90 protein-coding genes, 1 other RNA gene, 1 pseudogene and 1 riboswitch (2 of these 93 running past the window's edge) are annotated in these 115,343 nt (G+C 42.5%); of the genes and pseudogenes, 21 read left to right on the top strand and 71 right to left on the bottom strand.

Features of this window, described 5'->3' with window-relative positions:
* The 7 genes from asp1 to DG474_RS07755 all read right to left on the bottom strand — a co-directional run.
* Positions 1–827, bottom strand: the 5' portion of a protein-coding gene (gene asp1, locus DG474_RS07725; protein ID WP_255777989.1) for an accessory Sec system protein Asp1. It extends 754 nt beyond the left edge of the window; the window shows 827 of its 1,581 coding nt (coding positions 1–827); its start codon is at positions 825–827; its stop codon lies beyond the left edge, outside the window.
* Positions 828–836: 9 nt separating this feature from the next.
* Positions 837–2,054, bottom strand: a complete 1,218-nt coding sequence (gene secY2 / locus DG474_RS07730) for an accessory Sec system protein translocase subunit SecY2 (RefSeq protein WP_255777990.1) — start codon at positions 2,052–2,054, stop codon at positions 837–839.
* Positions 2,055–2,143: 89 nt separating this feature from the next.
* The gene (locus DG474_RS07735; RefSeq protein ID WP_255777991.1) at positions 2,144–3,373 is read right to left on the bottom strand and encodes a glycosyltransferase; all 1,230 of its coding nucleotides are present in this window, start codon (positions 3,371–3,373) and stop codon (positions 2,144–2,146) included.
* Between the two features lie 15 nt (positions 3,374–3,388).
* On the bottom strand, positions 3,389–4,615 hold the full coding sequence (locus tag DG474_RS07740; protein WP_255777992.1) for a glycosyltransferase: 1,227 nt from the start codon (positions 4,613–4,615) through the stop codon (positions 3,389–3,391).
* A gap of 219 nt (positions 4,616–4,834) precedes the next feature.
* Entirely contained in the window at positions 4,835–10,513 is a 5,679-nt protein-coding gene (locus tag DG474_RS07745; protein WP_255777993.1) for an accessory Sec-dependent serine-rich glycoprotein adhesin, read from the bottom strand.
* 833 nt (positions 10,514–11,346) lie between these two features.
* A complete protein-coding gene (locus tag DG474_RS07750; RefSeq protein ID WP_042902818.1) occupies positions 11,347–12,891 on the bottom strand; it encodes a peptide chain release factor 3 in 1,545 nt (514 codons plus the stop codon).
* A 143-nt stretch (positions 12,892–13,034) separates the two neighbouring features.
* A complete protein-coding gene (locus tag DG474_RS07755) occupies positions 13,035–13,727 on the bottom strand; it encodes a YwaF family protein (protein WP_042902819.1) in 693 nt (230 codons plus the stop codon).
* A 165-nt stretch (positions 13,728–13,892) separates the two neighbouring features.
* Between DG474_RS07755 and gatC the strand changes: the two genes are divergently transcribed.
* The 9 genes from gatC (at position 13,893) to nusB (ending at position 21,217) form a co-directional block, all read left to right on the top strand.
* Complete coding sequence (gene gatC, locus DG474_RS07760) at positions 13,893–14,195, top strand: Asp-tRNA(Asn)/Glu-tRNA(Gln) amidotransferase subunit GatC (protein WP_000705420.1); 303 nt, start codon at positions 13,893–13,895, stop codon at positions 14,193–14,195.
* A complete protein-coding gene (gatA, locus tag DG474_RS07765) occupies positions 14,195–15,661 on the top strand; it encodes an Asp-tRNA(Asn)/Glu-tRNA(Gln) amidotransferase subunit GatA (RefSeq protein ID WP_255777995.1) in 1,467 nt (488 codons plus the stop codon). The genes gatC and gatA overlap by 1 nt, the downstream gene beginning before the upstream one ends.
* The gene (gene gatB, locus DG474_RS07770) at positions 15,661–17,106 is read left to right on the top strand and encodes an Asp-tRNA(Asn)/Glu-tRNA(Gln) amidotransferase subunit GatB (protein WP_255777998.1); all 1,446 of its coding nucleotides are present in this window, start codon (positions 15,661–15,663) and stop codon (positions 17,104–17,106) included. The genes gatA and gatB overlap by 1 nt, the downstream gene beginning before the upstream one ends.
* 57 nt (positions 17,107–17,163) lie before the next feature.
* A complete protein-coding gene (locus tag DG474_RS07775; RefSeq protein WP_001031998.1) occupies positions 17,164–17,559 on the top strand; it encodes a hypothetical protein in 396 nt (131 codons plus the stop codon).
* 98 nt (positions 17,560–17,657) lie between these two features.
* The gene (locus DG474_RS07780; protein ID WP_255778000.1) at positions 17,658–18,614 is read left to right on the top strand and encodes a zinc-ribbon domain-containing transport protein; all 957 of its coding nucleotides are present in this window, start codon (positions 17,658–17,660) and stop codon (positions 18,612–18,614) included.
* Positions 18,615–18,622: 8 nt separating this feature from the next.
* Positions 18,623–19,750: an SPFH domain-containing protein gene (locus DG474_RS07785; RefSeq protein WP_000505819.1), complete on the top strand. Its 1,128-nt coding sequence runs from the start codon at positions 18,623–18,625 to the stop codon at positions 19,748–19,750.
* 80 nt (positions 19,751–19,830) lie between these two features.
* Positions 19,831–20,391, top strand: a complete 561-nt coding sequence (gene efp / locus DG474_RS07790; RefSeq protein ID WP_000568642.1) for an elongation factor P — start codon at positions 19,831–19,833, stop codon at positions 20,389–20,391.
* A 21-nt stretch (positions 20,392–20,412) separates the two neighbouring features.
* Positions 20,413–20,802 carry an Asp23/Gls24 family envelope stress response protein gene (locus DG474_RS07795; RefSeq protein ID WP_049479285.1) on the top strand — a complete coding sequence of 130 codons (390 nt, stop codon included), beginning with the start codon at positions 20,413–20,415 and terminating at the stop codon, positions 20,800–20,802.
* Positions 20,795–21,217: a transcription antitermination factor NusB gene (gene nusB, locus DG474_RS07800; RefSeq protein ID WP_049479286.1), complete on the top strand. Its 423-nt coding sequence runs from the start codon at positions 20,795–20,797 to the stop codon at positions 21,215–21,217. Before DG474_RS07795 ends, nusB begins: the two co-directional genes overlap by 8 nt.
* Positions 21,218–21,265: 48 nt before the next feature.
* Here the strand turns inward: nusB and DG474_RS07805 are convergent, their stop codons facing one another.
* The 16 genes from DG474_RS07805 to DG474_RS07880 all read right to left on the bottom strand — a co-directional run bounded on the left by DG474_RS07805 (position 21,266) and on the right by DG474_RS07880 (position 33,836).
* On the bottom strand, positions 21,266–21,991 hold the full coding sequence (locus tag DG474_RS07805; protein ID WP_049479287.1) for a CPBP family intramembrane glutamic endopeptidase: 726 nt from the start codon (positions 21,989–21,991) through the stop codon (positions 21,266–21,268).
* 26 nt (positions 21,992–22,017) lie between these two features.
* A complete protein-coding gene (locus DG474_RS07810; protein ID WP_049479308.1) occupies positions 22,018–22,200 on the bottom strand; it encodes a hypothetical protein in 183 nt (60 codons plus the stop codon).
* Between the two features lie 220 nt (positions 22,201–22,420).
* Complete coding sequence (locus DG474_RS07815; RefSeq protein WP_049479288.1) at positions 22,421–23,122, bottom strand: CPBP family intramembrane glutamic endopeptidase; 702 nt, start codon at positions 23,120–23,122, stop codon at positions 22,421–22,423.
* Between the two features lie 147 nt (positions 23,123–23,269).
* Complete coding sequence (locus DG474_RS07820) at positions 23,270–24,037, bottom strand: acetyl-CoA carboxylase carboxyl transferase subunit alpha (RefSeq protein WP_042902822.1); 768 nt, start codon at positions 24,035–24,037, stop codon at positions 23,270–23,272.
* Positions 24,034–24,900, bottom strand: coding sequence for an acetyl-CoA carboxylase, carboxyltransferase subunit beta (accD, locus tag DG474_RS07825; protein ID WP_001173375.1), 867 nt, complete (start codon positions 24,898–24,900; stop codon positions 24,034–24,036). Before accD ends, DG474_RS07820 begins: the two co-directional genes overlap by 4 nt.
* Before the next feature lie 35 nt (positions 24,901–24,935).
* Positions 24,936–26,303 (bottom strand): acetyl-CoA carboxylase biotin carboxylase subunit, encoded by a 1,368-nt coding sequence (gene accC, locus DG474_RS07830; RefSeq protein ID WP_000488663.1) that lies wholly within the window; start codon positions 26,301–26,303, stop codon positions 24,936–24,938.
* A gap of 11 nt (positions 26,304–26,314) precedes the next feature.
* Complete coding sequence (gene fabZ, locus DG474_RS07835) at positions 26,315–26,737, bottom strand: 3-hydroxyacyl-ACP dehydratase FabZ (protein ID WP_000565515.1); 423 nt, start codon at positions 26,735–26,737, stop codon at positions 26,315–26,317.
* Entirely contained in the window at positions 26,734–27,222 is a 489-nt protein-coding gene (gene accB / locus DG474_RS07840; protein WP_049479289.1) for an acetyl-CoA carboxylase biotin carboxyl carrier protein, read from the bottom strand. Before accB ends, fabZ begins: the two co-directional genes overlap by 4 nt.
* Before the next feature lie 2 nt (positions 27,223–27,224).
* Positions 27,225–28,460, bottom strand: a complete 1,236-nt coding sequence (fabF, locus tag DG474_RS07845) for a beta-ketoacyl-ACP synthase II (protein ID WP_255778005.1) — start codon at positions 28,458–28,460, stop codon at positions 27,225–27,227.
* Between the two features lie 28 nt (positions 28,461–28,488).
* Positions 28,489–29,220, bottom strand: coding sequence for a 3-oxoacyl-[acyl-carrier-protein] reductase (gene fabG, locus DG474_RS07850; protein WP_255778006.1), 732 nt, complete (start codon positions 29,218–29,220; stop codon positions 28,489–28,491).
* A gap of 45 nt (positions 29,221–29,265) precedes the next feature.
* A complete protein-coding gene (gene fabD, locus DG474_RS07855) occupies positions 29,266–30,186 on the bottom strand; it encodes an ACP S-malonyltransferase (protein ID WP_255778007.1) in 921 nt (306 codons plus the stop codon).
* A complete protein-coding gene (gene fabK, locus DG474_RS07860) occupies positions 30,179–31,153 on the bottom strand; it encodes an enoyl-[acyl-carrier-protein] reductase FabK (protein ID WP_000857451.1) in 975 nt (324 codons plus the stop codon). Before fabK ends, fabD begins: the two co-directional genes overlap by 8 nt.
* Before the next feature lie 117 nt (positions 31,154–31,270).
* Positions 31,271–31,495, bottom strand: a complete 225-nt coding sequence (locus DG474_RS07865; protein WP_000257840.1) for an acyl carrier protein — start codon at positions 31,493–31,495, stop codon at positions 31,271–31,273.
* Positions 31,496–31,552: 57 nt separating this feature from the next.
* On the bottom strand, positions 31,553–32,527 hold the full coding sequence (locus DG474_RS07870; protein ID WP_255778008.1) for a beta-ketoacyl-ACP synthase III: 975 nt from the start codon (positions 32,525–32,527) through the stop codon (positions 31,553–31,555).
* Complete coding sequence (gene fabT, locus DG474_RS07875; RefSeq protein WP_000386338.1) at positions 32,527–32,961, bottom strand: fatty acid biosynthesis transcriptional regulator FabT; 435 nt, start codon at positions 32,959–32,961, stop codon at positions 32,527–32,529. Before fabT ends, DG474_RS07870 begins: the two co-directional genes overlap by 1 nt.
* An 89-nt stretch (positions 32,962–33,050) precedes the next feature.
* On the bottom strand, positions 33,051–33,836 hold the full coding sequence (locus DG474_RS07880) for an enoyl-CoA hydratase (protein ID WP_001015586.1): 786 nt from the start codon (positions 33,834–33,836) through the stop codon (positions 33,051–33,053).
* Positions 33,837–34,118: 282 nt separating this feature from the next.
* Between DG474_RS07880 and DG474_RS07885 the strand changes: the two genes are divergently transcribed.
* The 3 genes from DG474_RS07885 (at position 34,119) to serS (ending at position 37,345) form a co-directional block, all read left to right on the top strand.
* Entirely contained in the window at positions 34,119–35,483 is a 1,365-nt protein-coding gene (locus DG474_RS07885) for an aspartate kinase (RefSeq protein ID WP_000869633.1), read from the top strand.
* A gap of 2 nt (positions 35,484–35,485) precedes the next feature.
* On the top strand, positions 35,486–35,857 hold the full coding sequence (locus DG474_RS07890; protein ID WP_255778010.1) for a DUF956 family protein: 372 nt from the start codon (positions 35,486–35,488) through the stop codon (positions 35,855–35,857).
* A gap of 213 nt (positions 35,858–36,070) precedes the next feature.
* Entirely contained in the window at positions 36,071–37,345 is a 1,275-nt protein-coding gene (gene serS / locus DG474_RS07895; protein WP_255778011.1) for a serine--tRNA ligase, read from the top strand.
* A 23-nt stretch (positions 37,346–37,368) separates the two neighbouring features.
* Here serS and DG474_RS07900 read toward each other — a convergent pair whose 3' ends face one another.
* The 6 genes from DG474_RS07900 to zapA all read right to left on the bottom strand — a co-directional run bounded on the left by DG474_RS07900 (position 37,369) and on the right by zapA (position 44,012).
* Positions 37,369–38,268: a TDT family transporter gene (locus DG474_RS07900; RefSeq protein ID WP_255778012.1), complete on the bottom strand. Its 900-nt coding sequence runs from the start codon at positions 38,266–38,268 to the stop codon at positions 37,369–37,371.
* A gap of 110 nt (positions 38,269–38,378) precedes the next feature.
* Complete coding sequence (locus DG474_RS07905; RefSeq protein ID WP_255778013.1) at positions 38,379–38,927, bottom strand: carboxymuconolactone decarboxylase family protein; 549 nt, start codon at positions 38,925–38,927, stop codon at positions 38,379–38,381.
* 130 nt (positions 38,928–39,057) lie between these two features.
* Positions 39,058–40,380, bottom strand: coding sequence for an alanine/glycine:cation symporter family protein (locus tag DG474_RS07910; protein ID WP_255778015.1), 1,323 nt, complete (start codon positions 40,378–40,380; stop codon positions 39,058–39,060).
* A 90-nt stretch (positions 40,381–40,470) separates the two neighbouring features.
* Positions 40,471–40,559, bottom strand: a riboswitch (glycine riboswitch).
* Positions 40,560–40,727: 168 nt separating this feature from the next.
* Complete coding sequence (locus DG474_RS07915) at positions 40,728–43,064, bottom strand: endonuclease MutS2 (protein ID WP_255778016.1); 2,337 nt, start codon at positions 43,062–43,064, stop codon at positions 40,728–40,730.
* Positions 43,065–43,164: 100 nt separating this feature from the next.
* Entirely contained in the window at positions 43,165–43,713 is a 549-nt protein-coding gene (locus tag DG474_RS07920) for a CvpA family protein (protein ID WP_049484262.1), read from the bottom strand.
* Entirely contained in the window at positions 43,710–44,012 is a 303-nt protein-coding gene (gene zapA, locus DG474_RS07925; RefSeq protein WP_000002028.1) for a cell division protein ZapA, read from the bottom strand. Before zapA ends, DG474_RS07920 begins: the two co-directional genes overlap by 4 nt.
* Before the next feature lie 86 nt (positions 44,013–44,098).
* Between zapA and rnhC the strand changes: the two genes are divergently transcribed.
* From rnhC to recD2, 3 genes are all read left to right on the top strand, one after another.
* On the top strand, positions 44,099–44,980 hold the full coding sequence (rnhC, locus tag DG474_RS07930; protein ID WP_125397541.1) for a ribonuclease HIII: 882 nt from the start codon (positions 44,099–44,101) through the stop codon (positions 44,978–44,980).
* A gap of 3 nt (positions 44,981–44,983) precedes the next feature.
* On the top strand, positions 44,984–45,598 hold the full coding sequence (lepB, locus tag DG474_RS07935; RefSeq protein ID WP_255778018.1) for a signal peptidase I: 615 nt from the start codon (positions 44,984–44,986) through the stop codon (positions 45,596–45,598).
* Between the two features lie 129 nt (positions 45,599–45,727).
* The gene (recD2, locus tag DG474_RS07940; RefSeq protein WP_255778019.1) at positions 45,728–48,097 is read left to right on the top strand and encodes an SF1B family DNA helicase RecD2; all 2,370 of its coding nucleotides are present in this window, start codon (positions 45,728–45,730) and stop codon (positions 48,095–48,097) included.
* A gap of 47 nt (positions 48,098–48,144) precedes the next feature.
* Here recD2 and tig read toward each other — a convergent pair whose 3' ends face one another.
* The 18 genes from tig to DG474_RS08030 form a co-directional block, all read right to left on the bottom strand.
* Positions 48,145–49,428 (bottom strand): trigger factor, encoded by a 1,284-nt coding sequence (gene tig / locus DG474_RS07945; RefSeq protein ID WP_000116504.1) that lies wholly within the window; start codon positions 49,426–49,428, stop codon positions 48,145–48,147.
* Between the two features lie 90 nt (positions 49,429–49,518).
* The gene (locus tag DG474_RS07950) at positions 49,519–50,175 is read right to left on the bottom strand and encodes a DNA alkylation repair protein (protein ID WP_084922096.1); all 657 of its coding nucleotides are present in this window, start codon (positions 50,173–50,175) and stop codon (positions 49,519–49,521) included.
* Complete coding sequence (locus DG474_RS07955; RefSeq protein ID WP_084860263.1) at positions 50,176–50,808, bottom strand: response regulator transcription factor; 633 nt, start codon at positions 50,806–50,808, stop codon at positions 50,176–50,178.
* 10 nt (positions 50,809–50,818) lie between these two features.
* The gene (locus DG474_RS07960) at positions 50,819–51,817 is read right to left on the bottom strand and encodes an envelope stress sensor histidine kinase LiaS (protein WP_084860264.1); all 999 of its coding nucleotides are present in this window, start codon (positions 51,815–51,817) and stop codon (positions 50,819–50,821) included.
* On the bottom strand, positions 51,814–52,512 hold the full coding sequence (gene liaF, locus DG474_RS07965) for a cell wall-active antibiotics response protein LiaF (RefSeq protein ID WP_255778020.1): 699 nt from the start codon (positions 52,510–52,512) through the stop codon (positions 51,814–51,816). The genes DG474_RS07960 and liaF overlap by 4 nt, the downstream gene beginning before the upstream one ends.
* A 166-nt stretch (positions 52,513–52,678) precedes the next feature.
* Entirely contained in the window at positions 52,679–53,680 is a 1,002-nt protein-coding gene (gene fni / locus DG474_RS07970) for a type 2 isopentenyl-diphosphate Delta-isomerase (RefSeq protein ID WP_049520863.1), read from the bottom strand.
* On the bottom strand, positions 53,664–54,671 hold the full coding sequence (locus DG474_RS07975) for a phosphomevalonate kinase (RefSeq protein WP_000562445.1): 1,008 nt from the start codon (positions 54,669–54,671) through the stop codon (positions 53,664–53,666). Before DG474_RS07975 ends, fni begins: the two co-directional genes overlap by 17 nt.
* Entirely contained in the window at positions 54,658–55,611 is a 954-nt protein-coding gene (gene mvaD / locus DG474_RS07980; protein WP_000375374.1) for a diphosphomevalonate decarboxylase, read from the bottom strand. The genes DG474_RS07975 and mvaD overlap by 14 nt, the downstream gene beginning before the upstream one ends.
* Positions 55,593–56,471, bottom strand: coding sequence for a mevalonate kinase (gene mvk / locus DG474_RS07985; RefSeq protein ID WP_255778022.1), 879 nt, complete (start codon positions 56,469–56,471; stop codon positions 55,593–55,595). Before mvk ends, mvaD begins: the two co-directional genes overlap by 19 nt.
* Before the next feature lie 117 nt (positions 56,472–56,588).
* Positions 56,589–57,608 carry a choline-binding protein CbpC gene (gene cbpC / locus DG474_RS07990; protein ID WP_255778023.1) on the bottom strand — a complete coding sequence of 340 codons (1,020 nt, stop codon included), beginning with the start codon at positions 57,606–57,608 and terminating at the stop codon, positions 56,589–56,591.
* Between the two features lie 17 nt (positions 57,609–57,625).
* A complete protein-coding gene (gene cbpJ, locus DG474_RS07995) occupies positions 57,626–58,633 on the bottom strand; it encodes a choline-binding protein CbpJ (RefSeq protein WP_255778024.1) in 1,008 nt (335 codons plus the stop codon).
* 99 nt (positions 58,634–58,732) lie between these two features.
* A complete protein-coding gene (locus tag DG474_RS08000; protein ID WP_255778025.1) occupies positions 58,733–59,422 on the bottom strand; it encodes a response regulator transcription factor in 690 nt (229 codons plus the stop codon).
* Positions 59,423–59,433: 11 nt separating this feature from the next.
* Complete coding sequence (gene gnd / locus DG474_RS08005) at positions 59,434–60,858, bottom strand: NADP-dependent phosphogluconate dehydrogenase (RefSeq protein WP_000158772.1); 1,425 nt, start codon at positions 60,856–60,858, stop codon at positions 59,434–59,436.
* A 75-nt stretch (positions 60,859–60,933) separates the two neighbouring features.
* Complete coding sequence (gene mapZ, locus DG474_RS08010; RefSeq protein WP_044021314.1) at positions 60,934–62,379, bottom strand: cell division site-positioning protein MapZ; 1,446 nt, start codon at positions 62,377–62,379, stop codon at positions 60,934–60,936.
* Between the two features lie 12 nt (positions 62,380–62,391).
* On the bottom strand, positions 62,392–63,549 hold the full coding sequence (locus tag DG474_RS08015) for a THUMP domain-containing class I SAM-dependent RNA methyltransferase (RefSeq protein ID WP_255778026.1): 1,158 nt from the start codon (positions 63,547–63,549) through the stop codon (positions 62,392–62,394).
* 83 nt (positions 63,550–63,632) lie between these two features.
* Positions 63,633–64,014: RNase P RNA component class B (rnpB, locus tag DG474_RS08020), an RNA gene on the bottom strand.
* Positions 64,015–64,034: 20 nt separating this feature from the next.
* Positions 64,035–64,364 carry a cell division regulator GpsB gene (gene gpsB, locus DG474_RS08025; protein ID WP_000146523.1) on the bottom strand — a complete coding sequence of 110 codons (330 nt, stop codon included), beginning with the start codon at positions 64,362–64,364 and terminating at the stop codon, positions 64,035–64,037.
* A gap of 69 nt (positions 64,365–64,433) precedes the next feature.
* Positions 64,434–64,961 carry an SLOG family protein gene (locus tag DG474_RS08030; protein WP_049520856.1) on the bottom strand — a complete coding sequence of 176 codons (528 nt, stop codon included), beginning with the start codon at positions 64,959–64,961 and terminating at the stop codon, positions 64,434–64,436.
* Positions 64,962–65,027: 66 nt separating this feature from the next.
* On the opposite strand from DG474_RS08030, the gene recU reads away from it, so the two are divergent.
* Together recU and pbp1a are read left to right on the top strand one after the other, a co-directional pair.
* Complete coding sequence (gene recU, locus DG474_RS08035) at positions 65,028–65,624, top strand: Holliday junction resolvase RecU (RefSeq protein ID WP_000248756.1); 597 nt, start codon at positions 65,028–65,030, stop codon at positions 65,622–65,624.
* Positions 65,621–67,789 carry a penicillin-binding protein PBP1A gene (gene pbp1a, locus DG474_RS08040; RefSeq protein ID WP_001041840.1) on the top strand — a complete coding sequence of 723 codons (2,169 nt, stop codon included), beginning with the start codon at positions 65,621–65,623 and terminating at the stop codon, positions 67,787–67,789. The genes recU and pbp1a overlap by 4 nt, the downstream gene beginning before the upstream one ends.
* A 167-nt stretch (positions 67,790–67,956) precedes the next feature.
* Here pbp1a and DG474_RS08045 read toward each other — a convergent pair whose 3' ends face one another.
* Together DG474_RS08045 and DG474_RS08050 are read right to left on the bottom strand one after the other, a co-directional pair.
* Positions 67,957–76,191: an SIALI-17 repeat-containing surface protein gene (locus tag DG474_RS08045; protein WP_255778028.1), complete on the bottom strand. Its 8,235-nt coding sequence runs from the start codon at positions 76,189–76,191 to the stop codon at positions 67,957–67,959.
* A gap of 140 nt (positions 76,192–76,331) precedes the next feature.
* On the bottom strand, positions 76,332–82,757 hold the full coding sequence (locus DG474_RS08050; protein WP_255778029.1) for a SpGH101 family endo-alpha-N-acetylgalactosaminidase: 6,426 nt from the start codon (positions 82,755–82,757) through the stop codon (positions 76,332–76,334).
* 378 nt (positions 82,758–83,135) lie between these two features.
* Between DG474_RS08050 and rfbD the strand changes: the two genes are divergently transcribed.
* Positions 83,136–83,990, top strand: a complete 855-nt coding sequence (gene rfbD, locus DG474_RS08055) for a dTDP-4-dehydrorhamnose reductase (RefSeq protein WP_125397552.1) — start codon at positions 83,136–83,138, stop codon at positions 83,988–83,990.
* Positions 83,991–84,050: 60 nt separating this feature from the next.
* On the opposite strand, the gene rfbB is transcribed toward rfbD, so the two are convergent.
* From rfbB to DG474_RS08150, 19 genes are all read right to left on the bottom strand, one after another.
* Positions 84,051–85,097 (bottom strand): dTDP-glucose 4,6-dehydratase, encoded by a 1,047-nt coding sequence (gene rfbB, locus DG474_RS08060; protein ID WP_255778031.1) that lies wholly within the window; start codon positions 85,095–85,097, stop codon positions 84,051–84,053.
* An 18-nt stretch (positions 85,098–85,115) separates the two neighbouring features.
* Complete coding sequence (locus DG474_RS08065) at positions 85,116–85,709, bottom strand: dTDP-4-dehydrorhamnose 3,5-epimerase family protein (protein ID WP_049477781.1); 594 nt, start codon at positions 85,707–85,709, stop codon at positions 85,116–85,118.
* The gene (gene rfbA, locus DG474_RS08070) at positions 85,710–86,579 is read right to left on the bottom strand and encodes a glucose-1-phosphate thymidylyltransferase RfbA (protein WP_247920572.1); all 870 of its coding nucleotides are present in this window, start codon (positions 86,577–86,579) and stop codon (positions 85,710–85,712) included.
* Between the two features lie 71 nt (positions 86,580–86,650).
* Entirely contained in the window at positions 86,651–87,703 is a 1,053-nt protein-coding gene (locus DG474_RS08075; protein WP_000878651.1) for a glycosyltransferase, read from the bottom strand.
* A gap of 27 nt (positions 87,704–87,730) precedes the next feature.
* Positions 87,731–88,834: a UDP-galactopyranose mutase gene (gene glf, locus DG474_RS08080; RefSeq protein WP_255778032.1), complete on the bottom strand. Its 1,104-nt coding sequence runs from the start codon at positions 88,832–88,834 to the stop codon at positions 87,731–87,733.
* 9 nt (positions 88,835–88,843) lie between these two features.
* Positions 88,844–90,256 carry a flippase gene (locus DG474_RS08085; protein ID WP_255778033.1) on the bottom strand — a complete coding sequence of 471 codons (1,413 nt, stop codon included), beginning with the start codon at positions 90,254–90,256 and terminating at the stop codon, positions 88,844–88,846.
* Positions 90,253–91,413: an O-antigen ligase family protein gene (locus DG474_RS08090; RefSeq protein WP_255778034.1), complete on the bottom strand. Its 1,161-nt coding sequence runs from the start codon at positions 91,411–91,413 to the stop codon at positions 90,253–90,255. Before DG474_RS08090 ends, DG474_RS08085 begins: the two co-directional genes overlap by 4 nt.
* A 45-nt stretch (positions 91,414–91,458) precedes the next feature.
* Positions 91,459–92,421: a glycosyltransferase family 2 protein gene (locus tag DG474_RS08095; protein ID WP_255778035.1), complete on the bottom strand. Its 963-nt coding sequence runs from the start codon at positions 92,419–92,421 to the stop codon at positions 91,459–91,461.
* A gap of 34 nt (positions 92,422–92,455) precedes the next feature.
* On the bottom strand, positions 92,456–93,457 hold the full coding sequence (gene wefC / locus DG474_RS08100) for a receptor polysaccharide phosphotransferase WefC (RefSeq protein ID WP_045593134.1): 1,002 nt from the start codon (positions 93,455–93,457) through the stop codon (positions 92,456–92,458).
* A gap of 14 nt (positions 93,458–93,471) precedes the next feature.
* A complete protein-coding gene (locus tag DG474_RS08105) occupies positions 93,472–94,473 on the bottom strand; it encodes a glycosyltransferase (protein WP_045593133.1) in 1,002 nt (333 codons plus the stop codon).
* An 8-nt stretch (positions 94,474–94,481) separates the two neighbouring features.
* On the bottom strand, positions 94,482–95,633 hold the full coding sequence (locus tag DG474_RS08110) for a glycosyltransferase family 4 protein (RefSeq protein WP_255778038.1): 1,152 nt from the start codon (positions 95,631–95,633) through the stop codon (positions 94,482–94,484).
* Positions 95,634–95,636: 3 nt separating this feature from the next.
* On the bottom strand, positions 95,637–96,809 hold the full coding sequence (gene cps2T, locus DG474_RS08115) for a beta 1-4 rhamnosyltransferase Cps2T (RefSeq protein WP_255778040.1): 1,173 nt from the start codon (positions 96,807–96,809) through the stop codon (positions 95,637–95,639).
* A 30-nt stretch (positions 96,810–96,839) separates the two neighbouring features.
* On the bottom strand, positions 96,840–98,207 hold the full coding sequence (locus tag DG474_RS08120; protein WP_255778041.1) for a sugar transferase: 1,368 nt from the start codon (positions 98,205–98,207) through the stop codon (positions 96,840–96,842).
* 22 nt (positions 98,208–98,229) lie between these two features.
* Positions 98,230–98,922 (bottom strand): tyrosine-protein kinase, encoded by a 693-nt coding sequence (locus tag DG474_RS08125; protein WP_255778042.1) that lies wholly within the window; start codon positions 98,920–98,922, stop codon positions 98,230–98,232.
* A 9-nt stretch (positions 98,923–98,931) separates the two neighbouring features.
* Entirely contained in the window at positions 98,932–99,624 is a 693-nt protein-coding gene (gene cpsC / locus DG474_RS08130) for a capsular polysaccharide biosynthesis protein CpsC (protein ID WP_061415468.1), read from the bottom strand.
* An 8-nt stretch (positions 99,625–99,632) separates the two neighbouring features.
* Positions 99,633–100,364 (bottom strand): capsular polysaccharide biosynthesis protein Cps4B, encoded by a 732-nt coding sequence (cps4B, locus tag DG474_RS08135; protein ID WP_255778043.1) that lies wholly within the window; start codon positions 100,362–100,364, stop codon positions 99,633–99,635.
* A gap of 1 nt (position 100,365) precedes the next feature.
* Positions 100,366–101,811, bottom strand: coding sequence for an LCP family glycopolymer transferase CpsA (gene cpsA, locus DG474_RS08140; protein WP_255778044.1), 1,446 nt, complete (start codon positions 101,809–101,811; stop codon positions 100,366–100,368).
* A 191-nt stretch (positions 101,812–102,002) separates the two neighbouring features.
* Positions 102,003–103,964 carry a peptide ABC transporter substrate-binding protein gene (locus tag DG474_RS08145; RefSeq protein ID WP_255778045.1) on the bottom strand — a complete coding sequence of 654 codons (1,962 nt, stop codon included), beginning with the start codon at positions 103,962–103,964 and terminating at the stop codon, positions 102,003–102,005.
* A gap of 148 nt (positions 103,965–104,112) precedes the next feature.
* Positions 104,113–106,080 carry a peptide ABC transporter substrate-binding protein gene (locus DG474_RS08150; RefSeq protein ID WP_000837392.1) on the bottom strand — a complete coding sequence of 656 codons (1,968 nt, stop codon included), beginning with the start codon at positions 106,078–106,080 and terminating at the stop codon, positions 104,113–104,115.
* 715 nt (positions 106,081–106,795) lie between these two features.
* On the opposite strand from DG474_RS08150, the pseudogene DG474_RS08155 reads away from it, so the two are divergent.
* Positions 106,796–107,185: pseudogene (locus DG474_RS08155) on the top strand (IS3 family transposase); the annotation flags it as partial.
* A 60-nt stretch (positions 107,186–107,245) separates the two neighbouring features.
* Here DG474_RS08155 and DG474_RS08160 read toward each other — a convergent pair.
* On the bottom strand, positions 107,246–108,856 hold the full coding sequence (locus tag DG474_RS08160; protein WP_255778046.1) for a glycoside hydrolase family 13 protein: 1,611 nt from the start codon (positions 108,854–108,856) through the stop codon (positions 107,246–107,248).
* A 152-nt stretch (positions 108,857–109,008) separates the two neighbouring features.
* On the opposite strand from DG474_RS08160, the gene DG474_RS08165 reads away from it, so the two are divergent.
* Both DG474_RS08165 and DG474_RS08170 read left to right on the top strand, forming a co-directional pair.
* Complete coding sequence (locus tag DG474_RS08165; protein ID WP_255778047.1) at positions 109,009–110,493, top strand: DUF1846 domain-containing protein; 1,485 nt, start codon at positions 109,009–109,011, stop codon at positions 110,491–110,493.
* Positions 110,494–110,584: 91 nt separating this feature from the next.
* Positions 110,585–111,067 carry an S-ribosylhomocysteine lyase gene (locus tag DG474_RS08170; protein ID WP_000032556.1) on the top strand — a complete coding sequence of 161 codons (483 nt, stop codon included), beginning with the start codon at positions 110,585–110,587 and terminating at the stop codon, positions 111,065–111,067.
* A gap of 167 nt (positions 111,068–111,234) precedes the next feature.
* Here the strand turns inward: DG474_RS08170 and DG474_RS08175 are convergent, their stop codons facing one another.
* Together DG474_RS08175 and DG474_RS08180 are read right to left on the bottom strand one after the other, a co-directional pair.
* Entirely contained in the window at positions 111,235–113,340 is a 2,106-nt protein-coding gene (locus DG474_RS08175) for an ATP-dependent Clp protease ATP-binding subunit (protein ID WP_255778048.1), read from the bottom strand.
* 451 nt (positions 113,341–113,791) lie between these two features.
* Positions 113,792–115,343, bottom strand: partial view of a Spy0128 family protein gene (locus tag DG474_RS08180; protein WP_255778050.1) — the end only. It continues 2,528 nt past the right edge of the window; 1,552 of the gene's 4,080 nt are visible here — the last part of the coding sequence; its start codon lies off the right edge, out of view; the stop codon is at positions 113,792–113,794.

Here is a 115,343-nt window from a genome sequence, read left to right on the forward strand (position 1 = left end):
ACCTTAGGCAACAAATCCGCCAACTGAGGTAATTGCTCTTGAGGATTTCGTCCGATAAAAAGACTGAGAACCTTGGTACTTTGACGGGGCAATCGTTCTAAAAGGAAAGTATTATGCTGGTCACACGCAGGCAGAAAATAGGTCGCTCCTTCCTCAGGGAGTTGGGCTATTTTCTTCTCAAAAAACTCCGCCATCAAATCTCCCATATCTCGGTAAGACTCTTTTTGGAAACGAAAAGCAAAGATAGGATTGACCTCGATACGCCCCCCATCTTGCAAGTACTCTCTAAACTGCCACAGTCCCTTGGGATTGAGGTAGTCTTGGTAGAGAGCCTGGCCCTCTTCGTAGTAAATCACACTGGAAACCAGCCCCCGATCATCCATTAGGTAATTGGCAGACAAAAGCCCATCTTCCTTGAAATACTGAATCGTACTGATAAAACCTTCTATCCCATGCTCTACCTGGGCATAGGGCTTGCCATCCTTCAGCACCAGAATAGTAAAGGGACTGTAAACAAAGTCGCAATCCTCATCCCACTCAATATCTCTGAGCTGCAAGACCTGTGGTCGAATCTCATGAAAATCCTGCAATTCATCAAATAAGGAATAAACCGGTGCTTCTAAAATACCTTGGCGATGGAGAAAATAGCGCAAATGAGGCTGATAGGACAAAAGGAGGACCTGTGCAGGAATCCCTTGGCGTTGCATCAGGCGAATCTGATTGAAGGTGTCATCAAATTCTAGCTTAAAATGAGAAAAATACCAAGGTGTCAAATCGGCATGCCAGGGACGCTCCTTGCCATACCAAGCTGGGATAAAGTAATACATCAAAACCTCCTAGAATAGTGGCCGATACCTTTCATTTAGTCGGAGCGCTTGCAGTTCGTCGTGAATCGTAAAGAGCATGCCGCTCAAAATTAAAAAGAGTCCGGGAATCATGCTGACTTTTAACAAACTCTCATCCTTCAAGACAAACAAGATCGGAAGTCCAGCCAAGGTAACGTTAAAGACTGCACCTATCAGAGCAAATCGTAGAACCAAGCGATTTATAAAGCGACTAGTATCCTCACCGGGATAGACTCCGTAGATGTAATCTCCTGATTCCTTCATCCGATCTGCGATCTGTTGACCACTCACATTGACAAAGGCAAAGGCAATGCTAAAGACAAAGAGGATAAGGATATAAGCGTAAATCCACAAGGGTTTCCCCATCGCATACTGCTCCAGTAGGGCAGGGTAGAGCGGATTGCCCTTATCCAGATGGTGAAGCAAGAGCAAGAGATAAGAAGGCAAGCCCATGAGACTCATCACATACATATAAGGCATGCCACCAGCAGGATTGAGCATGATTTCCAGATAGGAATAGCGTTTAAAGCGAGAATGAAGGCCTATTTTATTGATAGGGATGCGGTATCGCGCTCGGTAAAAGAGAACGACTAGATAGGTAAAGAGGACACCAAGCACTACCAATAGGAAAAGCAGCCAAGGAGAGATCTTATGAACTTGGACCGATTGGAGGATGTCCTGAGGGAGTGAAGCCACCATACTTGCCAATAAAATGACGACAGGGCCTCCAACTCCGATAGACGCATTGATGTCCGACAGCCAAACTAAGAAGAAGGTCCCCGCAACCAAAAGGCTGGTATTGAGGAGAAAGACCAAGAAGGGATTGTAGGGAGCTTGGACAGGGAGGTTTGTCGTCAAGGCCAAGGCCTGAATCAAGGCAATCCCTAGCGTCAAGTACATTTTTCGCCTATCCTGGACTTCTGAAGAAACTGAATTTAAGCCCAGCTTCTTCGAAAAGGAAAACATCTGCCACAAGATCATAGCTGACATCCAGGGGGAAAGTCCGATTGAAAAGAGAGAGAGGCTACGAAGATTTCCACCAGTCAGGGCTACTGAAAAGTCCAGATAGACTGCGCCTCCTCCGAGAAAATCCCGACTATTGAGGTTAACAAAAGGAAGAGCGATACGACTCCCGAGCACATAAATAAAGAGCAAAAACAGGGTGTGCATCCCTTTTTTTACTGCTATCGATGAACGAAATTTTTTCACTAGCTCCTCCTTTTCATTTTCATCCTTCCATCATCCTATCAGACGTGAATAGTCCAGCCCATTTTTCTTGGAATTTTCAAATCCTCATCTCAGTTTTCGTGTCGTTTCTCTCTCAGATAAGCCTTCAGAGCTGCTACCATTTCTTCCGGTTTTTCTGCTGAAAAAACACCTGCATAGGCACTTTTAGGTAGTTCCTGGGACTGGGTATTGTCAAAAGTCAAGATCGGTTTATCAAAGCGTGAAATATAGTCATAAACAACACTCAACTTGTCATCGTGGTTAATATCAAGATAGACATCTGTCTGCTGGATCAGTTTTTCGACCAAGAGGGGGAAGGTGTTGGGATAGAGGGTAACATTTTTAAAACGTGACAAGAGCATGAGTTCCGGTGCCATCGTCGTATAGGCTGCGATGTAGAAATGCACCTCTGGCAAGGCTTGAACCAGATAGTCGATTTTCTCAAGATGCCAGGAGTTGGTCAAATTGACACAAGTCATAACTGGCTGATAGACTGTGACTGGATAGTCAATTCCAGCCTGACGCCATTTTTCAGTAATGGCAGACCACTCCATCAGATGATAGTGCCACCAAACCTCACGCAAACGCCCAACCGAATGAGTATTCCAAGGTTTGTCCTGAGAGAGGAAATGCAAGATAGCTGGCAGAGGCTCCAAAGGGATTTGGAAGATAAATTCATGTCCATGTGATGCAGCCCCACTGTCAAAACCAATCTGGAAATTATAGTTCTGATCCAGAGGAGCATAGCTGTCATGAAAGAGCATATTGAGGATAGACTGGTCCCCTTCACTGACATGTTGGTGTTCCCGCTCCGTCAGCTCAACTAGCTCTTGTCTCACAGCTTCTGATCGCCATTTTTTGTTATTGATCAAGAGTACACCTGCATTAAAGCCAACTCCAACTCCAAAACAAGATGGTGCCGCGGCCAAGTAGTTTTCCCCCAAGTCCATTTCAAAGAGGGGCGTCAAATCAGCCGTCACTACCAGATCGCTGTCCAAGTAAAGAACCTTGTCCTCTGCAACAAAATCAGGGATAAAATAACGGGCAAAGGTCATGTGATTGATATGGGGCAGTTTGTTGCTCCAGTTCATCTGAAACTGGGCGCCAAGCATCTTGACATCCACTAACTCACCGCCCATTTGCTCTACTATCGGTCTGAGAGCACGGAACCACTCCTGGGGAATATCCTGGTTAAAGATATAGACCTTGACATGGCTATTATGGTAGCAGAGAGACTTGAGCGCTGTTTCAATCTGACGAATATAGGCATAATCTCCTGCAAGAACAATTGTTTTTTTCATTTAGTTTCCTTCAGTTTACAACGACTGCTTCTTTGATTCCAAAAGCGTGCGGATAGACTCGATCATTTGACCTACGGCTGCTGGTGAGTAGACATGACTGTAACCACTCGACTCATGACTAGTGGTCTCAAAAGCAAATATAGGGATTTCTCTTTGCTGCACCTCTTGGATAATGTTTGCAATTTCATCCTCATGATTGATATCCAAGTAAAAGTCAATCTTTTCTAGGACCTTTTTGACATTCATGGGATTAAAGTAAGGATAGAGGCGTACATTCAGATGCGATTGCAAGTTCATGATTTCCGGCGCAAAATTGGTATGAGCTAGGATAGAGAACTCAACATCGGGCAATTCTTGGATTAGGTGCTCGATTTGCTCTATGTGACACGTATTGGTAAAAATAGCGGTCGCATACTGAGGAGCTTGAACTAAAGATGCCAATCCTTTATGGAAATCACATTTTTTCATGACGATATCAGACCACTCTAGTCCGTAGTAAAACCACCAGTCCTCCCTGAAACGATTGAGGTTGATTTGGTACCAAGGCTTGTCCCCTGTATAATGGATAATCTTGGCTGACTTCTCAGTAGCAAGAGAATCCCTATACCAAGTATCCATCTGGTAATTTCGAGCCACTGTATCCATACCAACCATAAAATTATAGGTAGCTGGCAGCGATTTCCAACGACCTTCAAAGAGGTGATTTAACACGCCCTGATCACCAAAAACTTGGTCATGCAGTTGGTCTGTCAAGCTCAACAAGTGCTCCGTCACCTTTTCTTGGCGCCAGAGAGCCACATTAATCAGCAAGACACCTGCATTAAAAGTGCTAGGAACTAGCGCATCTGCGACAGCAGCTACTGGCCAGTCTGCCATATCTTCTAAAAAGAGTTGATCTAGGTTTGATCTAACGATAATATCCGAATCCATGTACAAGGCTAGATCTTCGCTAACAAACTGAGGAATAAAATAACGAAAGAAAGTTGCATAACTTAAGTGAGCTAGTGGTAAACGATACCCTTTCAAACCTTGATGACTAATCTTGACATTGACGATTTTTGAGGCTAGAGGTTCTAAACGTCTCTCCATGAGCTGAAACCATTCAGATGGCAAATCATCATTGAAAACATAAAAAGTCACTGCTCGGTTATGGGCACAAATTGACTTGATTGTTGTCTCAATCTTGTCCATATATGCATTATCACCACCGAGTACAATGGCTTTTTGAAGCTCTTTTTTCATTTCGTCCCCTTTTCTTTTCACATTCTTTTGGCTACTTTTCTACTACTATAGTTCTGATTTTTTCGATGATTATCTCACCTTCCTATTATACCTTTTCCCCTAGTTTATTTCAAACTCAAAAGAGGATTTCCCTCTTCTCACATATAGAAAAAACCTTTGAAAAATCATGTTTTCAAAGGTTTTCCATTTTACTATTTATTCATTGATTTTTATATCTTATCAATGACTTTCTTGATCGTCATTCTGACTCTTCTTGGCAAGAAGACCGATACCTGTCACAGCTGCCAATGCTCCCAATAAAGCAGATGCTACGGAAGTCGACGCTCCTGTATTTGGCAAGACTTGTTTTGGCTTGCTTGAAGCAGATTGACCTTGTCTTGTAATGTTTGCCATTGAGAGAGAGGTGCTTGTTGAAGTAGATGCCAGAGCACTTGCTGACGCAGATCTACTAATAGAATCTGAAGTTGAGAGACTAGTGATAATCGACGCTGACTCGCTCACTGACATGCTTGCTGAAACCGAAGTACTTGCTAGAGTCGATTCACTGGCTAACATGCTAGCTGAGAGTGATTCGCTCACTGAAGTACTTGTTGAGATCGAAGCACTCTCCAACGCCAACTCGTCTGCTAGCATACTTGCAGAAGTTGATGTACTTGTTGATACCGATTGGCTAGCACTGACTGATGCAGACTGGCTCGAGCTTACAGATACAGACTCACTCGCGCTGGCAGATGCAGACTGGCTAGCGCTGGCTGAAGCCGATTCGCTTGAGCTGACTGAGGCTGACTGGCTGGCACTCAATGAAGCCGATTGACTCGAGCTTACTGAGGCGGACTCACTTGAGCTTGCCGAAGCTGATTGACTCAAGCTTACTGATGCTGACTGACTAGCGCTCACTGAGGCTGACTGACTCGAACTTGCCGATGCCAATTGACTCGAGCTGGCTGAAGCGGATTCGCTCGAACTTACCGAAGCAGACTGACTAGCGCTTACTGATGCAGATTGGCTTGAGCTTATAGATACTGATTGACTAGCGCTGGCTGAGGCTGACTGGCTTGAGCTTGCTGACGCAGATTGACTCGAGCTGACTGATGCGGATTGGCTTGCGCTAACTGAAGCGGATTGGCTTGAACTTACTGATGCGGACTGACTCGAGCTTACAGACGCAGACTGACTGGCGCTCACTGACGCTGATTGGCTAGCACTCGCTGAAGCTGATTGGCTCGAGCTTACAGATGCAGACTGACTGGCACTCACTGAAGCGGATTGACTAGCACTTACTGATGTTGATTCACTTGCGCTGGCTGAAGCGGACTCACTTGCGCTTACTGAAGCGGATTGACTCGAGCTTACAGACGCAGACTGACTGGCGCTCACTGACGCTGATTGGCTAGCGCTCGCTGATGCCGATTCGCTTGAACTTACTGAAGCTGACTGGCTAGCACTCGCTGAAGCTGATTGGCTCGAACTTACAGATGCAGACTGACTGGCACTTACTGATGCTGATTCACTTGCGCTGGCTGAAGCTGATTGACTCGAACTTACAGATGCAGACTCACTCGAACTTACTGAGGCAGACTGACTTGCGCTCACTGAAGCGGATTGGCTCGCGCTCACTGAAGCAGATTCGCTGGAGCTTACAGACGCTGATTGACTCGAGCTTACTGATGCAGACTGACTCGAGCTGGCTGACGCAGATTCACTTGCGCTCACTGATGCGGATTGACTAGCACTCACTGATGCGGATTGGCTCGAGCTTACAGACGCTGACTGACTCGAGCTGGCTGACGCAGATTCACTTGCGCTCACTGAAGCGGACTGACTCGAACTTGCTGAGGCTGATTCACTTGCGCTCGCTGAGGCTGATTCGCTGGAGCTGACTGAGGCTGACTGGCTGGTGCTTACTGAAACAGACTGACTTGCACTCACTGACGCTGATTGGCTGGCGCTGGCTGAAGCGGATTGACTTGCACTTACTGATGCAGATCGGCTGGTGCTTACTGAGGCTGATTCACTCGCACTTACCGATGCTGACTCACTGGCGCTCACCGAAGCAGACTCACTCGAACTTACTGAAGCGGACTCACTTGCGCTTGCTGAAGCTGACTGACTCGAACTTACTGAGGCAGACTCACTCGAACTTGCTGAAGCCGATTGGCTCGAACTCACCGATGCAGACTGACTGGCACTCACTGACGCTGACTGACTGGCACTCACTGACGCCGATTGACTGGAGCTGGCTGAGGCAGACTGGCTGGAGCTTACTGAAGCAGATTCACTTGAACTTACTGAAGCGGACTGACTGGCACTCGTTGAAGCGGACTGGCTCGAACTTACTGAAGCGGATTGGCTGGAGCTTACCGATGCTGATTGACTCGCACTTGCTGAAGCAGACTGACTTGAGCTTACGGACGCTGACTGGCTAGCACTTGCAGATGCTGATTGGCTCGAACTTGCTGAGGCAGATTGGCTGGCACTCAATGAAGCCGATTGACTCGAGCTTGCAGATGCTGACTGGCTGGAGCTTACTGAGGCAGACTGGCTCGCGCTCGCTGAAGCGGATTGGCTGGAGCTTACCGATGCTGATCGACTCGCACTTGCTGAAGCAGACTGACTTGAGCTTACGGACGCTGACTGGCTCGAACTTGCTGAGGCTGACTGACTCGAGCTCAATGATGCAGACTGGCTCGAGCTGACTGAAGCTGACTCACTCGCACTTACAGATGCAGATTCGCTTGAACTTACAGATGCAGATTCGCTTGAACTTACAGATGCTGATTGGCTTGCACTCAATGAAGCTGACTGGCTCGAACTTACTGAAGCGGATTGGCTTGCACTCGCTGAAGCTGACTGACTCGAGCTCAATGATGCAGACTGGCTCGAGCTGACTGAAGCTGACTCACTCGCACTTACAGAAGCGGATTGGCTCGCGCTCGCTGAGGCTGACTCACTTGCACTCGCTGAAGCTGACTGACTTGAGCTAACTGATGCAGATTTGCTTGAGCTGGCTGAGGCGGATTCGCTTGTGCTTACTGAAGCGGATTGACTAGAGCTCAATGATGCAGACTGGCTCGAGCTGACTGAAGCTGACTCACTCGCACTTACAGAAGCGGATTGGCTGGCACTCACTGAAGCGGATTGACTAGAGCTCACTGACGCTGATTGACTCGAGCTCGCTGATGCAGATTCACTTGCACTTACTGAGGCGGATTGACTTGCACTTGCAGATGCTGATTGGCTGGAGCTTGTAGATGCAGACTGACTTGCACTCACTGAAGCGGATTGACTTGCACTTACCGAGGCTGATTGGCTGGAGCTTGTAGATGCAGACTGACTTGCACTCACTGAAGCGGATTGACTTGCACTTACTGAGGCTGATTCACTTGTGCTTACTGAGGCAGACTGACTAGCACTTACCGAAGCTGACTGGCTTGCGCTCACTGATGCTGATTGACTTGCACTCGCTGAGGCTGACTCACTCGCACTTACAGAAGCGGATTGACTAGCACTCGCTGAAGCTGACTGACTAGCACTTACTGATGCTGACTCACTTGCACTCAATGATGCAGATTGACTCGAGCTCGCTGAAGCGGATTGACTCGAGCTTACAGATGCAGATTCGCTTGAACTTACTGAGGCGGATTGACTAGCACTCAATGATGCAGATTGGCTGGAGCTTACTGAGGCTGATTGACTAGCACTTGCTGAAGCAGACTGGCTATTACTTACTGAAATTGACGCTTGATTTGGCGTGATTTGTCCATTAAATGTATCTGAAACCAAACCATCCACTGTCGTACTTGCAGTCACCGGTCCACTAGGAAGTCGTCCTCCATTACGATCATATACCTTCTTCAGCTCATTTGCAGTAAAGGTTACACTAGTCGAGCTCACCGTTGCTTGTTTGGTGAACGTCTCCCCTGCAATTGTAAGAGTAACAGTCCCACCTGGAGTCACACTATCTACCGTAATCGCTTGATTTGTGAGACCACCTTTTTCGTTAAGGAAACGTTCTTCAATTCTAGGTGTCTGAGGGCGAACCTCAATCGGAATCTCTACTTCATCCGTACTTCCATCTGGATAAGTTACCACTGCAGTCAAATTATGCCGACCAGCAGACAAATTCGTATTGGTTCCAGATTTCCAAGTATAGGTTGTTCTAGTTCCCTTAGTAATTCCTGTAGTAGGTAATTCTGGTGTCCCTGTAGCATTCGTGATGTACTGACTGGCTTCACCAACAGAAACAGTCCCTGAATTGGCCGTTAGAGTAAAGTTTCGATTCACCTCAGCATTGATAGCTGGTTCGTACTTTTCAGACTGAGCATGAACTTCAAATTGAATTGCGGCAGGGTTGGCTGTTAAATCTTTTACAAGACCTACGTCAGTAGTATTTCCGCTAAAATTCCCTTCCTGATCATAGGTGAAAACATAACGGGTCCACAAACTATTTACTGCTTGATTTTTTCCAACAGAACCCGTGATTGAAACGGTGAAAGGATTTGATGCTGTAGCATTTCCATCTTTGGCTAGTTTATTTGTCGGAACAATCATGCTGATACTTTGACCATTACTCGTAGTGAATGAGACAACAGTTGAAGTAGCCGGATAGGCCGCGGGAACAGCAGTAGGAACAAATTTTGCATGTTCAATTCGACCACTGTTATCAGTAAACTCAATGGTCGCAGAAAAATTTTCTTCTCGATAAATTTTAAATTTTTGTCCTTCTAGAACTGCGCCACCTGTAACGGTTATTTTCTGAAGTTCTGGCTTCTCTGTATCCCTAGCAGCTCTGAAGCTAGCAGTATTTGAAGCTTTGGTCAAAGCTTGTCCATTTCTGCTGTCACGAGGTCCAGAGTTGGCACGTAACACAGCATTTGCAATACTATTTCGAGCTTCTGTAGCTTTTTGTAGGATAGTGGCAAGATCAGAAACCTCCCCTTTCAAGGCTTCTGCTATCTCATTCTTCGCTAGACTAGCCTTGGCAATCGCCTCATCCGAGTTCGGAAGTCCCTGCGCTTGAGCTAGAAACTGCCCAATCTCAGCAGACAAGGCCTCTAATTTCTTCCGTTTTTCTTCATTTTGTTTTTCCGTCATGGCAACGGAAGTCATTGTGAGACCTGATTCAGCCGTCACATCTTCATTCTTTACAAGACCAGACTCACTTTGAGGCAAGGATTCTGTAGAAAAATCAACTGCTTTTAATTCTTTTGAAGGTTGTGATTCTTTCACTGTCTCCCGAGCTGGCTCACTTGCTTGGTACTGACTTTGAACACCAACTGAAGCTCTCTCTGACAGATTACTATTCGCTTGATTTTGTGTTCCAAGGGATTCACTTGAACTAGCAGTTACACTTTGACTGTTTGCCAAAGATTGACTAGTAGAAGCAGATTGGCTCATCGACTGGCTCATACTAGAAGAGCTTGAGGCACTGATGGACTGACTCGTAGAGGCAGATTGACTGGCGCTCTGCGAATTGAATTCTGACAATGACTGGCTTTGACTGGTAGACAGAGACAAGCTAGCAGTATCTTGATGATCCTGAGTCGTCCCCAGTACTACTGAATCTCTCGTCGCCAAGGTATCTTTTGATTCGACAGTCTTTTCAACAGCGACTGCATCATTGGCATAAACACGCGTTTGCGTCGCAGCAAAACCACCTAAGATCGTCCCCGTAGCTGCTATCCCTTTCAAGACATCCAAGCCCGTCAACTTCTGACCTTCTTGCTTTTCAACCATTTCTGTCTTTACTTGGCTCGTATCCGCGCTTCCACGCATCACCTTAAATAAGCCAAAAAGGGAAGTCGAGGCCCGTAGCCAATGCTTCCCTGATTTGATTAATTTGTACCGTGTCACACGGTCTGTTTCTCTATATTCACCTTTCTGGCGTCTAAAAAACATGTTACTTCCCTCTATATAAAAAAGAATTTATTCACCTATAAAATACTATCTTTTTATTATATACCAAATATACCTACAATTCAATATCTATAACACACTCTAAAGAAAGAAAATGATTTCAAAAATAACTTGATTTCAAATCTATTCTGTTTTTTCAATATAATCTTCATTTTATTGTTCTATTAATATATTTTATTTATTTTTTAACCATTTCCAAATGCTTTAAAATTTGAGCAAATAATTCCAATCACTCAGGGAATTGATTTTTATTCAAAATATAGAAAAAGTCCATGAATCAATAGCATCCACAGACTTTTAGGAGTAGAGTATTTAAAGGTAGTTTCACAAATGAACTAATGAGACCGGTAGCCGAGGTAACTTTCTATCCTTTCCAACAAAAAATTCCATACTAATTAATAGCCGTAATCTACGACACTGAGTTTTACAAATCGATTTCATTTGTAAAACGTGGTTACGACGGAAAAATCCACGAATCGATAATATTCGTGGATTTTTCCTAGTGAAGCGTTTAGGTAAGCAGCCATAGCAGTTACCTATTATTAGATTACGACACTGAGTTTTACGACGTAAAGTTTTACGAATCGATAATATTCGTAAAACTTTACTAGTGGAGCGCCTAGCCAAGTTCCATAGAAACTTGTCGTTAGTTACTTAGATTGTAACATAAACAAATAAATTTCTTGAACAACGACACGGAGTTTGGCAAATCGATTCTATTTGCCAAACGTAGTTAGTAAGGCAGTTAGCTAGTTCGCAAAATAGCGACTAGCGTCCAACAATTAGGAACTTTAGTTCCAATTGTTGGTGCTGAGTTACATTTTTTCCTCCAACTCCACATCTGGATACTTATCCGCAAACCAGCGGAGGGCAAAGTCATTTTCAAAGAGGAAGACTGGTTGGTCGAAGCGGTCCTTGGCCAAGATATTGCGGCTTGAGGACATCCGCTCATCCAAGTCCTCAGGCTTGATCCAACGAACGGTCTTTTTACCCATTGGGCTCATGACTACTTCGGCATTGTACTCGCCTTCCATGCGGTGCTTAAAGACTTCAAACTGAAGTTGTCCGACAGCGCCTAGCATGTACTCGCCTGTTTGGTAATTCTTATAAAGCTGAATGGCTCCTTCTTGCACCAATTGCTCAATCCCCTTGTGGAAGGATTTTTGTTTCATGACGTTCTTAGCAGAAACTTTCATGAAAATTTCAGGAGTAAAGGTTGGAAGGGGTTCAAATTCAAACTTATTTTTTCCAACCGTCAAGGTGTCTCCAACTTGATAGGTACCCGTATCATAAACCCCGATGATATCTCCAGCCACGGCATTAGTCACATTCTCACGACTTTCAGCCATAAACTGAGTCACATTCGATAGTTTGGCAGTCTTACCAGTACGAGGCAGATTGACACTCATTCCACGCTCAAATTCACCTGATACGATACGAACAAAGGCGATACGGTCACGGTGACGAGGGTCCATGTTGGCTTGGATTTTAAAGACAAATCCTGAGAAATCCTTGTCATAAGGATCCACAATTTCGCCATCTGTTTTCTTGTGGCCATGTGGTTCTGGAGCAAACTTAAGGAAGGTCTCAAGGAAGGTCTGCACACCAAAGTTAGTCAAGGCTGAACCAAAGAAGACTGGAGTCAGTTCTCCTGCAAGAATAGCTTCTTCTGAAAACTCATTTCCAGCTTCATTTAAAAGCTCAATATCATCTTTAACTTGCTCGTAGAAAGGATTGCTACCAAAAAGCTTGTCCCCATCTTCTAGGCTAGCAAAACGCTCATCACCCTTGTAAAGTTCCAGGCGTTGGTTATAGAGGTCATAGAGCCCTTCAAAGGCTTTCCCCATCCCGATTGGCCAGTTCATAGGATAGCTCGCAATACCAAGGACTTCTTCTAGTTCTTGCAAGAGGTCCAGTGGCTCACGACCGTCACGGTCCAGCTTGTTCATAAAGGTAAAGACTGGAATGCCACGGTGCTTCACAACCTCAAACAATTTCTTGGTTTGGGCCTCGATACCCTTGGCAGAGTCCACGACCATGACCGCAGCATCCACCGCCATCAAGGTACGATAGGTATCTTCTGAGAAGTCCTCGTGCCCTGGTGTGTCGAGGATGTTCACGCGCTTGCCATCGTAGTCAAACTGCATAACAGATGAAGTGACCGAAATCCCACGTTGTTTCTCGATATCCATCCAGTCAGACTTGGCAAAAGTCCCTGTTTTCTTTCCTTTAACCGTACCAGCCTCACGAATCTCGCCCCCAAAGTAAAGCAACTGCTCAGTAATAGTTGTCTTCCCCGCGTCCGGGTGGGAGATGATGGCAAAGGTACGGCGTTTCTTGATTTCTTCTTGAATAGTCATAAGTTCTCTTTCTTTGATCTTCTATTTTTAGTTGTTTCAGTAGCTAAGAATGATGTTTACATTGGATTTTACCATTCCTTTCAACTCTCCATTATAGCGGATTTTGGGGAGTTTTTCAATTGCTCGTCTGATGAAAAGGCAAGCTAGAGCACAGATTGCGCCTGATTTCTCTTTTTCCACCTTTTTTTGAACAAGATATCAAAAAGAACCAGAGCCAGTGAGAGGATGACGGACACAAGAAGGTATTTTAACCACAAGGGCGCATCTGGAATAAAAGGTGTCTTGTTTAACAAACCATAATTTCCACCCGTCACCTGATTTACCCCAACTAGAAAGAGATTGAGAATAAAGGTATAGGCTACAATCATATATTTCTTGAGCAAGGTCTTGTCATAGTGATTCATCAAGTAAATCAAGGAATTCACTAGAAGGGCATAGTGCCCAATCAAAAATGAAAAACTGGTGATATGGGGGAAATCATAGGGGTCAAAAACCGGGTAAACCAAGGCAAAGACCGCTCCACTTGCTCCTAAGAGGGCAAAATATTGCTTGCTCCGCCATTTATCTGGCAAGAAAACCACCGCAAACATAGCCAAACGGCAATGGTAAAACGGAAGGCTATTAGAAAATGGAATCCCAAAACCAACATACCAACTATATAGGGCTAGTAACTGGAGGATCTGAATCCCCTTAAACAAGCGGACAAATTTCGGATTATTGTGATAAGCAAGTGCTCCATAAATACAAAGCACTAAAGTAAGCATCATAATCCCATACCAAAAGAGGGAAATGGGAGGAGGAACCGTCTGAGATCTGGTGATAAATTGATGGAACATATTTCTATCCTAACTCTTATTTTTTCTATTCTCTAGTTTAACCATTATAGCGAATTAAAAGCGATTTTTCAATTTCTATTTCTTTTCAGTTTGGCTCCCTTATTTATAGGAAATTATGGTAAAATAGAACAGACTAAAAATCATCATTTCACGAAAGGATGCAAGATGAAAATTACGCAAGAAGAGGTAACACACGTTGCCAATCTTTCAAAATTAAGATTCTCTGAAGAAGAAACTGCTGCCTTTGCGACAACCTTGTCTAAAATTGTTGACATGGTTGAATTGCTGGGCGAAGTCGACACAACTGGTGTCGCACCTACTACAACCATGGCTGACCGCAAGACCGTACTCCGCCCTGATGTGGCCGAAGAAGGAACAGACCGTGACCGCTTGTTTAAAAACGTACCTGAAAAAGAAAACTACTATATCAAGGTACCAGCTATCCTAGATGATGGAGGAGATGCCTAATGACTTTTAATAACAAAACGATTGAAGACTTGCACAACCTCCTTGTCTCTAAGGAGATTTCAGCTACTGAATTGACACAAGCCACGCTTGAAGATATCAAGTCTCGCGAGAAAGCTATCAATGCTTTTGTCACTATCGCTGAAGAACAAGCCCTTGCTCAAGCTAAAGCCGTTGATGAAGCTGGAATTGACGCGGATAATGTCCTTTCAGGAATTCCACTGGCTGTTAAGGATAATATTTCTACTGACGGCATCCTCACAACTGCTGCCTCAAAAATGCTCTACAACTACGAGCCAATCTTTGATGCGACAGCCGTTGCCAATGCCAAAGCTAAGGGTATGATTGTTGTCGGAAAAACCAACATGGACGAATTTGCCATGGGTGGTTCTGGTGAAACTTCCCACTACGGAGCGACTAAAAATGCTTGGGACCACAGCAAGGTTCCTGGTGGTTCATCAAGCGGTTCTGCTGCAGCTGTAGCTTCAGGGCAAGTCCGCTTGTCTCTTGGATCTGATACTGGTGGTTCCATCCGCCAACCTGCCGCCTTCAACGGGATTGTTGGTCTCAAACCAACCTACGGAACGGTTTCTCGTTTCGGTCTCATTGCCTTCGGTAGCTCATTAGACCAGATTGGACCTTTTGCACCAACTGTTAAAGAAAATGCCCTCTTGCTCAATGCGATTGCCAGCGAAGATGCTAAAGACTCTACTTCTGCTCCTGTCCGCATTGCCGACTTTACTTCAAAAATCGGCCAAGACATCAAGGGAATGAAAATTGCTTTGCCTAAGGAATACCTTGGTGAAGGGATTGACCCAGAGGTTAAGGAAACCATTCTGAATGCCGCTAAACACTTTGAAAAACTTGGTGCCATCGTCGAAGAAGTCAGCCTTCCTCACTCTAAATACGGTGTTGCCGTTTACTACATCATCGCTTCATCAGAAGCCTCATCAAACTTGCAACGCTTTGACGGTATCCGTTATGGCTACCGCGCAGAAGATGCAAGCAACCTTGATGAAATCTATGTAAACAGCCGTAGCCAAGGTTTCGGTGAAGAAGTGAAACGCCGTATCATGCTTGGAACATTTAGCCTTTCATCAGGTTACTATGATGCCTATTACAAGAAGGCTGGACAAGTTCGTACCCTCATCATCCAAGATTTCGAAAACGTCTTTGCGGATTATGATTTAATCCTAGGACCAACTGCTCCAAGCGTTGCCTATGACTTGGATTCACTCAACCACGATCCAGTTGCCATGTACTTAGCTGACCTTTTGACCATCCCAGTCAACTTAGCTGGTCTTCCAGGAATTTCGATTCCTGCTGGATTTGCTCAAGGTCTCCCAGTCGGTCTCCAATTGATCGGTCCTAAATACTCAGAAGAGACTATTTACCAAGCTGCTGCTGCTTTTGAAGCGACAACAGACTACCACAAACAACAACCCGTGATTTTTGGAGGTGACAACTAATGAACTTTGAAACAGTCATTGGACTTGAAGTCCACGTAGAGCTCAACACCAATTCAAAAATCTTCTCACCTACTTCTGCCCACTTTGGAAATGACCAAAATGCCAACACTAACGTGATTGACTGGTCCTTCCCAGGAGTTCTGCCAGTTCTCAATAAAGGTGTTGTCGATGCCGGTATCAAGGCTGCTCTTGCCCTCAATATGGATATCCGCAAAAAGATGCACTTCGACCGCAAGAACTACTTCTACCCTGATAATCCAAAAGCCTATCAAATTTCTCAGTTTGATGAGCCAATCGGTTTCAACGGCTGGATTGAAGTGGAGCTAGAAGACGGTACGACTAAGAAAATCGGGATTGAACGCGCTCACTTGGAAGAAGACGCTGGTAAAAACACCCACGGTACAGATGGTTACTCTTATGTTGACCTCAACCGCCAAGGGGTGCCATTGATTGAGATTGTATCTGAGGCTGACATGCGCTCGCCAGAAGAAGCCTATGCTTATCTAACTGCCCTCAAGGAAGTCATCCAGTACGCTGGTATTTCTGACGTTAAGATGGAAGAAGGTTCGATGCGTGTGGATGCTAACATCTCCCTTCGCCCTTATGGTCAAGAAAAATTCGGTACCAAGACTGAGTTGAAAAACCTCAACTCCTTCTCTAACGTTCGCAAGGGTCTTGAATACGAAGTCCAACGCCAGGCTGAAATTCTTCGCTCAGGTGGTCAAATTCGCCAAGAAACACGCCGTTACGATGAAGCCAACAAAGCAACCATCCTCATGCGTGTTAAGGAAGGCGCTGCAGACTACCGCTACTTCCCAGAACCAGACCTCCCACTCTTTGAAATCTCAGATGAGTGGATTGAGGAAATGCGTACTGAACTGCCAGAGTTTCCAAAGGAACGCCGTGCACGCTACGTTGCTGACCTTGGCTTGTCAGACTACGATGCTAGTCAGTTGACTGCAAACAAAGTCACTTCTGACTTCTTTGAAAAAGCTGTTGCCCTCGGTGGCGATGCCAAACAAGTTTCTAACTGGCTCCAAGGTGAAGTCGCTCAGTTCTTGAACGCTGAAGGTAAGACACTGGAACAAATCGAATTAACACCAGAAAACTTGGTAGAAATGATTGCCATCATCGAAGACGGCACGATCTCTTCTAAGATTGCCAAGAAAGTCTTTGTCCACCTGGCTAAAAATGGCGGTGGCGCGCGTGAATACGTGGAAAAAGCAGGCTTGGTGCAAATCTCTGATCCAGATGTTCTGATTCCAATCATCCACCAAGTCTTTGCGGATAACGAAGCTGCCGTTGCCGACTTTAAATCAGGCAAACGTAACGCAGACAAGGCCTTCACAGGATTCCTTATGAAGGCAACCAAAGGACAAGCCAACCCACAAGTTGCCCTTAAACTGCTTGCGCAGGAATTGGCCAAGTTGAAAGAAAGTGAGTAATTTACTCTTTAAACACTTTTTTCTACTTTTAAGACGAGAATGAGACAAGGAGAATAAATGAACAAATTTTTACGATTGCTATTTGTCTTAGTCATCATCGCTATGTTAGGCGCTTCTATACTACAAATTTTCTTTCCATCGTACATGGGAAGCCACTCCGGGTACGGAATATCTGCTGGTTGGCAACGAGAAATTGGAATATGGAATTTAGCTGTATTGATTATTATTCTCGCTATCAATATTAAATACGATTGGTTCTATCTACGAATCGCACTTCTTGCTCTCATTATTGGCGGAATTGGAATAGGAACAAATCACTTACTCAATTATATGGAGTATCACTCTCCTGTAAATGCTATCGGTGCTTTTGAAAATTACTTGCTAGCAATAGGGTGGATTGTGGGATGGCTCATCGAGCGCCATTCCATAAAGAAGCTAAATGCTAGTAAATAACGCCTAGTATATCTTAGATGATTTTTAAAGGTTATTAATAGTTTAATAATCATTCGAATTCAGAATTCTACCTTTTCAATCATATAGTTAGGAGACACATGAAAAAGTTTTATGCTCTTTTAATGACCTGTTTATTACTTGTTTTTCTATCCGTGCCTCAAATCGTTGATGCGGGTGTCGGACATTCCAGAAGTGGAGGGAGCAGCCGCAGTAGCTCCAGAAGTAGCAGCCGCTCAAGTGGAGGTGGAAGTCGTTCTGGTGGCTCATCCTACCACTACTACCGCTCTGGATATGGATCATCCTCTGACAGTTCTGCTAGCTCTCCCTATCTAGGATTTATGTTCATATTAGTCGGAGGAATCATACTAGTTGTTATCGTTAAATCCTTGCAGAATAAGTCTGGAGATTCGAGTTCAACCTACACTAGTAATGATTATCAAACGCTCCATCGTCGAGTTGAACATAACACACTGGCCATTAGTCGTGTGAAATACGGGGATCCTAACTTTGACGCGGAAGCCTTCACATCTTGGGTTAAGGAAGTCTACCTTAAATTGCAGGTTGCCTGGACTGAGAAAAATTGGAACTCTGTCCGCGCTTTGGAAAGTACCAGTCTCTACTCTCAACATAGCACCCAACTCGAAGACCATATTCGTGCTAAAACAACTAATGTTTTAGAGAAAGTTTGTATCGAAAATGTTCGCATCAAGGAATTCATTGAAAATCCTGACGGAAACGATACCTTAGTGGTGATCCTGTCATCTACCTTGCGGGACTATGTCATTGACGATGAGACTCGCCGTGTCCTTGAAGGAGACCCTAAAAAAGATCTCTTCACCGTGTATCAATTGAACTTTATCCGTCAACACGGTAGCCAAACGCAAGCAGTCACTCCAGACGAAGTTGTGAGCGACCACTGTCCAAACTGTGGCGCCCCATTGAAAATCTCTGCAGTTAGTGAGTGCGACTACTGTGGTGCCAATCTCTCTCGCAGTCCAAACCAATGGGTACTCGATACCTATGATGTTGTGGATGAAGACGAGCTTTATAATTAGGAGGAATTATGGGATTTATACGTGCAGCCTTATCAGCAGGCTTAAATAGTTTTAATGATAGTAAATTCAAGGAAGCCATTGTCCTTCCAGATAATGTCTCTGGCGACGCCTTGGCCGTCAAAGGTCAATTACTCACAAAAGACCCAGATGGACGTTCTCGTCACAGCAATCAAAATACTGGACTTTTGTCAGATGGCAGTGTGGTTATCGTTCCTCAAGGTTATACCGCTGTTTTGGTAAACAACGGTACCTTCCTTGGTGAAGTCCTCGAAGCAGGTAGCCACGAATGGCAAGCTGGTGATAACGCCTGGCTCCTTGAAAAAGGTGGTTTAAAAGGCACTTGGGAAAACTTTAAAAACCGTTTCTCTTTTGGTGGACAAGTCATCACCCAACAGGAAATTATCTTTATCCGCATGCAACCTATTGCAGGTAATAAGTTCGGCACACAAAATGCGGTCGAATATTTCAGCGAACGTTACCAACAACTGCTCAACATCCGTTTTTATGGCTTGTTTGATGTAAAAATAGCAGATCCAGTCCTCTTCTACGTGAGTTCTGTTAGCCGTCAAATTACTGACGGACAGCCATTTACTCTCCAAGATGTAGCTCAAGGAACGCTCCGTCAAAATATCGCACCGAAAATCGCGATTGCCATTGCCAAATATACCAACGAAAACAAGGTTGATATCTATAGCCTCAATGCCAATCAAGACACCTTTAACGAACTCGCTAAACAAGAGGTCAACAAGGTTTGGACAGGCCTCTACGGGATTGAAGCCACCAATATCTTGCTTGAAGACCTCAGCTACGACCAAGAAAGTCTTGATATCGTTCGCAAGCTTGATAGTGAGCTCGTGGCAATGAAGTACAACACGATTGAAATCGAAGAACGCCGTGCTCGCAATGAAGCGCTCATTGCTGCAGCTGCCAACGAAGGGAATGGCAATGGGATGAACATGTTTATGGGCATGAATCTTGGCCAAACTCTGGGTGGTCAACTAAGCCAACAAGTTCAAAATCAAGCACCGGCTCAAAACACTGGACAAACTGCCAGCAAGAATTTTTACATCGAAGTCGATGGAAAATACGTCCTCGTTACTAAAGACGAAGATGGAAATATCGTACCAGTCAACTAATTAAGCTCCTTCTGACATTTGAGTAATGTTGTCTTTTATGGTACAATAAAGAGTAAATTATTTATTAAAGAGGTAAAAACATGATTGAAGCAAGTAAATTAAAGGCTGGTATGACCTTTGAAACAGCTGACGGAAAATTGATCCGCGTTTTGGAAGCTAGCCACCACAAACCAGGTAAAGGAAATACAATCATGCGTATGAAATTGCGTGATGTCCGTACTGGTTCTACATTTGACACAAGCTACCGTCCAGAGGAAAAATTTGAACAAGCCATCATCGAGACTGTCCCAGCTCAATACTTGTACAAAATGGATGACACAGCCTACTTCATGAATACAGAAACTTACGACCAATACGAAATCCCTGTAGTCAACGTTGAAAACGAATTGCTTTACATTCTTGAAAACTCAGAAGTGAAGATCCAATTCTACGGAACTGAAGTGATTGGTGTTACCGTTCCTACTACTGTCGAATTGACAGTTGCAGAAACTCAACCATCTATCAAAGGTGCTACTGTTACAGGTTCTGGTAAACCAGCAACGATGGAAACTGGACTTGTCGTAAACGTTCCAGACTTCATCGAAGCAGGACAAAAACTCGTTATCAACACTGCAGAAGGAACTTACGTTTCTCGTGCCTAATCTCTAGAAAGAGGTCATTCTATGGGAATTGAAGAACAACTTGGCGAAATCGTTATCGCCCCACGTGTACTTGAAAAAATCATTGCTATTGCTACTGCAAAAGTAGAGGGTGTACACTCTTTTTCAAACAAATCAGTATCTGACACCCTTTCAAAACTTTCTCTTGGCCGTGGTGTTTATCTTAAAAACGTGGACGAAGAGCTCACAGCAGATATCTATCTCTACCTTGAGTACGGAGTAAAAGTTCCTAAGGTAGCTGTTGCTATCCAGAAAGCTGTTAAAGATGCCGTCCGCAATATGGCTGATGTAGAACTCGCTGCTATCAATATTCACGTTGCAGGTATCGTTGCAGATAAAACACCAAAACCAGAATTGAAAGATCTATTTGACGAGGACTTCCTCAATGACTAGTCCACTATTAGAATCTAGACGCCAACTCCGTAAATGCGCTTTTCAAGCTCTCATGAGTCTTGAATTCGGTACGGATGTCGAAACTGCTTGTCGTTTCGCCTATACTCATGATCGTGAAGATACGGATGTGCAACTTCCAGCCTTTTTGACAGAGCTAGTTTCTGGTGTTCAGACTAAAAAGGAAGAACTAGACAAGCAAATCACACAGCATTTAAAAGCAGGTTGGACCATCGAGCGTTTAACACTCGTGGAGAGAAACCTCCTTCGCTTGGGAGTCTTTGAAATCACTTCATTTGACACCCCACAGTTGGTGGCGGTTAATGAAGCTATTGAGCTTGCAAAGGACTTCTCAGATCAAAAATCTGCCCGTTTTATCAACGGACTACTCAGCCAGTTTGTAACAGAAGAACAGTAAAAAGAAAAAGTGTTTGACAATTATCAAACACTTTTTCTTTGACTCCTACTATCTAAAAAAATGATAATAGACATAATTATAAACAAAAATCCAGATGGGTTTTGCATAAATGAGAAAGTTGAAAAAACTATGGCACAGGATGGTGATTTTTAGGTTCTTTGTCCAACGGTAGACAAGGGCATAGAAGAAACCACCTAAACTATAAATAATCAAACTGATAGGATCTCGGTGAGTTAGGATCAAATGACTAAGTCCAAAGATGAGAGCAGATAGGATAACATCCAGATAGTACTTGGACTGGGGGAAAAAGGTATTCATAAAATACCCTCTATGAATCAGTTCCTCTAATATAGGTGCGACGACTACTGTTAAACTAAAACTGAGAACAGTTGATAGAAAAGTTGGTTGCCCATTGGAGTATAGAATCGAAAGAAGATCTTGAAAGATATACTTGTTATCAATTAGGTGATGAAACTGTAACTGAAAAGCATCCACCAATTGACGATCAAAATAAGTAGCCACTAGACCAACTACAAGGTAAAAGAATCTTGACTTCTTTGAACCCTTTTTTTCAAAAATATAGAGCATCTCTTTCTTTTTGAGCCAGTAGATAAATAATAGCAAAAGAGCTATTACTTCAACTGTTAAAAAGATAGAATAGCCATCTATCCCCCATCCTAAAAACTTAGTTAGATGCAAAATCCCTAACTCTGGTAGATAAATCGATAGAAATACCAGTGATGTATAGACTCCCAAATGCCCTAGTTTTTTCATACTTACCCCTTTAAATTATTAGACTATTAAGGTATAATTCCGTAACCATAACCAGTCATTCTATTACGTATTGTACTCGAATCAGTTGCAATGCTATAAGCATAAGGCCAACTCCAATTTATATCATCAACCAACCAAATCATGCCACCACCTGAGGCTTGTTCTAAGTCTTCAGTTGAAAGAGCTGTAAATGTTTCTGTACCTGTCATTGCAAGTACCTCCTTAAAATAAATTTTTGTAAGCTTACATCTACAGTATACATCTTTTTTGTCTATTTTATAGCCTATCTCCTCAACTGTCAAATTTTCATCCTAAACGGTAGCTTTACTAATTGAGAAATAAGAAATTGATAAAAGAGATTTCTCTATCTTCCCATCAAATTAGAAAAAGTGTTTGACAATTATCAAACACTTTTTTCTTTATCTCCTACTATCTAAAAATCAAATAATAAATATAAAATAAGAGCGACGGAGCATAAGGAATCGCATTATAGAAACTATGACAAACAATGGTAAATCGAAGACTACCCGTAACTCGATAAGCGACTGCAAATAGAAGACCAAGAATACTATAAATGATGAGACTGATGGGGTCACGATGGGATAGAACCAAGTGACTGAGCCCAAAGATGAAAGAAGACAAGATCACATCCAAATAAAACTCCGACTTTGGAAAGAAGGTATTCATAAAATAACCCCTATAGATTGTCTCCTCAACAACAGGTACAATCGAAATGTTAAAGATTAAAAATACAAGACTTGATAGAGTCGTTTCTCGTCCATTTAAGTAAAGTTCCGAAAGAAGGTCTTGGAAAATAAAGCTATGGTCAATCAATCGAATGTTCTGCATTCTAAATCCATTTAAAAAAGAATAGATAAGGAAACAAGCCACCAAGAAAGCGAGATAAGACCAGCGCCAACCCTTTTTCTCGAAGATAAAGAGCATCTTCTTCTTTTTCAACCACAAAACGAATAAAAAGAAAATAAGTAACACTTCTCCAACTAGGAAGATTATATAGCTGTCCATTCCTAAACCAAAGGTCCTAGCTAGAGTTATAGCTCCTAATGGCGTTAAATAAATGTACAGGAACATTAAAACCATACAGATTCCTAAATGTATTGTCTTTTTCATTCTTTCTCTCCTAATGGTAAACTCTCTATTAGGGCAATATAGAGGATATACTATTTATTGTTTTTCTTATTTATCTAGAGTATTCATGTTTATCCATGCTCTATTATCAAAATAGCTAGAACAAAATGTTCTAGCTTTTAAATTTTCTTAGTATTTTCTAAAGCGTTGGTAACGTTCTTCGATAAGTTGGTCGAGTGGTAGTTCTTGCAACCTATTTAGTTCTGCATGCAATTCATTTTTAACGCAACCTAGCAGTTCTTTACTTGACAGCCCTGCTTCTGAGATTACCTTGTCTACGATTCCCATTTCTAGGAGTTCATGTGAAGTGATTTTCATCAACTCCGCCGCTTCCATAGCACGACTTCCATCCTTCCAAAGGATAGAGGCAAATCCTTCCGGGCTAAGTACTGCGTAGATTGAGTTTTCTAACATCCAGACACGATTAGCTACGGCTAGAGCTAGAGCCCCACCAGATCCACCTTCACCGATAATAATCGCGATGATTGGAACCTTGAGGTCACTCATTTCCATCAGGTTTCGGGCAATTGCTTCACCTTGTCCACGTTCCTCGGCTCCAACACCTGGGTAAGCACCCGCCGTATTGATAAAAGTCACAACTGGTCGGCCAAACTTTTCTGCCTGTTTCATCAGGCGCAAGGCCTTACGATAGCCTTCTGGATGAGGTTGCCCAAAATTCCGTTTGAGGTTATCATGAAGACTTTTTCCCTTTTGGATACCAACGACAGTTACTGCTTGGTCACCTAACCAACCAATTCCACCGATGATCGCACCATCATCACGGAAAGAGCGATCTCCATGCAATTCGATAAACTCGTCAAAGATTCCATTGGCAAAATCAAGTGCGGTCAAGCGACTCTGCTCGCGTGCCTCTCTGACTATTTTTGCAATATTCATCCGCGACTTCCTCCATGCAATCTTACTAATTTAGCAATTGTTTCAGGCAATTCTCTCCGTTTAACAATTGCATCAACAAATCCATGTTCAAGTAGAAATTCTGCCTTTTGGAAGTCATCCGGCAAGGTCTCACGAACTGTATTTTCGATAACACGACGTCCAGCAAACCCAACCAAACTCTGTGGCTCCGCTAGGATAATATCACCTTCCATAGCAAAAGAAGCAGTCACCCCACCTGTTGTCGGATCGGTTAAGATAGTTAGGTAAAAAAGTCCTGCCTTGGAATGACGTTGAACTGCCGCAGAAATTTTAGCCATCTGCATCAAACTCATGATTCCTTCTTGCATACGGGCTCCACCAGAAGCTGTGAAGAGAACGACTGACAAGTTTTCTACCGTTGCATACTCAAACAAGCGCGTGATTTTTTCACCCACAACGGTTCCCATAGAAGCCATGATAAAATTTGAATCCATGATCCCAAGGGCAACTTTTTGTCCCTTGATACTAGCTGTACCAGTCAGTACTGCTTCATCCAAACCTGTCTTTTCACGCATAGTAGCCAATTTTTTCTGGTAGCCAGGAAAGTTTAATGGATCTTGAGTTTCAATACCCGTAAACATCTCCACAAAGCTGTCAGAATCAATCGTCAAATCCAAGCGTTCCTGAGCTGAAATACGGAAAGTATAGCTACAATGGGGACAAATTCGTTCGCTCCCAAGGTCCTTTTGATAAATGGTGTGTTTACAACCAGGACACTGGGAGAAGAGTTCATCCGGAACCTCAGGCTTGGCTTGTGGTTTCTGCCTTACGGAACGGTTAGGATTGATCCGAATATACTTATCCTTTTTACTAAATAGAGCCATAACTCCCCCTTTTAGTTCTCATACTGTTTGAAAGTCTATTCTTTTTCTTGGTATTTTGGCAAGAAAGTTTCCATCAAGAAGGAAGTATCGTAGTCACCAGCGATAACTCGGCGGTCTGAAATCAGATCCAACTGGAAGTCTGCATTGGTTTGCACTCCTTCAATATCAAGTTCATAAAGTGCCCGTTGCATCTTCATAAGAGCATCAAAACGATTCTCCCCATGAACAATGATTTTAGCAATCATACTATCATAGTAAGGGGGAATGGTATAACCTGGATAAACTGCTGAGTCCACGCGCAAGCCAACTCCACCACTTGGTAGATAGAGATTGGTAATTTTCCCTGGGCTTGGAGCAAAGTTAAATGCTGGATTTTCTGCATTGATCCGGCACTCGATAGCATGACCTCGTAGGACGATATCTTCTTGTTTGAAAGGTAAAGGTTGCCCGGCAGCAATGCGAATCTGTTCCTTCACGATATCAACACCTGAAACAAACTCTGTGACTGGGTGTTCCACTTGCACACGAGTATTCATTTCCATGAAGTAGAAATTGCCACTCGCTTCATCGAGAAGAAATTCAATCGTTCCTGCATTTTCATAGCCTACAGACTCTGCTGCACGAACGGCTGCAGCACCAATTTCATGACGAAGGGTTTTGCCAATCGCAATGGATGGGCTTTCTTCTAAGACCTTTTGGTTATTCCGTTGGAGTGAACAGTCCCGTTCACCAAGATGGACAACATGACCCTCTTGGTCCGCAAGGATCTGAACTTCGATATGGCGAGCTGGATAAATCACACGCTCAAGATACATAGCGCCATTTCCAAAATTGGCCTTGGCTTCACTGGATGCTGTCTCAAAGGCTGCGACCAAGTCTTCTGCCTTTTCAACCTTACGAATCCCTTTTCCACCACCACCTGCCGATGCCTTAAGCATGACAGGATAGCCAATTTTTTCTGCAACTGCAAGGGCCTCTTCAGCCGTGTGAACTTCACCATCAGATCCTGGGATAACTGGAACCCCAGCCTTGATCATTTGTTCACGCGCATTGATCTTATCACCCATGGTATCCATTACAGCGCCAGAAGGGCCGATAAACTTAATCCCCACTTCGTCACACATAGTGGCAAACTTGGAGTTTTCGCTAAGAAATCCAAAACCTGGATGGATGGCTTCTGCCTCTGTTAAGACTGCAGCAGATAAAATCGCATTGATATTGAGATAAGATTCTGTCGCCTTACCAGGTCCGATACAGATAGCTTCATCCGCTAGAAGTGTGTGAAGAGCTTCCTTATCAGCAGTTGAATAAACTGCTACGGTCGCAATGCCCAATTCACGCGCAGCTCGAATAATGCGAACCGCAATCTCACCACGGTTGGCAATCAAAATTTTACGAAACATGGAGAACCTCCTTAGTTTCCAATTGCAAAGGTAAGAGTACCACTCGCTGCAAGCTTACCATCTACTTCAGCCTTTGCTTCAACCACAGCAATCGTACCACGACGTTTGACAAAAGTAGCCGTCATGACTAATTGATCACCTGGTACAACTTGCTTCTTAAACTTGACCTTGTCCATGCCAGCGTAAAAGACTAACTTTCCCTTGTTTTCAGGTTTGGACAATTCCAAGACACCAGCAGTCTGAGCCAAGGCTTCCATGATAAGAACACCTGGCATGACTGGGTATTGTGGAAAATGCCCATTGAAGAAAGGTTCGTTGATGGTCACATTTTTAATGGCAACAATGGTATCTTCGCTCACTTCCAAGACACGATCCACTAGGAGCATGGGGTAGCGATGGGGTAGAGCTTCTTTGATTCCTTGAATATCGATCATTTGATGCGTACCAATCCTTTACCGAACTCAACCATTTCTTCATTTGAAACGAGAATTTCTGTCACCACACCATCCTTAGGCGCTGGAATCTCGTTCATGACCTTCATGGCTTCAATGATCACCAAAGTCTGACCTTTTTTAACACTGTCTCCAACTGTAACAAAGGCAGGTTTATCTGGTCCAGCGGCCAAGTAAGCCACCCCTACAAGTGGACTTTCAACGACATCACCCTCTGGAGCAACCGTCGTTTCAGCTGGTGCTGGAGCTTTTTCCACTGCACTCTCTACTGGAGTTGAAGGGGCCGAAACTACTGGATTTGCAGCTACTGTAGTTGGCACTGGAGCAACTTGAGCTGGTGCTTCAGAAGCCATTCTTGCTTCATTCTTACTAAACTGCAATTCATCCGTTCCATTTTTATAAGAAAATTCTCTCAAACTTGATTGGTCAAATTGAGCCATCAAGTCCTTGATCTCATTTAAATTCATAATTATTTATTCTCCCAACGTTTGAAAGCAAGAACTGCATTGTGTCCACCAAAACCAAAAGTGTTTGAAATAGCATAAGGGATTTCTTGCTCCAAGCCTTGTCCATAAACGACATTCGCTTCGATATAGTCTGATAACTCACTTGTTCCAGCTGTCATTGGTACATAGTTATGACGCATGGCTTCGATGGTAGCAATTGCTTCTACCGCTCCTGCAGCACCAAGCAAGTGTCCTGTAAAGGACTTGGTTGAAGATACAGGTACTTCTTTACCAAGAACAGCTACGATCGCACCACTTTCTCCTTTTTCATTTGCAGGAGTTGAAGTTCCGTGGGCATTGACGTAAGCTACTTGCTCTGGAGAAATTTCTGCTTCTTCCAAAGCCAACTTCATAGCCTTAATCGCACCTTGACCTTCTGGATGAGGTGAAGTCATATGGTAAGCATCACAGGTATTACCATAGCCAACTACTTCAGCCAAGATGGTCGCCCCACGTTTTTCAGCATGTTCAAGGCTTTCAAGAACCAACATTCCTGAACCTTCTCCCATCACAAATCCGTTACGATCTTTGTCAAATGGGATAGAAGCACGAGTTGGATCTTCTGTAGTTGATAGGGCGGTCAAAGCTTGGAAACCGGCTATAGCAAAAGGAGTGATAGATGATTCTGAGCCACCAACTAACATGACATCTTGGAAACCAAACTTGATAGAACGGAAGGCATCTCCGATGGCATCATTTGATGAGGCGCAGGCTGTATTGATTGATTTACAGATACCGTTTGCTCCGAAGCGCATGGCAACATTTCCTGAAGCCATATTTGGCAAGGCTTTTGGAAGTGTCATTGGTTTAACGCGTTTTGGACCTTTTTCATGAAGACGGATAACCTGATCTTCGATTTCTTTGATACCTCCGATACCGGAAGCAACGATGACACCAAAACGATCTTTATCGATTGCTTCTACATCAAGATTTGCATTTGTCACCGCTTCTTGAGCCGCATACAAGGCATACAAAGAATAGTTGTCAAAACGGTTGGTATCTTTTTTGACAAAGTATTTATCAAATGGGAAATCTTGAATTTCAGCCGCATTGTGTACGGCAAATTCACTATGATCAAACTTAGTGATTTCTCCAATTCCAATCTTCCCAGTTTGCAAACTGTTCCAAAATTCTTCTGGAGTATTTCCGATAGGAGAGGTCAATCCGTAACCTGTTACTACAACTCGATTTAGTTTCATCTGTCTTACCTATATCTTTCCTTATTTTTTACATGCTAAGTCCGCCATCAACAGCGAGAACTTGTCCAGTCAAATAATCCTGTCCAGCCAGGAACACTGTAGCATCTGCGATATGTTCTGCTTGACCGAACTGTTTCATTGGGATTTGTGCCAATGTCGCTTCCTTGACCTTATCAGACAAAACAGCTGTCATATCTGACTCGATCATTCCTGGTGCAAGAGCATTTACGCGCACATTACGATTGGCAACTTCACGTGCTACTGACTTGGTAAACCCAATCAAACCCGCTTTAGAAGCCGCATAGTTGGCTTGTCCGATATTTCCCATCAAACCGACCACACTCGACATATTGATAATCGCACCTTCACGTGCCTTGATCATCTGTTTCAAGACTGCTTGCGTCATGTTGAAAGCACCTGTCAAGTTAATCTTAATCACTTTTTCAAAGTCTTCCTCGGTCATCTTAAGCATGAGAGTATCCTGAGTAATCCCAGCATTGTTGACCAAGACATCGACAGAACCGAGTTCAGTAATCGCTTGATCTACCATACGCTTGGCATCTGCAAAGTCTGAAACATCACCTGAAATCGGTACTACTTTGACACCGTAGTTTGAAAACTCAGCCAGCAATTCTTCTGAGATTGCTCCACGACTATTCAAAACTACATTAGCGCCTAGTTGAGCAAATTTGTGAGCAATGGCAAGTCCGATACCACGACTTGAACCTGTTACAAAGACATTTTTGTTTGTAAGTTGCATTCTATTTCTCCTGTTTCCTGTTGTATTTTGTGGGAGAAGGGATCATTAGTTTCCTAACAAAGCATCCAAGCTTGCTTGGTCTTCAACGTTAGCTAGCTGAGCTGTTTTATCGATTTTTTTGACAAAGCCTGATAGGACCTTACCCGGACCAATTTCAATAAAGTTGGTTACCCCAGCATCCTGCATCACAGCAATACTTTCATAAAAACGAACAGGTTCTTTGACCTGACGCGTCAAAAGCTCTTGGATTCGACCTTTTTCCATAACAGCAGCTTCCGTATTGCCAACTAGTGGGCAAGTAAAATCAGAGAAACTCACTCCTTCAAGAGCTCCAGCTAGTTGCTGACTGGCTGGCTCAAGAAGAGCTGTATGGAAAGGACCAGATACATTTAAAGGAATCAATCGTTTTGCTCCTGCATCCTGCAAGAGTTCAACTGCGCGGTCAACCGCAGCCACCTCACCACCGATAACGATTTGGCTTGGGGTGTTGTAGTTAGCTGGAGTCACTACTCCAACTTTAGAGGCTGTTTCACAAGCTTCCTCAATCACTTCAACTGGAGTATTAAGGACGGCAACCATCTTCCCAGAGCCTGCAGGTGCAGCCTCTTCCATATAAGCACCACGCTTAGCAACCAAGGCAACTGCCTCTTCGTAGTCCAAGGCACCACTTGCTACAAGAGCAGAATATTCCCCAAGAGACAATCCTGCTACCATATCCGGCTGATAACCCTTTTCTTTCAATAGTCGGTAAATAGAAACCGAAGTCGCTAAAATAGCTGGCTGCGTATAACGAGTCTGGTTTAACTTGGTTTCTTCCTTATCAATCAAGTCACGTAGGTCATAACCCAAAACCTGACTGGCTTGGTCAATTGTTTCCTTGACGATAGGGTAGCGATCATAGAGATCACGCCCCATTCCTAGATACTGAGCACCTTGACCGGCAAATAGAAAGGCTGTTTTAGTCATTTCTTACAACTCCTGCCCAACGAGAGGCTTCTTCTTGAATTTTCTTGGCTGCGCCATAGTATAGATCTTTTAGGATTTCTTCGACAGTTTCCTCTTTAGAAACCAAACCAGCGATCTGACCTGCCATGACGGATCCACCTTCTACATCTCCATGAACAACGGCTTTAGCAAGAGCACCAGCTCCCATTTGTTCAAAGATTTCTAAATCTGGATCTTCTTGTTTAAAGGCATCCTTTTCAGCCTGTTCAAAGTCACGAGTCAACTGATTTTTAATGGCGCGAACAGCATGTCCAAAATGTTGAGCTGAAATAGTCGTATCGATATCACGCGCTTTTAAGATTTTTTCCTTGTATTTTGGATGGGCGTTAGATTCCTTGGCTACTACGAAACGCGTACCAACTTGAACGGCCTCAGCACCAAGCATAAAGCCTGCAGCGACACCTTCACCGTCCGCAATTCCTCCAGCTGCGATAACCGGAATTGAAACAGCTGCAGCAACTTGGCGAACCAAGGTCATCGTTGTTAATTTACCAATATGTCCACCGGCTTCCATTCCCTCTGCAATAACTGCATCTGCACCAATTTTTTCCATGCGTTTTGCCAAAGCAACACTTGGAACAACAGGAATAACTGTAATTCCTGCATCATGGAAACGAGTCATGTATTTACTTGGATTTCCTGCACCAGTTGTAACCACCTTGACTCCTTCTTCAATCACGAGATCAACGATGTCTTCTACAAAAGGTGACAAGAGCATGATGTTGACACCAAAAGGTTTATCCGTAAGTGATTTGATTTTATCGATATTAGCCTTTACGACCTCTTTAGGTGCATTCCCACCACCGATGATTCCTAGACCACCAGCTTTTGATACTGCACCAGCCAAGTCACCGTCTGCAACCCAGGCCATTCCTCCTTGAAAAATAGGATAATCAATGTTCAATAATTCTGTAATACGTGTTTTCATAGTGCCTCCATCATTCCTTGCTTACGTAATAGTTCGATGAGTTTATCATTTGAGTTTCAAACTATTACCTAAACAAGAGGGAGTGGGTTTCCCCAACTCCTTCTAGTAATATGTTAATTATTTTGTTTGCTCTTCAACGTAGGCAACCAAGTCACCAACTGTTTTCAAATTATCTTCTGCTTCGATTTGGATATCGAAAGCATCTTCGATTTCAGAGATTACTTGGAACAAGTCCAATGAATCTGCATCCAAATCATCAAAAGTTGATTCAAGTGTTACTTCTGATGCGTCTTTCCCAAGTTCTTCAACGATAATTTCTTGTACTTTTTCAAATACTGCCATGATAGGACTCCTTTAAAATATAAAAAATTTATAACTATGTGTTTACCACATGATTACCTAGATTGTAAGAATGAGTGTGCCCCATGTCAAACCTCCACCGAAGCCTGATAGGAGAATCGTCTGGCTACCATCTAAACGAATCATACCATTCTCCACACACTCTGAGAGCAAAATCGGGATACTTGCTGCACTGGTATTTCCATACTCCATCATATTGGCAGGAAGTTTGTCTCGGTCAACACCGATCTTCTTAGCCATCTTATCCAAAATGCGGATATTTGCCTGATGAAGCAGGAGATAATCCAATTCCGATGCTGCGATTGGACCATTTTCAATGGTTTCTTTGATCGACCTAGCAACATCACGATTTGCAAAATCAAAAACTGCTCGTCCATCCATTTTCAAAAAAGCAGGAACTACTTCTTGTTCCGAGAAAGGAGAAGCCAAAGCCGTTTGACCATAGGTCAAACACTCGCTCCGAGAGCCATCTGTATAGAGACTATCCACAAGGAAGTGACGTGTTTCGCTCGCTTCCAAGAGAACCCCACCAGCTCCATCTCCAAAGAGAACAGCTGTCGAACGATCTGACCAATCAACTGCCTTGGACAAGGTCTCAGCCCCGATAACAATCCCTTTTTTGAACTGTCCAGAACTTAAAAACTTTTCTGCAGTTGAGAGAGCAAATACAAAGCCACTGCAAGCTGCTGTCAGATCAAAGGCGAAAGCTCTATGCGCTCCGATATTTGCCTGAACTCGAGCTGCTGTGGAAGGCATCATCGAGTCTGGAGTAATCGTCGCTACAATAATAAAATCAATCTGATCCGCTGTTAAGCTCCCTTTAGCCAACAAGCTCTTAGCTACTTCTGTCGCCAAATCACTTGTAGACTCTGTTTTTGAGATATGTCTTTGTTTAATTCCTGTCCGACTTGAAATCCACTCATCGTTTGTGTCCATGATTTGGGCTAAGTCATGATTAGTGACCACTTGCTCTGGAACATAATGAGCAACCTGGCTTATTTTTGCAAAAGCCATTATTTCAAATCCTCCAAAAATTGATAAAGGTTCGTTAAGCCTCTGCCCATGACTTCTTTTTCCTCAGGGCTCATGCCATCGATGATTTTTTCGACCATAGCCTTGTGGAATCGTTTATGAAGACGGTGAACCAAACGACCTTGCTTTGTCAAATGCAGATAGACCACTCGACGGTCTTGGTCAGAACGAATACGCTCAATATAACCTTTTCTCTCCAGGTTATTCAAACTCGTCGTCACTGTTCCAAGAGTTACCATCAGTTCTTTGGAAACCTTACTTGGCGTTGCCTCCGGGAACTTCCCAATCACATCGATCGTGTGCATTTCTTTGATGGAGATGTCTTTGAATCGACTACCTCGTAAGCTAACCTCCTCGATCACAAGGACATTATTAAAAATAGATGTTAGATAATCATTTACTTGTTGGTAGTCCAAATCGTTTCCCTCCCTCTAAAAAACTTTCACAATCAAAGCATTTGATAGAAAAAGTATAACAAACTTCAAAAAATTATGCAAGTATTTTTTTATTTTCCTGAAAATTTTGGTCTTCTTCTTTCAGAATGCGCTCGAACTCCTTCTTTAAAATCTTCAGTTAAAGATAACGATTCTTGTAATTCCAATTCTAATTCAGCATAATTCTGCCAATCCTTAAATTGACTTTCCCAAACTAGCTTTTTAATCGCTGCGTATGAGTTTGCTGAACCTCTTCTTAATTTTTTCAGAACTTGTTCTCTTGTTTTTTCTAATTTGTCAACTTCACAAACACGGTATACCACGCCCCATTCTAGCGCTTTTTCAGCAGTCAAGGCTTCTCCTGTCATGGCAAGTTGTGCAGCTCGTGTTACCCCGATACTACGACTCAAGAGATGAATCCCACCAGCGTCTGGTGCCAAGCCAACTCCAACAAAGGCTTGAATGAATTTTGCCTTGTCAGTCGCCAAACAAAAATCAACTGCTACTGCCATATTTGCTGCGGCACCAGCAACCGCTCCATCTACTTCCATCAAAACAGGTTTTGGAATTTGCTTGATTTTAAAAGAAATTGTATTGACTAATTCTGCAATCTTATTCAAAGAAGGGATATCATCTTCGTCCACTGCGCGTTTCATCTCAACCAAGTCTCCTCCAACTGAAAAGACCTTCCCATTCGCATTAATCAAGATGAACTGCACAGCTTGATCCTGCTCTGCTAGGGTCAAAGCTTCTAAAATTTCCTCACACATTGGTATATGGAAACCATTTGCCACTTCGGGACGATTCAAAGTAATGATAGCAAGATCATCTACGATCTGATATAGGATATGATTCATAGCTTCTCCTTTTCTTTTGTAAGGCATTAAAATTGTTTTATCATCAAAGTATACCTTTTTTTGGATAAAGAGGCAAGGAAAAACTAAAGGAAAGTGTCTCAGCTGATTATTCACCCATCATTTATGAGTGTGAGTAAAATTTGACACTCTTACTTTTAAATCGTTATCACTTTTCAGAATAAGTTAGTGTTTTCTTCTATTATAATAGGAAGTTATTTTCGTCATTGAAAAATGCCCCTCTTTCTGCTATAATCGTATAAAATACTTACTTGAGGAGTCCTTATGAAGGTTGTAAAATTTGGCGGAAGCTCGCTTGCCTCTGCTGGTCAGTTAGAAAAAGTCTTAAATATCGTTAAAAGTGATAAAGAACGCCGTTTTGTAGTTGTTTCTGCACCCGGAAAACGCAATGCTGAAGATACCAAGGTGACCGATGCCTTGATTAAATACTATCGCGACTATGTGGCTGGAAATGACATCAGTGCTAGCCAAAGCTGGATCATTGACCGTTATGCCGCTATGGTTAGTGAACTAGGGTTAAAACCTGCTGTTTTAGAAAAAATCTCTAAAAGTATTCGTGCCTTGGCAACTCTTCCTATAGAGGACAATGAATTTCTCTATGATACCTTCCTAGCGGCTGGAGAAAATAACAATGCCAAATTGATTGCAGCCTACTTTAACCAAAACGGCATTGATGCACGCTATGTTCACCCAAGAGAAGCTGGGATTGTTGTCACAAGTGAACCAGGAAACGCACGTATCATTCCATCTAGTTATGACAAGATTGAAGGCTTGGCTGATAGCAACGAAGTCCTTGTTATCCCTGGTTTCTTTGGTGTGACTAAAGAAAATCAAATCTGTACTTTTTCACGTGGAGGTTCAGATATCACAGGTTCTATCATTGCAGCAGGTGTTAAGGCTGATCTCTATGAAAACTTTACAGACGTAGATGGTATCTTTGCTGCCCATCCTGGTATTATCCACCAACCGCACTCCATTCCTGAATTAACCTACCGTGAAATGCGTGAGTTGGCATATGCTGGATTTTCAGTCCTTCATGATGAAGCCCTTCTTCCTGCCTACCGCGGAAAAATTCCTCTTGTTATCAAGAATACCAACAACCCTGATCACCCAGGAACACGCATTGTTTTAGAACACAGTAGTGATAAATTCCCAGTAGTAGGGATTGCGGGTGACTCAGGATTCGTCAGCATCAACATGTCAAAATACCTCATGAACCGCGAAGTCGGGTTTGGTCGCAAGGTTCTTCAAATCCTTGAGGACCTCAATATCGGTTGGGAACACATGCCTACAGGTATTGACGATCTTTCAATCATCCTCCGCTCTCGTGAATTAACTCCTATCAAAGAAGAAGAAATTCTACGTCAACTCGTTCAAAAGGCTGAAGTGGACCATGCTGAAATCGAACATGACCTTTCCATCATTATGATTGTCGGAGAAAAGATGAAGAGCCATATCGGGGTAACTGCTACTGCAACACGTGCTTTGTCTGAGAATAAAATCAACATCCAGATGATGTCCCAAGGTTCAAGTGAAGTTTCCATCATGTTTGTTGTCAATAAAGAGCAAGAAAAAGCAGCTATTAAGGCTCTCTATCATGCCTTTTTCGATGAAAGTAAGGAAGACTAACCATGGCCCAATCACTCAATCAAGTCATTGACCTCCAAACCACTGGGACATCTTACCTCTCCATCTCTGGAAAAGTTGGAAAATTTTTAGTTGGGGATCAAGCCTTGGAGTTTTATCCTGATGTCAATGTCGAACAATATATCCAAATCCCCTGGTCCAGTATTCAGCAAATCGGAGCCAATGTAACTGGTCGCAAAATCAGTCGTCACTTTGAAGTCTTTACTGACCAAGGAAAATTCCTCTTTGCTTCAAAAGACTCTGGAGCTATTCTCAAAATCGCTCGGGAAAAATTAGGAAATGACAAGGTTGTGAAACTTCCGACTCTACTCCAGACCGTTGGACAAAAACTTAAAAATCTATTTGCAAAAAAGTAAAAACTTTAGTATAATCATAGCAACGGATAAGTAGGTTATCTCCTTCTTTCAGAAAGTCTGTGGGTGCTGCGAGCAGATAGGAGGGATAGGTGAAATTCTACCGTTAGTAACAATTACATATACAATCAAGTGCACACCTGTGAAGTTGGATGGAACCGTGGCCCTGCCACTCCAACACTTTGTCAGGTGTGCTTTTTTCATAAAGGAGTTCTTATGTTAGATATTAAACGTATTCGCACAGATTTTGATGCTGTCGCAGAAAAATTGGCTACACGTGGTGTAGATGCTGCTGTCTTAAATGAGATGAAAGAAATCGATGCTAAACGTCGTGACATCTTGGTCAAGGTTGAAACTCTCAAAGCAGAACGTAACACAGTTTCTGCTGAGATTGCCCAAGCCAAACGCAACAAGGAAAATGCCGATGATAAGATTGCTGCAATGCAAACCCTATCTGCTGAAGTCAAAGCCTTGGATGCTGAATTGGCAGACATCGATGCTAAATTAACAGAATTTACCACTACTCTTCCAAACATCCCTGCCGACAGCGTTCCTGTTGGGGCTGACGAAGATGACAATGTGGAAGTTCGCCGTTGGGGGACTCCACGCGAGTTTGACTTCGAACCAAAAGCTCACTGGGATCTTGGTGAAGACTTGGGTATCCTTGACTGGGAACGTGGCGGTAAAGTAACAGGCGCTCGCTTCCTTTTCTATAAAGGTCTTGGGGCTCGTTTGGAACGTGCTATCTACAACTTCATGTTGGATGAGCATGGCAAGGAAGGCTATACGGAAGTCATCACGCCTTACATGGTTAACCACGACTCTATGTTTGGTACTGGTCAATATCCAAAATTCAAGGAAGATACTTTTGAACTCAGCGACACCAACTTTGTCTTGATTCCTACGGCTGAGGTGCCTCTCACAAACTACTACCGTGATGAAATCCTTGACAGCAAAGACCTACCAATCTACTTTACCGCTATGAGTCCATCTTTCCGTTCTGAAGCTGGTTCTGCAGGTCGTGATACACGTGGCTTGATTCGTCTACACCAATTCCACAAGGTTGAAATGGTCAAATTTGCCAAACCAGAAGAATCATACGAAGAATTGGAAAAAATGACAGCCAACGCTGAAAATATCCTTCAAAAACTCAATCTTCCATACCGTGTCGTTGCGCTCTCTACTGGGGACATGGGCTTCTCAGCTGCCAAGACTTACGACTTGGAAGTTTGGATTCCAGCGCAAAATACCTATCGTGAAATCTCAAGCTGTTCAAATACAGAAGATTTCCAAGCCCGTCGTGCTCAAATTCGCTACCGTGATGAAGCCGATGGCAAGGTGAAACTTCTTCACACCTTGAACGGTTCTGGACTTGCAGTTGGACGTACAGTTGCTGCTATTCTTGAAAACTACCAAAATGCAGATGGCTCTGTGACCATCCCTGAAGTTCTTCGTCCATATATGGGTGGTGCTGAAGTTATCAAACCATAAAAATAAGGCCTAGCTATTTCTAGCTAGACCTTTTTTCGTAACCAAATCAGATAAGCCCCCAATACAAAGAATAAAATAGTGAGGCAAATAGCAGTTTCAGCTAAAACCAGATAATCCAGAAATGGAAGTTTCAAGATACCCTGAGCCATCTTGAGCGAGGTAGCTGTGATAATGGTTGGGAAGGTGAGGGCTGAGAAGGCTGGTTGAAAGCCTTGTTTTAAAATATTGGGCAGGCGAGTCAACACAAAGAAAAAGAAGGACTGAGATGCCAAAATCATGACGATCAAGAGCCAAGTCGGTAGCCCTGCTCCTCCAACTCGAACTATGGAAGCTAAGAGTAGAGAAAAGGGAGCACAGTAGATTCCTTCCTGTCCAAGCAAGGCCACTGGGAGTGGATCTTTCTTTAAATCGCTATAAATAAGGGGATAGAGATAGAAGGTCAAGACAAAACCAAAACTCAAGGTCGCATAGGCAATTTCAATGATACCGACAAGAGGATAGGTCAAGGCTGCTACTGCAATCCCCACATAGAGAACCGTCCAGCTAGGAGTCGCATTGACCCTCCGACCTGGACAGGCAAATTTGATGGTAAAAGTAGCAATCAACGCCAAATCCAAGAGAAAGGAAAACCACCAGATCCCTTGTGCTACTATAGGAAGAGCAGGGAATACGCGAAAGACATAGGTCGATAAAATCATCCCAGCCATAGGAAAAGTGGCCATCCCAGACAAAAGAGGGGGCTTGGTCAATTCTTGCTTGGTTTCTTCCCAATTAAAAAGATGAAGAATCAGAAAGAAAATCCACAAAACTAAACCAATCAGACTCAATAAATGCGACAGAACTGGCCAAGTATCTGCAATCAGATTTCCTGCACCTGCTAAACCTAATAAACAGCCAGAGAATACCAAGGGGAGCTTTTTCATCCGAGCCTCCAATAATCATGTTATTATTAGTATAGCATAAAAGCGCTTAAAATAGCATAGAAAAATGAAGACTGGATTGCTCAGTCTTCATTTTTTCTTTCTGATTCGAACTAGGCATAAGGTTGCAATTCTGGGTTAATAGGCGTATTGGCTAGGTTGTTGGCATAGTTGCAGAGGCTGGCAAGACTAACACCCAGAACCACGTCCAAGGCATTTTGTTGCGTGTAGCCAGCTTGCAAAAATTCAGTCAAGGCTTCATCTCCTACACGCCCTTTGGTATTGATGACCGCCAAGGTAAACTTAGCTAGAGTATCTAGTTTTGGATCTGTCTCGATTGGAGTACGGTTGCGGAGGGCTTGGAGAAGATCATCATTCATCTGAATTTGTTTGATCGAAAAGGCTGTGTGACCTGCGACGCAGAAAGCACAACCATTGGTTACGGCAGCTGTGATTTGTACTACTTCGCGTTCCACTGGTGTCAGGCTATTGCGGCGGTTGATAGCTCCGACAGTTCGGTAGGCTTCAAGCGCGGTTGGGGCATTGGCCAAGAGACCGATTAGGTTGGGAATATAGCCATTGTTATCTTTTTGTACTGTTTCAAGAACTTCTTTTACTTCTGCTGGTGCTGATTCTACTGTGTGGATGGTAAATGTTGTCATAAGAAACCTCTTTTCATTTTATTGTCATTTAGTCTATCATAGAATTTTCCCCTTGGATAATATATATTTTCAATCGCCTTGATAGGAAATGTCTATGAAATGAAAAAATCACACTAAAAGTGTGATTGGGTTAGTGTTTAAAATACTTTTTAGTCTCAGCAATGACGACTGGCGACAAGACTAAGAGGGCAATCAAGTTTGGCAAAGCCATCAAGGCATTGACGATATCTGCGATAATCCAGACCATGTCCAGCTCGATAAAACCTCCCAACAAGACCATGACTACAAAAACCACACGGTAGAGCCAGATAAAACGAACGCCAAAGAGAAACTCGAAACAGCGTTCTCCATAGTAATTCCAGCCTAGAATTGTCGTAAAGGCAAAGAGAACCAGAAACATGGTCAGAAGAGCAGGCCCAAAATTCGAAAAAATTGTTGAGAAGGCTGACTGGGTAAGCGCAACTCCATTCAAATCACCGCTCCAAACCCCAGTTACCAAGATTGTCAGACCTGTCAGAGTACAGATAATGAGGGTGTCAATAAAGGTTCCTGTCATGGAAATCAAGCCTTGCTCAACAGGCTCATTTGTCTTAGCCGCAGCAGCTGCAATCGGAGCTGAACCAAGGCCAGATTCGTTCGAAAAGACTCCTCTCGCCACACCATTTTGAATCGCAGTACGGATAGTCGCACCTGCAAATCCTCCTACTGCAGCTACGGGGCTGAAAGCGGAAGTAAAGATTAGGGTAAGTGTAGCTGGGATTTTCTCAATATTAAAGAAAATCACAATCAAGGTTCCTAGAATATAGACGATGGCCATAAAAGGAACGACTGCTGTTGAAACCTTGGAAATGGATTTGAGTCCACCAAAGACTGCAATCGCTACAAAAACAGACAAAACGAGTGCTGTGATAGCTGGATCAATTTGAGCTGTATTTTGGATAGATTCTGTAATTGAATTGACTTGGGTAAAGGTACCAATCCCCAGAAGGGCCACCAATACACCAGCTAGGGCAAAGAAGATTGCAAGGGGACGCCACTTTTCTCCCATTCCCAAAAGGATATAGTGCATGGGCCCTCCAGCTACAGCTCCATTTGCATCCTTGGTGCGATACTTGATAGCCAGCAAGCCTTCTGCATACTTGGTTGCCATCCCAAAGAAGGCAGCCATCCACATCCAAAAGAGAGCACCTGGCCCACCAACCTTAATGGCTGTCGCGACTCCGATGATATTTCCCGTTCCAACAGTAGCCGCAAGGGCTGTACACAAGGCTGCAAAGCTCGATACATCTCCATGTCCCTTATCCTTGGTAAAGATCAACTGAAAGGCCTTGGGAAGACGAGCTAGCTGTAAAAGTCCTAGTCGAATGGTCAGGTAGATTCCCGTTCCGACCAATAACAGTAAGAGGGGAGGTCCCCAAACGAAAGCATCAAGCGCTTTTAGCAATTCTAACATGTCCTACTCCTATCTTTTCAACCCCAAAAGAAAGAGCACATGCAAGATACATGTACTCTGGAATGCTTAGATAAATGCCAAAAAGTGGTCTATCCTAGCTCTGTCCTTTTACCTGAGAGTTTGAGCAGTTGCCTGCCTTGCCCCTTCGGTGCCTTTACGGTCTCTCCAGAGTTCCGTCCATTTACAGTCATGGAAAACAAACCTTTCTCCACTTCTATTAAACTTCATTCGGTGTTGGTATTTAATTCTTTATTATTTTACAAAAAAAGTTAGCTTTTGTCAATATTTTCTATGAAAATTTTTGACTTTTCATTTCTTTTTTCAGAAAGAGCGAATCCTTCTTCTCTCTATCCTTTAAAGGTCACAATGGTAGCGCCACTGCCTCCAGCATTTTGTGGAGCATAGCCGAAACTCTTGACATGCTTGTTTCTTTGTAGGTATTTAGTGACGCCCTCACGGATGACACCTGTTCCGATACCATGGATGATGTCGACTTGCGCCATGTTATTGAGCAGGGCTTGGTCAATAAAGGCGTCCAGCTCATTCATGGCCTCTTCGTACCGTTTGCCTCGGAGATCCAGTCTTGCTTGCGGACCACGACCAGAAGCACGTTTGACGACATTGACTTGTTTTTTCTTGACTGGGGCTTCTTGTTGAGCCTGAACAAGATCAAATTCTTTCTCTTCCAAGGTCATCTTAATCAAGCCAACTTGAGCTTCCCAACGGCCGTCCTTGAGCTGATTGGTCAAGGTTCCACGTTGGCCATAACTGAGAACAATGATATCATCCCCAACCTTTGGAGCTCGGTTTTTCTTGGCCTTTTGAAGGACCTTGTTTTTAGACAAGTCGACTTTTTCAGGAGCTAGTTTTTTCAGTTTAGCCTTGGCTTCAATGATTTCATGGGGTTTGAGTTGAGACTTGCTGTGAAGATTCTTGAGAATCTGGTCACTCTCATTTAGAGCAAGTTCCACAATCTCGGCAGCCTGTTCACGCGCCTTGTTGAGCTCAGTTTCCTTCTCGCGATTGAGTTCATTATAGAGCTTTTTGAGTGCTCGGTTCATCTTGAGGTTTTCTTGCTCCACCTCACGAATATTGTCCAAGCGTTTACGGCTTTCAAGCGTTTGCTCTTCTAATTGTTCAATGATGCGATTGACGTCATTATCTTGGTTGACCTGCTGGCTGGCATCTCCTACGATGACATCTGACAAGCCCAGGCGTTTGGCAATTTCAAAGGCATTGCTTCGGCCAGGAACTCCCTGCATAAAGCGATAGGTCGGACGCAGACTTGCTGTATCAAACTCCATGCTGGCATTTTGCACAAAGGCTGTTTCGATACCGTAGGCCTTGAGCTCTGGATAGTGGGTCGTCGCCATGGTCTTGACCTGACGCAGACGAAGATCCTCCAGAATAGCCATAGCAAGGGCTGCTCCTTCCTGTGGATCGGTACCAGCCCCGAGCTCATCTAGCAATAAGAGCGAGTGCTGATTGACCTTGCCAAGAATATCTACGATATTGGTCATGTGGCTGGAGAAGGTAGACAAACTTTGTTCGATAGACTGCTCATCCCCGATATCGGCAAAGATTTCTTCGAAAATACCGACACGGCTTCCTTTATCAGCTAAGATTGGCAAGCCAGATTGGGCCATAAGTTGAGTCAAGCCCAGGGTTTTGAGCATGATGGTCTTCCCACCTGTATTGGGACCTGTAATGACAATGGCCGTTAATTCCTTACCAAAGTGTACATCGTTCGCGACAGCATTTTTGACCAAAGGATGGCGAACATGAAGGAGTTGAATCTCTTGGTTCTCTGAAAGTTGAGGAACAACTGCTTGTCTTTCTTGGATGAAACGCACCTTGGCACGAATCAGATCCAGATGGCCGATAATCCAAGCGTCATTAGCAATCTCAGCAGCATGAGGACGAACCCGTTCCGATAGTTCCTGCAGGATGCGAATCATCTCATAGCGTTCATCAGCTCGCAGACTAGCGATTTCTTCGCTCAGCTTGACCACCTCACGTGGCTCGATATAAACCGTATTACCACTAGCAGAGATGTCATGGACAACACCTGCAATCTTATTGCGATAGGTGTTCTTGACTGGTAAGACTTGACGGCCATTTCGGCTAGCGATTATGCCTTCCGTCAACATCTGCGCTTTTTGCTTGAGTAAGTCTTGCAAGACATCTCGAACTTGACTCTCGCTATCATGGATTTTCCGACGGATGCGTGCTAGCTCTTCACTGGCGAAATTTTCGATAAATCCTGCATCATTTAGAGATTGAAGACTCCCTTGCAAGTGTGGGAACTCATGCAGTTTTTCAAACCATCTCGCCAACTGCTCCAAGCGTACATTTTCAAGATTGGCATAAAAACTTTGCAACTCTCTGCTAGCAAACAAGACTCGTTTGAGGAGCAGGAACTCCTCAATATTGAGGTCCGCCCCCATCTCCAGACGCTTGCAGACAGCTGAAATCTCACGTGTCGCTAGGATGGTAAAGTGGGGTTGCTCCACAAAAAGGGCTTGCATTTCCTCCATCTCTGTAAAGGCTTGTTTGATCTTATCCACCTTGGCAGTTGGAACCAAGCCTTTTAGCTCCTCTAGACCTTGTTCTGTCAAGAGATGCGGTTCAAACAAGGCTTTGATTTTATTAAATTCTAAGGTTTCTAGTATTTTTGTATTCATATTTTTTCCTTATATGCTGGTTTACAAGATTATAGCAACTAGAGGTTTTGACCTAGTCCTCCAATCTGTAAACAAAGGGCTAGGAAAAATCCCGCCCTTTTTATCCGATTAAATTTGTCACCCAGAGTTGTTTGATAAGGTTTGTCGTAAAAGGGACACTTTGGATGATGTGTTTGGCTACTATACTTTTTTCGAGTGAATTTTGAATGACTGCCAGAGGCACCGTTGCAAGAATGGTCAGAGCCATTTGCAAGACGAATAAGGTTACCAATAGCGACAAAACGCCTGAACCGATACGCAACCATTTGACATCTAGCTTTTTAGTTGGAATCAAGTGCAGGAACAAACCGATAAAACGTCCGATAGTGTAGCAAATCCCAAAAACTAGAAGATAGGCTAGACCCGCATAAAAGACCTTGTCTAGATGAAACAGCTGGTCTGAAGGGAAGAAAAAGGTTCCCTGTCCTTCCTGAGGATTGGCATAAGGGACAAGTAAGTGGAAGTGATCTCCCAATGATTTATAAAACTGTCCCGCAACAAAGGCTGAAATCACTGCCACGAGGAAATAATAAACTTGCAGGACCAGGCCTCTACGGTAGCCGATGTAAAAGCCCCAAGCCAGAACCAATAAGAGTAGGATTGAAATCATAAGGAGTCCTCAATCTTGCTCTGTTCTTGTTTGACAGCAATTAACTTGTGGCGAAGTTCTAACAACTCTTGCTCCTTGTCATCAAATTCAATCTCACGGTTGAGTTGTGTAGACAGACAATTGACCGCCAAAAGAAGCGCAATGGTTTCATCATCCGCCCCAGGCATTTGTTCTTTAATTGCTTGGTATTTTTCAGTCGCAACCTTGGCAATTTCCTCCATAAAGAGGTTGTCATGCTCGGTTGTTAAGGTTAATGTCTTTTTTCCGAATGTAAACTTATATCGATTTAGATTTGCCATAAAATTCACCTCACGATATTATACCAAATTTCGCTAACTTTGTCAGTTTTTACCAATTCTCCTGCTTTTGTGGTACAATAGAGACTATGGCAAGTATCACACTCACACCAAGTGAACAGGAAATTCAGAGCTTTTTAAGTCAGTATCAGAAGGCTCTCAGTCCTAGTAAAAATCCTTATATTCGCTATTTTTTTAGACTGCCTCAGGCAACAGTTTCCATCTATACTTCTGGAAAAGTCCTCCTGCAAGGCGAAGCTACTGAGCAATACGCCAGTTTCTTTGGCTACCAAGTTCAACAAGAAAACAGTGGACAAGATTTTCCTATGATTGGGACTGATGAGGTGGGAAATGGTTCCTACTTTGGTGGGCTTGCTGTCGTGGCTTCCTTCGTGACACCGGACCAGCATGCCTTCTTGCGAAAACTCGGTGTGGGGGATTCAAAAACCCTGACAGACCAAAAGATTCGTCAGATTGCCCCTATCCTCAAGGAAAAAATCCAGCACCAAGCGCTCCTCCTTTCACCGAGCAAGTACAACGAAGTTATCGGAGAGCGTTACAATGCTGTTTCTGTAAAGGTTGCCCTTCACAATCAGGCTATCTTTCTCCTGCTTCAAAAAGGAGTCCAGCCAGAAAAAATCGTGATTGATGCTTTTACAAGCGCTAAAAACTATGACAAGTACTTGGCGCAAGAAGCCAACCGTTTTCCAAACAAGATCACTTTGGAAGAAAAAGCCGAGGGCAAATACCTGGCTGTTGCGGTTAGCTCCATCATCTCTCGTGACCTCTTTCTGGAAAATCTAGAAAATCTGGGACGAGAACTGGGCTATCAACTGCCAAGTGGCGCTGGAACTGCATCTGATAAGGTTGCAAGCAAAATCCTGCAGTCCTATGGCATGAAGGGACTTCATTTCTGCGCCAAACTGCATTTTAAAAACACTGAAAAAGCCAAAGCACTTCTAGAAAGGTAAATTATGAATTCGTTTAAAACATTTCTAAAAGAATGGGGAGTTTTCTTCCTGATTATCGCACTGGTCGGTCTTAGCCGTATCTTTCTTTGGAGCAATGTCCGTGTGGAAGGACACTCTATGGACCCTACCCTAGCTGACGGAGAAGTTCTCTTCGTTGTTAAACACCTCCCAATTGACCGCTTCGACATCGTGGTTGCGCATGAGGAAGACGGAAATAAAGATATCGTCAAGCGCGTTATTGGAATGCCAGGAGATACCATCCGCTATGAAAATGACAAACTCTTTATCAACGGTGAGGAAACGGATGAACCCTACCTAGCTGAATACCTCAACTTGTTCAAAACAGAAAAGTTGCAAAACACCTATACTGGAAAAGGATTTGAAGGCAATAAGGGAGTTTACTTTAGAGAACTTGCTCAAAAGTCACAGGCCTTTACAGTCGATGTCAATTCCAATACCAGCTTCAGCTTTACTGTCCCTCAAGGTGAGTACCTTCTCCTTGGTGACGATCGTCTAGTCTCTAGCGACAGCCGCCATGTTGGCACCTTCAAGGCCAGCGATATCAAGGGCGAAGCAAAATTCCGTTTCTGGCCACTTAACCGTATCGGAACTTTTTAAGATAAGGAAGAGGCCGAGAATGCTAAGTCTCAGCCTCTTTTTCTATTGCGAGAAGAAGACCTTTTAGTCTCCTAGCTTGTTGAAAGAAGCTAAGGGTACGACTCTCACGAACTCATGTAAAGGAAACCTATGGAAGTTTATTTTTCAGGCACCATTGAACGGATTATTTTTGAAAATCCCAGTAATTTTTATCGCATTCTCCTCCTAGATATTGAAGATACGGACGCAGAGGACTTTGACGATTTTGAAATCATCGTTACAGGAACCATGGCAGACGTGATTGAAGGGGAAGACTACACTTTTTGGGGGCAAATCGTTCAGCACTCCAAGTATGGGGAACAGCTACAGATCAGTCGTTATGAGCGGGCAAAACCAACTAGCAAGGGCCTCGTCAAGTACTTTTCCAGTAGCCATTTCAAAGGAATTGGTCTCAAAACGGCCCAAAAAATCGTTGATAGCTATGGTGACAATACCATTGATGAAATTCTGGAACATCCTGAAAAGCTAGAAGGCATCTCAGGACTCTCTGCCAAAAACCGTGAGGCTTTTGTTTCCACTCTTCGTCTTAACTACGGAACCGAGATGGTCTTAGCTAAACTAGCTAACTACGGCATTCCCAATAAACTGGCCTTTCAGATTCAAGATTTTTACAAGGAAGAAACGCTGGATATTGTTGAAAATTATCCCTATCAACTGGTTGAGGATATCAAGGGCTTGGGTTTTACCATTGCTGACCAATTAGCTGCCGAACTAGGTATCGAAAGTCAAGCTCCTGAGCGCTTCCGCGCTGGCCTTGTCCACAGTCTTTTTCAGGGATGTATGGATACGGGCGATACCTATATGGAAGCCCGAGATTTGCTGGAACAAACCCTGACTCTCCTAGAGTCTTCCCGTCCCGTGGAACTCGATCCCAGCCAAGTTGCTCAGGAATTATCTCATTTGATTGAAGAAGACAAGGTTCAGCAGATTGATACCAAAATCTTTGATAACAGCCTCTTTTTCGCTGAAGAAGGCATTCGCAGTCACTTGGTTCGTATCCTTGAAAAAGAAAAGCAGAAAAATCAGGATCTAGAAACCATTCAAAAGCATATCGCTACTGTCGAGCAAGAACTGGGGATTGAGTACGATAGGATCCAAAAACAGGCTATTTGTGACGCTATCCAGAACAAGGTCTTTATCCTAACAGGCGGACCTGGTACTGGTAAGACGACTGTTATCAATGGGATTATCGCTGTTTATGCCCTTTTAGAAGGGCTTGATCTCAGGAAAAAAAGCAACCTGCCTATCCTTCTTGCTGCTCCAACTGGTCGAGCGGCTCGGCGCATGAATGAATTGACAGGTTTACCTAGCGCGACCATACACCGTCATTTGGGGATGACGGGAGACGATGATACCAGTCATCTAGAAGATTATCTGGATGCCGACTTCATCATCGTGGATGAGTTTTCTATGGTGGATACTTGGCTAGCTAACCAACTCTTCTCCAATATCTCCTCTAACAGTAAAATCCTCATCGTGGGGGATAGTGACCAGTTGCCTTCTGTCAGTCCTGGACAAGTCCTTGCAGACCTGCTCCAGATACCCCTGATACCTCAGACGCGCTTGGAACGGATTTACCGTCAGAGTGAAGAATCAACTATCGTCACCTTGGCTAGTCAGATTCGACAAGGCATCTTGCCAGCCGACTTTACCCAGAAAAAAGCTGACCGCTCCTACTTTGAAATCGCTAATGGCTATATACCAGCTACCATTGAGAAAATTCTTGGTGCTGCCCTCAGAAGTGGCATTCCGGCTCGCGATATTCAGGTGCTAGCACCTATGTATCGAGGAACTGCTGGTATTGATGCCATCAACCAACTCATGCAAGACCTGCTCAATCCTCAGCAAAAGGGGCAAGTTAGCTTTGAAGCAACTCAGTGTCACTATCGAACGGGGGACAAGGTTATTCACCTAGTCAACGACGCTGAAGTCAATGTCTTTAATGGAGACCTAGGCTACATCACAGACCTGATTCCTGGAAAATACACCGAGTCCAAACAAGACGAGATTGTCATTGATTTTGACGGCAATGAGGTCATCTATCCACGCAACGAATGGTACAAGATTCGACTAGCCTATGCCATGAGCATCCATAAGTCTCAGGGAAGTGAGTTTCCTGTTGTCATCCTACCCATCACCAGTGCTAGCAAGCGCATGCTGGAGCGAAATCTCATCTACACAGCCATTACACGCGCCAAAAGCAAACTTATCTTACTAGGTGAATTACAGGCTTTCGACTATGCAGTCAAGCATATCGGGACTGCCCGCAAGACCTATCTGATTGAGCGTTTCAGTGATTTAATTGAAACTAATATTGAAGAAAGTAAACAGGCCTTCTCTGAAACTGCCACACCAAGTGACTCTGAACAATCCTACATCCTCACCGAAGAAAACTGGTCTAGTATTCCAGCCATGATTGGGATTACAGATGCAGACCTCAAAGAGATTTTTGGAAAATAGTGCAACAGAAAACCCACCTAGTCAGGTGGGCTTTTTCTCTTTTAAGATTATTTAACTGTTGCAGTGCTTGTGATCAATTCAACAGCTTTTTTGATAGTGATATCGTGTTTCAACATGTCAGCTGAAAGCAAGTTTTGTACTTGTGCAACTTCCATGTTGTAGTCTGCTGCCAATTGCTCGATTTCTTTTTGGATTTCTTCTTCTGAAGCGTCAAATCCTTCAGCCTTGGCAACTGCTTCGATAACAAGGTTAGTCTTCGTACGTGACTCAGCTTCTGCTTCGTATTGTTTGTGAAGGTCTTCTTGAGTAGTTCCTGTGATTTGGAAGTACATGTCAGGGTTGATACCTTGGCGTTGCAAGTTTCCAAGGAATTCATTTACTGAACGGTGAACTTCTTCATGGATCATTTCTTCTGGAAGTTCTACGATTTCAGCATTTTCTACAGCTTTATCGATTGCTGCACCTTCAACGGCATCTTTGTAAGCTTCTTCTTTCGCAGCAGTCAATTCTTTGCGGTATTTTTCTTTCAATTCGTCAAGAGTTTCCACTTCTTCGTCGATATCTTTTGCAAGTTCATCATCAAGAGCTGGAACTTCTTTAGCTTTTACTTCGTGGATAGTTGTTACGAATTTAGCTTCTTTACCTGCAAGGTCTTCTGCTTGGTAGTCTTCTGGGAATGTTACGATAACATCAACAGTTTCGCCAGCTGAGTGACCTACCAATTGGTCTTCGAAACCAGGGATGAATTGACCTGATCCAAGTCCAAGTGAGAAGTTTTCACCTTTTCCACCGTCAAATTCAACACCATCGATAGAACCAACGAAGTCAATCACAACAGTGTCGCCATTTTCAGCAGCGCCTTCTTTGATAACCAATTCAGCCAAGTTGTTGCGTTCGCGTTCGATACGTTCTTCAACGTCAGCGTCAGTTACTTCTTTTTCTACATCTACTGATACTTCAAGGTTTTTGTAGTCGCCCAATTTTACTTCAGGTTTTGTCACGACTTCAGCTGTGATAACCCAGTCTTGACCTTTTTCCATTGAAGTCACGTCAATTTTTGGTTGAGCAACCACTTCAAGACCAGCTTCTTTTACTGCAGCTTCATAAGCGTTTGGCAAAAGTGCGTTCATTGCATCTTGATAAAGAGCTTCTTCACCAAATTTTTGGTCGAAGATAGGGCGTGGAAGGTGACCTTTACGGAAACCAGGAACGTTAAGAGTTTTCTTTACTGAGTTAAATACACGGTCCAATTCTGGTTTGATTTGGTCTTGAGAGATAGTGAAAGTCAAGACACCACGGTTTGTTTCTTTGTTTTCAAATGATACAGACATTCTGTCATTTCTCCTTAAAATTTTTAATACAGTCCATTATACCATATAATAGCGACTTTTTTCAAGTAATGAATGCGCTTTTCAATAGTGCTAGAGGTACTTGCTCGCTTCCTTGATACTAAGTTCAGCCATTCGTTTCTTATTTTTCTCAATAAAACGTGCTACCCATTCGGGATTGGTTTTAGAGTAGTCTCTTAGAGCCCAGCCGATGGCTTTGTTGATAAAAAATTCTGTCTGGTCCAGATTGTTGACCAGGATCTTTTCCATCAGTTGGACATTTGTTTTCTCTTTCCTTAACAACTGGTGGTCAATAGCGACTCGTCTCAGCCAGATATTATCTGATAGGCTCCATTTTAAAATCACTTCTTCAAGTTCCGGATAGTCGGCTACCAAACTTCCTACTACTCGATCTAAGATATCTACCGTGTCCCACCAGGACTTGGTCACGACCAGACGCTCAAGTTTAGGCAAATCGTCCTTCGTTAGATAAGACTGCATGGCTTTCAAATAGTTGGCAGCCACATACTGGTATTCTCTAGGCTCCTTTTCCCAGCAGATATCTACAAAATCCCAATCGATCATCTTTGTTTTTTTCGCGCTTGGAAAGTATTTTCTATAAAGCGCATTTCTTTCAGGACCTTCAATACCTAAAAAGGGAAATTGATGACGCATATAGGCTTCCATGGGGCCTGCCTTTTTCGGATCTTTTGCTGCTTCTAGCTCCTCAAGTAAATCTACAAGACTCATCTAAAAGTTCTCCTGCCCAACCAAGTGGTGCTGAAAGGCATAGACCGCAGCCTGGGTGCGATCACTGACCTCAAGCTTGGCTAGGATGTTGGACACGTGGGTCTTGACCGTCTTGAGAGAGATGAAGAGTTCATCTGCAATGCGTTGATTTTCGTAGCCCTTAGCGATGAGTTGGAGCACGTCTCGCTCACGCGCAGTCAGCTCCTCATGAAGCTCCATATGATTACGGTGGTATTCGACCTTCTTGCTGACCTCTTGTTCAATAGCAAGCTCTCCAGCAGCCACCTTGCGGACGGCATGAAGCAGTTCGTCTGCACTAGAAGTCTTGAGCATATAACCTTTGGCACCCGCATTCAAGACCGGCATAATTTTTTCATTGTCCAAGTAAGAGGTGACAATTAATATCTTGGCTTCAGGCCATTCTTTGAGGATGGCCAAGGTCGCGTCAATCCCATTCATCTCAGGCATGACGATATCCATGACAATGACATCTGGACGCAGTTTCAAGGCCAAGGAAATCCCTTGAATACCGTTGGCCGCCTCGCCCACAACTTCTACATCATCTTGGAGGTCAAAGTAGCTTTTCAAGCCCAATCGGACCATTTCATGGTCATCTACCAGTAAAATTTTCATCTCTACTCCTTTATGATTCCTTGTCTAGCAGGGGAATACGGATATCAACCGCCAGTCCTTGCTTTGGAGCTGTCAAAAGTTGAACCGTTCCTGCCATATCTTCGACCCGCTCCTTGATATTTCGCAGTCCATAACTCAAGTCGTCTAAACTCCCTAACTGGAATCCAATCCCATTGTCCACCACCTTCAGCTGCAATTCAACATCTGTCTGATAGAGGTAGACATCTAGGCAAGATGCCTGAGCATGGCGAAGGGTATTGCTGATCAACTCCTGAAGAATACGGAAGATATGTTCTTCAATCTTCTTGGGCAATGTAGACACATTCTGCTTGAGACTAACCTTGAGATCACTCTTGTCCTCAAGCTCTTTTAAGAGGATTTGAATCCCCTCAACCAAACTCTTCTCTTCCAACTCAACAGGTCGCAAATGTAGGAGCAAGACCCGCAAATCTTTCTGGGCTGTTTCGAGGATGGCTGCGACGCTTTGCAACTGGGTCTGCATCTTTTCTCTATCCAGCTTCAAAGCCTGCTGACTGACACCTGATAAAATCATATGGGCCGCAAACAACTCCTGACTAACCGTATCGTGCAAGTCACGTGCTATCCGCTTCCGTTCTTTCTCGATGATTGCTTCTTCCTTGACCAGGCTTTGATTTTCAGCCTTTTGAACAGCCTCTGTCAAGAGGTTGAGCTTGCCAGACAAGGACTTAAAACTGGCATCCAAGTCTGGATCTGCAAAGGCAACCACCTCTTTTCCTGCTAACAGTCGCTTGAGATTGACTTGCATTTTTCTGCGAGAGACTTCTTCTATCACGCGCCAAAAGAGGACAAAAAAGAAGGTCATGGAAAGGCTAAAGACCAAGACTAAGAAGATTAACTTTTCTGTTTTCTCGATATCCTGTAGCAAATAGGACCAGTCTAGTTCAAAAATATCAAGTAAACTATTAGCCAAAAAGAGGATAAAGAGGAAAGAAGTCAGACCGATTAACAGATAAGATTGCTTTTTCATCCTCTGACCACCTCCACATCGCCAACCATAGTAGTTAGGAAAATCTTGACGCTCTTGTTACTCTTGAGGTAGTCTCTGGTTTCCTGATGATAGTGTTCATTACGGAGGGCTCGCTTAGGTTGATGAAGGAAGGTTAAATCTCCATAAAGACAGTTAACACTGAGGCTGATTTCCACATCTACGGGCAAGATAATCCTAGTCGTTCCGACCATCTTTCTAAGGATAATGACATTGTCATGATTGGTTAGGATAACTCTTTCCAAATGAATGGTGTCCTTACCCATGAGGCGAAAGAGGTTGATATCGTCAAATTGACATGTCTGGTGACTAGAGAAATGATGGAGATTGCTAAACCAAGGATTGTGTTCATTTTTAACCGTTACCACCTCTTCAAAGACCAAGTCGGTCTCCTCTCTTTCTTGATTCATCATCGGATAGAGAAGAAAGAGACTATAAATAACTGCCACAAAGATAGCTAATATCACAAAGGGATTGAGCATGACGATGAAAAAGAAAAGAATAGTCGCTACAAGGAGAAAGACGTTGTTGCCCTCTTTACCTGAATAATAGCGCAGCAAGAGCATAAAGAGAAATAAAATCAGCAGAAAACGCGAAAAATGCTCTGATACCATCAAAATCAGAGCCCCCGTCAACAGACAGGCTTCAATAAATAAAAAGATTTGAAATTTTTTCATAGCTGCATCCTCTCCCTTCTATTTTATCACAATTCAAAAAAGTCACCTCGGTCTGAGGATGGATAAAGGAGATAGGACAGAAATCGCTCCAACAAACTAGGTTCTTTCAGCCCACCACAGTTGACAAAAGGCTACAAAAAAGGGCGGGATTCTTGTCCCAACCTCTCTACATCTGATCTTTTGCTTCTTTTAGTTTACCATAAAGAATGTAGTCTACTTTTTGCAGATCTGCTATGGTGGCACAGTTAAGGGCACACATGATCAAACGCAGATCTTCTTTCCAGATTTGGACAATACCAATCACCTCTTCGACGGAGTAGGTTTCAATCAACTCTAGAACAGTACGTGACAGTCCTACAGCCTTGGCACCAAAGACCAAGCACTTAATCATATCCAGCGGATTCCGAACGCCTCCACTGACCAAGAGTTCGACCTTGTCTTTCCAGTCTTGGGCATTGAGGAGGGCTTGCATGGTGGACTGGCCCCATTGATTAAGGTAATCATGCTGGCCACTGCGACGGTTTTCAATGTAAGCAAAGCTGGTGCCACCACGACCCGACAGGTCAACCGTTCGAACGCCCAGTTCATAGGCTCTTTCGATGGTCTTCACATCCATCCCAAAGCCCACTTCCTTTAAAATGATTGGAACAGGGATCCGCTTGCTATAATCTGCTAGATGCGATTGCCAGCTTCGAAACTTTCTTTCTCCCTCTGGCATGAGCAATTCCTGCATGACATTGACATGCACTTGCAGGAGGAGAGGATTCATCGCTTCTACAGTCTGAAGTCCTAACTCAACAGGCTTGTCCAATCCAATATTGGTTCCAAGAAGGAGATTTGGATGGCTAGACTTGACAGAAAATGAATCATCTGTAGGATCCTTGAGGGCTGCGCTATAAGAACCCGTCACGAACAAAATCCCACAGGCTTCCGCCACCTGAGCTAGTTTTTGATTGATTTCTCGTCCTTTATCACTTCCACCTGTCATGGCATTGATATAAAAAGGAAAATCCCACTTTCGACCAGCAAATTCTGTGGAAAGATCGATTTCATCCAGGTCGTAAAGAGGCAAGGAAGAATGAATCAACTCCACCTCATCAAAGCTGTTATAGGAACTTTTCTGCTCAAGGGCATAGCGGATGTGCTCATCCTTACGATTTGTCGTCATGTCCTATCCTTTCTTGGTATAAGAGCTCAATCTCCAGATCGGCCCAACGATTTTTTAAGGTTTCAGTTGATTGCTCATCAAAACTCAAGGCAATCCCACAGTCACCACCACCAGCGCCACTACTCTTGGCAACAGCCTGCAAATCTTGACTGGCTTCTTTCAACTGTCTCAGCGAAGGTGTGTATATATCTAGGCTCAAGCCTTCTAAAAGCTGACTGGCTGTTTCCACCTGCTCGATGATTTTTTCTGCATTCCCCTGCTCCAAGGCTTCTACCAAAGCAGCAACCGTTGCTTTTGAGGAACTTAAAAAATTCTGGTCTATGTTTCGCTTGATTTGCTGGACCATTTGACTCGATACGGCTACTTCCTTGGTCCATCCAACTAGGAAATCACATTCTAGACCTGGTTTTACTTGTGAGATAGAAAAGCCCCAAGCACGCTCCAAAACTGTTGCCAAGCTTTCTTCTTCCAACCAAGTAGCTATCTTCTTTCGATCAAAAGACTGGTAGAGAACCAAATCCTCTGCCACAATACAGGCAAGGTCTCCCATAGAGCCATTGTCGCCTCGCTTGAGTAAGACCGCGCTAGCCAGCTTGAATAAGAGATCCTGATCAATTGAAAGATTATACAGAGCCAGCAGGGCCTTGATCACCAAGACAACGACGCTACCACTAGAACCCAGACCAAACTTTTTGCCTTCCCGTTCCATTTTGCCACGGATTTCCAAAGAAAAAGGTCTCAAGGTTTGCCCACGATAAACGAGGAAATCTCCCACTAAAGCAATCGTTTCTTGAATCAAACTGTAGTCAGGATTTGGCGTCAAGTCCACTGCAAAATCAAACAGATCTGAGTAGATACGGTAGCTGTCAGAAAAAGCAATCTCAGCCTTCATATAGATGGGGATGGCCTTTATCAAGGCCATCTGCCCTGGCTCTAGAATAGCATATTCACCTGCCCAATAAAGTTTTCCGCAAGTTTTAACAGCAATCATCTTGGCTCAAATCCTTTGTTTTTGACACAATCAAGCGGTAACGTTGACCAAAGACTTCTGACAAATGCTCCAAGTCTTTCTCCTGACAGAGAACCTTGACATTGGGGCCAGCATCCATGGTAAAGTAACAGGCTTCCCCTTGCTCACGAAGTTGACGGACAAAGTCCATGGCCTCATAAGTCGCATCCGTCAGATATGAAAAGGCTGGACTAGCAGTTTTGGTCGTAGCGTGCATGGCTAGGGCATTTTTCTCAGTCAATTCCCCAACTTTGGTAAAGTCATTTTCCTTGAGATAAAGCAGCATATCTTGATAATCTTTCTCAGACTGACGCACCCAGTCATCAAAGGTCGTCGAGGTTTCCACACAGAGTTTCATCCCATCACGGCTAGAGATTGGTTTTTTCTTGTCCTCTAGCACCAACATGATCATGGCTAGTTTCAAGTCTGTCTCTACAGGGTAAATTTCCCCACTATCCTTGTCCCAGGCCCCTAGTGGTCCATAAAAACTCCGAGAAGAAGAGCCTGAGGCAAACTTAGCCTCCTGCGCCAACTGGCTCCGATTCAAACCAAGCTGAAAATAAGCATTGCAAGCCTTGACCAAGGCGGACAAACCGCTAGAACTGGAGGATAAACCCGCTGCAGTCGGCATGTTGTTTTGGGTATCGATACGGACAAAACCCTCACCTGCTGGACGATAGCGGTCGATGATTTTGCTCATCTTGGCATGCTCCGCCTCATTTTGGAGCTGACCATTGATATAAAAGGCATCCGCCGTCGCATGGGCTTGTAGAGGCGACAAGGTCGTCTCTGTATACATATTTTCCAAAGTCAGAGAGATACTGCTAGTAGCAGGAACCATCTCTTTTTCTTTTTTCTTTCCCCAGTATTTGATAATGGCAATATTTGCGTAGGAACGTACTGTTACAGGCTTTCGATCCATGTCTGAACAGCTCCTTTCTCTTCTAATCGTTTTGCTAGTTCTTCTGCTTGATCCAGATTGGCTGCCAAGGCGATAATACAGCCTCCTAGCCCACCACCGCTCATCTTGGCACCCAGAGCTCCGTAGCTAAGAGCCGTTTCAACGAGGGAATCTGCCTCAGGGCTGCTGACACCAATTTCTTTTAAATGTAAATGCGCTTGACTGAGGATTTGTCCCAGTTTTTCAGCATCTTTTGTTTTTATCGCATCTTCTGCCTGCTGGGTCAATTCTCCCAAGGCATGCAAAAACGGTAGGGCATCCTTCCCCTTGCTTTGAACTACTTGGATAGCTTCACGAGTGTGACCATACACGCCCGTATCTGCAATGACCAAATAAGCGGATAGATCCATCTTAAGCTCTGTAAATCCAAGGTTCTTGATAAAGCGAATAGGCTGGTCACTGAGACAGGTCTTGGCATCCAACCCGCTCGGATTCATATGGGCAATCATCTCAGCCCGATTGACCAGGATTTCCAGTACATCATGAGGCAGTTCGGCTTGATAGTAGTCAAAAACAGCTCGAATGGCCGCTATGCTGATAGCCGCAGACGAACCCATCCCTCGTTTTTCAGGGATAGCCGAGTCAATCACACAGCGAATGCAAGCATCCTTGATATTTAGATGCTCAAGCGAGGCATACACCGCCATGGACAAGGTATCCTCCTCATAAAGACGCCACGGGCTTTCAGCAGGGACCACCTTGCAGGTCACCTCCACCTCTAAGAGAGGCAGAGAAATAGCTGGATAGCCGTAGACTACCGCATGCTCTCCTATTAAAATAATCTTACTATGTGCCTGACCGACACCAACTTTTTTTGTCATGTTTTCCTTTAACCAGACGGAAAGACCGTCTCATTTCATACAGTAGTATTTTCTCCTATCTATTTTATTATATTTTCACAAAAAAAGCGATTGTTTCCTTCACAATCGCCTCTTTCATTATTGGACCCATTCGCCATTATAGTTGACAAAATAGCCTTCTACGGTCGTATTCACTGCTAAAGCACCTGAGCTGTAAGCATAGTACCATTTGCCATTGACCTGGAACCAACCAGTCTTCATATCGCCATTACTTGTATGTAGATAATACCAAGTCGAACCTTCCTGATACCAGCCAGTCGCCATAGATCCTGATGAACGAAGGTAGTACCATTTGTTACCAAGGTATTGCCAGCCCATTTTCATATCACCATTTTCAGCATCTAAATAGTACCAAGTGGAGCCTTCCTGATACCAGCCAGTCGCCATAGATCCCGATGAGCGGAGGTAGTACCACTTATTGCCAAGTTGTTTCCAACCTGTTTGCATGATGCCAGTTGTTGGATCTAAGTAGTACCACGGAGCAGGTTTGCTTCTATCAATACCAAAAGTAACATGAAAATCTTGAGTCCAACCCTTAGCAACTTCACCAATTGGTAGTGGATAGTAAGAATCATCACCAGAACTTCCTAGCTTATTTAAATAATACCAATTACCGTCTTCATAAATCCAACCTGTCTTTACAGCATAACCATTATCAAAATAATAAGTTCTCTTTTCAGGAGATGGAGTATATTGTTCACCATATACTTTTCCTGTATTTTCAGATGTTTTTGCCTCTAGTACTTGTTTATCTGTTTGTTCTAGCAAAGCTCCATCTGAGCTAAAATAATACCATTTTTGTTGGAGTCCAATTTCATTAATTGGTTGGTTATCTAATAAATTATCACGATAACCTGTTCCAGGAATTTCTAAGTATTGCCATCCAACTACCATTTCTCCTTTATCACCAAAATAGTAAGTTTTACCGTCTATTTTATGCCAATAGATTGCTTTATGATCATCTTTTACATAATATTTTCTATTATCCTTATCAACAAACTGTCCACCCGTGGTATCTGCAGATACAGTATTTGTCGCTAGCAAACCAAAGAAAAATATTGCTAGTGCGACTTGCATCATTTTTTTCAAAAGCTTCATTTGTATCTCCTCCAACATTAAATCCACTCACCAGATGAAGCAAAGTTATAAACTTTATCATCGATAGTTTGGCTACCTGTAACCATTGCTCCAGAGGAATTGAGATAATACCAGTTTCCATTTACTTTTGTCCAACCTGTCTTCATATCTCCATTACTTGCATTTAGGTAGTACCAAGTTGAACCATCTTTCACCCAACCAGTTGCCATGGCTCCTGATGAACGAAGGTAGTACCACTTGTTACCAAGATATTGCCAGCCTGTTTTCATATCGCCATTTTCAGCATCTAAATAGTACCAAGTTGAGCCTTCCTGATACCAGCCAGTTGTCATAGCTCCTGATGAACGGAGGTAGTACCATTTATTGCCAATTTGCTTCCAACCAGTTTGCATGATACCAGTTTCTGGATCTAGATAGTACCAAGCTGAACCATCGTTTATCCAACCTGCACGTCTTTCACCACCAATATAGTTTTCTCCATTAATTTCCGTTTTAGCTAGATAATACCAATTAGACTGGTCATAAAGCCAACCTGTCTTTAAAGAATGATTTTGATTAAAGTAATAGTTCGTGTAAAAACTCTTCTCTTCTTTATCTTCCGGATTTGTACGTTTTTCACCATACTTTCTTCCAACACTGTCTTTAGTTTTAATCTCTAATGCTTTCCAACCAACAAACTCTTGTAGCACTCCATTTTTATCGAAGTAGTACCACTCTGGCATTGGGGAACCTTCTAATCTTATGCCATTAGGGTAAGGACCAATTGTATATCCTTTAACTGGCATTGGAATGTATTGCCAACCAACAACCATTTCACCATTATAATCAAAATAATAGGTCTTGCCATCAATCACTCGCCAGTAGGTTTCTTTGAGGTCCCCCTTCTTGTAGTAGGTTCTACCATTTTCTTGGACAAATTGCCAGCCTTCCGAATCAGTATCATCCGCAAAAACGGTGCTTGTCACTAGCAAAGCAAAGAAAAAGACTGCGAGTAAAACTTGCATCATTTTTTTAACTATTTTCATTAGATCTTTCCTCCATAACTGATTGTAGCAAAGACTTTACTGTATGTCAATATATAGAAACTTCTCAAAAAAAGCAGTTACACAACTGCAACTGCTTTTCTATTCTTGCATGGTATACCCAACACCACGCACGGTTTTAATGTAGCTTTTTTGACCTTTTACATCAAGCTTGCTACGTAGATAACGGATATAAACATCCACAATATTGGTTTCTGTCGCACTTTCGTACTTCCAAACACTTTCCAACAACTGCTCACGAGTCAAGACCTTCTTGCTTCCCATGAGAGTGGCCAAAAGGTCATACTCACGGCGCGTCAGAGCAATCATCTCCTCGCCACGATAAACGGTATGATGTTCTACATCCATACGCAAATTGCGGTAAGACGTTGGGACCTTCATCTGACTACAGTGTTGGTCGATAAAGTCCCGACCTCGGAAAATCGCTGAAATACGAGCCACCAGCTGATCAATAATCACTGGCTTATAGATGTAAGAAACGGCGAAGCGCTGGATTGTCTCAATCTGGTCTTGCAATTCTTCGCGATGGTCCAAGACCATGATCACTGAAGCTGGTTTTGTCCGACTCAGCCTCTCTGCAAAATCCTGGGCCGTCATATCCCCCAGACGAGCATTCAGTAAAATCAAGTCATAATCCATCTGGAGAGCCATGGAGAGGGCTTTTTGCCCCTCCTCGACCAGATCAACACGGTATTGCTCTTTTTGGAGTTCCAGACTGAGAAAATGAGCAAGATTTCGTTCTTTCTCAAGTAATAAAATCCGTTTCCCCATGGCAGACCTACTTATTTTTCGTCATACCAAGAGTAGTGGAATGTTCCTTCTTTGTCTTTACGTTGGTAAGTGTGGGCACCAAAGTAGTCACGTTGTGCTTGAATCAAGTTAGCTGGAAGGTCAGCTGAACGGTAGCTATCAAAGTAAGTAATAGCTGCTGAGAAGGTTGGCACTGGTACACCAGCTTGAACAGCAAGAGCTACGATATCACGCACTGCTTGTTGGTACTTAGCAGTAACATCCAAGAAGTACTCATCCAAGAGAAGGTTTGCAAGGTCTGCATCGCGGTTGTAGGCATCTGTAATCTTTTGCAAGAAACGAGAACGGATGATACAGCCATCACGCCAGATAGATGCGATGTCTGCAAATGGCAAGTTCCAGTTATTTTCTTTAGAAGCCACACGCAATTGAGCAAAACCTTGTGCGTATGAGATGATTTTTGAGAAGTAAAGCGCTTGACGAATCTTTTCGATCAACTCAGCCTTGTCACCTTCAAATTTGAAAGCAGCTGGTTTTGGAAGGACCTTGCTAGCATGTACACGCTCTTCTTTGTATGTAGAGATGTAACGCGCAAATACTGACTCAGTGATGAGTGACAATGGCACACCAAGGTCAAGAGCTGATTGGCTAGTCCATTTACCAGTTCCTTTGTTTCCTGCAGCATCGAGGATGTAGTCTACGATTGGTCCATCTTGACCTTCATCGTCTTTACGGCTCAAGATATCAGCTGTGATTTCGATCAAGTAGCTGTCCAATTCACCCTTGTTCCACTCAGTAAAGATTTCAGCCATGTCTTCTGCAGAAAGGCCAAGCAAGTGTTGCATCAAGTCATAGCTTTCTGCGATCAATTGCATATCACCATACTCGATACCGTTGTGGACCATTTTCACATAGTGACCAGCTCCATCAGGACCGATGTAAGTCACACATGGTTTGCCATCTTCTGGTGCTTTTGCTGAAATTTCTTCGAGAACATCCGCAACCAATTCGTAGGCTTCTTTTTGTCCACCAGGCATGATAGAAGGACCTTCAAGGGCACCTTTTTCACCACCAGAAACCCCAGTACCGATAAAGTTGATGCCAGAGTTTGCCAATTCTTCATTACGACGGATGGTATCTTTGTAGAAAGTGTTTCCTCCGTCAATCAAGATATCACCCTTGTCAAGGTGGGGAAGAAGAGCTTGGATTGTAGCATCTGTACCAGGTCCTGCTTGAACCATGAGCATGATACGACGAGGTTTTTCGATTGAGTTTACAAAGCTTTCCACGTCATAGCTTGGCACAAAGTTCTTTTCAGGATGGCAAGCAATGACATCTTCTGTTTTTTCTTTACTACGGTTGTAAATGGCAACTGTATAACCACGAGATTCGATATTTAGGGCAAGGTTACGACCCATTACGGCCATACCAACGACACCAAAGTTAGCTTTTGTCATGTGACACTCCTCTTGTTTAATATGTTTTATTTTATCATTTTTACCTATGAAAGGAAAGAATTTTGTAACGGAGTCCTAGTAGTCCAAGTCATCCGCATGACCAGAACCATTCCCTACAAAGTAACCCGTCTTACAGTTGAGGGTGAAGAGATAGGTTCCATCTGGTTTATAGAGGTTGTAATAACCATTTCCGTTTACGATATTGACACGTTCTAGGATATATTGATTTCCAGTGATATAGCCACGAGCACGTGATGTTGCTAGGACTTGTTCCAATACACCATCCGCAAACGTCCAAGCAGGGTTGTTGCTATCGTCTACAGCTGATTGGTTGTAGGGTACACGACTAGCACTTCTTTGAAGATTAACCCCATCGCCAGACAAACCACCATTTGTGTCTCTAGCTGGTGCCGTAGTGCTAGTTGAAGGTGTAGTGCTGCTCGCATTGCTTTCTGTAGCTGAACTTGAGCTTGCTTGACTCGTGCTAGAGCTCGAACTTGAGCTGGAAGCACTGGTTTGTTGACTCTTACCAAGACTAATGGCCTTATCCAAGAGTTTGTCTAGTTCTGTGTTCCCTGTCTTGATTTCTGTAAATTTAGCGTCTGCCTTGGCTTTCGCATTGGTATCCAAGACACCATCAGTGATTGCTGGGCTTTCAAAGAGGGCATTAACATCTTGAATGGCCTTGATTTGAGTTGCTAGGCTATCATATCTTGACTTAGCTAGTGTATAATCACGGCTACCTTCTAACTTATCTAGCAAGGTTTTCAGTTGGCTCAATTTATCAAACTGGCTGTTTTTCAGAGCAGTCTTATTAGCATCTGTATAGAAAGTATCATAGAGATCATTGAAGTCTTTCAAAGCTGTTTGTGTCCCTTGATCATCCGAAGAGGCTGCTTGAGAAGACTGGATTTCTTGGTTTGAACGAGACACTTGACGGTAGACATAATATGTTCCAGCAAGCACAAGGATTGCAGCTACTACCGAAGCAATGATGATGACACCTTTCTTCTTAGAGCCTGTTTCAGGTTCTGTTTGAGCCGAACGTGATAGAGGTGTATAGGTCTCCTCTTCTTGTTCCTCATTTATTTCCTTGGGCTCTGTTTCTGTTAAAACGAGAGGCTCTATTTCAGCATTTTCTTCATCTTGAAGTGGGGGAACAAACTGAGTAGTCTCATCATTTTCTATCTCTTCAATAGATTCCTCAGCAACCATGTCTGAATTGTCTACCTGATCAGAAGGTTCACTTGATTCACGAACTTCTTGGATCATTTCCTCTAGGTTTTGAGTAGAAGCTAGCTCTTCTTTTTTAAACTGACGAGTTTCAAACTTGTCGGCTTCGATTTCTTCACGGTGCTGTTTGATGTATTTGTCTAAGATACTGTCCTCAGGCAATACTCCTGCTTCGACCTCTTCATTCTTACGAATGACTTGACCAACAGTCAAGTCTTTTGCTTCATCAAAGTCGAATTGTGGTTCTTGATGTCCTTTTTTATGACGATCACGTCTTTTCTTACTCATGAGTTCACCTTTCTATTTTACCTCTTGGCGTTTGACACGCTGACCAAAGTATTGATACAAATCCACTTTTAAGGTCCCGTTATAGAGTTTTCGTTTTTTGTCAGCTGGACTTCCGTACTTGCTTTCAAAAGCTTCGTCACTCGTCAGGATAAACTTACTCCACGTTTTCAGTGGTGCAAAGACTTGTCCCATCTCAGCATAGAGCTTGGTAACTCCTGCATCATCAGACAAACGTTCCCCATATGGTGGATTGGAAATGATAACGCCATTAATCTTGTCAGTGCGCAAGTCCTGTACCCGCATTTGCTTAAAGGTGATATCACCTGCGACACCTGCTGCTTGAGCATTTGCCTTGGCAATTTCCACCATGCGAGCATCGATATCACAGCCCATAATATCCAGCTCGAGTTCACAATCAATTTTCTTAGCCGCCTCTGTGCGAACTTCTTGGATTAACCGATCGCTGACCCAGTTCCATTCTTCAAAAGCAAAGGAACGGCGAAGGCCTGGAGCCATCTTTCTAGCAATCATAGCCGCCTCGATACAGAAAGTTCCTGAACCACAGGTCGGATCAATCAAGGGCTTGTCTGGATACCAGTTAGAGAGTTGTAAAATGGCCGCCGCCATATTTTCCTTGATTGGCGCTCCACCCTTTTCCGTACGATAACCACGTTTAAAGAGACTGGATCCTGTCGTGTCAATCATGACAGTTGCCACATCTTTCAGGATAGATACCTCAATCTTAAACTCGGGACCAGTTTCCATCAAGGGAACTCCTTCTGGACGGGCATAGTGTTTTTGTAATTTCTTCACAACAGCCTTCTTAGAAATAGCCTGAACACTGGGTTCGTTGTGGAGTTTAGACTTGACACATTTTGCCTTTGATATCGGGAAACGTGCTCCTAGAGGGAGATAGTTTTCCCAATCTAGAGCAAAAACACCTTGAAAAAGCTCTTCAAAAGTCTTAGCTGGAAAACTTCCGACTACAATCTTGATGCGATCCGCCGCGCGAAGCCAAAGGTTGGTCTCAATGATTGCCTTCACATCTCCTTGAAAGCGAACACGCCCATTTTCAACCTGGCAATCATAACCAAGGTCTCGCACCTCACGTCCAACGACAGCCTCAAGACCCGCCGCAGCAGTTGCGATTAAATTAAATTGTTCTTTCATTTCTAGTCTTGCAAGACCTTTCTCTTGTTCACTTTAAAAAATGAGGTTGAGAAAGATTTCTCAGCCCCAACCTATATGCAATTTTCTATAAGCCATGTTTTGTTCCAGAAGTGACTAGGACCACTTCCTTCGATAATCATCTGTCTACCGCTAACAGCATAAATCTGCTAGCAGTCAGAGTACTACGTTCGTTTCCGTGCACTCCATGCCCCGACCAAAATTTGGGTTGCTAGCTTGAGGGGTTTACCGCGTTCCACTCTCTCTGTTTCCAGAAAGACTCCGTCACTGTGGCACTTTCAAGCCTATTCTGACCTATCCGAAGACTTAGTCATTTCGACTGCCGTAACGATTTCTCGTCCCTAGGCTTATGGATTCGCCTAGCACAAACACTACAGGCATCACAGCCTGTGCTAGCATGGACTTTCCTCATGAAAAGAGAACCTCTTCACGCGATTATCCAAAAATTGCACTCATTCCTTAGTCAATTATAAATCTTGGTTGTCTAAGATTTGCTTACCAAATACTTCTTTTTCGAGACGATTTAAGCGTTTCAAAATATCAAAGTTTGTCATTGAGGTAGAAGCTGTTACTTCAATAGAGTCTGGTTGAGTTGGCGCTACCTGTGGTTTATGAGATAATTCTTCCTTCAAATCAGCAATCTCTTGACGAAGGGATTTGACCAAAGCTGCGTAGGTTTCATAATCCTTAATCACATCATCTAGGAATTCATCTACCTCTGCTTTGCTGTATCCACGTACTTCACGTCCAAATTCTTGTTCAAAAATATCTTTCGCTGAAAATATAATACTTGCCATGTCTCTCTCCATTCTGGGTTACTAGTATTATTATATAAAAAAAGACAAGTAAAAATCAAGGTCAAAGGCTTACTTTTCAGAAAAATTTTCTACTATTTCATTCAAGTCCTCAAATGTTAATCTTCTTGTAACATAGTCCGCTTGATTTTTCATCATTTGGTAAAAATATCGTAACTTGGTTTCCTTTTCTTCGTCGTAAAAAAGATAGCAAGTATCTGTATTCTCCAGCAGAAATTTCTGATAATCACGCAGTTGCCCCTTGTGCTCATATTGTGGATAGGCATATTTGACAAAGTCAACCTGCTTGAACTCACTCAATTTCGCTTGATTTGCTTCATTCCAATTACTGCCATGGGTTTCAAAATCAAAAATGGTCGCCAGCTGAAATCCATAGTCTGCTTTCATGTCTTTCGCCACCTGAAGCGCCCAGTACTCAAAGCCCAAGGTCCCTGTAAAGACAAGCCAGTTCACCCCATCCTCTGCTAGACGTTCCAGGTCTCTCCGAATGGCTGTTTTGATAATATCAACGCGAATATCCTTGTCATTAAAGAGACCAAGGTCGAAGGCTGAATAGCCTAAAATCAAGGCTGATGTCATTTTTAACCCTTTCTTTGTAAATTTATGATATAATAGAGTGATGTTATTGTACCAATAAGGAGAATTATGGTCAACTATCCACATAAAATTTCATCTCAAAAGAGGCAAGCACCCCTGTCACAAACTAAAAATTTCGCAAATCGGGGAATGTCTTTTGAAAAGATGATCAATGCTACGAACGACTACTATTTGTCGCATGGGTTAGCTGTTATTCATAAGAAACCGACTCCCATCCAAATCGTACGTGTCGACTATCCCCAACGAAGTCGTGCCAAGATCGTTGAAGCCTACTTTAGACAAGCCTCAACTACTGACTATTCAGGGGTTTATGATGGATACTACATCGACTTTGAAGCAAAGGAAACCAGGCAAAAACATGCGATACCGATGAAGAATTTTCATCTCCATCAGATCCAGCATATGGAACAAGTCCTTGCCCAGCAAGGAATCTGCTTTGTACTCCTTCACTTTTCTTCTCAGCAAGAAACCTACTTATTGCCGGCTATTGACCTCATCCGTTTCTATCATCAAGATAAGGGACAGAAGTCAATGCCACTTGGATATATTCGAGAAAATGGATATAGGATTGAGCCTGGTGCCTTTCCTCAAATTCCCTACCTCGACATTATCAAAGAACATTTACTAGGTGGTAAAACAAGATGAACAAACAAACTTTTCTGCGAATAGCTAAGTATGTCAGTATCAGTCTCTTAACTGTATTTATCGCAGCTGTAATGCTTGGTGGAGGTCTCTTCCTCTACTATGTTAGCAAGGCTCCCGAACTTTCTGAAAGTAAACTAGTCGCTACAACGTCAAGTAAGATCTATGATAGCAATGACGAGCTTATCGCTGATCTTGGTTCGGAACGTCGGGTCAATGCCCAAGCAAACGAAATACCGACCGATTTGGTCAACGCTATTGTTTCGATTGAGGACCATCGCTTCTTTAATCACCGAGGAATTGACACGATCCGTATCCTAGGTGCTACCCTCCGAAACCTTCGTGGTGGTGGAGGTCTGCAAGGAGCTTCAACCTTGACGCAGCAGTTGATTAAGTTAACTTATTTTTCTACGTCAACTTCTGATCAAACCCTTTCTCGTAAGGCTCAGGAAGCTTGGTTAGCCGTTCAGCTAGAACAAAAAGCGACTAAACAAGAGATCTTGACCTACTACATCAACAAGGTTTACATGTCAAACGGTAACTACGGAATGCAGACAGCTGCCCAAAGTTACTATGGCAAGGATCTCAAAGATTTAAGTATTCCTCAATTAGCTCTCCTTGCTGGTATGCCTCAGGCTCCAAACCAGTATGATCCATACTCGCATCCAGAAGCTGCTCAAGAACGTCGTAATCTCGTCCTCTCTGAGATGAAGGGGCAAGGTTACATTTCAGCTGAGCAATATGAAAAAGCGATTAATACTCCGATTACAGATGGACTTCAAAGTCTAAAATCGGCTAATAGTTATCCTCCATACATGGACAACTATCTCAAAGAGGTAATCGATCAAGTCGAACAAGAAACAGGCTACAATCTCTTAACGACTGGTATGGATGTCTACACCAACGTTGATCCTAAAGTTCAACAACATCTCTGGGATATCTACAATACCGACGAGTATGTCAACTATCCAGATGATGAAATGCAAGTAGCTTCAACGATTGTGGATGTGACAAACGGGAAAGTCATTGCTCAGTTAGGTTCTCGTCACCAATCAAGCAATGTTTCCTTCGGAATCAACCAAGCTGTTGAAACCAACCGTGACTGGGGTTCTACCATGAAGCCAATCACAGACTATGCTCCTGCCTTGGAGTATGACATCTACGACTCAACTGCTTCGATTGTACATGATGTTCCATACAACTATCCTGGAACAGATACCCCTGTTTACAACTGGGATAGAAGTTATTTTGGAAACATCACCATCCAATATGCGCTCCAACAATCACGTAACGTTACAGCCGTAGAAACCTTGAACAAAGTCGGTTTGGATAGAGCCAAGACCTTCCTAAATGGAATCGGTATTGACTATCCAGATATGCACTATGCCAACGCGATTTCAAGTAATACGACTGAGTCAAACAAAAAGTACGGAGCAAGTAGTGAGAAAATGGCTGCTGCTTACGCTGCTTTTGCTAACGGTGGTATCTACCATAAACCAATGTATATCAACAAAATCGTCTTTAGCGATGGTAGCTCAAAAGAATACGCTGATCCTGGTACTCGTGCCATGAAAGAGACGACCGCCTATATGATGACAGAAATGATGAAGACTGTCTTAGCATACGGAACTGGTCGTGGTGCTTATCTCCCTTGGCTACCTCAAGCTGGTAAGACTGGTACATCAAACTATACAGATGATGAAATTGAAAACTACATCAAAAATACTGGTTATGTAGCTCCAGACGAAATGTTTGTTGGTTATACTCGCAAATATTCAATGGCTGTGTGGACAGGTTACTCAAACCGCCTTACTCCTATCGTTGGTGATGGCTTCTACGTTGCAGCTAAGGTTTACCGTTCAATGATGACTTATCTGTCTGAGGATAACAACCCTGGCGACTGGACTATGCCAGAAGGCCTCTATCGAAGTGGTGAGTTCGTCTTTAAAAACGGTGCTCGTTCTGCATGGACTGCTCCTGCTCCGCAACAGGCCCCAACACCAGAAAGTTCGAGCTCGACATCAGAAAGTTCAACTTCACAGTCAAGCTCAACTACTCCAAGCACGAATAATAGTGCAAACAATAATACCAATAACCAGCAACCAAATACAACGCCTGGTCAACAAAACCAGAACCAAAATCAGAATCCTCAACCAGCACAACCATAACATTTATCACCCAGATTTTTCTGGGTGATTTTTTCATAGCTCTATTGCATTTATGTGCTTAACAAAAGCCTGAGAAGACATCTTCTCAGGCTTTTTCTGTACTATAAACCTCATTGGGAAAGATAGGAAACGGATTTCGTAATCTTGTTAAGAGGTTTTACTAAATACTAGTCTTTCTTTGTTTTTGCGACAAAGATAGTAGATAGAGCTAGTCCAACACTTGCCAAGAAAATAGCTGTTTCTGACTGTTTCTCACCAGTTTCTGGCAATCTCTTGTCTTCTTTGGCAATTTGAACTGGTGCTCCTGAAGTCTGAGTTTTTTCTAACGAACTTAGCTTGAACTCTGGTTTCTCTACTGTCGGTGCTGCCTGGTCGCCTACTGTTGCTAGCGGGCCTGTGTATTCTGGCAATTCATGCACTAGAGCCATCACTGCATTGACACCACCCTTGAACTCAGGTTTCTCTACTGTTGGAGCCGCTTGGTCTCCTACTGTCGCTACTGGGCCTGTGTATTCTGGAAGCTCATGTACCAAGGCTTCAACTGCATTGACACCGCCCTTGAACTCAGGTTTCTCTACTGTTGGAGCCGCTTGGTCACCTACTGTTGCTAATGCGCCTGTGTACTCTGGAAGTTCATGTACTAGGGCTTCAACTGCATTGACACCACCTGTGAATTCAAGAACCTCAAGAACGGGTGCTGGTTCTTCGCCCTTACTTGACTGAACAGGTTCTTCTGTTAATTCTTGATGGAAGCTTGCCAATTCATAAAACTCAGCCTTGCCACCTTCCCAGACTAATTTGACGTCTAGAAGAGAGCCACCATTTCGGATAGCGAAAGTTTGGAGACTAGATGTAATGGCACCGAGGTCTGTCCAACTGTCTTGACCATCCTTGAGTGTTCTAGCAAGAACACGTGCTTTCGCTCCTTCAGGAAGACTGGAAACAAGACGAAGGTGGTTAGCATTAGTCGGCTCAGATAAGTGATACACCAATTCTCCCTTGTCTTTTTCAGACTTGTAGCTGGTCAAGACTTTGCCGTCTACAAGATTATTATAAAGGTTGCCCTGACTTTCTCCACTACTTCCTTCTACTGTTGGATCATTGATTGGTTTGACAAATTCACCGTCATTGATCACTAATTCTGTAAATCCTACAAAACGGGCATCATAATCCGCTGTATAGAGGACACGGAGATAGTTGGCTTTGACTGGTGTCGTCAATTCGCCCTCTATGTAGCGATTTCCTGGCATCTTAGAATCATGTGTCCAACCATCTGTCAATGAATCATCGTGTGTGCTGTTGGCCACACCATCTCCTACTGTCACGACATCTGTCCAAGTTTTACCGTCTTGGCTGACTTGAATCTTACCATCACGAAGGTAGTTTTGTGTTCCGTCTTGGATGTAGGCTCTAATCTTCTTGATAGTACGTTCGCTACCAAGTTTCAAGGTTACGTGGCCATCTTTATGAGCATAGTCTGAAAACTCAACGAAGTTGTTGTAAACACCGTCAAATAGTTGATCTAGGTTGTTCAGTTTACGAACATCATTGCTTCCGTATGTTGGATGAATTCCCATTGAAGTTGATTCCAATTTTGTTGGTTGCACTTCTTTGGTTGTCACAAGGAGAGAAGTGGCTGTCACAGCTTGTTCCTGATCTGTTTTATTGACCAGACGAACATAACGTACCAAATGGCTCACTACAGATCTGTCTATCAACTGGCTAGCTGGCATCCATTCTTGCGCATTTGCAGAGTACTCAAGGCTAAGAGCTGGGTTGGCTTGGCCTTGGAGCTGGATGCTCTTGACCTGATGGATACGGTCAAGTTTCATACCTAGATAGCTATTTGCAGGAAGTTTAGTTCCAGCTGGAATTTGAAGCTCGTAACTGCCCAAGCTATCCACTACCGGCGTTTCCTTCAAGGCATCGACGTTGGTGTCCGTTAACTCACTGTTTCCAGAGCGTGTCTCAACAGAGAAGTCTTGGATACGCCACCAGAGGTCAAGGGCCTTGGTATTGCGTACTCGGATGTAACGAGCATTGATCGCTCTGGTCACTTCCTTGGTTTGTTCTCCTGATAGGCGATCCAACTCTTGCCATGCAGTTCCATCTGTAGAATACTCAAGTACACCTGTGGCAAGCTTATCACCCGTTCCTTGGCGAAGTCGTACTTTAGTGACTGACTTGACTTCACCGAGGTCAAGTTGTGCCCAAGCATCTACTGGTGTCGTATTGCTACCGTCAGCATTTGCCATCATGGCTTCTGTATTGTCCTTGCCATCAGTGATTTGACGGGCTGAGGTATTTAGTTTGTAAACTAAGTTTGAGCTTAGACTAACTGTCGTTGCTTGTTGGCTACGAGCTTTTTCAACTGGACGGTTGACTGCAATTTCCTGAACTGCAAACCAAGTGTTCTCGCGGTCTGCTGTCGCAATCATGCGAACTGCTTTGGCCTTGATGTTGAGATTCTCAAACTTAAGCAGGGATTCATTTCCGACATAGCTTGGCTCTTTCAAGGTTACCCAGTTGTCATTTTCATCTAGATACTGCACTTCTGCCTTACTAAAGGTATCACGTGGATTTGCCTGCGTTCCCATAGCAAAGGTCAAGGTTTGAATCGCTACTGGCTTGTTGAATTTCATACCGATATAATCACCTGTCTTGATGCTATTTGGTGATTTAATAATCGCATGAGTTGCCAAATCGCCATCCGTTACTTCTGCTAAACCACCTTCTACACCTGTTCGATTGGTGATAAAGGTACTGATGATTTGATCTGGATGCAAGACTTTTTGAACTTCAGATGCCAGAACTTCTTTCAGGGATAGGATAAATGGACGAATATGTTGAACACCCAATTCAGCTCTTTCCATATGGTCTACATAATGGAAGGTGTGAGTTTGAGACTGTTCGTACAATTTCAAACCTTTATAGTAGCTGTCCCAAAGTTTGGCTGCATCGTTTGTAGCCATGGCTTCAGTTCCTGTAAGGAAGGCATCGAGAGCATTCATTTGGTCAATTGCATTATCCAACCAATAGTGGATTTGGGCAACCATCTTTTTATCGCCTGATGCTTTATAGAGTTCGGCTGCTTCTTTAATCTTGGCAAATTCTGCACGCAAGGCTGCACGTTCAGCAGTTACATCCTGACCAGCTTTGAGCTTGGTCATGAAGTCTGTCAATTTTGGAGCCAAGTCTACAGATTCTTCTAGTTTGACGACACGATTATCCATGTTTTGGTTGATCATGTGCTTACCAAGTTCACGGAAGGCTGCTGATACCTTACTATCTTCAAAATGACCATTTTCTACAAAGTTGAAGGCAATGTCATTGATTTTCTTAGCTTCTTCTTCTGATTTCCACTGTTTCCATGAGTATTGAGCTCCTGAAAAGAGGGCAATCTTAGATGGTTCAGACTGTTGCATTGGGTTCAACATGATACCAGATAGCAAGCTTGGATCCACATTTGGATGAAGGAATTTCTCACCACCACCTAGAATCAAGTGTTGTTTAGAGTTATCTGTTACCGGCCAGTTAATCCAAAGTGAAACTGGGCGATAGGTCTTGCCACCTGCGGATAGATTGTTTTTGAGAGTTGAAAGGAAGCTTTCAGAGACTTCACCCCAAATCTTACCACCAGTAAGCGTCATGGATGCTGAACTTGGGAGATTTTCATTGAGGGATTTCAACTCATCTTCACGTCCATTACCCCAATACTGGCCAGGAACAAAAATCATTTCTTTACGAAGACCGCTGTAAGTTCCCTGCATTTCAGTCAACCACTTGGTCATATCTTGCATCAAGCGGTTGTAGCTATTGTAGCCTCCGACTGGGCTCGGTGCATCATCTGCAAGGATACCAAATTCGCGGACACCCACTTTCATCAACTGGGTAAATTTGGCCTTGATGGTTGCCAAATCTTCTTGGTAATGCGCTTCATTGCCAAAGCGGATACGGTTGTTCATGAATGGATGGATAGTCCAGACATAGCGTGTTTTACTTTGATTTCCGACACGAGCAAGTTCACGGATTTCAGCTAGTTTTTCTTCTGGATAGAGTTCACGCCATTTCTTGTTGTGGTATGGATCGTCTTTTGGTGCAAAGAAGTATTGGTTCAATTTCAAATCGCCACCAAAACGCATGAGTTCTGCACGATCGGCATTCGACCATGGGTTTCCATAGTATCCTTCGATGAAACCACGGTTCTTGAGCTCTGCGTAATCTTCTACTGTTACATTGCGAAGGACTGGTACTTGGCTTTCCTTGAGCATGTGTTTCAAGGTTGTCAAACCATAGAAGACTGCATCAGTGTCTTTTCCGACGATAGAAATCGAATTATCCTTGATACTCAAGACATAGGCGTCAATCTTGTCAAAGAGACCTGCTGAAACATTGGACAAGTTTTGCTCTGCTTGTGAACCTTGTCCATGCACTCCAAGATAGATATTGGTTGCGCCAGCGATTGCTGCCTTACCAGTTGTATAAGATACTTGATTGTCCTGCAAGACACTCTTCAAGCGATTGCGAGTATAGATATCGAGTTGATCGCCCATGACCAGATTGACTTGCTTGCGAAGGGCTGTGACTCCTTCTCCATAAGTCACTTTTTGTGGAGTTGGGAAGACCTTGTACTCTTTCTTGAGATAGTCTGCGCTCTTGCTGGCAGTGGCAATGCTGTCTTCGCTAGCTGGTTTACTTGCAGTGAATTGATCTGCCAATTCAACTGTTCCATCACCTGTTTGCTCTACTTTTGGTTTTTCTGGTGTAGTTGGTTTTTCTGGTTGACTTGGTGCAGGCGTTTCTTGCTCTTCTTTGACAGGTTTTAATAGATGAACTTCAGCTGCACTTGCAAAACCACCAACGCCTTCCAATACTTTCAACTCAATCTTGTTGGTATCTACCGCCGCAAAGTTGACTGTTTTTTCTTGGGCGTTATTGTCCCAGCTTCCTTCTGAAACCTTGACCATTTGGCCATCTTTTTGTGCGTAGATTTCGTAGCGCGTCACGACACCATTTCCACCACCTGGGCGTGGGAGATAGGTCAAGCCATTGACTTTTTCTGCTTCTTTCAAGGTCATAGTAAGGGTGTATGGCGCAGTGTCACCAGTCCATTTAGTATGCCAGAAGGTATTTGGATCATTGTCAAAGGCCTTTTCAACAGCGCCTTCAGTCGCGTTTCCTGGAAGTTGCTGACTGCTTGCGGTTGCAGTAATCTTATCATTTGAAATCAAACGAGGATTTACAAATGCTTTATCCGACAACTCTGCGCTATGCAAGATTCCTTTGAATCCACCGATGCTTTCAAGCGGTAGTACCAAGCTATTGTGGGCAAAGCGAGGGTGGGCTGGATTTGCGATACGCTCAATCTTTTCACCATCCACATAGACTTCGGTTGACTGTGGTTTAGTCACGATGGAGATTTGATAACGTTTGTTCTTTTCAAGTTTTTTATTGAATTGGATATGGAACTGTTCAAACTGGTAAGCAAGGTAGCCGTCTTTATCAGCTAGATAGATACGGTTGTCCCCACTTGTTGAGAAGGTTTGTTCCCCGTCTCCAGTGACAGTCACATCAAACTTCAAGACGTGACTTGGACCAACATCACCAGCCAAGCCTTCGATACTGCTATCTTTCTCAAAAGCCAATCCCTGTTCGCTTGCCTTCACCTTCTTGCTTGCATAGTTCTTGACTGTTTCAGAATTGATGGTAAACAAGTCGCTTTGATCAATCTCTTTATCAGGATTTGACTGTGGCGCATAAGGGCTCGTTGGTAGGGTGCGTTCTGCAAAGGTCGCAGCTGCACGGTCAGATCCCCAGGTGCGTTCTGCAGTGGTTTGCATGCTCTTGAAGAAGCGTTTGAAGATGTCATAAGAGGTCAAACCAGTCTCATGAAGGTCGATATTATCATTCCAAACTGCGTGACCACCACCAAGGATACTTGGATGAGAAGCTGGTAGAAGTGGACCTCCACCTGTTCTAAAATCATTCGGTGTCCAGCTATTGTACTGACGTTCGTAGTTAGCATAGTCCCCGTAGGCTGCTTGACTATTGCTTCCACTTGGCACACTATAGGTCGGTACATCCGTGATATTGATAATCTTAGCTCCCTGAGCAATGGCTTCATTTGGTCGTTGCCATCCGATACTCCAGATATCAACCTCTACTCCGTTCCAGTCAACAGGAGTGTTTCCACGTTTCGCACTGAGCGAGCCCCAGATACGAGGGGTATATCCCTTTCCTTTAATGTATTTGATAAGGTCATTGACATAGCGACGATAGCTTTCTCTGCTGCCATAGTATTCATCCGTTCCGATATGAACAGTGGACACGCCATGAAGCGGTGCATCTGGACCATCGAGGAGTTTGTCATAAACTGATTTGACAAATTTAAGAGTTTCTTCGTACTTGTTATCCAAGTCTAGCATGGCTACGCGCTCAACATTGTGCTTGCCTGCATAATCGCTCAAACTACCTTGATACATGAGATCTGGACGAACTTTGACAAATGATAGTGCATGACCTGGTGTATCAATTTCTGGCACTAGGTTGATATGCAAGGCCTTGGCAAGTTTAATCAGATTTTGCATTTCTTCCTTGGTATAATGCTCGTCTGATGTTAGTTTTTGTCCATTCTTACCGACAATGTCTGTCTCCACACGGAAACCAGTCTTGGCATGTTCAAGAACATACTTGAGTTGTTCTTCTGGTGTTAAGCTCTTACCTGCCAAGTGTTCCTTAAGGAAGATATAGTTATCGTTGAGGTGCAACTGCAAGTCGTTCATCTTGTAGTAAGCCATGTTGAGCATGATGTCTACAAGAGTGTCATAAGGGATAAATTTACGACCTGTATCCAGCATAAAGCCACGGTGGCTGAAACTTGGGAAATCACGAATTTCGCCATTTTGGAGGTTACTTTCTCCCATTTGAAGAAGGGTACGAGTGGCGTAGAAGGCTCCTGTGTTTGTGGCAGCTTCGATGGTAATCACATCATTTTGGATAGTGATGCCATACCCTTCTTTACCATAACCCTTGTTTTCAACTTTTTTAAATTCGATTCGTTTTTGAGCCTGCTTGTCACCTGTTGCTAGTTCCAATCCACGGCTAGCAAGGTCTGACTGATAGAAGGTTGCAGCCTGATCAAAGCCAGAATCACCCGTCGCAAGAACTGTATCTGAAGTGATAGAAGATTGACCTTCTTTCCCATACCATTGTTGAACAGCTGGTGCTACTTTTGGTTTGACACCCACACCTTCGTCCTGATGTAGCCCCTTGATGACTACTTCAAATTCCTTAGTGAAAGTATGACTATCTTTGATTTGTTGGACCATGACCTTGACGCGTTGGTCTGTCAAAGGCTTATAGATGTGATTTTGAAGGTCAATCACACCTTGCTTGTTGCTTCCGATAAGGCTAACTTTCCCTGGTAAAGTTGGTAAGACAAGAGACTGTCCATCTTCTGCTACTGTTAGTTCGGTTACTTGGCGGATATCCGTTACCTTACTATGGTCCGGAACGTTAGAATAAGCTCGAATTTCTTGGATTCCAACATTTCTCCAGTTCATTGTTCCCGCTTGGTAATCATTGACCTCCAATTTGAGGTACTTAGCTTGGATACTGTCAGCTAGGTCTACTTTCTCGTCTAAAACTGGATCTCCAATCTTGGTATGAGCTAGTTTCCATTGTTTTTCTCCATTAGCGCCCACGTCTTCTTGACCTGCATAGTAGAGACTCCAAGATTTGATATTGGGGTCATTTTGCCCATTACGAAGACGACGATCCCAGTCAATTTCTACATGTTTGATCAAGGTAGTCTTTGGCAGAGTTAGTTCAAAAGTTGGTTTTGGTACATCTTTGTCTGTAGCCCAACGAGTATTGTCATCTCCGTCGATAGCCTTATCCGCAGTAAAGTTGGTACCAGTCTCATGGTTGCTCGCCTGAGCAGTAGCACCTTCGAGATGATTGACATCTTCTCTATCTTCAATTTGCTTTTCAGCTGGTTTTGGTGCGGGCGTAGCAGTTTCAGCTGGTTTATTGTCTGCCTTTGGTGTTTCAACCGGTTTCGGCGTTTCTGCTGGCTTGGGACTTGTAGGACTTGTCTCTGGTTTTGCCTCTTCACTTGTTGTAGGATTGCTTCCTTCGTCAGTCGCTGGAGTTTCTTCATGACTTGCTTCTGTTGCAGCTTCTGCATCCGCCTTTTCAAGCGCAGCGGCTAAATCATCTGGTAACTTATCCAGTGCTTCAACATGGGTGATGCTTCCCTCTGTTTCTGAAGGCGCTGCTGTTTCTGCTGCCTGAACCATATTGGCTCCAAAGATACTAGCACCAATCATAACGGAGGCTGCACCTATTGCAAATTTTCTTATACTATAGTGACAGCGTTTCTCAAAAAAATGTCTATCCATCTTTCTCCTATTCCTTTCATCCGCGTACATGAGTAAGCGGTATCATTTCTCCTTTGAAAAAGGAGAGAACCAAGAGGTCCTCTCCGGCTGTTTGTTCCTTTTTGATTCGAGTTGCTTTGAACTTCAATAATCAAATCTCATTAATCTTCTTTACGTTTTGTCGCAAGAACCGCAGCAGATAAAGCGATGCTCACACTTGCTAAGAAGAGGGCTACTTCTGAGCTGTGCTCCCCTGTAGCAGGTAGTTTTTCTTCATCTTTAGCTCCCGGAGTTTTGGTATCAGCTACTGGACTTGGAGTGAGCGGGTACTCAGGTTTTTCAACTGTTGGAGCTGCTTGATCTCCAGCTGTAGCCAATACACCTGTGTAGGCTGGCTTTTCATTTACCAAGGCCTCAACTGCATTGACTCCACCTCTATACTCTGGAACTTCATTTGCAGCTGCTAGAACTGCATTGGCTCCACCTTTGTATTCTGGCAATTCGTTTACCAAGGCTTGAACTGCATTGACTCCGCCCTTGAACTCAGCTAGGTCATGAACAGCTGCTTCTGCCGCATTGACACCGCCCTTAAACTCAGGTAGGTCATGAACAGCCGCTTCTTCTCCAGCTGTTCCGTAAGGACCTGTATATTCAGGAACTTCAAGAACTGGAGGTTGCTCTTCACCCTTGCTGCTTGTAGGAGCGTCTGGTTTAGCAGCCTTATCTTGTAATTGGTTGAGATAGTCTGCGAAGAACTCGACCATTCTTTCAGTCAAGAGATGATTATCCGTCGCATATTTCATGCTCGCCTGAACTCCAGCCACTTCCTCTTGATTTTCTTTGTCTGTCAATTTCTGCGCCTTAGCTAAAGCTGCTTCATAGCCTGACAAGTCAAGAGGTGTCTCTGCTACTTGTGGACGAGTAAAGATGAGTTCCGCTGCAGATTGGTATTTATCTCCACCATCTCCGTATGTCTTGGTACCAGTAAGGACAATTTTCTTAGCCTTGATTGTCTTACCAAAGTCAATATCTTTTGGTTTGTTGTTATTTGGCCAATCCGTCACGGTGAAGGTATGTTCCTTGCCAGACTCATCTGTGACAGCCAGTTTCACATCTCGCAAGTTTCCATTTGAATCAGATGCACGTGGAACATAGCGAAGTCCTGTGATTTCAGTTGGTTCTTTCAAGACCATGGTTGCAGGCTTACCTACATCTCCACCACTCCAAGATGTATGCCATAGGCTAGATACATTGCCATCAAAGGCATTCTCTAGGCCTTCACCTGGTTGGGCAGGCGCATCCAAACTTTCAAAGTCTTCTGCTACCAAGGCTGTTTTCTTCTGAACCAAAGCATTCTTCAAGGCTTCAATCTTGGCAATCTCTGCACGCGCTTCTTCTACACTAATGTCATCATCTGCTTGGCTGAGGTTAAATACCGCCTCTTTCAAAGCATCCATAGACTCTTTCGTGTAGTTGGTCATGGCCACAGTTGGCAAGTAGTTTTTCAGAGCATTTTCTGTCAACATCTTACCTGTTAGGGTAATTTCCTCGATGTGGAGATTATCCATCATGAAATCATTGTAACCACGGAAGTTAGCATTCCCACCAGAATCACCACGAGTATTACTTGCATTTCCAGTTGAGTAGATACCTACCCAAGTATCGCCTGTTTCTGCACCTGTCACGAGGAAGGTTGCCTTCTTGGCTTTCTTAGAATCCGTCCAAGTATTTGGCAATTCATGCATTTCCAAGTTGCTTGCTTGACTACCACGACGACCTGACTGGAATTCTCCCTTACCGACTACAAAGGCATAGGTATTGTCTGATCCTGCTTCGTATTCAAAGGTTACACGATAAGTCTTACCTGCCTCAAAGCGGAAGTTTTGCGGAATAGTTTGGTAAACCAAGTTACGACGGCTCACTAGTCCATTTGTCTTCAATGACCAATTTCCTTCGATAACATCATCGACTTTCTTACCGTTCCAACCACGCTGTGTATATGGATCGTGTTTTTCAGACAAGTGAGTCCGGTTGTCTTCGACACCTTCGACACCACCCACTACAAATGGGAAGATTCCTTGAGCAACATTTTCAAAGTCTTGTTTGAAGGTGCCTTTACCTGTATCATGGTTTTCTCCGTACATGCTTGAATTATTTTCAAAGGTACGAATTTCATCAAAGTAAGTTGCTTCATCACCAGCTTCACGACTCAAAGTCAGAGTAACATTTGAGACGTCCGATCCTGTTGTAAAGAAGGCGTACATATTTTGGAAGTAACTTGTATTGTCAACTGTAGCATTGTCACGACGATTGTTATGAGCATAAGCTTTGATGTAGTTGAGAGCGAGTGACTTATTGGTATAAGTAGTCACTTCTTTTTCACCAGTATTCACAGTGATACTTGCCTTAGCATTACTACGGTTATCGACACCTACATAAACAGCATACTTGGTATTTGGTTTCAAGCCAGTCAGTTTCTGAGTAAGGCTTACCTTGCTCTTATTGCCTTGGATACGAAGCATATCGTTTGCACCTTGAGACTTAACGATTTCTGCCTTAGAAGCATCACCAGAAATGGTCCAGTGTTTCAAGGTTCCACTATTAAATCCTTGGTCATAGATATGCATGCCTTCGCTCCATGACATTTCAGGATTGGTTTGTTTTGAACGGTAAAGAACGTATGGTTGATTTGCTAGAAGGTCTAGGGTAATCTTGCCATCTTTTACAGTTAGTTCTTGTTCTTCTGTCTTACCTTGGTCCGTTAGCTTGTAAAGGTAAACCTTGCTATTTGCCCAATCGCTCGGAAGGGTCCAAGTTGTTGCACCAGCTTGCGTATTGAAGTAGTACATTTTTTCCTTATCAGTAGGAAGTTTCTTACCATTTGCATCCCAGTTCCAAGGAGTCAAGTAAGCTGAGCCATCTTGGATGACACGACCATTGAGCGTTACTGTACGTTCGCGGTATTGCGGGCTATTGACATCATTTGACTTACGAGTCACAACAACCTTGTTACCTGCTGCATCGACTAGCTCAACCTTCATTTCTGGAGTCCATTTATAGGTGCTACCGTTATCGGTCATGGTAACTGGTGTACCATTTTCCCATTTACTTACAGTGAAGTGTTGGAAATACTTAGTCATGACATCATGGGCAAATAAGTTGGTTACATAGCCATTGTAGTCACTTCTTCCTTGCCAGCCTTCAAAATCTTTCATGCTGTAGCCACCTAGAAGTGGGTAGTTGGCTGCACCACCGTAACTTCTGTAGTCCCCAACCCAAGAATCTTTTTGGTGGTTGCGGATAAAGCGTGTGATGGCACTGTTGATACCTTTATTAGTGTAGCCACCATAGGTCAAGTCAGCTGCCCAGTGTTGGAAGGTAGAATCGTATTCACCACCATGGCCCCACTCAATCGCAAAGCGCCAGCCTTGTTTGTTAATTTCTTTAGCAAGAACGTGGGTAGCCCAGGCACCGTTATCACCTGATTGGCCATTGCCCCAAACATCCACATAGATAAAGTCGAGACCATCACCAAGTTTTTTCTTCAAGTCTTCCCAGCGAGCTAAGCGTCCATGCGCCAAGTCATAAGCAGCATCAATGTTGATACCTTGATCTAGCCAGTTCCATCCGTAGCTGTAGCTACCATCTGGATTCTTACGAAGAATATTTTCATTAAAGTATTTAGACTCAGGATAAGTCTCAGAAGCGTTCACGTGGATACCTAGATGAGCTCCATATTTCTTCGCTTTTTCGATCAAGGTCTTGAAGTCTTCGACACCACCAATACGTTTACCAATATCAGCATAGTTCAAGTGACCAGAGTCGTGACCTTCACTACCATATCCTTTAAGGAGAACACCTTGCCCAAGACCATCGGTGTGGAGATTGATTTTCTTGATACCATCCAAGGTCATTAGGAATGGGTTTTGTGCTTGTGAACCAAAGTTCATCGCGATACGGTAAGCAGTGATATCCTTAACTTTTTCCCAACCTTGAGGGTTGTTCATGATGCTACGATAAGCAATGGCACCATCTTGCCAGTCGACTTTGTTGTCAGCATTGGCGTCTTCGGTGATAACAACCTTGGCACTTGGAAGTTCCTTGGTGTATTCTGGGAAAACAATGCCCTTATAAGCTTTTTCCCATTGCCATTCAGAACTTTGGATTCCCACATAGTTTGTATTTCCAACAGTTTGTTTGAATGCTGTCAAACGAGTCCAGTCATTCGAACCACCACCGTAGCTGTTTTGAGAGTTACTCCAAACACCTGCAGCAAGCTTATCTGTAGAAACAAATCCATACATGTAACCCTTAGCCAGATCCTTCATTGGATTGGTTACAGCAATATGATCATCTCCACTGATATGAGTGTTGTTTGACATGGTTGCCCCGTCAAACTTAGCTCCAGTTTGGTCGCTTGAAACTGACACAAGTGAGTTTCCTAAGAAATTGATAGAGGAGAGAAGTTTTCTTTCATCATCAATCTTCTGACCTGGAGTAACTTGATTGTGGTTGACAATCTTGGTCACATCAAAATGTAATTGATTGTCCACAACTTGCAAGCGTACTGTCATATCTGCATTGATGAAATTCTTCTCGTCACGAAGTTTCATCAAGTACTCTGCAGTAGTATCATTGATCTTCTTATAAGTGACTTCAGGTGTAATTTCGCGATTGTTTACCAAGATTTTCTTAAGTTGTTGAACTTGTCCTGGCAAAGTATGCCCATTCAAAGTGTATTCTTTCACACGAGGAAAGGCTTGGTCAATTACCGCTTTCAAAACTGCTGACTGGATAGTGTCATAAGTCACCTTGCTATCGTCAACAACCGGACCTGTTTCTTTCTGGGCAGGAGTATCATCCGCTTTTACGCCTTCTTGATTGTCTGTTTTAACGCTGACAACCGTACGCTCATTGCCATAGGAACCAGCTTTTAGGACGATTTTCTTCTCATTTTTGAGAGTTTCATTAACAGCTGCTGGCAAAGTGACCGTATCAAAGAGTTTCTCATCATTATTCGTTGCATTGAGTTGTCCATCTGACTTGAGGTTAATTGATAGGTGGTTAATTGATCCTGTCTCAGGCGCTGCTACACGTCCCCCCTTATACCATGTGCTATCGGTTGGAGATTTATACTCCCAGAACCAGCCGTCCTTGTCATAACCAACAAAAACATTGTTCTTGGTATCTTTAAATTTCAAGAAGACACCAAAGCGTGATTTGCCTTTTTCAGAATCATCTTTGAAGGTTAAATCAACCGTCGCATTTCCATTAGCGTCAACTGTCAATCCTTGTTTTTCAAACAAGGCTGGTTTATCGCCATTGTCGTTCTGTGCAGTTGAGGACAATTGATTGTAGCGGACACCTTTTTCTTCACGAACCGTAACTGTTCCTTGTTGCTCTTTATTCGCTACTGTTTGCCATTCAGGAGTTACTGTCTTAGGTGTTTCAGGTTTAGTAGCTGCAGGTTTATCCTCTTTTGGTTTTTCTTCAGCCGGTTTTTCTTTCTCTTCCAAGTCTGCTGGTTTTACACTTGAAATTCCCTGTATGTGGTCTTGGATCCATTTTAGTTGAGCTGGTGAGAAGAGAATACCGCCGCTCCGTTTTCCAACTACACCATTTTGGTGCACACCGACCAGTTTGCCTTCTGTATCAAAGATACCGCCGCCACTAGCGCCTGGTTTTCCTCCTTGGTAACCAATCCCTTGGACACCTTCTCCGTATGGCTCCGCAAAATCAACTGTAGTATTGACAATCGGATTCAATTTCCCTTCTGGATAACCAAAGACATGGAGCTTATCTCCGATTTTCTTAACTACTGGCTTTTTGGTTACTTCAACAGGCGTATTTTCTAGAACTGTACGCAATCTCACTAGGGCCAAATCATTTTTGAAGCCCTTCAGGTAGCCTTCACGATCCCAATGAATGATATCTTTCTTACTAAACTTGACATCTGGCAATCCTGGATAAGAGATGCTATAGATATCTCCATCCCCTTGGTCATTATCCACAACCTTACGGATATTGCCGTCTTGGCTGTCTTTGATAAAGTTATGAGAAACCGTCAAGACAAGGTCTTTAGCAACGACAATACCGCTGCCTTCTCCTGATGGCGTCTTGATCTTAACAGTTGCGCCGTAGTTTAATTCCCCGTTAGTCGTTTTAGCTACATCTTCTGGAACAAGTTTCCCTGTATCTTGGGCCAATTGATCCTTTTCAACTTCACGCCCATTGTCTTCAGCTTTCTCCAACTTATCTTCTAATTCTTTTGGCAGATTGCTTGGCTTTTCAGACTTTTCTTTTTCTTGAGCCAATAACTCTTCTTCTGTTTGAGGGCCTTCAGTAGTTTCAGCTGAACCAGGATTCTGAGCGGCAGCTTCCTTGTCAAAATCGTGCCCCTCATCACTAGCCTTCTTATCCAAATCAGCCAGTTCACTCGGCAAATTATCTGTTGAACCAACTCTTGCTTGATCAGCCAATACTGGGCTAGCTGCGAAGAAAGTCGCTCCAATCATCACCGAAGCTACTCCAAGCGTAAACTTACGAATACTGAACTTACAGCGTTTTTCAAAAAATCGTTTATCCATGAACTCCTAAATCCTTTCATTTTCCAGTAAGCGTTTACATTTCTTTTTTAAAAAATACTCCTTTCTCTGAAAGTGCTCTGCTTTACTGTTATAAATAAAAAATAATTGTACTTTTAATATAACAAATAAAAAGCCAGAAAGCAATAGGAAATAGGTAAAATTCACTAAAATTTTCTATTTTCTGAACAGTGCTAACGCTCCGAATTTTAAGAATTGCTTTACAGCTATAATAAAATTCTATCTCAAAGAATCTAATAAACAGCTTTATTTCAAAAACAGATTCTTATCGGATAGAAACCATCAAAACAAGGGCCGAAAATCAGATTTTTTATCATTTTTTTGCTATGATTAGATAGAAGAAAAGTTAAGGAGAAGACAATGATATTAATTACAGGTGCAAATGGTCAACTCGGTACAGAACTACGTTATTTATTAGATGAACGAAATGTGGACTATGTTGCAGTGGATGTGGCCGAAATGGATATCACTAATGCTGAAATGGTTGAGAAAGTCTTTGCCGAGGTTAATCCAACTCTGGTCTATCATTGTGCAGCTTATACTGCTGTTGATGCGGCAGAAGATGAGGGAAAAGAACTGGATTTTGCCATCAACGTAACTGGAACTGAAAATGTAGCCAAGGCCTCTGAGAAATACGGAGCTACTCTGGTCTATATCTCAACAGACTACGTCTTTGATGGGAAGAAACCCGTCGGACAAGAATGGGAAGTCGATGACCTACCTGATCCGCAAACAGAGTACGGACGTACCAAGAGAATGGGTGAGGAACTTGTTGAAAACCTTACGTCACAGCATTATATCATCCGTACTGCTTGGGTCTTTGGAAATTATGGCAAGAACTTTGTCTTTACCATGCAAAATCTTGCTAAAACCCATAAAACTCTCACTGTTGTCAACGACCAACACGGTCGTCCAACTTGGACACGTACCTTGGCTGAGTTCATGATTTACTTGACTGAAAATCAAAAAGCATTTGGCTACTACCACTTATCAAATGACTCCACTGAAGATACCACTTGGTATGACTTCGCTGTCGAGATTCTTAAGGACAGTGATGTTGAAGTGATTCCGGTAGACTCCAGCAAGTTTCCTGCCAAGGCTAAACGCCCCCTCAACTCAACCATGAGTTTAGCCAAAGCGAAGGCCACAGGTTTCGTCATTCCAACCTGGCAAGATGCCCTTAAAGAGTTTTATAAACAAGAAGTAAGAAAATAACAGATTACGACATACATAAAAAGCAAGAGGCTTTAAATTCTCTTGCTTTTTAGTATCTGATTACTTAATTATTTGTTGTGTCTTAGCATAGTTGGCTTCGACTGCTTCTTTTTCAGATTTCCACCATTCTTGGTTGTCTGTATACCACTTAATGGTCTCTTTGAGACCTGCTTCAAAATTGGTAAACTCTGGCTCCCACCCTAGTTCATCACGGAGCTTGCTAGCATCAATAGCATAGCGAAGGTCGTGACCAGCTCGATCCGTCACATGGTCATAAGCATCAGCTGGCTGTCCCATTTCCTCGAGGATGAGTTCCAGCACTTCTTTATTGTTCTTCTCACCATCCGCACCAATCAAGTAGGTTTCACCGATTTGACCTTTAGTCAGAATCGTCCAAACACCTGAAGAATGGTCATTGGTATGGATCCAGTCACGGACATTCTTACCTTCACCATAGAGTTTTGGCTTGATTCCACTCAAAATATTGGTGATTTGGCGCGGAATGAACTTCTCGATATGCTGGTAAGGACCATAGTTGTTTGAACAGTTAGAAATAGTCGCTTTAACACCAAATGAGCGCACCCAAGCTTTGACAATCAAGTCTGAAGCCGCCTTGGTTGATGAGTAAGGCGAGCTGGGATTGTACTTAGTTTCAGCCGTAAATTTCTCACCTGGACCTTCTCCATGACCTGGCAAATCTTCACGCAAAGGCAGGTCCCCATAGACTTCGTCAGTCGAAACATGGTGGAAACGAAGGTCGTATTTACGTGCTGCTTCCAAAAGAGTGTAGGTCCCGATGAAGTTGGTATGGATAAAGGGGCTCGGATCATTCAGTGAGTTGTCATTGTGACTTTCTGCAGCGTAGTGAACAATGGCATCTGCTTGAGCAGCTAGCTTATCGACCAAGGTTGCATCTGCAATATCTCCAACAACCAACTCAACACGATCACCTATAATTTCTTCAATATTGGCACGATTACCCGCATAAGTCAGCTTGTCCAGTACTGTCACATGGACGTCTGGAAAGTTATTATAAACATAATGAACAAAGTTAGAACCGATAAATCCTGCTCCACCCGTCACGATGATATTTTCGTATTCAGTCATTTTTATTCCTTAACCTTTTTACAAATCTTCTTTTCTTAGTGGTTTGACATCCTTAAGCAGTGGATGATGTTTATCTGCTTCCGAAACTTCTGCTTCTGCTAGGTTTTCCCACTGGATGCCCAAGGCTGGATCTGCATAGTTGACAAAGGCATATTTAGGCTTGAGTTCAAGTACCCAGTAGTCATTGACCAGATAGCTATAAGAAACTGTATCCGAGAGGACTTGGAAACCATTGGCCACGCCACGAGGGACAAAGATTCCCTTACTTGCATCAATCTCGGTCTGATAAACATTTCCAAAAGTCTCACCTTCACGTAGGTCAACCCAAGAACCCAGAACCTTGCCACCATCTGCTACTGAGATGTACTTGTCCCAAGGTTCAGCATGGAGTCCTCGAAGAACATTTTTACGAGAAAAGCTGACGTTATTTTGCAGTTTTCCTTCAGCAAAGAAGCTTTCAGGAAAACCAAGCGGTAGCATCTTTTCTTTCTGAAAATTTTCCTTAAACCAGCCACGATTGTCTCCATGAACTGGAATGTCAAACTCTAACATACCTGGAATGGCATCAATCTTGTGCACTGCAAGTGTTTTGCCGAAAAAATTATCTGTCATCTAGATTTCTCCAATCAAACGAAGCAAGTATTGCCCGTATTCATTCTTCTTGAGAGGTTGCGCCAACTTCAGCACATCTTCGCGGCTGATATAGCCCATTCGGTAGGCAATTTCTTCCAGGTTGGCAACCTGAAGATTTTGCATTCGTTGAACCGTTTCGATATATTGGGACGCTTCTAACAGACTCTCATGCGTCCCTGTATCCAACCAGGCAAAACCACGCCCCATAACTTCAACTGACAAATCCCCACGCTTCAAATAAGCATTATTGACATCTGTGATTTCCAACTCACCACGTGCGCTTGGTTTGATCTGTTTGGCAATCTCCACAACATCATTGTCATAGAAATAAAGACCTGTCACTGCATAGTTAGAGCGAGGATTCTCCGGTTTTTCTTCTATGGAAATAGCATTCATGTCTTTATCAAACTCGACCACACCAAAACGCTCTGGATCCTTCACTTGGTAGCCAAAAACAGTCGCGCCCTTCTCTTTCTTGGCTGCCTTTTGAAGCATTTTGCTCAAACCAGGCCCATGATAGATATTATCGCCTAAAATCAAGGCAACACTATCGTCGCCGATAAATTCTTCACCGATAAGAAAAGCCTGAGCAAGTCCGTCGGGACTAGGCTGTTCCGCATAGGAAAGCTTGATTCCAAATTCGGAACCATCCAAGAGCAGATCCTTAAAACGGGGCAAATCCTGTGGTGTTGAGATGATCAAAATGTCCTTAATCCCAGCCAACATCAAGGTTGACAAAGGATAATAAATCATGGGTTTATCATAAACTGGCATCAGCTGTTTTGATGCAGCTCGAGTAAGTGGGTACAGTCGGGTACCTGAACCACCCGCAAGAATAATACCTTTCATAATAGGCTTCCTTTCTGGCTAATTACCTATCCTATATTATATTTCATTTTATCCCAAATTCCCTAAGGAATTTACTTCAATTTGGATAAGGCAGCTTTTAAATAGGCTCCATCTCGAAGAGCGGCTCCAACTTTCCTAGCTTGTTCTGAAAGTTCCTTGTAGTCTTGAAGTGTCAAATCATCTAGTACTTTTTGGAGGTCGTGTAGAGAATCAACTGCTAGACCACACTGTTTATCCAGAACAAAATGTGCGAGAGCCGACTCTTTCCAGACTATTAGGGGAAAACCTGAAGCTAAGTAGAGAGAGGCCTTGTGCGAGTTGTTAAAACGTAGGTAGTTCCCGTAAGAACCTTGGCAGGTTTCTGAGCTGTCTCCGTCCCAGACCAAACCAAAACTACCTTCAAGAGCAGCTGGGAGGTCATCTGGCATAAAGGAACCAAAGTAGCTAGTGTTTTTCAATGCACGACTTTCATCGTAGCCCACCCCATACAAGTTATAGGCGGGCTGGTCTGGCAAGTTATAAAGATAACCTGACTTTGCAGGGTTCAAATTTCCAGCTACGATAATAGGCTGGTCTTTTTGGAGATTTGGTTTTTCAGCAAAGTTTGGAATCAGATAGTCAAAAATTTCCAAGCTAACCATTTTATCTGCTGGCACTCCTTGACCTACCAGAACTTTCTTCATGATATCGTTATGAACGATAATGCCATCCACTGACATCAAAGCTTTCTTTTCTTGGAAGTAATTGCGCACTTTATGACGGAATTTCACTTCCGAACCTGCTGCATGACGCAAGGTTTCAATATCATGGATCAAAAGATAGAATTTTGCTCCTCTCTTTTGCGCCTGCTTAATGAGTTGTGAGATGAAAAATGTATGGTGGATAATAGGGAACTGAATCACCAATTCATCTCCGGCTCCCAACTGATCAAACACAGACTTGGTCGCACGATATTTGTGTTGTTGAGCTTTAAAGAAATTCATCTTATACCAATTCTCAACCTTGAGCTCCAACCCCTCATAACCCTCTGAGATTAGAATAGATTCTACATCATTTCGCGCCTTACTCCCTGCATTCTTTTCGTGTGCATTATGCAGAAATGAATCCTTCAGATAATATTTCACCTTTTCTCCCCTTTATCTGTGATATTCTTAGATGCTCCCTAGTTCTTCTTCTACCACATCCAATGCACGTTCAACAGTCACATGCATATCATAGTATTTATAATCTGCCAAGCGACCACAGAAGATAACGTGGCTATTTTTCTCAGCTTCTGCTAGGTACTGCTCATAAATAGCATTGTTTTTGGCATCATTGATTGGATAGTAAGGTTCATCTCCTCTTTTCCAATCTGCTGGATATTCTCGAGTAATAACCGTCTTGTCCTGAGTCCCAAACTCAAAATGTTTGTGTTCGATGATACGCGTATAAGGAATATCACGTTCAGTATAGTTGACTACAGCATTTCCTTGATAATTTTCTTGGTCCAGAACCTCATGCTCAAAACGGAGACTGCGATACTCAAGTTCACCAAACTTATAGTCAAAGAACTGATCAATCATCCCTGTGAAGACAATCTTAGTTGCTGAAGCCTCCAAGTTCTCCCGATCTGCAAAGAAATCTGTATTAAGCTCTACTTCGATTCCTTCCAACAACTTTTCGATGATGACATTGTAACCACCAATTGGAATCCCTTGGTAACGGTCGTTGAAATAATTATTGTCATAAGTCAATCGAACTGGTAAACGCTTGATGATAAAGGGTGGTAGTTCAGTAGCAGAACGCCCCCATTGCTTTTCGGTGTAACCCTTGATTAGCTTTTCATAGACATCCGTACCAATCAACTTAATGGCTTGTTCCTCTAAGTTTTTTGGCTCAACATCTTGCATGTGCGTCGTCTGCTCAGCAATTTTGTCCTTGACTTCTTGGGGTGTCTTTGTCCCCCACAAAGCATAGAAAGTATTCATGTTGAAAGGCAGATTGTAAAGATGTCCTTGATAGTTGGCAATAGGAGAATTGATGTAATTGTTAAACTCCGCAAACTGATTGACATAATCCCAGACCTTTTTATTAGATGTATGGAAGATATGAGCCCCATACTTGTGGACATTGATTCCTTCAACAGATTGGCAATAGATATTCCCACCAATGTGTTCTCGTTTATCAATCACCTTCACCTTCTTGCCACGTTTGTTAGCTTCGTAGGCAAAGATTGCACCTGACAAGCCAGCACCGACAATCAAATAATCGTACATAAAATCTCCTTATTTCTTTAAAACACTTTTTAGTTCTTGAAAATCCAAGACACGTAAGACCAAAATCAAGCCACCGTAGACTAGGAAGCCAAGCAGAGAATAGATCAAGACATTCACAACAGACGAGAAGTGCATGAAAGCTTGTACAGAATACAAGGCGCCGTACATCAGGAGTGCTGCTAGAAGTATTTTTAGCATGGATGGTAGAATCTTGACCTCTTTTAGGTACGAACGTGTAAAGTAGAGTTGAATCAGCCAGACTAAACCTTCAGTCGCAACAGACACGATTGAAGCTCCAATATAGCCCAAAGGCGGGATTAAGAGGAGATTCAAGCCTACACTGAAAATAGCTGGAATAGTTGTTGACAGCATAAATTCACGATTCTTATTGTGAGGAATCAAGATTTGAATTCCCATGATATTAGTCCAGCCAATAAAGAACATTCTAAAGACCATGATGGCAATCGCATAGCGAGCATCTTGGAAGTCTTGTCCTAAGAAAAAATTGACAAAATCTTTGTTAACAATCAAAATCCCCGCAATCATCGGGAAGATGACTAAATTATACACTAAGAAAGACATTTCATGTAACTTGTTAACCGCCTTTTGATTGCCTAATGAGAGAAGATTGGAGACCCGAGGCAACATGACACTACCTAGGGACGTTACCAAAGTTAACAAAATATTCAATAATTTCAAGGCTTGATCATAGATCCCAACATCCTTAGTCGAAGACAAGGCACCTAGCATCGTGCGATCTAGCGTGATGTAGAGCGAAATGGCAATCTGTGGCAGAAACAAGAGAATGACTGGTTTGATATGCTCTTTGGCATAGGCTATATCCAGATGCGGCTTGCGAATGTGTTCCCGAGCAGGAAGCCACATACTCAACTGACCTAGTAGATCATAGGCAACTAAGAGGATGATATACAAGTACAAGTCAGATGGTTTCTTAACAAATAGGAATATCGATACAACACCTAGAAGTTTGACCATTGTGTTACGAGCTGTGATTTTTTTGAAATCTTCTAACCCTTGAAAAAGCCAAGAAATATCAAAACCACGAGACAGCAAACTAAAGCCAAGTATATAGGCGATTGGATTGTTCATCGACGGCACAAGTAAGCAGACAATGATATAAAGCGTAACCGCTAAACAGGTTGAAATGACTTGTAAACTGTAAATACCCCAGAAGGTCTTTTCAACTTCCTTACGATGGCCGGAAATTTCCTTGGTCCCATAATTGGCTACTCCCAGCGTCGCTAGTAGGATAAAATAAGTCACGATAGAGTTATAGTATCCGTAAGACCCCAAATCATCCGAAGAGAAAACTCGGGTGATATAGGGAGTTGTAATCACTGGTAGGACGATGACAAGTAACTGATAGGACAGATTGTACAAGTAATTTTTTAAAACTCTCACACGGCTTCCCCCATCTCAGATTTTTCTCCTTCAAATTCCATCGCTGGGATGGTAGCAAAAAGAAGGAACATAAAAATATTGTATGATGGACGAACCCAGAAGGCCTCAAACATACAATTGACTGTTACTAAGGCCAGGCAGGTTAACAATAAATAGTTCTTCCTACGATAGAGAGTCCAAGACTGAACCATGTATAGGCATACCAACATAACAACTGGAATCAAACCGTAAGTAAATAACATTTGTACATAAGACGAATCTACATAGTCATAGTTCAAAACCGTTTCTGTCTTTCCTCCATATCCAACAAAGGAAATTCCACGAATTCCAAATAACTGTACGCCATATTTCTTAAGCGCTTCATGTCCCAAATACAATCGCATTCCGAAAAAGTTATTCAGAGAAACATATATTGGATGAGACCAACTAAACTTGTTGGATAGATAAATCATGACCGAAGAAGCGATACCAGCCGAAAAAGGCAGTAGGGAAAATAAACGCCATTCAGTCTTGTTACGATAATAAAAGTATAGAAAAATTCCTGTTGCTGCTAAGATGGAGCCTGCATTTAAACGGGCATCACAATAATAAATAATAAAGGCCGCCAAGGCTACACCTGATAGGGTTCTCAGGAAGATAAACTTCTTTCTAAGGAGATAGGAAAGGGCAGTAAAGAGATAGAAACAATGAGAAGCAAAGTCGGTTGGATAGATAAAACCAAAAGAGTTACGTACAACCACTCCCACGGGGCGAGTTTGAACAAACTGTAAATTAGGAATAACATTGACTAACGATAGTAAAATAATAAACACTATAAAAGATAAACTCGTCCAAGTATAAATTTTAAGTATCGACTCTAAATCTGCTTTATAAAGAAAAACAATCAACAGCAAAAACATTAAACCATTTAAGTTTCCTGCCTTATAATAAACCATACTTCCAACTAAAATGAGGATAGGTGCAAATATTAAAAAACTCAAAGAATAGCTACGAATATATAAAAAACGCACAGCTAGTAACATGATTGCAAAGAAAGGAACAAAATTAGGTATACTAGGTAATACAGGTGCTAACATTGAAGTGTTTATCATATCTATAGAAATTATCACAAATAATACTGCTGTCACTAGCAATTTATCACGTTCTATCTTTAACATCTTCATTTTCCTTTTCTAATTTCTGAACTTTTTTCATTCAGTCGTTTATTTCTTCCACTTTTTAAAGTAAAAATAGAGGCGTGGATACCTACTAATCAAAACATAGAGAATCTTACGTTTCTTACTAACTCTAGCATTCTTCAAGACAAGAGGCAAATATGGCCTCATCTTCTCCTGAAGTTGCTTGAACTCTGCTGGATTTCCATCATGAATCATTGTAAAGATAAGAAGACTTCCTGTAAAGAATCGAGAAATAATGGCTTCTTGGAGTTCTGAACTCTCAGGATAGGTTGCATTCACAACCTCTTTTAAATGATCAATTGCTTCATAAAACTCGTATTGTTTAGGCGTGAAAGCCGATGCAGTAATGCTACCGGGTCTATGGTAATAATGGTAAATCGGAAGATGGTACAAGGCAACTGATTGGGCTTGGTTGAGATGCTCACTGATTACATAGAGGTCTTCGTAGATGCGCCCCTTGGGGAAGGGAGCTTTCTCCAGAAGTTCTTTCCGATAGAGTTTCCCGCAAGCAGAGACCGTCACAAGGTCTCCGTAGAGCATTTCCGTCAGAGCCTTCGCCTTATCATAGACTTTAACCTGGTCTAGATCAAGCTGATCCAAGCGAAAATTTTGATAACGATGATAGTGGGCTGTCGGCTCCACTTTACCACTAACCATATCTGCTTGGGTACGACCTTGTAGCTCTGCTAGCAGTTCCAAGGCGCAAGGTTCCAAATAGTCATCCGGATCTAGGAAGGTGATCCAGTCACCCTTGGCTTTCAAGACCCCATAGTTGCGAGCATCAGATAAACCACCGTTGACCTTGTGGTAGCTCGTCACCCAATCATACTGCTGGGCATACTGGTCACACAAGAGACCTGAGCCATCACTCGACCCATCATCGACCAAGAGGACCTCCATATCCTTGTAAGTCTGATTTTCTAAACTCTCCATGGCATAATGAAGGTAGTCCTCCACATTGTATACAGGTACAATTACCGAAATCATCTTTTCTTTTCTTTCTCTTATTTAGTTTTACTGTTTAAATTTCAAATGAGCTTTTATCAGGAAGCAGTTGGTCCATGGCCTTGACGAAGTCCGTCATCACTTGATCCTCATCTTGAATATTATGTCCGTCATTAATACACATAATTTGGTATCTACCAGAATTCAGTAATTTCCAAAAATCTGGTCCGGCATTATCCAAAGAAAAGAGTCCCCCCAACTTAGGATTTCCGATAGCGTATTGACCACTTGCAATCTGCCAATACTTAAAGAGCCAAACATTAGTATCAGAGGGACTTCTGAAGCGACTCGCTGAGGTCCCCTCCAAGACTGCTTTTTCCTTTTCCCATACCAAGTCCATCGTTGATTTTAATAGGGGGTAAGGTAAATGGCTTTCCCAGAAACCACAGATAAACTTAGTAGTTCCATAAAGTAAAGTCTTGATTAATTGTTTAATTCCATGCTTAAAGGAAAAAAAGTGGCCATTTTTAAAAATTTCTTCCTTCGAAAAATGACTAGTGATAATTCCCATATCATTCATTTGGAAATGCCCTGTCCCATATCTCTCTGTAGTAATTGGAGCTAAAGCTGTAACATACTTTGGCAAACCATCCTCCGAGAAAAAATCTGTTGGTTCAACTGGAGCCGTCAAATACATATCGTCATTAAAAAAGACAAAGTGCTCAGAGAGTCCATGGATTCGATGGATATTGCTTTCAATAGGATTGGCAGAAAAAACTGGTAAGTAGTCATTACAGATAATCTCTGTATGATCTACTAGCACCAATTTTTCACTGTTTATATCTAACCAGCTTGGCTTTTGCTGATCGGTCACGAGGTAGATCTTATTGACCCAAGGAGCAAATTTTTCCACACCTCTAAACCAGTATTTAAAAGTTCCCCATTCTCGATAGGCTTTCACTGAGTTCATACCTTTTTTAAAAGTGTTTACTGAGCCATCGTATTGAGCCTTCTTTTCTCTCCAGACTGGATCATTCCCATCAACCCATGCGACAACAAAGTCAATCTTTTCTACCATTCAATCTCTCCTATTTAAAATTCCAATAGTCTATCCATCAATTTTATAGAGGTATATTGTTCAAAGTATAGGGCCTTTGCTTTACTAACTTTTTGAATAATATCATCAACCATAGGATTGAAATGTTCCATTAGCTGTGCTAGTGCCTCAAAATCCCCTGAAGGATAAAAAGTCACCAAGGATTCATCAACATAATCTCGAACAGATGGGATGTCATTTACAATGATAGGAACTCCTAAAGACATTGCTTGAAGCATAACCATATGACCAGCGGATAAATCAATATCGTTTAACGATAGGACAAGGAAATCAGACTTAGCTAATACATCTCCAAAGGTTTCTACTACTACATCAGATAAAACTTGAATGTTTGAACCATGCGTAGGAACTCTCCATGGCTGAGTTGCAATCACACACGGCATTGAAAGGTTTGAAGTCTCCACTGCCTTGACTAAAGTCTCATAATCTCGGTTACTACCTCCACCTGAAAAGATATACTTAGTTGGTAAAGAACCTTGATAAGTTAGTTGATTATCATAATCTAAGCCGTAATGAATAAATTTAAATTTCTCCTGAAATTCTGGAAAGAGTTCCGAATAATAATGAATTTCTTTTGAACCATAGACTATGATATTTCCGATATTCTGGAAAGACTTTTTCACAAGTTGCTTTCGTAAATAATAATAGATTTTATTTTTCTTATTCTCAAACAAAAATCCTGCTAATGTAATTTCCTTGCCACTTTTATTTAAAATTCCTAAAAAGATACCTACAAGAGGATTTACACAAATAATTTTCTTGACATCATATTTTATGAATTTCCGAGCATAATCATAGGACATTTTCCACATTAAAAAATGATACAAAGCACTACCGATGTATTTGAAATTACGTACTCTTCTTATAAGTGGACTTTCATAGTTGGTATAAACTACTCGGCTCCCGCCATGAAGAGATTGATAATGCTCTTCATTCTTTTTTTGCAGCTCACTGTCTAAAATGATTAAATTTTCCATTATACCCCTTATTGTAAATTATCATAAAATTCCGAGAAGTTTTTGATGTAACTCTCCAAAGAAAACAGCTCTTTTTGTCTCTGATATCCTACTCGCCCAAATTTTTCTCTTTTTTCAGAACTATCTAGTAAGAGAGAAATGGCTTTAGAAAGTTCTTGAGGACGATTTGGTTTGACTAAGCAACCACTTTTGTCATCTACTACCATTTCAGCTATTCCCCCATTGTTATAACCAACAACTGGTTTTGAACATGCCATCGCTTCTAGGACTACTGTAGGTAAGGAATCGGGTTTTATACTTGGTAGGACAAAAATATCAAACATATTGTATAGTTCAGAAGTCTTATCGTAGTAATCAATACGATGAATTTGTGACACAACAGATGAAGAAGCTATTCTCTTATCTAGTTCTTCTAAACGCCATTCTTCACCAGGGAAAACACCTCCAGCTAGGAAAGCCACCGCTTGCTCATTCTTTTCCAAAAGTGGCTCAACTGCTTCTATGAAATCATTTTGTCCTTTGATAGCATTAACCCGACCAATCATGCCAATCACAAGTGCATCTTGAGCAATATCAAATTTTTCACGAATAGATGACGCATCCATTGGGTAATAGACAGTATTATCCACACCGTTATAAATCACTTTCACTTGGCTATCTTTGATAAATGGAGACTGCTTGATATGATTGGCAACCGCTTGGGACACCGTCACAATCTTGTCTGCATATCGTCCCATGAGCATATTGATAAAATCAGAAATAGCTTTGGGTTTGACGATAATCTCATGAACATGCCAAATCAAAGGTAGCTTGAACTTGCGTTTCAAATAGATGCCCTCCAAAACAGCCGCTGTATTATTGTGAACCATATCAATACTGTGTTCTTGAGCGTAGAGGGCGATTTGCTTAGCATAGAAATTATAAGAGCGAATATAGTCAACAATGCCTTTGGGATTAAAATACTTCCTTCGTAAAATCGGATAATCCAACACGCTGACCTGAGCTCCAACTTGACGCAAGGCCTCAACTAAAACACCATCATTTGGCAGGATGACGTGAACTTCAAATTCTTTGTGATCCAATCCTTTGATCAATTCCAGTAAAACCTTATCTGCTCCATACATTTCTGCACCAGCATGTAAGTATAAAATCCGTTTCATTCCCTATCCTTTAAACACTTCTTCATAATCTGACACAATCTTTTCCCATGTGAAAGCTGAGAGAATTCTTTGGCTTGACTTGAAATCCAAGTCAGCTATCACTACCTGATCAAATCCCTCTACTTTCTCAATGACGTGTGCCAACTCATCTTTTTTCCAATAAATTGCCCCGTCTTCACCAACCTCACGGTTAAACCCAACATCTAGCAACAAATTCAGTTTTGTAGATGCTAGGGCTTCCAGTAGAGAAGGGTTGGTCCCTCCAACCTCATGTCCATGGAAATAGGCAAAAGCATTTTCACGAATATACTTGAGCAATTCTTGGTCATAGACCGTACCGACAAATTTGACCCTAGGATCTTTGTCAAAACCAGTATCCTGTAACAACTGATCGTAAAATTTATTCTGCTCGACATTTGTGATGAGGACGAAGTCCTTCTTGGACTTGGACTTGATAAATTCACGAATCATGGTTTCGTAGTTGTTTTCAGGAACGAATCGTCCCACCACTAGATAATAGCCATTTTCGCTAACACCTTTTTCCTGATACCAGTTTCGAACCTTGGTATCTTCTGCCTTCAGGCTTGAAGGAGCAGTGTCTGTCCCATAGGCAATATAGGTGGTCTTTGGTTGATACTGTTTATAGTCCTCTCGAATATATTGTTCGATATTTTTACTGTCACAGACCAATAAATCAGCATGCTTGACCATGAGTTGCTCTGAGAATTTCCAGTACTTACGAACTGGTAAGCTCCATTTTGCTCGTAGCCATTCATGACCATCTGGATTTACCAGCAACCGGCCACCGATCACACGAATCTTTTTCTTAAGGCCAGAAATAAAGGGCCCGATGCGACAAGCTAGAATGTAAAAAATGGGAGACTCGTCCTTGTTTTCCTTAGCCAATTCAATAGCCTTATTGACCGCTACAACATCGTAAGCGATAGCACGAGCCGGACCAATATTAGGCACATCAATGTTGAAACAAATGGCGCCATTGTGCTCAAACTGGTCATCCGTGATGCCAGATTTAGCTGAATTTTCACGCATACAAGCAACATAGTATTGTATGTTGCTGTCTTTTTGGTATTCGGTTAATTTTTCAACAAAGGTCTCAAATCCTCCATACTTGGCAGGAATCCCCTTTGAACCAATGATATAAACTGACTGTTTCATCTCTCTCCTAACAGGACTGAAGGGCAGAAATTACTTCGCCCCATCTCTCATAAATACAACCTTAACGGTCTTCAGTAAAATTTCAATATCTTTCCAAATAGTCCAATCATCAATATAGGCTACATCTAATTTGACAACTTCATCGAAATCCTTGATCTCGCTTCGTCCACTGACTTGCCACAAGCCTGTTATCCCAGGTTTAAAACTCAAGCGACGCTTTTGTTCAGGTGTATATTTTTCATACTCATCCACTGTTGGGGGACGGGTTCCAACCAGACTCATATCTCCCATTAAAACATTCCAAAACTGCGGTAACTCATCTAGGCTGGTCTTACGAATAAAGCGACCAATTGGAGTGATACGAGGATCATCATCGACCTTAAACATGCCCCCCTGCATAGTATTTTGCGCCAAAAGTTCTTGTTTCCGCTGCTCAGCATTCACACACATGGATCTAAATTTATAGAAAGTGAAATGTCGACCATTTTTCCCAATACGCGTTTGAGAAAAAATCGCTGGCCCACCATCTTGTCGAATCATCGGAACCAAAACAATGCTCACCAAACCACAAATAATCAATCCGACAATCGAACCGACAATATCAATGAATCGTTTAGCAATGACATGACTGGTCTTATAAAATTTTGTAGAAAACGTGATAACATTAAGCCCTGCCATCCCACGAATTTTTTTATCACTACCTAGATAGTTATTAAAAGCATTCAGATTTACTGTCACGTCAATTCCCATTGTCTCAAAAAGTGAAATAAACTCCCCGATGTCGTACTCTTCACTTGGTAGATTGATAAAGACCTCATCGACAACTTCATGAGTAGCAAAGTCTAAGATGTTCTCAGCAGGTACAACGGTTAAGGTTTGATGCTGAAAATCAGGCTGGTCTAAAACACTGACCGCCACCAAATTCCAAAAAATTTCTCCCGACTCTATCAGCCTATCGATGACTTTTTCAACCCTAGAGGTCGCTGTTATCAAGAATATCTTCTTACTCCCCTTGAGATTTGGAAAGATGCGTTTTCTATAGCGTTTAATGCATAGATTCAACAAATACAACAGAATAGAGTGTATTGTCAAAAAATAAATCATTCCTCGTCTTGAGATACTAAAACGATCTTCTAAGAAAAAATTCGAAATACTGATAGCTAAAGCAAAGAACACGATATACTTTGTCGTGTTGATAAACTCTGCTAAATAACCCCTTTTAAAAAAATCATGCCCATAATCACTAATATGAAAGACAACATAATGGAGAATGTATAGAATTACCATTGAGGTATATACAATATCTGTTTCTTTAACAAAACTGAGCACATAAGCTAAAATAATGACAAGAAAACTCTGGAAAACTGCCAAAGAAATCTTCAATCCCTTTTCTTCCATAATATCTTCCCTAAACTATTTATTATTTTTTGCCATAATTCCCATAGTTTCCATATGCTCCATAGGAGCCATATTTTTCAACTGAAGTATTGAGTTTATTAAGCACAATTCCTAAGAATGGTTTGCTTGTTTGTTCGAGTTGTTCTTTAGCTTTTTGGATATCACGACGATTTGTTTCACCGGCCGCAGTTACTAAAACAGAAGCGTCACACTGCTGCGTGATAATCGCCGCATCGATAACAACTCCAATCGGAGCAGTATCTACAACGATGTAGTCAAAGTACTTGCGTAAGGTGTCAATCATGGTCGCAAAATTTTCACTTTGTAACAAAGCTGTTGGGTTTGGTGATACAGAACCCGCTTGAATGACAAACAAATTTTCAACATTGGTTTCACATAAACCTTGTGATAGGTCTGTTGTGCCTGACAAGAACTCTGTTAGGCCTGTAATCTTTTCCCGTGATTTAAAGACACCTGACATTACTGAATTACGGATATCCGCATCAATCAACAGTGTCTTATAGCCTGCACGCGCGAAAGCCCAAGCAATATTGGTAGAAGTTGTTGATTTTCCTTCTCCTGGTTTGACAGAGGTAATGGAAATCACTTTCAAGTTATTCCCACTCAATTGAATATTGGTGCGAAGGGCATTGTAGTATTCTTCTGCTTTTCTTGCCAAATCTAATTTTTTTTGTGCAATTTCTAACGTTGGCATTTTTCTCTCCTATTTCAATTTATCCAAATTTGGAACTACTCCCAATAGTGCAATTTGCATCACGTCCTCAATATCTTCTGGACGTTTCACTCGTGTATCCAAGAGCTCAACAAGGAGAACTGTGACAACCATCACAACCGCCCCCGCAAGGAATCCAACCATGGTATTGCGACGAATATTTGGTGAAGATGGCGATGTTGCAGGGCGTGCTTCTTCAAGTGTTGTCACATCCGAAACGCGAGTGACGCTGATGATCTTTTGAGCCGCAACCTCTCTCAAAGAGTTGGCGATACGGCTAGCTTCCTCAGGTGCACGGTCTGTAACAGAAATCGATACAATACGCGTATCCACTGGAACTGTTACCTTGATTTTACTAGCTAGACCTTTTGGAGGGAGTTCTAGTTTCAAATCAGTCGCAACCTTCTCTAAAACGTCTTGCGAGAGAATGATTTCGCGATAGTCTTTTACCAAGTAAGATCCTGCTTGCAAGTCTTGGTTAGTCAAGCCAGGCTTATCTCCCTGATTGCGATTGACCACATAAATTCGGGTCGTACTCGTAAACTCCGGCTTCACAATAAAACTACTGTAGGCAAATGCTACTGTCCCTGTCACGAATGCTACCAAAGCAATTAAAAATTTTCGTTTCCAAAGGATTTTAAGTAAGTGAAATACATCGATTTCCATCATATTTTGTTCTTTCATTTTTTCTCCTAAATCAATTGATCCATTATTATTTTTCGGGGATTATCCTTAAAAAGTTCCTTAGCCTTATCTTCACTGTATTTTTTGGCAATGATATCATAGGCTTCCTCCATATGAGGAGGTCTGTGATCCAAGTTGTGCATATCACTTGCTATCACGTGAACCAGATCTCGTTCCAAGAAATACTGGGCTCTCTTTTTCATAAATTTATAGGTTTCTCCGAAGAGTTTTGGTTTCAAAACATGAGAACTATTAACCTGAGTATAACATCCCATGTCAATTAGTTCTCGCACGCGCTTTTCATTGTTTTCTAAAGCATCGTAACGTTCAATGTGGGCAATGACGGGTGTAATGCCTAACATTAGAATATCACTCAATCCCTTATGCATATCTCGATAAGCTGTATTCATACTAAACTCAATCAAAGCATAGCGACTATCGTTAAGGGTTGGGATTAATTTCTTTTCTAACTTCTCAACAACATCTGGCGTATAGTAGATTTCTGCCCCATAGGCAATGATTAGGTCATCAGCAACTTCCTTAGCCATTTCTCGTACCTTCAGAAAGTTGGTTGCGATTTTTTCTTCAGGAGTTTCGAACATCCCTTTTCGTCTATGCGATGTTGAAACGATTGTCCGCACTCCTTGACTATAGGCCTCTCTAAGAAGTTTTTTACTCTCCTCTATCGAATTTGGACCATCGTCCACATCAAAAACGATGTGCGAATGGATATCTATCATGCTACTTGCCCTCCATCACATCATTGATAGCAGCTTTGGCAGCGGCCAAGCTACTTTCATCAATTTCCATCATGTAGAGGTTACTATCTGGCATAGCGTATGAAGGAAGATCCGTGCGTCCAGTTCCCTTCAAGTCTTGAGAGTTGACTTTGTAATTCCCGCCACTCTCCAATTGAGTATTAACCAGATCCATCATGGTTTCCAAAGGCATATTGGTCTGAAGAGAATCTTGCAATCCTTGGATGATGTTATCGTAGTTTTTTAAAGCCTCAGTTGACGTCAACTTCTGAATAATAGCTACAATAACCTTTTGTTGGTTCCGACCACGATCTCGATCTCCATCTGCTAGAGAGTAGCGCTCACGGACAAAACCAAGAGCCTGCTCAGAGTCTAAATGAACATTCCCAACAGGGAAATGATACTTGCCATGCAAAGAAGTGAAATCCTGATCATTATAGACATCAACACCACCTAAAAGGTCAATCAACTTCAAGAAAGAAGTGAAGTTCAAGCGAACATAGTAGTTAATATCCACCCCATAGAGATTTTCCAAAGTATGAATCGACGAGTCCACTCCATAGATTCCAGCGTGGGTCAATTTATCCTTTTGATTATTTCCCCCATCCGCAATCGGAACATAGGAATCTCGAGGCGTTGTAGTCAGAAGGATTTTCTTGGTATCTCGGTTCACAGTCATTAGAATATTCACATCTGAACGCGAAACGGAACTAATCGGACCATAGGTATCAATACCACTCACATAAATATTGAAAACTTTATTCTTCGATACCTTTGGTGCCGCAACATCCTTAGTTAATTGTTTTGTATAGATTTTTTTGATTTTTGAAGCATAATCTGGATACTCTGCTTCAATGATATTTTCAAAGACACTATTTAAGACAATTGCTTTCGTTTCGCCAGAAAGCAGACTCTTATAAGCTGCTAGATAAGAAGCACTCTGTTCAACTGTCAAGTCTTTACTCTGTGTCGTCTTAATATCTGCCACCAACTTTTGGATATTATCATTATCTGTTTCAGTTGGACCTGTAACACTCTCTAACTGAGTCACATTATTGATTTCACTATCTTTCAAAACGACCACACTCATCGAATACTCTGAGTAGTTTGAGGTCGCATTGATATGATTGGTAAAACCGACAAACTGTTGCAAAGCATAGAGAGAAACCGAGCTAACTACGATAGCAAGTGTCAAAAAGAAAACCGTAAACTTCTCGGCTTTTTTATACACTATCAGGAGGATTGCAATTACAGCAGAAACGAGAATAAGAACCGCCGTAAGGATATTGAGGTACCGAAAAGCTAGGATATTATGTTTGAAAATTAAGAACAACAAAAAACCACTCAATAACAAATAAATGGTTGCTAAAACTATATTAATATTTCGTTTTACATTCCCTAAACGAGCTCTCTTTGAACGTCTACTCATGATAATCCCCTATACACGTTAATAGTTATAAATATTATATCACAATCATGATGGAAATTCCATCCATCCTTGCTATTTTCAGCGTTTTCATTCGCTTTTGTTCTCTTAAGTTGCTCTAAAATATAAGCAAAGTTCCGAATGCCATTCTACACAAAAAGACAAGGCGCTCAGAGGCAACCTTGTCTGTAATCTTATTTTACGTGGTTTTCAAACTCTTTTTGGCTCTTTTCGATAGCCTTTTTACTTTCTGCTTCCCACTTAGCCTTGGCTTCGTCAAATTGTTTCTTGGTAACAGGGTCTTTTTGTAATCTCATGTACTTGTAATTATTTCCGTCACCCTTGATACCTACTAGGGAGTAGGCACGTGTAAACGGAGTTACTTTGGTTACAGAGGCTGTACCACCATTTGACATAGCAGACATGACTAGAGAATTGTCAATCATCCAAGCTTGCGCTTCAGCGTATTTTTCATAACGCTTAGCAACATCTTTATTCTCAGCATCTGCTTCTTTCAGGAGTTGTGTATAGGTATCGAGCCCCAAACTCTTAATGAGCTCTTGGTCTTCCTTGGCATCAAGACCAAAAATCTTGAGATAGAAGCCTGTTTCAGCATTGAAGGGGTCTAGATAAGTTGATGGATCCTGGTAATCACCAACCCAACCATCAAAGTTTAGGTCGTAGTCACGAGCTGCTGGATTTGGTGCTAGGAAGGCAACATTCCCAAAGTCATCTGTAGAAAGCTGTTGAACATCAATGACGATATTGTCAGAACCTAGTACTGTTTCAAGGGTTTGTTTAACCGAGTTCATACCAGAAACCGCATTTTTATTCGTCTGATCAACAGGGACATCCAAATGGATTGGGAAAGTCACGCCTTGGGCTTCCAATTCCTTTTTAGCTTCCGCAAATCTTGCTTGGGCCTTTTCCTTGTTAAAGTAGGCATCTTGAGCATCTGCCAAATTGATACCTGACCACTCAGTTCCGTAGTTCACAAGCTTAGAAGCTGTTACTTCTCCAAAGGTCTTATCTCCCACCTGGACAAATGTTGGAGGAACTAGAGTATTACGAAGGGTTTTGCTCGCTGCTTCTTCACCGTTAGATTGAGCAGAGTAGGCTGTTCGATCAATACCAAAGTTGATAGCTTGACGGAAATTTTTATTTAAGATAGCTGTTTGAGCTGATTTCTTTTGTTCATCCGTTGTTTTAGCGGTATGATTATAGGTTTTACGGTTGACGTTAAAGTTAAAGTACCAAGATGTCTTGTCTTGTAAACTATAGACGATATTGTCTTGGTATTTTTCTTTTGTCTTAGCATAGTTCGAACTATTTGGATAGACTCCTGCAATCGAGTAAGCACCACTTTCAAAGTTTCGAATGGTCATCTCCTGATCTGACCCATCAAAGTAAGCTAACTTAACTTTTTCAATGGTTACTTTATCATGGTCATAATAGTGTGGATTCTTCACATATTCAATCGAAGATTTTGATGTGAAATCTTTTAACAGATAGGGGCCGTTATAAAGGATACTGTCTGGTGTCAAGGTACCAAAATCTTTATCCTTTGATTTCAAGAACTCTTCGTTGACTGGGAAAAGAATACTATTGGTTGTCTTTGAATTCCAGTACGGTTCTGGTCGAGTCAAGGTGTACTCGACTGTGTAATCATCCAAGGCTTTGACACCGACAGTTGAAAAGTCATTGGTCACACCCGTCACATAGTCATTCAATCCCTTGATTGAATTTTGAATCAGATCCATGGCTTGCCCCTTGTTGTCCGCGGCATATTTGATCCCAGTGACAAAATCCTGAGCTTTGACTGAAGCATACTCCTCACCGTCAGCTGTATACCACTTGGCATCTTTTCTAAGCTTGTAGGTATAGATCAAACCATCTGATGAAACAGACCAATCCTCCGCAAGAGCAGGCACGAGGTTCCCGTAGCTGTCATTTTCTAGCAAACCATCTACAAGATTGGTAATAACGGCAGTGTTATCTGCATAATAATCTAGGAGATAGTTAAAAGTTGTTGGATTCGCACTAAATGTTGATGAATAAGTGCTAGTATCTGTATTGGACTGTCCACATGACGAGAGCAAAATCCCTGTCGCTAAGACAAGACCTGTCCCAATCAGTCTTTTTTTCATTTTGATCATCACTCACTCCTTTATGTCACTTTTTATAACATAACCATATTTTATCAAATTTATTCAAAAATGTAAAGTTACTACTTTTATGACAACTGGTGTCTCAAAACAAAAAAAGGAAGCACAGTTTCCTGCAACTTCCTTTTCTATTTATAGATTACTTGACGTGTTTTTCAAGTTCTTTTTGGTATTTGGCATTTGTTTCGATTTTTTCTTGTTGCCATTTCTTGAAGGCTTCTTCGTATTCTTTTGCAGTCACAACGTCATTTTGCAACTCCAAACCTTTGAACACAAATGGGTCTCCCTTGATCCCGACTTGAGAATAAGCTTTTGTGAATGGTACAGTACGGCTAACCGTTGGAGAACCACCTGAAGAAGCAACTGGAATCAAGAGTGAGCTATCAGACACCCAAGCTTGAGCTTTAGCATATTTTTCATAACGCTTGTTAAGGTCGCTGGTTTCAGCTGCAGCATCATCCAAGAGCTTTTTGTACTCATCAAGTCCAACTTGAGCCATCACTTCTGGATCTTTTCCGCGAGTGATCCCCAAGTGTTTAAGGGCAGAACCCTTCTTGGCATCAAGGATGTTGAGGTAGGTAGCTGGGTCTTGATAGTCTGGCCCCCAACCAGTTCCGTTCAAGTCATAGTCTTTTTGAGATGGAACCTTGGCTTGAGACGTAATGCTTATTTTCTCATTATCGGTCATTTGAAGGACATCAACAATGACATTTTCAGTACCAAGTGATGATTCGATAGACTGCTTGAGTGAGTTGGTTTGTTGAACCGCGATTACATCTGTTTGTTCAACGGGGATATCCAAATGGATTGGGAAGGTAACCCCCTTGGCTTGCAATTCTTCCTTGGCTTTAGCAAAGGCTGCCTTAGCTTTTTCAGGACTGTAAATCGTATCCTTGCCATCTGTAAGGGCTACATCTTTCCACTGGTCTCCATATGAAACGAGCTCTGCCTGAGCCAACTCTCCAAAGGTTTTTTCACCCACTTGAACGTAGTCATGTGGCACTAGGCTGTTACGGATAATCTTGTTCGCACCTTCTTCACCATTCAACTGAGCAGTATAAGAATGACGATCAAGGGCAAAGTTCAGCGCCTGACGGAAGTTCTTGTTGAGAAGAGCTTCTTTCGTTGATGTTTTTTGAGCTTCGTCTGTTTTAGCTGTTTTATTATAAGATTGGCGGTTTACGTTAACAGTGAGGTAGTAGCTAGTCGCTTCTTGTGGACTGTAGACAATCTTATCGCCGTACTCTTGTTTAGTTGACTCAAAGTTTGAGCTTGTTGGGAAGAGACGGGCTGTTGTATAAGCACCTTGTGTAAAGCTACGAATCAAAGATTCTTGGTCTGATCCATCGTAGAAAGTTAGTTTAATATTGTCAATCTTGACATTGTCCTTATCCCAGTAGTTTGGATTCTTTTCATATTCAATGACTGATTTTGAAGTCAATGATTTCAAGAAGTAAGGACCATTATATAGGATACCCGATGGAGTTGGTGCACCGTAGTCGCTCCCTTTAGAATTCAAGAATTCTTCATTAACTGGAAGCATGGTAGCAGTTGTAACCTTAGAATTCCAGAAACTTTCTGGTTTGTTGAGCGTGTATTCTACCGTGTAATCATCAACAGCCTTAACTCCTACAGTAGAGAAATCATTGCTCTCACCACTAACATACTCTGCCAAACCTTTGATAGAATCCTGAATCAAAGAAAGACCATCTGATTTTCCGTCAGCAGCATGTTTAAGCCCAGTAACAAAGTCTTTAGCTTTAACTTCAGCGTATTCTTCTCCATCAGAAGTATACCATTTTACACCCTTACGAAGTTTGTAGGTGTAAGTCAAACCATCCTTTGAAACAGACCAGTCTTCTGCAAGCGATGGAATTAAGTTCCCATACTTATCATTTTCCAAAAGACCATCAACAACGTTTGCTATAACGTCAGAGGTTGAGCTCTTGCTCGTCACACTATAGTCCAAAGAAGATGGATCCATAGCGTAGACATAAGAGAATGTCTTGGGGGCATCAGCCTTCTTTTCACTTTGCCCACAAGCAGTTAACAGTAGGGCTGCACTCAAAACAGCACCTGCTCCTAAGAGCCACTTTTTCGATTTCATAAGTAATCTCCTTAAAGATAGTGTTTTCACCATTATACCCTATTTTTTCATAAAAGCAAGGACTTTCGCCAGATTTTTTAGAAAATTCTAACAAATATTTTTTAGTGAAAGAACCTCAAGTGTACTGCACCCCAAATGCCTTTTTTACCCCTTTCAAATTTTTGGGGAGTTCCCAAATCCCCCTCATCCTACAATTTCTTTTTCTTTGCAATAATAATATTTTATGGTATAATGTAAGCGTGTACACAAAAACTAATTCAGTAGGTGAACTAATAGAATTCATCACTTTAGTTTTTCAATTCCAATTTCTTTATAGAAAGGAAAGATTCTAATGATACATACACTTAAATTGGTGTTGTTTATTACCTTTCTTGTAATAAGCTTGTTACCTGATAAGATTTTTGGAAAAAATAAAAAAATTTGGAAAATAGTTCTTGCAATATTGATGGCGGCAACAGCATTATCATTTATGTACTAATTTATTTTAAGAATGTAGGGAAATAAACCCTACATTCTTTTTAGTTTTTTTCCTGTATCACAATGCATTATTTTAAAATACTATGTCTTATAATTGTTTTTTGAGCATAAAGGAAACTGTCCCAAGAAGCGTGTGGAGTTTACAGTATCAACATTTCCGATGATATCAATTTTCTCGACTTCGCCTACTTTCACACACTACCATGTGTACCATCCATTTTGATCATCTCGCACTTTTATCGCATATAATCTTTCAACTTCACTAAATTTAGAACAAGTGACAGCTATGTTAAACCAGGCCTTCAGTGAGGATCATTACACAAATACGATTCTCCATAGCGATCAAGGCTGGCAATACCAACATGATTCTTATCATCGGCTTCTAGAGAATAAGGGAATTCAGCCATCCATGTCACGCAAGGGTAACAGCCCATACAACGGCATGATGGAGTCCTTCTTTGGCATTTTAAAATCCGAAATGTTTTATGGTTATGAGAAGCACTTTAGGTCTTTAGAAGACCTTGAGCAAGTTATTGTGGACTATATTGATTACTACAATAACAAACGAATCAAAGTCAAACTAAAAGGACTTAGCTCTGTTCAATACAGAACTAAATCCTTCGGATAAATAAATTGTCTAACTTTTGGGGGTCAGTACAAAGCATCAAAGGCTTGAGGTTCACTTATTTTAATCCGTTAGTTCCACACAGAAAGCATCCCATGGTGCCAAGACCTGTTTTTCAACTGCTTCTTTAGCAGTAGTGTTTTCAATCAAGATTGACTTAACTCTTCCTTCTACTGAAAAGTTTTGTTTTTCATTGGACAAGTTGGCCACAACTAGGAAGCGGCGCTCACCGTCCTTACGGATATAGGCAAAGACCTTATCAGCCGTATCGAGTAATTCAAAGTCAGCTCGAATCAACCAGCGATTCTCCTTACGAATTTGAACGAGTTTTTGGTAGGTATAGAAAATAGATTCTGGATTTGCCAGCGCTTCTTGAACGTTGATTTCTTCGTAGTTTGGATTAACTGCCAACCAAGGTTGACCTGTTGAGAAGCCAGCGTTGTTACTCTCATTCCATTGCATTGGGGTACGGGCATTATCACGACCAATGACACGGACACTATCCATGATTTCTTCCATCGGAACGCCTTTTTCAAGAGCCTCACGCGCATAGTTGAGGGATTCAATATCTTCTACTTGATCCAGTGTCTCAAACGGATAATTGGTCATCCCAATCTCTTCACCTTGGTAGATATAAGGTGTCCCTCTCATAAGATGAAGCAAGATTGCAAAGGCTTTGGCAGATTTTTCGCGGTATTCTTGGTCATTTCCCCAGATAGAGACGATACGAGGAAGATCATGGTTGTTCCAGAAGAGGGAATTCCAGCCGTCTTCAACTCCTAACTCAGTCTGCCATTTGTTGAAGATTTCTTTTAACTTCCCTACATTTAACTCTTTTTGGTAGTGCCACTTAGGTTGCCCTTCCTGATACTGAAGACAGATATGCTCAAACTGGAAGACCATAGACAATTCTTGTCCCCTTGGATCCGAGTAAAGCTTGGCAATTTCTGGCGTTGCCCCCCAAGTTTCTCCCACCGTCAAGAGATCTTTATCCCCAAAGGTCGCCTGATTCATTTCCTTGAGATAGGGATGGAGCATAGGACCATTATTCACTACTTTCTCGTCAGGAATTTTCCCAATCATGTCAATGACATCCATACGGAAACCGCCAATGCCCTTATCAATCCAGAAGTTCATCATCTCATAAATTTTCTGGCGAAGTTTTTCATTCTCCCAGTTGAGATCCGGCTGTTTCTTACTGAAAAAGTGGAGATAGTATTGACCCGACTTTTCATCGTATTCCCAAGCAGACCCACTAAAGATAGACTCCAAATCATTGGGCTCATCTCGCCAGATATAGTAGTCTCGCTCAGGGCTGTCAGAATTTTCACATGCCTCGACAAACCAGGCGTGTTCATCCGAGGTATGATTGACTACCAAGTCCATGATAATTCGAATATCACGCTTCTTAGCTTCTGCGATGAGTTGGTCCATATCCTCCATGGTTCCAAAAATAGCTGCAATTGCTTGATAATCAGCAATATCATAACCATTATCATCCATAGGACTATCATAAACAGGAGAAAGCCAAATCGCTGTGATTCCTAACTTAGCTAGATAGTCTAACTTACTAGTAATTCCTGGCAAATCGCCAATGCCATCTCCGTTGCTGTCCATAAAACTCTTGGGATAAACTTGATAGACCACGGCATTGTGCCACCATTTTTCCTGCATCTTCTTACCTCATTATTTTAATAATCTATAGTCTATGATAGCGCTTTTTCAAACTTAGTGCAAGCGTTTGCCTAATCTTTTTGATTTCTTTTTTGACTCCGTAGTTTCCTATCTTCCAATTTTTTATTATAATAGAGGTCAGAGGTAAAAAAATGAAAAAACAAGCTTTTAGTTCTGAACAATATTTAAATCTACAGCGCGACCACATTTTGGAGCGCATCAACCAATTTGACGGCAAGCTCTATTTGGAGTTTGGTGGCAAAATGTTGGAAGATTTCCACGCTGCTCGAGTCCTTCCTGGTTATGAGCCTGACAATAAAATCAAGCTCTTGCAAGAATTGAAAGAGCAAGTTGAGGTTGTGATCGCCATTAACGCAAGCAACATCGAGCATTCTAAAGCGCGTGGTGACCTAGGCATTTCTTATGATCAAGAAGTTCTTCGTTTGATTGACAAATTCAATGAGCTGGGAATTTTTGTTGGTTCGGTTGTCATCACACAATACGCTGGTCAACCAGCTGCAGATGCCTTCCGCAACCAGTTAGATAAAAACGGGATTGATTCCTATCTTCATTATCCAATCAAAGGATACCCGACTGATATGGACCACATCATTTCTCCAGAAGGTATGGGGAAAAACGACTACATCAAAACTAGTCGCAACTTGATTGTTGTAACTGCTCCTGGACCTGGTTCTGGAAAATTGGCCACTTGTATGTCCAATATGTACCATGACCAACTTAATGGCATCAAGTCTGGTTACGCTAAGTTTGAAACATTTCCAGTTTGGAATCTTCCCCTTCATCACCCAGTCAACTTGGCCTACGAGGCTGCAACCGCGGACCTTGATGATGTCAATATGATTGACCCTTTCCATCTCCAAACCTACGGAGAAACCACTGTCAACTACAACCGTGATATTGAAATCTTCCCAGTACTCAAACGTATGTTGGAACGCATTCTCGGTGAATCTCCATACGCTTCACCAACAGACATGGGTGTCAACATGGTTGGCTTCGCTATTACTGATAATGAATCTGCTATCGAAGCTTCTAAACAAGAAATCATCCGTCGCTACTATCAGACCGTTCTTGACTTTAAAGCTGAAAAAGTCGGCGAAACTGCTGTCAAGAAAATTGAACTTCTCATGAACGACCTCGGTATCACACCTGCAGACCGTAAGGTTGCTGTTACTGCACGCCAAAAAGCAGAAGAAACTGGTGGCCCTGCCCTAGCTCTCGAATTGCCAAATGGGGAAATCGTAACTGGTAAAAACTCAGAGCTCTTTGGCCCTACAGCTGCTGCCTTGATCAATGCGATTAAGAAATCAGCTGACATTGCTAAGGAAGTGAAACTAATCGAGCCTGAAGTCGTCAAACCAATTCAAGGTCTTAAAATCAATCATCTCGGTAGTCGCAATCCTCGCCTCCACTCAAATGAAATTTTGATTGCACTTGCAATCACAGCTATGGAAAATCCTGATGCTGCGCGTGCCATGGAAGAACTTGGGAATCTCAAAGGAAGCGAAGCTCATTCAACCATCATCCTGACCGATGAAGACAAGAATGTCCTACGAAAATTGGGTATCAACGTAACCTTTGACCCATTCTACCAATACGATCGCTTGTATCGGAAGTAATTCAAACCTCTCCTTCGTCGGAGAGGTTTTCTCTCTGTTTCAAGAGCACCCTTTATGATATAATGAAAGAAGAAAACTGAAAGGATTTACCATGTCAAAAGAAGTTATTGTTGAAAGTTTTGAACTTGACCACACCATTGTTAAAGCACCTTATGTTCGCTTGATTGGGGAAGAAACAGGGCCAAAAGGAGATGTCATCTCCAACTTTGATATCCGCTTGGTACAACCAAACGAAGACTCAATCCCTACTGCTGGCCTTCACACTATCGAGCACCTCTTGGCCAAACTCATCCGTACCCGCATTGACGGTATGATTGACTGCTCACCATTTGGCTGCCGTACTGGTTTCCATATGATTATGTGGGGACGCCATACTAGCGCCGAGATTGCTGCTGTTATCAAAGATTCGCTCAAGGAAATCGCTGAAACTACTACTTGGGAAGATGTCCCTGGAACAACCATCGAATCTTGCGGAAACTACAAGGACCACAGCCTCTTTTCAGCTAAAGAATGGGCGAAACTCATCCTGGAACAAGGAATCTCAGATGATGCCTTTGAGCGCCATATCATCTAAACACAAAAAGGAACCAGTTTTTTCAGCTGGCTCCTTCTTTTTTTATTCTCAAAATTTTGTCTTATACTCAATGAAAATCAAAGAACAAACTAGGAAACTAGCCGCAGGCTGTACTTGAGTACGGCAAGGCGACGTTGACGTGGTTTGAATTTGATTTTCGAAGAGTATTAGGCTTTTTCACGAATAACTAAACCACCATCTTCCATATCTGCTTCCAAATGTTTGGCATCTAGATGATCCAAGTGGAAATCTGTTACCTTATCACGAATTTGTTGTTCAACCACACGACGGAGAGGACGAACACCCATGACTTCGTCATAGCCTTCTTCTGTGATAAAGTCCTTAGCTGCTTGGCTGACTTCCAAATCAATGTCTTTCTTAGCCAAGGTTTGGTTGACTTCCGCCAACATCAAGTCCACAATCTTAGAAAGGTCTTCCTTATTCAAGTGTGAGAACTCGATAACTGCGTTAAAGCGGTTAAGGAACTCTGGGCGGAAGAATGGTTTCAAACGATCCATCAATTCTGGTTTATCCGCATCTTCAGTCAAGTTGGCTTCATAACCAAATCCAGCATTTGATGTCGCGATAATGACCGTGTTCTTGAAGTTCACTGTATTTCCTTGACCATCAGTCAAACGACCATCATCCAATACTTGGAGGAGAAGGGTGATTACTTGAGGATCAGCCTTTTCAATCTCATCCAAGAGAATGATAGAGTAAGGATTGCGACGAACACGTTCTGTCAAGGTATTGCTATTGTCATCATAACCTACATAACCTGCTGTTGTACCAATTAACTTAGAAACGGCTGTGCGGTCACTGTATTCAGACATATCCAAACGGATGATCGCATCCTTGGTTCCAAACATATCGAGCGCCAATTGCTTAGCAAGTTCCGTCTTACCAACCCCAGTAGGCCCTACAAAGAGGAAGCTACCGATTGGGCGATTGCCCTCATCAAATCCTGCACGGTTACGACGGATAGCACGAGCTACTGCTTCTACTGCCTTATCTTGGCCGATTACCTTGTGTTCCAAGCGATGAGCCATATCTTTCAAACGTTCGATATCTGACGCTCCCATTTGTGACACTGGAATACCTGTCATTCGCTCTACAGACTCAGCCACATCGTTGATGCTTGCAGTCACTTTCATGTCTTCTGTGTGGTTTTCGACTTTTTTCTCTAATTCTGCAATACGTGTTTTAGCATTGAGAGCTGCTTCAAAGTCTTCTGCCTCAACTGCTTTTTCTTGCTTGTCTTTTTCTGCCTCAATTTCCCGTTCAACAGCATGCACATCTGTTACAGGATGTTGAGCTGCCAAGTGAGCTGCCGTTACATCGACAAGGTCAATAGCCTTATCTGGCAAGCTGCGTTGAGGAATGTATTGGACAGAATAATCCACTGCTGCTTTCAAGACTTCGTCTGGCAAAATGACATTGTGGTGTTGTTGATAGAGATCACGAATCCCTTGAAGGATTTTAAAGGTATCCTCTGCTGAAGGAGCATTGACCTTCACTTCGTTGAAACGACGAGCAAGAGCTGCATTTTTCAAGATGGTGTTACGGTATTCGTCTTGAGTTGTCGCTCCAATAACGGTCAATTCACCACGAGAGAGAGCTGGCTTGAGAATATCTGCAAGACCTTTAGAACCACTGTCTCCACCGATTGAACCAGCACCAAGGATTTGGTGAATTTCATCAAAGAAGAGGATAATATTCCCTGCTTCTTTCACTTCATTGACTAGATTTTGAACGTTTTCTTCAAAGCTGCCACGGTATTGAGTACCAGCCTCAAGACCTGAGATATCAATAGAAATAATTTCCTTGTTCTTGATGGCAGCTGGAACATCTCCGTTCACAATCGCTTGTGCTAGGCCTTCGACAACGGCTGTCTTACCAACACCTGCATCTCCGACTAGAACAGGATTATTTTTCGTACGACGTGAGAGGATTTCAGATGTTTCTTGAATTTCCTTGTTTCGTCCGATAACAGGATCCAGCTTGCCCTCACGAGCTTCTGCGGTCAAGTTACGACCTAGTTTAGCAAGGACACCGTCTTGTTTCATACCTGAAGCCTGTTGTTGCATTTGCACATCAGATTCTGCATTTCCTGGCAATTGACCAGTTGCACGATACTGAGCAAATTCCTCAGGTGTCACTTCACGTCCATTAATCAAGTAGCGACGATTTTCAGAACTATATCCTCGCATACCACCCATCAATTGGTTAAATAAATCATCCATGTTGTTAAAGTTATTAAAGTTGTTGTTCATATTCTTTACCTCGTTTATTCTTAATTATTTGCGATCTCTGATATTGACTATCTTTGACCTTTGTTTTAAAAATTTTAGACTAGCTAACTAGCTACCCTACGTATAATTTCTGGTTTTTCTTTCTTAAATAAGCCTTTTATCATCTTCTTTTCAAAATCTGTTAGATTTAACATAGGCCTCACCCCTTTCTAGGGTATCTATCATACATTTTCAATAAATAGAATCATTGAAAATGAAGTTTTCTAAGGAATTCATTTTCCTTATGTTCCTACTATATCACATTGGTCAGTAAAAGTCAATAGTTTTTTGACCAAATTTGACTATTTTTTAAAAAATTTTTTGAAGTACAAAAAAGCCCCTAGAAAACGAATTTTCTAGAGACTTTCTCTATCAGGTTTAAGAGAGAAGGAATATTCTCACTTACCAAGTTTCATGTTTCTTCTACGAAAGCTTAAGCTTTACGTTTTACGAAGAATACCAATCCGCTCAATGCCAATACTACAAATCCAATCGCAGAAAGGATAGAGGCTGCTTCACCTGTGTTTGGTAGTTCAGCTTTACCTTTAGTCTCAGTAGCTGGAGGTGCTGGTTTTGGATCCTCTTTTTGTCCTGGATCAGTTGGTTCTGTTCCTGGAGTTGGATTTGTTCCTGGATTATTTGGCGTTGGATCTGGTGTTGGTGCTGGATCTGGCGTTGTTCCTGGATTATTTGGAGCTGGATTTGGATTTGGTTCTGGCGTTGGTGTTGGTACAGTGTATTTATTTGTAAATACAACTTCTTTACCATCCGCATACGAAACAGTCGCAGTCAAGAGACCTTGACCATCCGCAACTACTGTTACTGTTACAGTATGCTCGGTCTTATCGTATTCAATACCCTCTTCAGTACCAACTTTTTCAACCAAGGTATAAGTGTAAGTACCTGCTTCTTCGAATGAACGAACAAAGGCTACTTTACCTTCGGCAGTATTCTTAGCTTCTGCTACAACGGCGCCTTTCTCTTTCAATTCGAAAGTATAAGCGTCTGCCGCAAGTTCTTTACCTTCAAGTTTCTTAGTTGCTTCAATCGTAGCTTCTACCGCTGGTGCTTTGAAGCTATTCTTAAAGACACTACCTGCTGGATATTCAACAGCTGCCTTCAAGGCGTTGGTTGCTGCATCTTTGGTTACTTTTACCACCGCAGTCTTTTCTGTATCATAAGTAATACCAGTTGCTCCAGCATTCACTTCTTTTACAGTATAAGTATACTCACCTTCTGCATTGTAGTTGATTGCATTAAATGTTACTTTTCCACCTTGGTTTGTTTTTGTATCAATTTTTTGTCCATCTTTGTACAATTCAAAGTGGAACTCACCATCAACCAAAGTACGACCAGTCAATTCTTTCGTAAATTCAAGTGTTGCTGATGTAGCTGTTGGAACTGGTGCTGTATAAGTATTTGTGAAGACACGTTCTGTATCTGCATCTTCTACAGTCGCAACCAATCGACCTTTACCATCATCCGCAACAGTGACGATCACTTCATACGCATTTTGATCATAAGTGATTGTTTTATCGTCACCAGCTTTTTCAGTAATAGTGTAAACGTAATCGCCTGCTGCTGAGAAAGTGACGTTGAAGACAACTTCTCCTGAGGCAGTATTCTTAGCCGTAGCTACAAGGTCTGAACCTTCTTTCAGTTCAAATGTGTAAGCTTCAGCTTCAAGCGCTTTACCTTTCAAGACTTTCTTAGCTTTGATTGTAGCTTGTGCAGGTTCTGCTTTATAGTCATTAACGAAGACCGGTGTTTCACTTGTAACTGTCGCGACAAGTTGACCTGAGCCATTATCTTTCACTTCTACAGTTACTGGATGTTCTGTTTTATCATAAGTTACACCAAGTTTATTGCCAACCTTTTCTGTAATAGTATAGTTATATACTCCTGCTGTTGAATAGCTAATTTCAGAAAAACGAATCAATCCGCCAGCAGTATTCTTTGCTGTCGCAACAACCTTGTCACCCTCT

The sequence above is a fragment of the Streptococcus oralis genome, from assembly GCF_024399415.1.
Classification (GTDB): domain Bacteria; phylum Bacillota; class Bacilli; order Lactobacillales; family Streptococcaceae; genus Streptococcus; species Streptococcus oralis_CS.

Bases quoted from the DNA above. Each gene is read 5' to 3' on its own strand.
- DG474_RS07735 (WP_255777991.1), bottom strand. From the start codon at position 3,373: ATGAAAAAAACAATTGTTCTTGCAGGAGATTATGCCTATATTCGTCAG.
- DG474_RS07740 (WP_255777992.1), bottom strand. From the start codon at position 4,615: ATGAAAAAAGAGCTTCAAAAAGCCATTGTACTCGGTGGTGATAATGCA.
- DG474_RS07745 (WP_255777993.1), bottom strand. From the start codon at position 10,513: ATGTTTTTTAGACGCCAGAAAGGTGAATATAGAGAAACAGACCGTGTG.
- DG474_RS07750 (WP_042902818.1), bottom strand. From the start codon at position 12,891: ATGACTATTCAAGAAGAAATCAAGAAACGCCGTACCTTTGCCATCATC.
- DG474_RS07755 (WP_042902819.1), bottom strand. From the start codon at position 13,727: ATGTTCCATCAATTTATCACCAGATCTCAGACGGTTCCTCCTCCCATT.
- gatC (WP_000705420.1), top strand. From the start codon at position 13,893: ATGAAAATTACGCAAGAAGAGGTAACACACGTTGCCAATCTTTCAAAA.
- gatA (WP_255777995.1), top strand. From the start codon at position 14,195: ATGACTTTTAATAACAAAACGATTGAAGACTTGCACAACCTCCTTGTC.
- gatB (WP_255777998.1), top strand. From the start codon at position 15,661: ATGAACTTTGAAACAGTCATTGGACTTGAAGTCCACGTAGAGCTCAAC.
- DG474_RS07775 (WP_001031998.1), top strand. From the start codon at position 17,164: ATGAACAAATTTTTACGATTGCTATTTGTCTTAGTCATCATCGCTATG.
- DG474_RS07780 (WP_255778000.1), top strand. From the start codon at position 17,658: ATGAAAAAGTTTTATGCTCTTTTAATGACCTGTTTATTACTTGTTTTT.
- DG474_RS07785 (WP_000505819.1), top strand. From the start codon at position 18,623: ATGGGATTTATACGTGCAGCCTTATCAGCAGGCTTAAATAGTTTTAAT.
- efp (WP_000568642.1), top strand. From the start codon at position 19,831: ATGATTGAAGCAAGTAAATTAAAGGCTGGTATGACCTTTGAAACAGCT.
- DG474_RS07795 (WP_049479285.1), top strand. From the start codon at position 20,413: ATGGGAATTGAAGAACAACTTGGCGAAATCGTTATCGCCCCACGTGTA.
- nusB (WP_049479286.1), top strand. From the start codon at position 20,795: ATGACTAGTCCACTATTAGAATCTAGACGCCAACTCCGTAAATGCGCT.
- DG474_RS07805 (WP_049479287.1), bottom strand. From the start codon at position 21,991: ATGAAAAAACTAGGGCATTTGGGAGTCTATACATCACTGGTATTTCTA.
- DG474_RS07810 (WP_049479308.1), bottom strand. From the start codon at position 22,200: ATGACAGGTACAGAAACATTTACAGCTCTTTCAACTGAAGACTTAGAA.
- DG474_RS07815 (WP_049479288.1), bottom strand. From the start codon at position 23,122: ATGAAAAAGACAATACATTTAGGAATCTGTATGGTTTTAATGTTCCTG.
- DG474_RS07820 (WP_042902822.1), bottom strand. From the start codon at position 24,037: ATGAATATTGCAAAAATAGTCAGAGAGGCACGCGAGCAGAGTCGCTTG.
- accD (WP_001173375.1), bottom strand. From the start codon at position 24,900: ATGGCTCTATTTAGTAAAAAGGATAAGTATATTCGGATCAATCCTAAC.
- accC (WP_000488663.1), bottom strand. From the start codon at position 26,303: ATGTTTCGTAAAATTTTGATTGCCAACCGTGGTGAGATTGCGGTTCGC.
- fabZ (WP_000565515.1), bottom strand. From the start codon at position 26,737: ATGATCGATATTCAAGGAATCAAAGAAGCTCTACCCCATCGCTACCCC.
- accB (WP_049479289.1), bottom strand. From the start codon at position 27,222: ATGAATTTAAATGAGATCAAGGACTTGATGGCTCAATTTGACCAATCA.
- fabF (WP_255778005.1), bottom strand. From the start codon at position 28,460: ATGAAACTAAATCGAGTTGTAGTAACAGGTTACGGATTGACCTCTCCT.
- fabG (WP_255778006.1), bottom strand. From the start codon at position 29,220: ATGCAACTTACAAACAAAAATGTCTTTGTAACAGGTTCAAGTCGTGGT.
- fabD (WP_255778007.1), bottom strand. From the start codon at position 30,186: ATGACTAAAACAGCCTTTCTATTTGCCGGTCAAGGTGCTCAGTATCTA.
- fabK (WP_000857451.1), bottom strand. From the start codon at position 31,153: ATGAAAACACGTATTACAGAATTATTGAACATTGATTATCCTATTTTT.
- DG474_RS07865 (WP_000257840.1), bottom strand. From the start codon at position 31,495: ATGGCAGTATTTGAAAAAGTACAAGAAATTATCGTTGAAGAACTTGGG.
- DG474_RS07870 (WP_255778008.1), bottom strand. From the start codon at position 32,527: ATGGCTTTTGCAAAAATAAGCCAGGTTGCTCATTATGTTCCAGAGCAA.
- DG474_RS07880 (WP_001015586.1), bottom strand. From the start codon at position 33,836: ATGAATCATATCCTATATCAGATCGTAGATGATCTTGCTATCATTACT.
- DG474_RS07885 (WP_000869633.1), top strand. From the start codon at position 34,119: ATGAAGGTTGTAAAATTTGGCGGAAGCTCGCTTGCCTCTGCTGGTCAG.
- DG474_RS07890 (WP_255778010.1), top strand. From the start codon at position 35,486: ATGGCCCAATCACTCAATCAAGTCATTGACCTCCAAACCACTGGGACA.
- serS (WP_255778011.1), top strand. From the start codon at position 36,071: ATGTTAGATATTAAACGTATTCGCACAGATTTTGATGCTGTCGCAGAA.
- DG474_RS07900 (WP_255778012.1), bottom strand. From the start codon at position 38,268: ATGAAAAAGCTCCCCTTGGTATTCTCTGGCTGTTTATTAGGTTTAGCA.
- DG474_RS07905 (WP_255778013.1), bottom strand. From the start codon at position 38,927: ATGACAACATTTACCATCCACACAGTAGAATCAGCACCAGCAGAAGTA.
- DG474_RS07910 (WP_255778015.1), bottom strand. From the start codon at position 40,380: ATGTTAGAATTGCTAAAAGCGCTTGATGCTTTCGTTTGGGGACCTCCC.
- DG474_RS07915 (WP_255778016.1), bottom strand. From the start codon at position 43,064: ATGAATACAAAAATACTAGAAACCTTAGAATTTAATAAAATCAAAGCC.
- DG474_RS07920 (WP_049484262.1), bottom strand. From the start codon at position 43,713: ATGATTTCAATCCTACTCTTATTGGTTCTGGCTTGGGGCTTTTACATC.
- zapA (WP_000002028.1), bottom strand. From the start codon at position 44,012: ATGGCAAATCTAAATCGATATAAGTTTACATTCGGAAAAAAGACATTA.
- rnhC (WP_125397541.1), top strand. From the start codon at position 44,099: ATGGCAAGTATCACACTCACACCAAGTGAACAGGAAATTCAGAGCTTT.
- lepB (WP_255778018.1), top strand. From the start codon at position 44,984: ATGAATTCGTTTAAAACATTTCTAAAAGAATGGGGAGTTTTCTTCCTG.
- recD2 (WP_255778019.1), top strand. From the start codon at position 45,728: ATGGAAGTTTATTTTTCAGGCACCATTGAACGGATTATTTTTGAAAAT.
- tig (WP_000116504.1), bottom strand. From the start codon at position 49,428: ATGTCTGTATCATTTGAAAACAAAGAAACAAACCGTGGTGTCTTGACT.
- DG474_RS07950 (WP_084922096.1), bottom strand. From the start codon at position 50,175: ATGAGTCTTGTAGATTTACTTGAGGAGCTAGAAGCAGCAAAAGATCCG.
- DG474_RS07955 (WP_084860263.1), bottom strand. From the start codon at position 50,808: ATGAAAATTTTACTGGTAGATGACCATGAAATGGTCCGATTGGGCTTG.
- DG474_RS07960 (WP_084860264.1), bottom strand. From the start codon at position 51,817: ATGAAAAAGCAATCTTATCTGTTAATCGGTCTGACTTCTTTCCTCTTT.
- liaF (WP_255778020.1), bottom strand. From the start codon at position 52,512: ATGAAAAAATTTCAAATCTTTTTATTTATTGAAGCCTGTCTGTTGACG.
- fni (WP_049520863.1), bottom strand. From the start codon at position 53,680: ATGACGACAAATCGTAAGGATGAGCACATCCGCTATGCCCTTGAGCAG.
- DG474_RS07975 (WP_000562445.1), bottom strand. From the start codon at position 54,671: ATGATTGCTGTTAAAACTTGCGGAAAACTTTATTGGGCAGGTGAATAT.
- mvaD (WP_000375374.1), bottom strand. From the start codon at position 55,611: ATGGATCGAAAGCCTGTAACAGTACGTTCCTACGCAAATATTGCCATT.
- mvk (WP_255778022.1), bottom strand. From the start codon at position 56,471: ATGACAAAAAAAGTTGGTGTCGGTCAGGCACATAGTAAGATTATTTTA.
- cbpC (WP_255778023.1), bottom strand. From the start codon at position 57,608: ATGAAGCTTTTGAAAAAAATGATGCAAGTCGCACTAGCAATATTTTTC.
- cbpJ (WP_255778024.1), bottom strand. From the start codon at position 58,633: ATGAAAATAGTTAAAAAAATGATGCAAGTTTTACTCGCAGTCTTTTTC.
- DG474_RS08000 (WP_255778025.1), bottom strand. From the start codon at position 59,422: ATGGGGAAACGGATTTTATTACTTGAGAAAGAACGAAATCTTGCTCAT.
- gnd (WP_000158772.1), bottom strand. From the start codon at position 60,858: ATGACAAAAGCTAACTTTGGTGTCGTTGGTATGGCCGTAATGGGTCGT.
- mapZ (WP_044021314.1), bottom strand. From the start codon at position 62,379: ATGAGTAAGAAAAGACGTGATCGTCATAAAAAAGGACATCAAGAACCA.
- DG474_RS08015 (WP_255778026.1), bottom strand. From the start codon at position 63,549: ATGAAAGAACAATTTAATTTAATCGCAACTGCTGCGGCGGGTCTTGAG.
- gpsB (WP_000146523.1), bottom strand. From the start codon at position 64,364: ATGGCAAGTATTATATTTTCAGCGAAAGATATTTTTGAACAAGAATTT.
- DG474_RS08030 (WP_049520856.1), bottom strand. From the start codon at position 64,961: ATGACATCAGCCTTGATTTTAGGCTATTCAGCCTTCGACCTTGGTCTC.
- recU (WP_000248756.1), top strand. From the start codon at position 65,028: ATGGTCAACTATCCACATAAAATTTCATCTCAAAAGAGGCAAGCACCC.
- pbp1a (WP_001041840.1), top strand. From the start codon at position 65,621: ATGAACAAACAAACTTTTCTGCGAATAGCTAAGTATGTCAGTATCAGT.
- DG474_RS08045 (WP_255778028.1), bottom strand. From the start codon at position 76,191: ATGGATAGACATTTTTTTGAGAAACGCTGTCACTATAGTATAAGAAAA.
- DG474_RS08050 (WP_255778029.1), bottom strand. From the start codon at position 82,757: ATGGATAAACGATTTTTTGAAAAACGCTGTAAGTTCAGTATTCGTAAG.
- rfbD (WP_125397552.1), top strand. From the start codon at position 83,136: ATGATATTAATTACAGGTGCAAATGGTCAACTCGGTACAGAACTACGT.
- rfbB (WP_255778031.1), bottom strand. From the start codon at position 85,097: ATGACTGAATACGAAAATATCATCGTGACGGGTGGAGCAGGATTTATC.
- DG474_RS08065 (WP_049477781.1), bottom strand. From the start codon at position 85,709: ATGACAGATAATTTTTTCGGCAAAACACTTGCAGTGCACAAGATTGAT.
- rfbA (WP_247920572.1), bottom strand. From the start codon at position 86,579: ATGAAAGGTATTATTCTTGCGGGTGGTTCAGGTACCCGACTGTACCCA.
- glf (WP_255778032.1), bottom strand. From the start codon at position 88,834: ATGTACGATTATTTGATTGTCGGTGCTGGCTTGTCAGGTGCAATCTTT.
- DG474_RS08090 (WP_255778034.1), bottom strand. From the start codon at position 91,413: ATGTTAAAGATAGAACGTGATAAATTGCTAGTGACAGCAGTATTATTT.
- DG474_RS08095 (WP_255778035.1), bottom strand. From the start codon at position 92,421: ATGATTTCGGTAATTGTACCTGTATACAATGTGGAGGACTACCTTCAT.
- wefC (WP_045593134.1), bottom strand. From the start codon at position 93,457: ATGGTAGAAAAGATTGACTTTGTTGTCGCATGGGTTGATGGGAATGAT.
- DG474_RS08105 (WP_045593133.1), bottom strand. From the start codon at position 94,473: ATGGAAAATTTAATCATTTTAGACAGTGAGCTGCAAAAAAAGAATGAA.
- DG474_RS08110 (WP_255778038.1), bottom strand. From the start codon at position 95,633: ATGAAACGGATTTTATACTTACATGCTGGTGCAGAAATGTATGGAGCA.
- cps2T (WP_255778040.1), bottom strand. From the start codon at position 96,809: ATGAAACAGTCAGTTTATATCATTGGTTCAAAGGGGATTCCTGCCAAG.
- DG474_RS08120 (WP_255778041.1), bottom strand. From the start codon at position 98,207: ATGGAAGAAAAGGGATTGAAGATTTCTTTGGCAGTTTTCCAGAGTTTT.
- DG474_RS08125 (WP_255778042.1), bottom strand. From the start codon at position 98,922: ATGCCAACGTTAGAAATTGCACAAAAAAAATTAGATTTGGCAAGAAAA.
- cpsC (WP_061415468.1), bottom strand. From the start codon at position 99,624: ATGAAAGAACAAAATATGATGGAAATCGATGTATTTCACTTACTTAAA.
- cps4B (WP_255778043.1), bottom strand. From the start codon at position 100,364: ATGATAGATATCCATTCGCACATCGTTTTTGATGTGGACGATGGTCCA.
- cpsA (WP_255778044.1), bottom strand. From the start codon at position 101,811: ATGAGTAGACGTTCAAAGAGAGCTCGTTTAGGGAATGTAAAACGAAAT.
- DG474_RS08145 (WP_255778045.1), bottom strand. From the start codon at position 103,964: ATGATCAAAATGAAAAAAAGACTGATTGGGACAGGTCTTGTCTTAGCG.
- DG474_RS08150 (WP_000837392.1), bottom strand. From the start codon at position 106,080: ATGAAATCGAAAAAGTGGCTCTTAGGAGCAGGTGCTGTTTTGAGTGCA.
- DG474_RS08160 (WP_255778046.1), bottom strand. From the start codon at position 108,856: ATGCAGGAAAAATGGTGGCACAATGCCGTGGTCTATCAAGTTTATCCC.
- DG474_RS08165 (WP_255778047.1), top strand. From the start codon at position 109,009: ATGAAAAAACAAGCTTTTAGTTCTGAACAATATTTAAATCTACAGCGC.
- DG474_RS08170 (WP_000032556.1), top strand. From the start codon at position 110,585: ATGTCAAAAGAAGTTATTGTTGAAAGTTTTGAACTTGACCACACCATT.
- DG474_RS08175 (WP_255778048.1), bottom strand. From the start codon at position 113,340: ATGAACAACAACTTTAATAACTTTAACAACATGGATGATTTATTTAAC.